Origin of the sequence: Flectobacillus longus (assembly GCF_030056705.1) — a bacterium.
GTDB classification, from domain to species: Bacteria; Bacteroidota; Bacteroidia; order Cytophagales; family Spirosomataceae; genus Flectobacillus; species Flectobacillus longus.
On sequence record NZ_JASHIC010000025.1, the window covers coordinates 1 to 115343 of the forward strand.

Here is a 115343-nt window from a genome sequence, read left to right on the forward strand (position 1 = left end):
CGTTATGAGCATTTGTCATGAAGGAGTAACCAAACATCACTTCAGTATCTATCTACCATTGAGTGATCGGTTTAACTCCCTCATTACCAAATATTATTTTGTAAGCGTAAATCTACAATGAGTGATTATTATTAGTTACATTTCACTTGTAGAGACACAATGCTTTGCGTCTGAACACGCATCATTCTGAAATAAAGTATCAAAAACATGAGTCATCCCGAATTTAGTAATTTAGTGATTGAGCGAATTAGTGATTATTTTTAATCTAGATTTTACTAGTAGAGATGCAATGCTTTGCGTCTAAAGAGATGTCATGTTGAAATATAGTATGTAAAAAGGCGGTCGAAATTAGTTTTTCGACCGCCTTTTTACATAAACAATACAATGGTTCACCTTGTAAATCCCAATAAGTACAAACAAGAGGTCTCTATTTTAAATTATTCCAAAATTCGGGATGACTCATGTTTCATGAATAGTTGGATAACTCCGCTTTAGACGCAATGTATTACGTCTCTACACATAAAATTCAACCAAAAACAACCACTCATTCACTAAATCACAATTCACTCAATATCATTAGGCAGCATAATGTAATTTGTGCTGATTGGTATGTAATAAATTTTCGATTTTATGAACTGCAATCGAATAAGTAGCTTTGAGTGCACCTACTGAAGTACCTGTTATTTGAGAAATTTCTTCATAACGCATTTCATCAAAATAACGCATATTGAATACTAGTCGTTGTTTGTCTGGCAATGTCATAATTGCTTTTTGTAAAGCCATTTGAATATCATCTCCCGAAATCAATACATCGTGATTGTGGTCAGATACAAATACCTCTGAGAAATCTTCAATTTCACAAAACTGCATTTTACGTTTATTTCTCAGAAAATTAAGACACTCATTAGTTGCAATACGGTACATCCAAGTAAACAATTGAGAATCTCCTCTAAAATTATCAAGTCCTTGCCATACCTTCAAAAATACTTCCTGCGTCAAATCATCTGCATCATCGTGCGAAAGAACCATTTTACGAACATGCCAATAAATCTTACGCTGATATTTTTGTATTAACCAATTGAATAGAGACAATTTATCTTGGGATGGCTTCATAACACAAGGGAATAGATTTTGTATGTGACAAATTTGCCCTTAAAAGCAAAAATGCTTTATGATGGTATTCATAAAGCATTCATGATTGTGGTCAGCTTTTGGGCAATTATAAACTTCTCACTTCTCCTCCCAAATTAGATTTGATACTCTTCTGAGTAGGATTTCCTTTATAAGTCAACGAGCCTCCTGTACCTGCCGAAGCATCCAAGGATTGTGAAGCAGCAACTTCTGCAATACCTCCTGTATTAACTTTGGCATCGGTTTGTTCTGCTTTCAAATCAAAAGCATGCAATTGTCCTCCTGTGTTTACTCTAACTGACTGGTATTTTGCTTTTCCTTCTAGATTGACAATAGCTCCTTGCAAACTTGCAACTTCGAGCGTATTGAGGTCTAAATCGGCTTTAATGATTGCCCCAGAGCTGCCTTCTAAAATCAAATGGTTGCCTGCCAAAACATTGCCAAACTGTACTTCGGCACCACGACCACCCTTAATACTACTCAAATCGGCATTATAAACCACTTTGACTTCATAATAACTTCCAGCATTTGCTTTTTTATCTTTTTCGGTAAGCTGTTTAAATATTTTGGTTCTTACCGACAACTCACCACCTGAAACAGAAATCGTCAAATCATCCAAGCTAAGATTGCCATGGGCTTCGGCCGTAACTTTATTGGCATTTCCTTTTACGATTTCTACTTTCATGATTCCTTGAAAGTCTACTTTAGTAAAAGCCTGAACAGTCATTTCTTGAGAATTTTGTGCCCAAGCACTTACACTTACTAAGAGTATTGCTATACTCGCAATCAATATTTTTCTCATTTCTACACAAACTTTAGGTTAAACATTACATCCTAGATGTAAAAACTAACGAAGAAGTTGCATCGATAGTGTCAAAATTTAGTAAGTATCCATTTGTGGGTCTATTTCGTAAGCCCAAGCATTGATTCCTCCTGTGAGGTTATAGAGATTATCGAATTGGTGATTTTGCTCCAAAAACTGAATAACCGAAGCCGAACGCATACCATGATGACAATATACCACTACAGGTTTGTCACGTGGGATATGCTTGATATTATTAGGAATATGATTCATCGGAATCAATACCGAATTGTCTAAATGACAAATTTCGTACTCGTTTGTATTACGAACATCGAGAAGAAATAGATCCTCTTGTGCTTCTAACTTCTCTTGTAATTCTTCGACCGAAAGTGTTTTCATAATATTCGTTTTACAGGCAATTTCTTCTTGTTCTTGTGTCTCCGACTGGCGAGCAAGTTGTTCGGCGTCTGGACGGCGTTTTACTTTTATTTTTCTAGAAGTATTTTCTAATAAATCAATCATCAAAAACTCACCACTCAATACTTTGCCTATGCCTGTTACCATTTTTACGACTTCGTTCGCTTGGTACATTCCTAGCGTGCCAGGCAAAATACCCAATACGCCAATAGTAGCACAGTTAGGTATTTCTAGTTCTGAAGGTTGTTCGGGAAACAAACAACGGTATGTAGGTCCTTGTTGACCACTGGCATCGGTGTAATTAAATACCGAAACTTGCCCTTCAAACTGGTGGATTGCTCCGTACACAAAAGGCTTATTGAGCTTGACACAAATATCATTGATCAAATAACGAGTTGTGAAGTTGTCGGTACAGTCAACTACGATATCATATTGTTGAATATACTGAAGAGCATTTTCTTTTTTGAGTCTATGCAAAATGGCTTCGACTTCGATGGTATCATTCATCGCCAAAAGACGCTTGGTAGCCACTAATGCTTTGGGATTGCCGATATCTTCCACTTTGTATAAAACCTGACGTTGAAGATTGGTCAAGTCTACGGCATCATTGTCGATAATTCCAATTTTGCCGATACCTGCTGCGGCTAGGTAAAGAAGCACTGGACAACCCAAACCACCAGCTCCCACCACAAGCACTTTGGTAGATTTGAGCTTCTCTTGTCCTTCAATGCCTATTTGAGGAAGTAGTAAATGTTTTTGATAACGAGTTTTTTCAGAAGATGTCAGCATAGTATATTGAGGTATTAAGTTGTCAGGAGTTAATCATATCACCGACAAGCAATAACTAAACGGTTATCGAGCGCTATTTTGTTTCATAAATTTAAAATAAAATAGAGCATTGGTTGTGAATATATTGGAGTGCTGAGGTTAAAAACATGATTTCACCTATATTTCACGTATTCCCATTTTTCCATGTCAAAATAACCCCGTGTAAAATACTTTTTGTCTAATGGTTTATCGTCTAGGTAATAATGTATATCCTCTAACTCATTCAAAATACCACTTGGTGGGACTTCTATAATGATTTTGTTCCATGGTTCCCAAAACTCTTTTAATATCCCATTAGTAATATTATACTGATGTAATAAACTATCTCCAGTCAGCCTCAATATTTTGTCCACACTCTCTTTATATAATTGGCCAGTATTATCTGTGAAGTTAAACACAGGCTTTATTTGATTTCTACCATTTCTATAGCGTAAATCAACAACTGGTTCTCCTGCTTTAATTTCAAGAGTCATTATAATTTTAGCATATTTTTTCTTAAAGTTAATAGATGGTAAGTCATAACTTAATAGACAATCTGCCATTGTTCTTGGAAAGCTTTCAGATCCTATTGCCGCTGTTAAAAATTCCTCTTTATAAACTCGTTCTTCATCAAACCAATATTCAAACTGATAATCTCCATTTGGATATAATGTGATTACTAGATTGCTATATATTTCACCGTGATTAGCTTTATAGATTAGGATTTCTCTAATCTCTTCATAGTATTTCTGAAAGAATTCAAAATTTTGACCGAGAATATTAGAAAGTGACTCATCATAAAAATATATACCAATAGAGGTACGGATATTTTTTACATCCCTTCCTGTCTGACAAGATACTTTAATCACTTGATTTTGGTTCTCTTCTAATAAGTCTTTACGACAGAACTCTGCAATTTGGCGTTCTTTGATAGGTATATCCATTTTTTGCGATAATTAAAACTCAGAGGGATATGATTCATTAGTTAGTTTTCTTTTTGAGCAATGGTTTGATAAGTCAAAACTCCAGACAAAACAAAAGCCTCTTCGCAATATAATTACGAAGAGGCTTTAAAATTGTCGGAGACAAGTATAACTAAACGCTCAAAGTTCCTTTGCGAGCAGCGTCAATCAAAGAAGCTTCCAAACCTTTCTTGTTGATTGTACGGATTGCTTTCGCTGAAACTTTCAAAGTTACCCATACACCTTCAGACTCTAAAAAGAATTTTTTAGTGTGCAAGTTTGGATAAAACTTTCTTTTAGTTTTGTTATTAGCGTGAGAAACATTGTTACCCACTTGAGTTTTCTTTCCTGTTAATTGACAAACCTTCGCCATGATACAAATGCGTTAATTGTTTATGTGTTAATCGCCTCACTATCAAAAAATTCTTTACTATATTTAGTCTTTTTACTGATAATAAAACATTTTCTTCAAAAGACTTTATGATAATTCAGAATTAAACTTAATACTATATTCGGCGATGTAATAGACTTGATAATCAGTGTTTTCTGAAATTGGAACGCAAAAGTATGAATTATTTTGTAAACTCGCAATTTATTATGAAAAGATTTATGCTATCATATCAAGTTTTCGCAAATTCTATCGTTTTTGAAAGAAAACCTGCCAAATTTGTATATCAAATAATACCTTATGATAAAAAAAATTGCCACTTCTTTGCTTTGGCTCAGCAGTTTACCGCTTTGTATGTACACGCTATTTGCCTACTTTTTGGGCTATACCATTGTTTGGGAGCACTGGTTTGCTGGGTTTGTGATGATGTCCATTCCTATAGCGCAAGGGGCTTGTTTGGTATTGGGGCTTCTCTGGCTATACATTAGACCTTCTAGGGCCTGGGTTTTCTTGATCATTTGGCTCATGGGCTGGCCTTTCACAGTACGAACCTTACATATTTCGCCAAATAATGATAAAATAGAAAACGACCTAACTGTTTTGAGTTATAATGTATTTAGTTTTCAAGGACTGAAGTCATCCGACAAAGAAGCTTTGTTTGACTATGTTGAACACTCCGACGCTGATATCAAATGCTTTCAAGAGTTTAGTAAAACCTCTAACGAAGAGGGAAAGTTTGCCGCAGATTTACTCAAAAAAGAGTATCCATATAGAGCACTTAATGCCAATCCAAGTCATTATTATTCAACTCTGGCGATTTATTCAAAATACCCTATTATCCGTAAAAAAGGTAAGGCTTTTCCTGGCAATAGTACCAGTAATGGGTATTTGTTGGCTGATATTATTTTCAGAAAAGACACTGTTCGTATTATCAATCTTCAGCTACAATCAATGGGTATCCGTGTGGGGAAGGTAGCCAAAGCGTTCAATAACAAAGATGAAGCCATGGTAAAAACCGAAGGAAGAGATATTCTTTCATCCTTGAAAAAAGGCTTTATTGACCATGCTCGCGAAATTAAGTCTATCGAAAAACTCATTGATGAAAGCCCCTATCCTGTTATAGTTTGTGGTGATTTTAACGAAATGCCTTATGGACTAGCGTATGGGCATGTGCGAGATAGACTTGAGAATGCTTTTGAAAAAGCTGGTAATGGTTTTGGTTTTACCCTGAATCGAAGCCCTAAGTTTGTAAGAATTGACAATCAGTTTTTTAGTGAAAAAATCAAAATACATTCTTTTACCACGCACAGCGAAATAAAATACTCCGACCATTATCCTATTTCGGCATCCTATACATTGCCATAGGCTAACAATTGTAAGGAGTCAGCATTGGCTATTTCTACCTCAAAACTTACAACTTTTATCTCTATGGACATTATTCTGACTATTCTTGCGATTGGCTTATTACTTGGTGGTTTAGCTGGGGCTGTACTTCCTATCCCAGGTCCACCCTTGAGTTTGGCGGGAATGTTTTGTTTACACTATACCCGCTTTGTCGAGTTCAATAAAAGTACTTTGGTTATATTTACAGTACTGACAGTAGCAATGGCTATTTTTGATTACTATGCGCCCGTTTGGGGAACCAAAAAGTTTGGAGGAAGCAAATACGGAGCCATTGGGTCTACGATAGGTTTATTGGTTGGTATGTTTTTTATTCCAGCGGCAGGGATGTTATTAGGTGCATTTTTAGGCGCTTTGATTGGCGAACTTATCAATGGCGCTGATTTTTCAAAAGCTTTGAAAGCTGCCATCGGTTCGTTTATAGGACTTATTACGGGCATGGTTGGAAAAATTGCTTTATGCCTTGCCATGTTACTCTGGTCAGGCTTTGCCCTTGGCGAATATATTATGATTATGTTTTTTTGAGAAAACGTAACGATTGTGGATTTGGGATTGCTGATTTCGGAAATAAAGAAAAAGACCTTTATTCTTTACAAAATAGAGAAGCCTACACTTCCGAAATCCAACATCCGATATCCGCAATACATACTTGTTACGTCTCTACAAAGTCCATTTCAGTAGCCATTTCACTAAAGCTCTTGGTTCGCAAATGGACCATGAATGAGGATTTCGCATCTTTTGTTGACGTCGCCAGCCTTGGTCTTTAGTCACAATCAATTCAGATTGAGTTGCACCCAAAATTTTTAAGGTATTAATCATTGCTACACAGTCGATAGCGTTAATATCATATAAATCTCTATTTCTTTCCTGCATTTGCCATTCAATCGCTATTTCGGTATATAGTCTCAGAGGAATTTTCTTTAACCAATCTAGTTGATTGAGGTCTTTTGATTGGTATGAAAAGCACGATAAGTCCTGATATTTTTGTGGATTATTTTCGGGAGTACCTTCAAATTCCGTTTTGAGTCTTTCTACCAAATACTTAGCCTCTTCGCTCGCAATAGCCGATTGACTGAGCCAGATAGTTCGTTCGATAGATTGATAAAAACGAGCAAAATCTAGTGGCGGATCTATTCCAAAAATAGCTTTAGGAATAGGGCTATTGTGTTCAACTAAGCGCTTTGCTAACCTGATTGCACCACTTCCACCTAATGAAAATCCTCCCAAAAAGAAAGGCGTTTTATGGAGTTTTAATCTTTCGGAAGTTTTATTTATAATAGATTCAAGGGCTTTTTGAGAAAGCTCATCTATGTAAAATGACGGAGGACTGGCATTCAAAAAAGGAATAATTACCAGCAAACCATTTTGTGCGGCTATCACTGGAATATCCGATTCTTTCAAGACGGATTCGGGTGTTTCGCCAAAACCTGGCAATAACAGCACCCAACCTTTAGGAGATTGAACAGGGTGTATTTCGAGCTGATATTTGACCAAAACCTCATCTGAATATTGATATGTCTGACGTTTTTGAGCAAAGCCTGTCCACGTCAATAATAAGAAAGCTATTAGTAATTTAGTCTTCATAAGTAAAAGAAGTTATTAGTCAATAGTACATCCGTTATCTTATTTTCTGATAATCAGAAGGCTATTATTAAAGTGTACTGCTACATTCATGGTCAGTTCTCCGCTGTGCGCCAGTTGTCGAGTAAGACACTCGACACTGACAGGAAAAATTCTCAACTCGTAATCCAGCACTCATACTTGTTCTATCAAAAAATGCCATCAGCTTTCACCGATGGCATTATGATTGGGTATTTTTTACCAAATACTTTTATTCTACAACTACACGCTTAACAGTGCCATCTTCGTTTTGTGTAACAGTAACGAACAAAGTACCTTTTGTGTTTTTCTTCAAATCCACTTGACCCATAAATTCGCCTTCAAAATCTTTTACCACCTGATGACCCACTTCTTTACCATTCACATCTGTAACCGAAATAGTCACATTTCCTTTTTGTGGAGCGTCAAAACGAAGGTTAAGTTTAGCATCAAAAGGTTTGTTAGGATACACTCTCAAACCATGAATCGTTTTGGATTCGCTCATACCCGGGAATGTTCCATTTCCATCAAAAAAGAAAAGATTTTTAGCTCCATCTTGCAAGCTTTTCAAACGTGGTTGAGCTTTAGCAACCCATTCGTCAGCATTAAAGTCCTTGAATCTTTTCTGCATGTCTTTATCCATTCCTTTAAAATCAAAATTGAAATTAAAGTTATCATTATCTCCGTCTATATCGCGCTCAATAGTCTGACCATCTTTTTTGATAATAATACGACGTTTCATATCTTTTCTAGGACGAGCCGCCAAAAGAGAATCACCATCACTAAATGAGAATGATTGGATTTCAACATCGTTATTTTTTTGAGCATCCTTATCAGCAAAAATCTTCATTTTAATTTTTGCTTTTGGTCCATCCGCTTTAGCCATTAGAGAATCCGTAATACCAGAAACTAATTTTTCTTTAGCTTCGCTACTCAAACCCTCCACGTTATAATTACGCTCAAAAACTTCCTTTTTGCCATTTTCGGTCGTTTCGACATGTACTTTCAATTTCCCGTCTTTCTCTTGAACAGTTTGAGAAATACTCTTGCTTTGAGCAAATGACGATACGCTTGCCAAGCACAAAATAGCTACGCTAAATGATTTAAAAGTAACCTTCATAGTTTTGTAAATTTTAATGGAACAACGTACAAGTTATCGTTTCCAAACGCTAGTGGTAAATGCGTTTTTGTTATCAAGAACAAACATAATGAACCAATTCAATATCAAAGCGTTGAACTCTGTTAAAAGATGTTAAAAGGGCTTTATGATAATACTATTCCTTCTAATTTTGCGATATACCTTTTGAATTGATTCACGCTACCAACGCGTTTGAACATTTTAAAGAAACCACTTTAAACAAAATGTTGCATCAATCCTCTGAAATTGATGTATTTAGGATAGCACTAATTGGCATGACAAAACGGAAAATACAATATATAATCGCTCTTATGGCATTTGGTTCGCTAGGGCTAATCATCTTCCAATTTTACTGGTTGGGCTTTACGCTTCGTGCCAAAAACGAACAATTTGGTAGCGATGTCCGTGATGCGATGCAACGAGTAGTAAGGCGATTGGGGCAACAAGAGTTTTTTTATTTGGCTAAACAAAAAATGGAAGTTGAGGAAAAACAAAAGCAGTTGGTAGCGATTGCCAATCCTATTTCGACCAAAGCCAAAGAACCTCATAAAACACCTGTGGCGACCAAAAGCTATCCAAACTTGCCTGCGGGCATTGAGGCGCTTGCCAAAAGCTCGTTGCCTTCCGATATTTTGGTATCTAAAAGTACCGAAATTTTACCCAATGGCGAAGTCCGAGAGTACGAAGAATGGTCGGTGAATATGGATATGGAGGAAGTCCAGAAAAGACTCAATGAAAATAAGCGTTTGGACGAAATTTTAGCAGAAGCACTAAATAATCATGCTACAGTAGCTAAATACAAACAAGATTCGGCGAAGAAAGCTCAAAAACTTGCCGAAAAACGAAAACAAGAAGAAAAAGCAAAAGCACATCAACAAGATGTTTTGGTTCATGAACATACAGACATAGACTCACAAGGGCAGATGGCTAAAGAGGTATTGAGTGATTTTCTTTTCAAAAAACGCAAAATTACTGAGCGAATCAACTTCATTGTTTTAGATTCTTTACTAAAACAGGAAATTAAAAACAAAGGAATTTCATTACCTTTTGAATATGGAATTAGTACGAAAGAGGCTCAAGTATTACATTATGCATCCTCGTTAAAATACAAAGAAAATGGTTTAAAAAGCGACAAAGACACTTATATTGTAAACCTTTTTCCTAATGATTTGAATGCCTCTGAGAGCTATTTAAGACTATATTTCCCCAACCAAGACCGCTACATCATACGTACCATGTGGGTAATGTATGCAAGCTCACTGATGCTGATTTTGGTTATGTTGGGCTGTTTTTATATTGCTGTCAATACGATTGTGAAACAAAAGCATTTAGCAGATATTAAAAACGATTTTATCAACAATATGACCCATGAGTTCAAAACGCCGATTTCAACCATTTCGTTGGCTACTCAGATGTTACAAGACAACGATGTAGCTGCCAGCAAAACAATGTTTAGTCGCTATTTGAACATCATCAAAGAGGAGAACAAACGGTTAGGCTCGCAGGTAGAAAAAGTACTACAAACGGCACAAATGGAGCGTGGCGAGTTGAAACTCAAACTAGGCTTAGTAAATATCCATCAGGTAATAGAGCATGTCCTTGAAAATATGAGTCCGCAAATTGAGCTTCGTGAAGGCGATTTGAGCTTTGATTTTAAAGCAGACAACCCCGAAATAGAAGCTGACGAAGTGCATCTTACCAATATAATTTTTAACTTGCTCGACAACGCCAATAAATATTCACCCGAAAAGCCTCAGATTTCTATTCAAACCGAGGAAACGCCCGAAGGTATTGCCATCAGAGTAGCAGATAAGGGCATTGGCATGACAAAAGAGTCTATCAAGAATATTTTTGAGAAATTTTATCGTGTACCCACAGGTAACCTTCACGATGTCAAAGGCTTTGGATTGGGCTTGAGTTACGTCAAAAAAATCGTAGAAGAGCATAAAGGTAAAATCCGTGTGCAAAGCAAACTAGGCGAAGGAAGTACCTTCGAGATTATTTTACCTATTGCCAAAAGTTAGTTAAAGTAAGTGGGTAAATCGGCTTTAAGCACTATGCAATAAGCTAAAAGTTTAAAAGGGTTTCTGATAAAATGAAGGAAATATTTTGCCTAATGCACGATAAGGGAACGCACTTTTACTACATTGGAATCCTTACCTATTCCATCGACAACACGTATAACGCTTACACATTATGAATAAAATCTTATTAGCCGAAGATGACCCTAATTTAGGACAGCTCTTACAGGAATATCTCACCATCAAAGGATTTGAAACAACTTTAGTAAAGGACGGCGATGATGCCCTTTCTAAATTTGTTTTGACAGAGTATGACTTGTGTATTTTTGATGTAATGATGCCTAAAAAGGATGGATTTACTTTGGCAAAAGAAGTAAGAATGTCTGATAAAGATACACCTATCATATTTCTTACCGCTAAAGCTATGAAAGAAGATACACTACAGGGCTTTAAGGTAGGAGCTGATGATTATATGACAAAGCCTTTCTCGATGGAGGAGTTATTGGCCCGAATTCAAGCGGTTCTGAGAAGAAGCCAAAAACAATCTACCGAAGGTGTTGTCAAAAGTAATTCATTTGTGATTGGAGCCTATCAGTTTGATGCTGAAAAACAGCTATTATTTCATGCTTCTGGTCAACAAAAACTGACCTCTAAAGAAAGTGAATTGCTAAAATTACTCTGCGAAAATATAGGCAAACCCGTAAGCCGTAGCTTTGCCTTGAAAATGGTTTGGGGTGACGATACCTATTTCAATGCCCGTAGTATGGACGTATATATCACCAAACTGCGTAAGTTTTTTAAAGAAGAACCAACTATCCAAATCATCAACCTTCACGGTGAAGGATTTAAGTTGATGAGCTAATAATTAGTCAGAAATTGAGTGATTTCTGATTGAGTGCATGAGTGATTATGTTAAAAATTATCTTCTTGCAGTAGAGACGTAATACTTTGCGTCTAAGGCGGTAGGATTCTGAAATATGCCATTAAAAAAGGCGTTCGAAATGAATTTTCGAACGCCTTTTTTAATGGAAATTTGGAGAATAATCTCAATACTATTTTTTCTCTGGTAAAAGAATAACTTTAATAAAGTCTTTACCTAAGTATTGGTTAGCTGCTTTTTTAGTGCTTTCTACCGTTACTTGTTTCATCAAAGCCTCTTCTTTCAAGACATCCTTCAAGTCTTCTTTGTATTGATATTGTCCTTGAAGATAGCCCAACCAGAAACCGTTTTCACGCAATTGTACTTCTGTTTGACGTTTTGATTCAGCTTTGAATTTATCGATGTCTGTTTGCTCAGCACCTTTGGTCTGTACAGCAGTAATTTCCGCTAAAGTACGAGTAACCAATTTTTCTACATTTTCAGGAGCACAAGCAAAACCAATTCTGAAGCTATAACGCGCCGATGGTATTTTTGAAGCCGAACCTCCTACTTGAACACCATATACACCTGCTTCTTCTTCACGTAATTTTTCAATCAACTTGATTTCTAATACTTCCGAAAGTGCCTCAATTTGTTTATCAGTTTCGGCGTTGTACACCAACGGTCCCGACCATACCATTGTTACTCTTGCTTTTGGTTCGGTGCCCTTGTAAACTGTTTTTTCAACCTTACCTTTTGGCGGATAAATACCCAAGTCTTTGGCAACTTCTTTACGTTTTAGTGAAGGTAAAGCACCCAAATATTTCTCAAATAATGGTTGTGATTCTTTCAAATTGATATTACCTACAAAGAAGAATGTAAAATCTGAAGCATCAGCAAAGCGCTCTTTATAAATGGCGAAAGCTTTGTTTGCATCAATTTTCTCAATACGTTCGGCCGTAATAGGCATACTACGTGGGTGATAGCTTGACAATACAGCAGTCAATGAATCGCTATATACTTTTTCTGGTGTCAAAGTTTTTTGTTGACTCAATAACCCATCACGTTGATTGCTCAAAAAGCCTTTTACTACTTCCGCATCCAAACGTGGTTGCATAAAATAACTGTAAATCAACTCTAATGCTGTTTCAAAATCCTTTGGTGTCGCTGAGCCACTAATACCTTCGGTAGTAGCGCCAATATATGGTGCAATTCTCACCGTTTTACCTGTCAATAACTTACGTAAGTTGATGGTATTGAAATCACCCACGCCTGAAATAGACGCAATTGTTGAAGCTAGTTTTGCATTATCAGCATCTTTATCAGCATACAAGTTTGACCCACCAACACTATAGCCACTGATTAAGATTTCGTCATTTTTAAAGTCTGTCGGTTTTACTACTACTTTCACTCCATTACCCAAAGTCAACTCTGTTACGCCAATTTCAGGAATTTGTTTTGTAGCAACAACCTTACTTCCTTTCTGTAATTTTTCAATCAATGGTTTTTGTACAGATTGGTCAACGTAAGCTGTTACATCTTTACCTGTATTATTCAACAATTCTTTGATTTTTTCGGCAGAAGGCAACTTGTCTTTATCTTTTTCTGGCGCCATCAAAACAACCGCACGGTTATCGTCTGTAATCAGCGCTTTAGCAGCCGCATTGATATCCTCAAGTTTGATTGTTTCGATATACTTTTTCGTAAAATCATAACCAAACTCAATAGAAGTAAGTACTTCATCTTCTAAAAATGCACTTACCAAACCATCTACCAAGTCCTCTGAGCTAGTCTTATCCTTTTCTTTAAAAGCATTTTCTTGACTTACTAAATACATTTTTTTCGCACGCTCAAATTCGCTTGCATTAAAACCAAATTTTTTCGCACGAGCAGTTTCTTCCAAAATAGCTTTCAAACCGCCTTCGATATTGTCGCCTTTGGCTACTACAATCGAGCTAAAGCCGTCGAGATTACTCAAGAAACCGCTGTAACCTGCTTGTCCATACAAAAATGGAGGATCAGCTTTTTGCGTTAGTTCCTGAATACGAGAAGAAAGCATGATATTGAACAATGAACGAACGATGCCATCACGACGGTCTTGATAAGTTACGTCTTTTTTCTTTGGTTGTTTCGAGATTACCTGAATCACCGTATTAGGTTGTTCTGGGTCTGTAACAATAGCAACGTCTGTTCCGCCAGTCAACGGAATATCATATTTTACTCTTGGTTTTGGATTGGCTACCGCAGGAATTGCGCCGAATTTTTCTTTAATCATTTTTTCGACCATATCCACATCCACATCACCTACTACGGCTACAGCTTGCAAGTCGGGGCGATACCAATCTTGATGAAATTGTTTTAAAACATCATATTTGAAGTTTTTCAAAATATCATCTTTCCCGATAGGCAAACGCTTGGCATATTGCGAGTTGTTCAAAATCAAAGGAAAATACTTGTCACGCATACGGGCTTGAGCACCTTTTCCCAAACGAGATTCTTCTAATACAACACCACGTTCCTTGTCGATTTCGCTAGGTTCGAGTGTTGCGTTATGTGCCCAGTCTTCCAGAATTTGGATACCTTTTTTGAAAACCTCGATAGAGTCGGTTGGTACAGGAAGCATATACACCGTTTCGTCGAAACCAGTATAAGCATTTAAGTCAGCACCAAAACGAACCCCTGATTTTTGAAGGAAGTTGACCAATTCATTTTTCGGGAAGTTTTTTGTACCGTTAAAGTTCATGTGCTCCATGAAGTGTGCTAAGCCTTGTTGCTCGTCGGTTTCGAGTACAGAGCCAGCTTTTACCATTAGGCGCAACTGAGCACGGTTTTTAGGTTCAGCATTTTTCTGGATAAAATATTTCATTCCATTGGGCAATACGCCCACACGCACCGACGGATCCATGGGTAATTTTTGGCTCAAATCGGTTTGTCCATAGCCTACAAAGCTCAAAGAGATTCCTAAAGCAACTGTAGCAATTAGGTGAACAACTTTTTTCATGAAAGTTTTAAAGTTATGAGATTTAAAAAGTATTGATTCATACGATAAGACACACTTACCGTATCTTCCAAATTTAATGAATGTTTTGATTTCACTCTATTATTCAGTGGAAATTAAAAACAGAAACCTGTGCGTTTTATTATTGAGTGAGTTAAGATTGAGTGAATGAGTGATTATTTAAAAAAGAAATTTACCAGTAGAGACGCAATGATTGCGTCTGAAAGATGTGTAATCCTGCATTTAAGTATCAAAAAAGGCACTCGAAAATTGTTTTCCGAGCGCCTTTTTTGATGAAACCATGCTAGATTTTACTCCGCTTAAGACGCAATCATTGCGTCTCTACTTCTAGAATACAAATTTTAACAGAATCACTCATTCGTTCATTCACCAAATTAGGGATGATAATTTGAGCATTGCCATTAAAATAAAATTGGTGTAGTGGCAACTCTTGTAGTTGCCGCCTTCAAAATGGAAACTGCAAGAGTTGCTACTACACCAAAAAATATGTTACTTGTTCAGGACCTAACTCATTTGTTTGAATCTTTTTTTCAAAATCAGTAAGGCAATATGTAAAGCAACGGTAATACTTACGATTTTGATGCCATTAGCCTCCTCCCAAAAATTAGAATCTTGATACACTTTAAAAGCAATAATTGCCAATATAAGAGTAAGCACTATTTGGAAAAAACTCATTATGCCAATCATCACTTGTACAATGAGCTGGCGAAGACCATCAAAACCGCGTTTCTCGTTTACCATAATAAGCTTAGAAGAAAAAGCCTCCCACTCGGATAACGATAGGGCTACCATAAGGAGATGTTAGATTATTGGACGAATAACTAAAGTTGTATAATGCTGAAATCTGGAACCCTCCATATCCTAGACCAACACCTGCCAAAAATTGAGGGTCATAGTTAAGCTTATAAGTACCTGCACTACCATAATACTGTTGAACCTCTCCTTGTGCAAAAGCCTTAGACAAAATAGACTCCAAGAAGCGAAGACGATATTGCGTAAAAAGTCTAGGCCCATATAGATTATAAGCTGTAGCACCTGTGTATTTGGTGTACTGATAATCTACCGCCAAACCTAAAGTCATTTCGTTGGTTAGTAAATACCCCGCCATCGGCGAAACTGATATGAGTGTTGGATTACCAAACTGCAAACCACCGATACCGCCCCCAAACTTCAATCTTTCACGGAAGGATAAATCTCTTACGTCTGGTTCTTCGTTTTCCTCGGCGTCGAGGTCACCCGTTGCGCCATCTTGTTTAATTACAACCGGCTCCTGCGCCCAGCTTTTTGTTATGTTACCTGCGGTTAGTAAGCAGAGAATAAGAAGTATTTTTTTCATGGTTTGAAAATTAATCTATTGTGTTTCAATAAGCTATAGATGTTTCATCTATCAACAAAAAGACGTTATCCTCGAACAAAAAGTCTTCGTTGTGAATCCTAGTTGCTTTTTTGTCTTTATAAATAGTCATCCTTTATTCATAAAGACACATTTTACATATCATTTCGTTGCAATCACTTGTATCAAACCCTTAAATTAATGGAAAGTTTGCTACATTCTTGCGTACATACGAAACAATCTTGTCTAGTTTTTTGTCTAACTTTGAGAGGACAACAAACCTATGACAATTCAAGGTTTGTTCATCCTTATTTTGCCTGTAATTGTTTTGGACAAAATTTGGCAACACTCAATCATTCTCATATTGCCAAAATTCAACTATCCGACATTTTGATGAATACTGCCGAAATCACGCTGAACCAACAGTCTTCCATAGAAAACCTCGACCCTAAAAAGAATATCATTATTAAAGGGGCAAGAGTCAACAACCTCAAAAATATTGATGTCGCTATTCCTCGTAACCAGCTTGTGGTTATTACGGGCTTATCTGGTTCGGGAAAATCCTCTTTGGCATTTGATACGCTTTTTGCCGAAGGGCAACGTATGTATGTCGAAAGCTTAAGTTCGTATGCTCGTCAGTTTTTGGGCAGAATGGAAAAGCCTGATGTAGACTATATCAAGGGTGTTTCGCCAGCTATTGCGATTGAGCAAAAAGTGTCGACCAAAAACCCTCGCTCAACAGTAGGTACTACCACTGAGATTTATGATTATCTCAAATTATTATTTGCTCGTACAGGTATTACATATTCACCTCTTTCGGGAAAAACCGTTAGAAAAGATACCGTTACCGATGTGGTTAACTGGTTGTTTGAACAAGAATCAGGTCAAAGAGTCTTAATTCTTGCGCCATTATTTTTGCGAGAAGGACGCAGTTTACAGTCCGAAATGCAGGTATTGATGCAAAAAGGCTATACCCGTATCGTGGTGGATGAGGAGACTCTATTTTTGGAAGAACTACTAGAAAATCCAGCGCGAATAGAAGAGCTCCCTCCTATTGACTTGGTAAAAAATAATTTCAGAATATTAATAGACCGATTGGTAATCAAAAAAGAGGACGACGGTCAGCCCGAAGAAGAAACACAGTTTCGTGCTTCGGACTCGGTACAAACGGCATTTTTTGAGGGAAGTGGCACATGCTATATCGAACTCGTTGGACAAGAAACAAAAGTATTTTCAGATAGATTTGAAGCAGATGGAATCATTTTTGAAGAACCATCGCTTAATCTTTTCAGCTTCAACAATCCTTATGGAGCTTGTAAGCGTTGCGAAGGATTTGGTAAAGTTTTAGGGTTAGACCACGACCTTATTTTCCCAGACCATAGCCTGTCGGTATATGAAGGGGCTATTGCTCCTTGGCGTACCGAAAAAATGGGCGAATGGCTTATTCCGCTGTTGCGCAATGGTATCAAATTCGACTTTCCTATTCATAGAGCCTATAAAGATTTAACAGAACAGGAAAAAGCATTGTTATGGACAGGAAACGAGTATTTTGGAGGTCTTAATGCTTTTTTCCAAATGCTCGAAACCGAGACGCACAAAATCCAATTTAGAGTTTTGCTTTCTCGCTATCGTGGTCGTACTATTTGCCCCGACTGTCAGGGTTCACGCTTACGTAAAGATGCAGGTTATGTCAAAATCAACGGTAAATCTATTATCGACTTGGTATTGATGCCCCTTTCAGAAGTAACAGAATTTTTTGAAAAACTGGAGCTTCCTGATTACCAAATGGAATTGTCGAAGCGTATTGTCCAAGAAATCCAAAATCGTTTAGATTTTATGAGTCGTGTGGGTTTGGGATATCTTACGCTTAATCGTCTTACGTCGACTTTATCGGGTGGTGAATTTCAGCGTATCAAATTGGCAACTTCGTTGGGAAGTGCGCTTGTTGGGTCGATGTATATCCTAGATGAGCCTTCGATTGGCTTGCACCCACGTGACACACAACGTTTGGTTTCGGTATTAGAATCGTTGAGAGATTTGGGCAATACCGTTATTGTGGTTGAACACGAAGAAGAGGTCATGCGAGTGGCCAACCAAATCATTGATATTGGTCCTGATGCGGGAAGTCATGGTGGGCAGCTTGTATTTCAAGGGAATTACGAACAATTGAGCGACGCACAAGTCACCGAAATACAAAGTCATACGATTAATTTCTTAACTGGAAAAGATAGTATTCCTGTACCAAAGTTTCGTAGAAAATCAACTGCTTTTATAGACATCAAAGGTGCAAGAGAAAATAATCTTAAAAACTTAGATGTCAAATTTCCACTTGGAGTACTCACGGTGGTGACGGGTGTAAGTGGTTCAGGAAAATCAACACTTATTCGTAAAGTGTTATTTCCTGCACTAGGAAGACATTTGGGGACATTCACTGATGAAACAGGGAAATTTACAGAATTAAGTGGCAGTCTTAATCGAATTGAGGCTGTTGAAATGATTGACCAAAATCCCATAGGAAAGTCATCACGCTCAAACCCCGTTACCTATATCAAGGCGTATGATCAAATTCGCTTGTTGTATTCAGAACAAGCTATTTCAAAAAATCGTGGCTATAAACCTGCGCATTTCTCGTTCAACGTAGACGGTGGTCGTTGTGAAACCTGCCAAGGCGAGGGTGAAGTTACCATTGAGATGCAGTTTATGGCAGACGTGCGCCTCAAATGCGAGTCATGCGGTGGAAAGCGTTTTAAACAAGAAATCTTAGACGTAAAATACCAAGAAAAGGATATTGCTGAAATCTTGGATATGACCGTTGATGAAGCGATTATACTTTTCTCAAAAGAAGACCCTAAACTGGCTGATAAACTGATACCGTTACAAGAAGTTGGTTTGGGTTATATCAAACTGGGTCAGTCTTCAAGCTCTTTGTCGGGTGGGGAAGCACAGCGTGTCAAATTGGCAAGTTTCTTAGGAAAGGGGAATTCGAGTAAAGGGAAGACCCTCTTTATTTTTGACGAACCTACAACAGGTTTGCACTTTCACGATATTAAAAAACTATTGAAAGCCATCAATGCACTCGTTGAGCAAGGCGATTCAGTAATTATTATCGAGCATAATATGGAAGTCATCAAATCGGCAGACTATATCCTTGATCTCGGTCCAGAGGGTGGCAATCAAGGAGGCTATATCACTTTTGCGGGAACTCCAGAAGACATGGTAAAAGAAGGAAATAGCTTTACTGCTACTTTTTTGAAAGAGAAATTATAAGCTACAGCGTCTCACTCAGATGTCAGCTACGCATACCTTGTGTGGCTGACATCTGAATTTTTAAAGTCATAACAATTCATCTACTATAGCTCAAACTGCTACAATAGTACTGAAAAGTTGATACAAAGTTTTAAAAGGATTATATAAAGTCAGGAAGGATTAAGGAGCTTATTTTTTACACCTTATGGCGGTAAGGAAAACGCTAAGCTACATCAGATTGAGCAGGCTCAAATCTCGACGTTTGTTTATTTGAGTACAAAATTTCTTGATAAGAAAGGGTTTTCAACATGCCTATTTTGATTCTTTTACGCACTGCTTGCGTTTCAGATTTATAAGTATTTTGCCCTCTCAATAATTCCTCTGCAATATTCGCAACAAGAAGCTCTACAGATTCTGGCGTTAAAATTACTGGCGAGTCTTTCATAACACTATTCTTTTGGTGGGTTGTGTGGTTAAAACAATCTTTTACACGGAACAGGAGAGAAACAATTGTTATTCAACTAGTTAACAACAAAGTTACAAAATTCGTTGCTTGACCGTTAACCAAAGATAGATTTTTTTAGAAATGCACCCAAAAATCATACCAAATCAATCATCGATATTTCCAATTTTATGAGGGGCTAAATTGAATAAAAATTCGCTTCAATCTCAAACTAAAAATATGTTTTTCAAACCTTTATATATTTACAAAAATGCATTTGGCGGACTTCCCAAATCGGTTTGGTTGCTATCAGCAATCATGTTTGTCAACCGTAGCGGGACGATGGTTTTGCCATTTTTAACCTTATATCTTACTCAAAAACTTCACTTCTCGGTGGCAGACGCAGGGATTGTCATGGCATTTTATGGCTCAGGAGCGTTATTTGGCACTTTTTTAGGTGGAAAACTAACTGATAAAATAGGTTTTTACCCTATCCAATTTTACAGTTTATTATTGTCAGGCATTGCATTATTGGTTTTGATGCAATTAACCTCCCTCTACAGTATTTGTGCAGGAGTGTTTATTTTTACAACGCTTGGTGATACTTTTCGCCCTGCCAATGGCGCCTCTATTGCTTATTATAGCACACCTGCAAACCGCACACGCTCGTACACACTCAATCGTTTGGCCATCAACTTAGGCTGGTCGATTGGTGGCGGTATGGGTGGTATTTTGGCAGAGATGGATTACAACTATCTGTTTTGGGGCGACGGAGTAACTTGTATTGTAGCTGCTATTTTATTAAGGATTTTAATAAAACCTCCAGTGCTTGATACGACCTCCTCAAAGTCTGCTGAAACTCATGTGAGTAATCTACCCAATTCGGCGTACAAGGATAAATTTTACTGGGTATTTTTGGCATTGGTGGTCATGTATGCGATACCGTTCTTCCAGTTATTTTCTTTGGAACCTTTATATTTTAGAACAGTCATAAAGCTTTCAGAGTCTCGAATTGGTGCTTTTATGGTTTTCAATGGTTTGTTAATTGCTACCACCGAAATGATATTTGTTCATACGGTCGAAAAACGCCTACCACGCCCTATATTGATCGCTATAGGTTTGTTACTTACAGCTTGTTCGTTTTTTGTGCTGAATATATCCACGGCAATAATGTTTATTTGGTTTTCGATTGCCTTTAATACCATTGGCGAAATGTTTGCGATGCCTTTCATGCAAACTTTAGTCGTAGATAGAGCTAATGAAAAAAATAGAGGTCAATATCTAGCGCTATATTCAATGTGTTATTCTATTGCTCAAATCAGCGCTCCCACCATCGGTGCACAGATTATTCAACGATGGAATTTTGCGGAACTTTGGTATGTCATGGGAGGATTATGTTTGACTTCGATGCTTGGTTTTTTATTGCTACAAAAGCATTTTATTAAACATTCGGATTAATGGTGTCTTTACGTGTGAGTATTTGTCATACACAATCCCTAACTTAGTACCTCAAATATTCACTCTCAAATCATTCGACTGATTGATTTTATTACATGGAACTACTCATTATTTTTTTATTAATCTTACTTAATGGCATTTTTTCAATGTCAGAAATTGCACTGGTATCTGCTCGAAAAGCCAGACTCGAATCTGCTGCGAAAAAAGGAGATAGCAATGCCAAAATTGCTTTGAGTATTGCCAATGAGCCCAACCGTTTTCTATCTACAGTTCAAATTGGTATTACTTTAATTGGAATTTTAACAGGTATTTTTTCGGGAGAAAAAATGACCAATGATATAAAAGCTTTTTACGGACAATTTGAATTGTTTGCGCCTTACCAACATACGTTGGCGGTCACAACGGTGGTTTTGTTGATTACTTATCTTTCCTTGGTATTTGGCGAACTTGTTCCAAAGCGTATTGGACTCACCAATCCCGAGTTTATTGCCAAAACGGTAGCTCGTCCGATGAATATGCTATCGACGCTTACAGCTCCTTTTGTTTGGCTTTTGACATTTTCCTCGGATTTACTAATCAAAATTCTCAACATCAAACCTTCTACCGACAGTAAAGTAACCGAAGAAGAAATCAAGGCGATTGTGCAAGAAGGTACCGAAAGTGGTGAGGTTCATGAAATAGAACAAGATATTGTGGGACGTGTATTTAGTCTGGGCGATAGAAATGTATCGTCGTTGATGACGCACCGCAACGATGTGGTATTTTTAAAATCTAGCTATTCTTCTGACCGAATCAGAGAAGTGATTCATGAAGAATTACACTCGTTATATCCTGTTTACGAAAAAGACAAAGACCATATTATCGGCGTAGTACGCCTGAAAGATTTGTTTTTGCCTCTGAGTCAAACAGACTTTGACTTGAGCTTATATCTTTCTCCTCCACAATTTATTCTTGAAAATGCTTCGGCTTACCAAGCTTTACAGCGTTTTAAGGATAGTAAAATTCATTACGGAATTGTCATTGATGAGTATGGTCAAACACAAGGTATTGTTACGCTCAATGATTTGCTAGAAGCATTGGTAGGAAACGTATCAGATTTTGACCATGATGGTTATCGTTTAGACAAGCGAGAAGATGATTCTTGGCTGATTGATGGGCAGTATCCACTGGTAGATTTTTTACAATTCTTTGATTTGCCTAATCATTTTCAAGAATACTCTTTCAATACAGTCGCTGGGTTAATTTTGAATGAATTGACGGATTTACCACAACAAGGTGATACGATTATTTGGCAAAATATGAGCTTCGAAATTATTGATATGGATGGTGCAAAAGTCGATAAACTTTTAATTAAAATCTTAAATGCAGAGGGATAATTTGAAGATTTGAATGATTTGAAGATTTGAAAATTGATTTATTACAAATTGAAAAGTTTATGATTAATGTCTAATAACTTAGCTATAACCCAAAGCTGATACCCATCTCCTACAAACATAAAAAACCCCAAACGATAATTCGTTTGGGGTTTTTTATGTTTGTAGAAATATATTTAAATTTTATAAGCCAATAAAAATGGTGACCATACTGTTTTGAGTATTCGATTTTTATGAAATCCTACTGTTTGAGCCGCAGGCGAGTTTAGGATTTCTTGACTTTCTTTTGTTACTTTTCTTGTGTAAAGACAAGAAAAGTAAGCAGTGGCAAATGGAAACTTTGTTCTTTTTACAAATACCAGATAAAATATTCAACCATATTCTAAGAAATAAAACCTTTATCTCTCAAGATTTTATCCATCAATTTTTTATCGTTATCGCTTGAGAAAATATTGAATGGCAAATAAATAAACTGATATTGACCTAAATCCAACACATAAGCTTCTTTTTCTTTTCTAGCAGTTTTAATCATATCCCATTTGATAACACCACCTTGCTCGTCTGTAATTTTCATCAAAATTTGACGACTATCGACTTCGTAGCGATATTTTTCAAAAAGTTGTTTGTATTGATCCAACTGCGTTACACCCGTAAATTGAATTGCCCAGAAAGCAACATAACCAATCGCCCCAATAAGCGTCAATACATAAATCCAGTAGTTATGATAAATACCTGTAATATTGAGCACCGCATTCACAGCGATAAGTCCAAGTGGTACAAAACCCCAATACCATTGATTTTTGACCATTTGGCTCATATTGAGAGTAATAAACTTGTTTTTATCAAGCGCATACTTTTTTGTTTTGATAGCCAGTGGATTTACTGGCATTTGCACCATTCGTCTTTGCTGACCCTGTGCATATCCTTTTGCCATGTCGTTGTTCTTTATGCTTTATTGTAAATTATGCTATTGTTCGCAAACAGACTGCAAATGTACAAAAAATAAGCGTAGCTAAGTATTTTCACTTGCTACGCTGTCAATATTTCTTAACAAATCTAAATTATGAGAGGAATTACACCAAGTTATTTGTGCTAACCTCTACATCTCCAACACATTCCAAACCATTACTTTTCTTTTCTAAACTGAATACTTTCGACTAAAAACTTATCCTGATTTCTTTTGAGCAGGATATACACCGCATAATTCCCCCGATTTGTCTTATACAGACCTCTGTAATACTGAGACAAAGAATTGGCACCTTGATGAACTAACTGAAAATCTTGAGGTGGCCAACGTTTAAAGAACGACTTTAGGATGATTTCGGCGTGCGTTTGTGAAATCTCACTAAAATCAATTTGCTCAGCATCAATCAATAAATCCACATTCTCGTCAAACATCGAAGCCAGCTCACTTGCTTGACCTTGTTTGAGTGACGTAAGTAATTTTCCAACCGCAAAACTTTGTGGGTCAGCACCGCCCCACGAAGTCCAAAATATTAAAGTAAGAATAAATGAAAGTAGTATTTTCATGTTGTGTGTCAATATAACTGGATGAAGTTATATGACAGTGAATCCGCACAAATTGTGCCAGCCCTCTTGAAAGCATTTTTTTTTGAATATTATTTAGCCAATTATCTAAAAATTTATCTTTCAAGTCTTAATATTGCGACTTGCAATCAGAATCGTTTCTATAATTCATTAGAAAGAGGTTAGAGGTCAATAAAGTTTTAATATCTTCGTATCATGGAACTAACAGATAATCAAATATTAAACCAAACACAGGTACTTCAAAAAATCAAACGCATTGCGTTTGAGATATATGAAAATAATTTTGAAGAATCTGAAATTATCATTGCTGGTATCAAAGGTCAAGGGTATTCATTTGCCAAATTACTTGCCGAAATGATTGGGAATATCTCCTCTATCAAGGCCATTGCTGTACTAATTGATATGGACAAAGAGGTACCTAATCCAAGTATCACTTTTGACTGTGAGGATAGTCTATTAGAGCAAAAAGCAATTGTTGTAGTTGACGACGTATTGAATACTGGTCGTACTTTCGCTTATGGCTTATCACCATTTTTACGTTTGCATGTGAAGCGTCTTCAAACAGCCGTTATCGTAGATCGTGGCTACCATCGTTTCCCGATTGCCGCAAACTATATCGGTTACGAATTGTCTACAACGATTAACGAGCACGTAAAAGTAATTCTAGACAGCCCAGAAGAAATGGGCGTTTATTTAAGCTAGAAATATTGAGTGATTGTTGAAATTCTCAACCATTCTGTAGAGATGTAAGGTTTTGCATCTCTACAGAATGAATTTTTTCTTAAAATCAATCACTAACTCACTCAATCACTCAATTTCACTTAACTCTTCACCCGCTTTGTACCTCTGTGCCTTTACCCCTTCCCCACTATTAAAAGCTTTCTTCTAAAACCTTCGCAAATTTTGGTAACTTTACTAAGGCAATTAATGTTATCCAATTAACGGCTTGGTGAATTACCCCTTTGCCTTTGCATTCAATTATATTCCTTATTTCATGTCCAACCTCACAGACAACACAGGCTATGAGCATATCGAAGTGCTCGGAGCAAGAGAACATAACCTAAAGAATATTGACCTCACTATTCCTCGCAACAAACTTGTCGTTATTACTGGCATTAGTGGTTCGGGGAAATCTTCATTAGCATTTGATACCATTTATGCTGAAGGACAGCGTCGTTATATGGAAAGCTTTTCGGCCTACGCCCGAAGCTTTATCGGTGGAATGGAGCGCCCCAATGTAGATAAAATCAATGGGCTTTCGCCTGTAATTTCGATTGAGCAAAAGACTACTTCCAAAAACCCTCGCTCGACCGTAGGTACTGTTACCGAAATCTATGACTTTATGCGTTTGTTCTATGCTCGTGCAGGAGAAGCATTTAGTTATTTGTCGGGCGAAAAAATGATTAAACAGTCTGTCGATCAAATTATTGATGTAATTCTCAATGATTATGACAATCAGAAACTAATCATTTTGGCTCCGATTGTCAAAGGTCGTAAAGGACATTACCGTGAGCTTTTTGTGCAGATTGCCAAATTGGGTTATACCAAAGTACGTGTCGATGGTGTGGTAATGGACATTCAGCCCAAAATGCAGCTCGACCGTTTCAAAATCCACGATATAGAGATTGTCATTGACCGTATTGTTGTAAAAACTGAAGACCGCTTCCGCTTATCACAGTCTGTTCAAACAGCCTTGAACCAGGGCAAAGGTTTGATGATGATTCGTGACGAAAAAGGTGAAGTTCGTAATTTTTCAAAATTCTTGATGGATCCTAAAACTGGGATTTCTTACGACGAGCCTGCGCCTAATACCTTTTCATTTAACTCTCCTTATGGCTGGTGTCCTTGTTGTCAAGGTTTGGGAGTAGTTGAGGAAATTACCGAAGAAGCTATCCTTCCTGACCAAAGCCTCAGTATTAGCCGTGGAGCGATTGCTCCTATCGGCGAATACCGTGAAATGTGGATTTTCAAACAATTAGAGGTTTTACTCAAACCTTTTAAAGTAAGTTTGACCACTCCGCTCGATAAATTTCCTAAAGAAGCTGTCGAAATCATGTTGTATGGTTCTGACGAACCTGTTCCAGTTCCTTCCAAAAAATATGAAGGTACCGAATGGAATACCAAATATGAGGGAATTATCAATTTTTTGAAAAGACAACAAGAAAGTGGCTCTGATAAAATTCAAGAATGGCTCAAGGATTTTATGATGATTCGTACCTGTCCAGACTGTAATGGGGCACGTCTGAAAAAGGAAGCGCTTTTCTTCAAAATAGATAACAAAAATATTGCGGAATTAGCCCAACTAGATGTCTCGGACTTAGCAAAATGGTTTGAAGGACTCGAAGATCGCATGTCTGAACGCCAAAATGTAATCGGTCGTGAGGTACTCAAAGAAATCCGCAAGCGTATCGGTTTCTTGACGGGTATCGGCTTAGAATATCTTACGCTCAATCGCCCACTCAAAACGCTTTCGGGTGGCGAAGCACAACGTATTCGTTTGGCAACCCAAATTGGCACACAACTGACCAATGTGTTGTATATCATGGACGAGCCAAGTATTGGTCTGCACCAACGTGACAACGTAAAATTGATTCAAGCGCTCAAAGATTTGCGTGATTTGGGTAACTCTATCTTGGTGGTAGAACACGACAAAGATATGATGCTCGAATCTGACTATATCGTGGATATTGGTCCTGGCGCTGGTCGTCATGGTGGCTCGATTGTGGGTCAGGGAACACCAGAGGAGTTTTTGAAAAATAATTCGACCACTGCTAAGTTTTTGAGTGGCGAGACCAATATTGAAGTACCTAAACAACGTCGTAAAGGCAATGGCAATACTTTAGTAATCAAAGGTGCTAATGGTAATAACCTCAAAAATGTTACGCTAAAACTTCCTTTGGGCAAGATGATTGCGATTTCTGGTGTGAGTGGTTCGGGAAAATCTACCTTGATTCACGAAACACTTTTCCCGATTCTTAATCGCCATTTCTTCAATAGCAAACGTGAACCTATGCCATTTAAGGCTGTAGAAGGTTTAGAGTTTTTGGATAAAGTAATCGAAGTGGATCAGTCACCTATTGGTCGTACGCCACGCTCCAACCCTGCCACTTACACGGGAATGTTTTCGGATATTCGCTCCCTTTTTTGTGAGTTGCCAGAATCTAAAATTCGTGGATACAAAGCAGGACGTTTTAGTTTTAACGTAAAAGGCGGTCGTTGCGAGGATTGTGAAGGTGCAGGTATGAAAAAAATCGAAATGGAGTTTCTACCCGATGTACATATTGCTTGCGAAACTTGTAAAGGCAAACGCTTTAACAGAGAAACATTAGAAGTTCGATTTAAAGGAAAATCCATTGCCGATGTGTTGGATATGACGGTAGAACAGGCGGTAAGCTTTTTCGAAAATCAACCTAAAATTCAGCGTAAAGTTCAAACCTTACATGAGGTTGGCTTGGGCTATTTGACTTTAGGGCAGCAAGCTACGACCCTTTCGGGTGGCGAAGCCCAACGAGTAAAACTAGCAGAGGAACTTTCGAAAAGAGATACAGGCAAAACAATTTATATCCTCGACGAGCCAACGACTGGTCTACATTTTCAAGATATTAAAGCCTTGATGGAAGTTTTACAAAAACTTGTCGATAAGGGAAATACCGTTTTGATTATCGAGCACAATCTGGATGTCATTAAAGTATCCGATCATGTGATTGACTTGGGACCAGATGGTGGTCGCAACGGCGGACAAATCATTGCTGAAGGTACGCCAGAACAAGTAGCCAAGGTAAAAGGTAGTTTTACAGCACATTTCTTGAAAGAAGAGCTTTCTTGATTTTGGAATTACGATTTGGGATTGCAGATTTGGCTTTCGAGCGAATAGAGTATATTTGGAAAAATAATTGACAGGATATGATACAAAATATTTCAATAGAGAATTTTAGATGTTTTGATAAAACCGAAATAAAAGGTTTTTCAAGGATAAATGTCATTACTGGAAAGAACAACTCTGGAAAAACTTGTTTGTTAGAGGCTTTGTATTTTGGTTTGAGTCAGGATACTAAAGGAACGATTGATACTCGTAGTTACGAAGGAACAGAAAACACAGGTTACTCTTTAATGAAAAACCAAGATATAGGAGCCATAAATTTCAAATTTACTGTAAATAATGAAGAATTTGGTTTTAAATATCAGCCCGAATTTTCATTTAAAGATGATAAAACAGGAGAAAACTTTACTCACAATAATGATGTACAATTAATTCTTGATAAGAACAGAAAATATCCACAATTATCAACACTTAATCTTAATGAGCCTAAAAAGATAAACGAAAAAAATAGTAGCTCAATAAATTTAGTTCAGCTATTTGACCAAGCTCAAATCACAGGTTTAGATAAAGAAATATTAGATAGTGTAAAAATCATCGACAGTACAATTACAGAGATTAGAACATTCGGAAGTTATCCAAATACGCTATTTCTAAAAAAGGAAGGGACTATATTTCAGCCTATCAATTATCATGGTGATGCTTTAGGTAAGGTTATACTTTATATTGGTATTATATTGAATTATAAAAAATCCATTTATAACTATCTCCTCATAGACGAAATAGAAAACGGCATCCACTACACCGCCCAAAAAGAAGTTTGGCAAATGCTTTTCAAATTGTGCCAACATCATAATATTCAATTATTTGCCACAACCCATAGCCGTGAAATGATTACCGCCTTTGAAGAAGTTTGTGAAGAATTTAAAGGAGAAGGAGCCTATTTTGAAATGGCTCGTCACGCTAAAACCAATCAAATTATTGGTATAAAACATGACATCGATACCCTTGAATATGAATTAGCAACCAACACACCTATCAGAGGAGAATAATGAAAAATATCATTTTAGTAGAAGGAAAAGACGACAAAGCTTTCATCGAATATTTAATACAAGGTGTTGATGTTAAAGAGTTTTCAATTAATATTTTAGAAGGTTTAAGTAAAGATGCTTTGACAAAACGTTTAGCTAGTTTAAAGACTGGTTTCCTCAAAAATCCTTTTGAAAAACTGGGTATTATCATCGACCAAGATTCATTTACAAGGGAAGAAAGATTAGCGTTTATAAATGAATGTTTACAAGAAAGTTTTGATATACAATTATCAGATAGTCAAACATTTGTAGATTTAACAATTGATAAAATTCCTCTACAAATTGCTTGCTATTTCATGAATATCGGTGGAAAAGGAGAGTTAGAAACAATTTTACGATTAATAAAAAACCATTCATCAAGCAATGCTGATTGCTTAGAACAATGGCAAAATTGTTTATCAGAAAAGGTAAGCCAAAAGGAATTTGATAAACTTTGGGTTCATTATTACCTCAAATATGATACCGCCACTCATCAAGAAAGACAACATGCAGGGAGATACTGTACTTTGGAATATAGTCTTCAACATAAAACCCATATCTGGGATTTAGATTCTCCTGTTTTAAATGAATTAAAAGTTTTTTTGGCTTTGTTTGATTGACGTAACTCAAACAGTCTCCACAATAGCAAGCTAAACATGAGTCATCCCCAATATTGAGACTAGGAGGATTTTATGAAATTCATTAAAAAGCGGTCGAAAAACAATTTTCGACCGCTTTTTTGCTATCAGCATCCTATGGCTAACTTGGCTCAAGACGTAAAGTATTACGTCTCTACTGCTAGCATACAAATTTTACCATAATCACTCATTGGCTCAATCACCAATTCACCCAATAGATAATGACTCCTACCATTATCTATATGCCTTCCATTTTTATTCAATGATTTATGTTACAAAATTTTAACTAATTTTAGCATCGTTGTCTCCCCGACAATGACAAATAGTTGTGTGAACCATTTAACCAAAAACAATACTACCATGCAAAAACTCATTACAAAATTACATTTGATAATTCTGTGTATTTTATGCTCAACATTGGTCGTTACGGCTCAAAGTGTAGAAGGACGTTGGGATATTACCATTACGAAAGGAAATAAAAAATTCCCGTCTTGGTTAGAAATTAACCACTCTGGGGTAAAATACTTCAATGGGCGTTTTGTGGGTAGTGGCGGTAGTGCCAGACCTATCTCTAGAGTCTATTTTAAGGATAATAAAATGTCTTTTTCCATTCCGCCACAGTGGGACAGAGAAGATAAAGATCTTGTGGTAGAGGCAGAACTGAAAGATGGAAAATTAGAAGGGACGATGAATCAGCCTAATGGCGAAGTGGTGAATTGGGTGGGTGTAAAAGCTCCAAAATTGATAAAATCTAATGAGTCAATTTTCGGGAAACCAATGCCTATTTTCAATGGTAAAAACTTAGACGGATGGGAAATTATTGGAAGAGAAGACCGTCCTGCTGCAGGCGAAAATCAATGGATTGTAGAGAACGGTGTTTTGAAAAGTCCAAAATCAGGTGCCAATATCAGAACGACAAAAACCTTTGGCGATTTCAAATTACATGTTGAATTCCGTGTGCCTGAGGGTAGTAATAGCGGTGTATATCTACGTGGACGTTATGAAGTACAGATTACAGACGGCTTCGGCGTTGAACCATCTGCTATTGAACTGGGGGGAATTTATGGTTTTGTGAAGCCTTTGGAAATGCCTGCTAAAAAAGCGGGAGAATGGCAAAGTTATGATATTACCTTAGTTGGGAGAGTTGTGACAGTAATGCTAAATGGCAAAACAACCATCTATAAAGCTGAGATACCAGGCATTACAGGTGGCGCTATTGATAGCAATGAGGCAGAAGCAGGACCAATTATGTTCCAAGGTGACCACGGTCCAATTGAGTTTAGAAACATCACCATTGCAGCAGCAAAGTAACTACTTGAATAGTATTCTTGATAGCATTTTTGGTAAATCCTTTATTTGTTACACACAGATAAAGGATTTATTATTTAAAACAGTTTTTATTTAAAAAAACAAAACCTCTCGTTGATACACTAAATACATTCCTACTTCGTAAATTTGAAAATCATCAACAAAAATCGACCTCATGAACAAAAACCTTCAATCTCTTTATCAAATTGCCCAAAAACCTTCTCGTAAAATTATTGGTTTGATGTCGGGAACGTCAATGGATGGACTCGATGTGGCTCTTTGCGAGATTTCGGGTGCAGGCGAAAGCACGGAAGTCAAATTGTTAGATTTTGACACCATTCCTTACACCGAAGATATTAAAGAAGAAATTCGACAGGTTTTTGCCAAAGAAACCATCAATTTTCCTCATTTGGCTATGCTTAACGAATGGATTGGGGTATTGCATGCCAATATGATTTTGGAATGCCTTCAAAAATGGAACATTTCGCCCGAAAACGTTGACCTTATTGCCTCACATGGACAAACGGTGATGCACGCGCCAAAAATTTTGCATGGTATCGAAAAATTCCCCAATGCAACGCTTCAAATTGGAGATGGCGACCATATAGCAGTCAATACAGGCATTATCACGATTGCTGACTTTAGACAAAAGCACGTAGCCGCAGGTGGCGAAGGCGCACCATTAGCAGTATATGGAGACTATTTTATTTTTGGTAAAAAAGGCGAAAATCGTATTATGCTCAATATGGGTGGCATTGCCAACTTTACTTATTTACCTGCCAATATGAATCCTGAAGAGGTTTTTGTGACCGATACAGGCACAGGTAATACCTTGCTCGATGCTTTTACCAGAACCTTCTATCCTGATATGGCTTACGACAAAGATGCTCTTTTGGCAAAACAAGGTATTGTCAATCAGGCTTTATTAGATGCCTTGAAGCAAGATGAGTTTTTCAAAAAGCCTTTTCCCAAAACTACAGGACCCGAATTATTTAGTAAAGCTTATGTATATCGTGCTCAAGAAATCAGTGATACGCTACATATTCCGAGTCATGATTTATTGGCAACACTCACACGATTTAGTGCTGAAACGATTTCCGAAGCAGTGCATTCGCTCAATTTATCCAATCTTTCTGATTTTACGGTGTACACTTCGGGTGGAGGGATGCACAACCCTTTGCTAATGGAATGGCTTCAAGAACTCATTCCCGCCAAATTTGCAAGAACCAATGAATTAGGTATCAATGGCGATGCCAAAGAAGCCGTATTATTTGCGATTTTAGCCAATGAAACGGTAGCTGGGGGCGAGTCAGATTTTGGTACTCGTAGAGGAATTCCTTCGGTGACGATGGGGAAAATATCTTTTCCTTCTTAAATCCTTGGAGAATAATCTTTTGTCGATGCAACCTTTGGTTTGAGACCTGCATCTAATAGACATAAAATATACTGTCATCAAATAAAGGCTTTACTATGAAAAAGATTCTTATCCTCGTTTCTATCGTATTGATTTCGTGCATTACTGTAGTTCAGGCACAGGTGGTATCACAAAAACGTAATGTTGGTTCATTTAAAGGTATTGAAGTTTCGGGAGGAATCGATTTGTACCTCACGCAAGGCGCTAGCGAATCTGTTAGTATTAGTGCCGCTGAAGATCGTCAAGATGATATTAAAGTAGATAACAATGGCGGCGTAATCCGCATATATATCGAAAACTCAAAATGGGGCTGGTTCAAATGGAACAATAAACCCGTAAAAGCCTACGTGACGGTGAAAGACCTCAATTCTATTTCGGCAACAGGCGGCTCGGATGTATATTCTGAAAAGAAACTCGAATTGATTAAACTTACCATTCGTGCAACGGGTGGTTCGGATATTAAATTAGAAATCGATGCTGATGAAATTGACTGTAGTACAACAGGAGGCTCGGATGTAACGCTAATTGGTAATACAACCGTTTTGAAAGCAAGCTCAACTGGTGGAAGTGACTTAAAGGCCAATAAACTACGTTCAAGTTTTTGTAGTGTATCCGCAACAGGTGGTTCAGACGCTTATGTTTGGGCTGAAAAAGAAATCAGCATTTCTGCCACAGGTGGCTCAGATGTATATATTTCGGGTAATGCCAGAGTTGTGAAAAAGAGTGTAACAGGCGGCTCGGATGTTCACTAAGATATTGAGTGAATGAGTGATTTTATTAAATATCTCTGTCGTAGAGCCACAATGCTTGCGTCTAAAGAGGTATCATTTTGAAATATAGTATCAAAAAAGGCAGTCGAAAAAATAATTTCGACCGCCTTTTTGTTTTTTATCAACAGAAACATCTTGCCTAATGCCTACAGCTCATAGTCCAAAGCTTCTTTAATATTTCAAGTGTTGTATTTTCAATAAATCTAGGATAATTACTTTTCCTGACGTTATTTCTATTAATCCTTCTTGTTTAAAATCAGAAAGCGTTCTAATTAGCGACTCTGTAGCCGTACCTGCTATCGACGCCAAATCTTCTCTTGAGAGCTGAACAATAATGTCAACGGTTTGATCAGGATGAATATGTTTGGCATAAAACACCAAAGACTCTGCCACACGTTTTCTCAAAGAATTATAAGCCAATCCCAAAAGATACTTTTCTTGTTGGATAATTTCTTGCGCCATCCATTGAATCAATCCATTTGCCATAGCACGATTTTGGTGAATCGCCTGTAAAAACAAATCCTTTGGAACATACAGCAATTCTGTTTCTTCTAATGCAACAGCAGTTTCGACATAAGCGCTACCGCTCAAGAGTGCTTGTATTCCGACAAAATCACCTACTTTATACAAACCTGTCACCAATTCTTTGCCTTCATTATTTTGCAAAATCACCTTTACTTTTCCTGACTGTACATAATACAAACGGGTGGCGTCATCGCCTTCGGCATATATCACCGATTTCTTTTTGTAATGATGCGGACGCTTATCTTCTAAGAGTTGCTGTAATCCTTCGGTCAGGTACGCATAGTTAAAATTAGCACTCACATGCGCTTCTTCTACCACAATAGTTTGAGGAGTGACACTATGCTGTTGATGCTCGACTTTACTCAAGCGAGTTTCAATTGCTGAAATCAGTTCTACTTCATCAAAAGGCTTGGTCAGGTAATCATCTGCGCCAAGTTCCATCCCTTTTCTAAAATCCCCTCTTTCTGATTTGGCGGTTAATAAAATTACAGGTATTGTATTTAAAACAGGGTTTTTGTGTAAAACCTTCAGTACACCATAGCCGTCCAATACAGGCATCATCAAATCACAAATCACTAAATCGGGTTGACATTGCAGGGCTTTTTCAACTCCAATTTTTCCATTTTCGGCGGTGTACACCTCATAGTTGGACAACTCGAGTATTTCGGCGGTATTTCTCCGCAACTGGTCATCGTCTTCTATGAGCAATATTTTTTGCATATTCTTGGTGATTGTTTTGTATTTATTGGGGTAAAAGCATTAACACTTTACCGAAAAGACATCATCAGCTCATGATCAATTATCCTAGCTATCGTTCATTTGTTGCATCACTTTGGAAAGATAAAAATTTAAAGGCCGTTCGATGGCGTTATCATCCAATCTTCCCATACTCAATGATTCTTCTAACAGCGCTGTGAGCGTTTTTACATTTTCCAAAATCGTTTGGATATGCTCTTCTTGTTTTTGAACATTCCCGATTTTGTTGTATTTACTTAGAAGATTCGCCGAAGATGATATAATCCCCAATGGTGTTCTAAACTCATGCGAAGCATAAGTGATAAACTGCGATTTCAGTCCATTAAGTCGATGCTCGCGGTGCAATGCTTCCGATAATTCATGTTGCGAATGCTCTAATTTTGTAAGCGTCTCGAGCAACGCTGAAGTGCGATACGAAATCATTTGGTCGATTTGATTTTTAAAGTATTCACGACCTTTGATACCGTTTTCTTTTTCAAATTGTAAAAGTTTCTCCAAATTAATAATACGGGTAATTAAATACGTTTGAGATTCACATTGAAATGCATCAATATTGATAATAGCCCAAAAAGTAGTACCATCATGCACTTTACATTGTACTTCTTCCGACCATTTACCACTTTCGTCTAGGCTTTTCCTAAGTTTGGCATTTTGCTCGCTTGTAATGGGCATTTCTCGCACTTCAACTCCGTATTTCTCAGCAAACTCTTTCTCATCTCGAACCTTAAATAACTCTAAACCAGAGTCATTTACTAGAACTACCTCATTGGTTTCATAGTTATAGATACTCACAAAAACATTTAAGTGTGTGAGCAAAGCATCGAGTATAGCATCTTTTAGTGTGGGGTTAAGCATGAATTTAGAACTGGATATTAATTTATATGTGAATCGTTTTGGTTTACTTTTATGAGCACTAATATCTATGCTCGGATGTTTATCAAACACACAAATTCTCCCATAATAACACCCGATACCACAACACAATTTGACTAATATACAAAGAGATTTCTACAAAATTCAGATTCTCAATCTTGATAAATACTGACGACTATCATAACTATACCTTGAATCTGGTCAAGGTTTAAGAAGTGCCGAAATACGAACTTTGTGTCATCAAGTGGTAGATTTACTTCATACTTGTAGGTTTAGAGGTTAAAAAAGAAAGCAGTCTTGATGTTCAGGACTGCTTTTTTGTGTTAAATTTGGTCAAAAATAATCCAATTCAATCCCGCTTGTATTTTGAAAGAGTTAATTGGGTTTTTCGGAGAAAAATTCTCCGCTGAACATTCCTCTGACTACATTTCTTTTATTGAAGAATTTTATAACAATGCGCCCAATGCCTATCATTCATTGGACGCCAATGGCTACTTCTTAAAAGTCAATGATACCGAACTCAAAATGCTCGGATACACCCGCGAAGAACTTATCGGGAAAAAACGTTTTTTTGATTTACAAATCACCCTTCTAACCGAAAATGCCGAGGAATTTTATCGCCAATTCAAGCAAACAGGTACCACCCGAAACCTTGAACTAGAGTTAGTTTCCAAAACAGGAAACCACGTTCAAGTGCTCCTCAACGCCAATGCGATTTATGACAAAGACGGCAACTTTATCGCTAGTAATTCGGTGATAGTAGATATTACTCACAAAAAAGCTTTAGAGAAAGAGTTGATGGAAAAAAACCAAGAACTTAATCATCTCAACGAACAGCTTTTTCATACTAATCAAGAAAAAAATCGCTTCATCGGAATTGCCTCTCACGACTTACAAAATCCCATTACTAATATTAAACTCATTGCGGGAAAGTTTAGAAAAACCGCTCAAAATCTGACTGATAGCCAAAAACGTTGGATTGATGAATTGGTGAGTACTTCAGAAAGAATGGCGTCGCTTATCAAGAATATGTTAAGTGTCAATCGCCTCGAAAGAGAGTCTATTACGCCCGAAGTCGATTATCATAATATTGTTCAGCTATTGACTACCTCTCTCAATCGCTTTGAAGAAATTGCCAATCGTAAAGGAATAAGCTTGCATTTTGAGAGTCAAGCACCGTTGTTTATGGCAAAAACAGACCAAGAATATCTTACCGAAATCATTGATAACTTGGTTTCAAATGCCATTAAGTTTTCGTATGCCGATTCTTCTGTATCTGTAAAATTGGAGTGTACGAGTAGTTATTTCGAAATCTCAGTACAAGACCAAGGGCAAGGCATATTACCAGAAGAAATGAATTTATTGTTTGGTCGTTTTCAAAAATTAAGTGCCAAACCCACTTCCAACGAATCGTCGACAGGATTAGGGCTTTCTATTGTAAAAGAATTAACCGAACAACTGGGCGGAACAGTAAGCTGCCATAGCCAAATTGGAAAAGGAACTTGTTTTACTGTAAGGTTTAATAGTTAAATAAAATGAATTAATGCGCTTTAGGCTGTAAGCCGTAGGCATTAGGCAAAAAAGCTCCAATTATTTCATGAGATTTTTTTTCAACTTTTAGCCTACGGCTCATAGTTGAAAGCCGAATGGCAATTGAGTGTATGAGTGATTATTTAAAAATTTGTACACTAGCTAAAAGACGCGAAGCATTGCATATCTACCAATAATCACTCACTCGCTCAATCACAAATCACTCAATTTTAAATGACTCCTGCAAGCCTACTAGCATTCTGTGGCACTCAATGCCAAGCCTGCTTCGGAGGTTTCTTTATATTTTTTAGACATATCTTTTCCTGTTGCCTTCATTACCTTAATAACACTATCGAGCGAGATTTTTTGTAAAGAGCTATCCCCTGCCGTTGCCAACAAAAACGCATTATAGGCTTTTACAGCACCCATCGCATTGCGCTCAATACATGGAATTTGGACATACCCCCCAATAGGGTCGCAAGTCATGCCTAAATGGTGTTCGATAGCAATTTCGGCTGCCGATTCCATAGCGTGAATACTTTTGGTAGCACAATACGTCAACATCGCCGCTGCCATAGCCGAAGCCGAGCCAATTTCGCCCATACAACCCATCTCGGCACCCGAAATACTTGCATTATGTTTTACCAAAAAACCAACAGCCGCAGCCGCCAACATTCCCTCACGCATCTCGTTGGGAGAATAATGAAAGTGATTTTTCAACAAATACGTAATGCCTGGAATAACACCAGATGCACCTGACGTTGGGGCAGTAACTACGATATTCCCAGCAGCATTTTCTTCTGATGCTGCCAAACAATAAGCGTTCAAAAAGATAAGAAAACTATCACTCGTCAAAGCAAGTTTTTTGGCCTTTTCGTAAAGTAACGGTGCTTTTCTACGAAGCTTGATGGTGCCAGGCAATACTCGTTTGTCTTTCAATCCACGCTTTACTGCTTTGTGCATAAAGTCCAAAATGGCATCTGTTTTTTTGTCTATTTCTTTACGACTTGCTCCTGTCAAAGCTATTTCATTGGCATACATTAGTTCTGAAAGTGTCAAGCCATTACTTTGTAACTGTGCTTTCAACTCTTTCATATTGGTGTATGGATACGCAGGTGTAAGCGTACTCGTTGTTACTTTTTGACCCTTACGATAAATAAACCCACCTCCTACAGAATAGTATTCATGCTGAAGTACAACTTGCTCAGCACGAAGCAGTTTTAGTACCATAGTGTTGGCGTAAGGAGAGTCATATTTTCCTTTTTCAAATACAATACTCTCAGCCGAAATAGGAATCTCTATTTCATGAACTTTTACGGGATACTGCTCTGTTGTGTCTTTGAGAAGAGTCGAAAACAAAACAGGATCACAGGTTTCAGGAGTCCAGCCCAAAAGCCCAGCAATAACCGCTCGGTCGGTGCCGTGTCCTTTGCCTGTAGCACTCAATGAACCGTATAAATGAATTTGGATTTGTAAAGAAGCGTCGATTTGGTTGGGAGAAAGCGCATTAAGTTCCTTTAAAAAATCGTACGAAGCTTTCATCGGTCCAATGGTATGTGAACTCGATGGTCCTGGTCCAATTTTGAATAAATCAAAAATGGAAGTAGTAATAGGATTTTTTATCATAGTTGTTGTTGAAGAAGTTCGTACCCACACCCGCCAAAAACATAGCGTTTGGGACGACGAAATTAGAGATTTTTTATAAAATCATCATCAATACATAGTCTTATATTTTAAGATAATTTGGCACAATAATCAAAGATTTTTCTACAAAACCAACAATGGTCTACCAATACACTAGATAAACTATTTTTTTACTTTTAAATATGAATAAACAATCATATATTTGTATAGTAAAGTTCTGATTTTGATGCTATAACACTCGTATCTTATGTTTCAATAAATTCAGAAATACTAAAATTATCCCTTGTAATCTATTAAAAATATTTTTGCTATGGCAGCTGTAGCCTACAAAATCAACAAAGAGAAACTCGAAAAAGCCGCTTTTATTCTCAAAACGGTAGCACATCCTACGAGGTTAGCCATCGTAGATTTGTTGTCGATTCAAGAGCGCCTTTCAGTAAATGAAATATGTACGATTCTGGAATGTGAACAGTCACTACTTTCACATCATCTTATCAATATGAAATTAAAAGGAATTTTACGCTCAGAAAAGGATGGACTCAATGTATTCTATTCTTTAAAAGAACGTGATGTAACCAAGCTGATTGAATGTATTGAAAATTGTAATTGTAATTTTTAGTACTAAAAACTTATCAATCTGAGAATTGATTTTGCCAGAAACCTTAAGATTTTGCTTATTTCTTTTCTGGCTTTTTTTACAAAAAATACATGAAAAAACATTCATATAATCATTTAGTTATAAGCTATCAGTAATATGACAAAAGAATATTGGAACGAACGATATGCCAAAGGGCAAACAGGCTGGGATTTGGGAACTGCCTCGCCTCCACTTGAAGAGTATATTAAACAATTGGATAATAAAGACCTAAAAATTCTTCTTCCTGGTTGTGGCAATGGCTATGAAGCATTGCTGATGGCCGAATTGGGCTTCAAAAACCTAACGATTTTGGACATTGCTCCTTTGGCTGTCGAGCAATTGCAAAATCGCTTGAGAAATTATCCAACTGTAAGAATTCTTTGCGAGGACTTTTTTACGCACCAAGACCAGTATGATTTAATTTTAGAACAAACTTTTTTTTGCGCCTTACCTCCAAGTATGCGAGAACAATATGTGCAAAAAATGTCTGAGCTGCTAAAGCCCGAAGGTAAACTTGTCGGTGTATTATTTGCCTCAGAATTTGATAAAGCAGGACCACCATTTGGCGGCACGACAGAGGAATACCTACAACTATTTAGTCCTTATTTTATTGATGCTATTTTGGAACCATGCCATAATTCAATTCGCCCACGCCAAGGCAATGAGTTATTTGTCAAATGGGTAAAAAAGGACTTGTAAGTATTAATGCTAAATAAATTTGCATTAGGCTGTAAGCTATAGGCATTAGGCAAAAAAGCTTAAATTATTTCATGAAAAATTCTTTTCAACTTTTAGCCTACAGCATAAAGTCTAGAGCCTAATACGGGTAAAATAAGATTGTTTTATTATCTAGTTTGAGACTAAGTCTTGAACTAGATAATAAAACGACCTTCTATTAACTAATAACAGTTTTCTATTAACCAATAACGGCTTGAAGCCAATAGCCAATTAATATCATGAACAGTTCATTTGAAAATATTATCAACTCAGACAAGCCTGTTTTAGTTGATTTTTTTGCCACTTGGTGTGGCCCATGCAAAACTATGGCACCTATTTTAGAAGATCTCAAAAAACGATTAGGTGAGGATATAAAAATCATTAAAATAGATGTAGACAAAGCTCAGTCGCTAGCTCAAGAACTTAGAATTAGTGGCGTACCTACATTAATATTATACAAAAATGGACAGCAAGTATGGCGACAGTCGGGTGTAATTCCTGTACATCAATTAGAACAAACTGTAAAGCAATTTGCTTAATTTTATCTAATACTTACGGGCTGTAACTGGCTCTTCACACTTTGGGTCTTTGACTCTTTGTGCCATTTTACCTACATTTGACCCACATATTTATTTGTACTTATCTTTAATATTAACGAATTATTATTTAAAGAACTTTATGGAAGAAGAAAGCCAACTTGGAGCCATGGTTAAGGCTAAATGCCCTCAATGCCGTCAGGGAAAATTGTTTACACATCCGTGGTGGAATATCTTGAAATTTGACAAAATGTACGAGCATTGTTCCGAATGTGGTTTGCGTTATGAACGAGAGCCAGGTTTTTTCTTTGGTGCTATGTATGTTAGCTATGCCTTTACGGTAGCCATTATGTTAATAGGTGGCGTGGTTATCTATAATTTTTTTGGTGACCCAGAACCCCTTGGATACATTATCCCAATTGTCTTGATTTCATTAATATTTGTTCCTTTTAATTTTCGAATTTCAAGGGTCTTATTTCTTACTATTTTTTCTGGAATAAAGTATAAAAATCATAAAAAAGACCTGTAAAATCTTATAATCAATTACTTTTGCACTAGGGATTCTCTACCAAAGTAGTAGACTCCTAGTGTAAACAGTATTTCTTTCCAAGATTGATTAAATGAGATTTAAAATTATCCTATGTACCCTTTGGGTATGTGCATCTTGTTGTGCCCAAGCCCAAAACTATAACCACTCTAGCATCTGGACTCGCTTTGCGCTTCAAAAGAAAATCTATAAGAATTTTGAGATCAATCTTGAGTATCAGTACAGACGTCAAAACGATTATCGTAAAACTTTTTTTAACCCAACAGCACTCCCATTGATGGAAGCTTACCGACTTGGGTTGGTCCACCGAGGGCAAACTCTTGTGGTATCGTTATTTCCTTCCTTTTTTCATTCATACCAGCTTTATGCCAAACCATCGGATTTTAGCAAAAAAGATCGTTGGGAATTTCGTCCTTTTTTGATGGCTGAATGGTTACATACACTCAGTCCAAAATGGCTAGTTAGGCTACGAGGTGGCTACGAATACCGCCTTTTCAAAAACGATGATAATGCTTGGAACGAATCCCAAGGACGTGCTAGATTGAGAGGGCAATTGCGCTATATTCTCAATTCGAAAAACAATGTTTTTATTAGTGAAGAATTACTACAAAACGTATCTCCCAATATCCCTGCCAATTCATTTAGTCAAAATCAGGCTTATCTAGGGTATTCTCATAACTTTTCGCCACATTTTACCATCGAAACAGGTTATATGTGGAATCACCGACAACGTAGTTCTCTTATCGAATTTGATGAAGAACATAGTATTCAAGCACATTTTATTGTACGGCTGTAAAGTATGCTGTCTTTGGATAAGCATGACGCTTTTATGATGATAGCTCCTTTTATTTGTATTTTCAATAAAATGCTATTTTCATGAAATCGAAAAAACTAAATCTATTCTTAAAACTTTTCTGTATAGGGTATATATGCCTATTTTCTTTTACTCAAAATACCTTTTCACAAGAACTTTATCCTTTACAACTTTCTCCAAAAACATGGCATAACCATGAACTAGAATTACGCTATCGTCCCGAAGGAAAAGACTTTGTAATTACAAATGGCAAGCGGCTATTTACACGAGCACTTTATGGTACAAACACTGCCTTTCGTATCGAAACAGGTGACCGTCCTGAATTTGCACTCTATATGCCAGGTATGGGAGGCAACTTCAAACTGGGGATTTCGGTAAACCAACAAAGTAAATGGCTAACTCAAGCCGATAGTATTATTGCACGCTATCGAGCTGGCGCAAGGCTCTATACCATCAAAGATGCTTTATTAGGAAATGGTATTCTCGAAATTGAGATTTTAGCCTTGTCCGATGCCGAAGGGTTTGTTCTGAAAACCCAGTTTAAAAATACCCCTCAATCTACCGAGTTATATTGGGCATTTGGGGGAGCAACGGGCAAAAAGTTTTCTAGAGATGGAGATATGGGACCCGACCCAGAATCAAACTTTTATTTACAGGCTACTAATTGCAAAGACAATCAATATTTGATTTCTGAAAAAGGAAAATTTATTCTCAAATATGGCACTGGCTTGCCAGCCACAGGCGATGGTCGATATTTTACAGAAGATGCCAAACAGCCTATAAAACCAAGCAAAGAGCAAACGCTCCAAGGTACATTCCCTAACGAATCAGAACTTAAGGTGGTAGATGCACAGGCCTTGGCTTCTCCCCTATCCTTATATCAATCACAAGCCGAAAAAGCTCCTATCATTTGTGGAAAACTAGTTGTAACAAACCAATCCGAATATTTCTTTACAATTTATAATCCCACTACCAAAGCCAACATTCAGTATGATGAGTTACCACGTGTTTTTCAAGAAGCCGAAAATACTCGTGCAACCTTAGCTAATCGTATCCAGCTCAATACACCAGACCCATTTATCAATACCATTGGAGGTACTCTAGCTGTTGCCTCTGATGCCATTTGGGATGCACCCACCTATATGCACGGTTCAATTGGTTGGCGGATGCGCTTGCCAGGTTGGCGCGGACCATACACCGCCGACGTGCTGGGCTGGCACGACAGAGCCAAAACCCATTTTGAAGCTTATGCTTTATCGCAATTTACCACGCCACTTTCTGGATCTATCAAGCCCGATAGTGCAATGCACTTTGCCCGAAGTACCGAAAAATCGGGTATAGGAATGTTTAGCAATGGTTATATTAATCGAGACCCGAATGGCACTAACCTACGTCCACACCATTACGATATGAATTTGGTGTATATCGACCAGTTACTCCGCCATTTTGCTTGGACAAAAGATACTACTTTCATGCGCCAAACATGGTCGGTCATCAAAAGGCATTTGGACTGGGAAGTAAGAAATTTTGACATAGATAAAAATAATCTATTTGATGCCTACGCAGCCATTTGGGCAAGTGATGCCCTCCAATATAGCGGTGGGGATGTCACACACACTTCGGCTTATAATTATTTGGGGTTCAAAAAAGCCGCACAAATAGCCAAACTAATGGGCGATAATCCAAAGCCTTATCTCGAAAAAGCAGAGAAGATTTTGAAAGCTATGAATCAAATTTTATGGATGCCACAAAAAGGTACTTTTGCCGAGTTTAAAGATGCTCTAGGGAATAAGTTACTTCATCCTTCAGCGGGCATTTGGACGATTTATCATAGTATTGACTCAGAAGTACCTAACAAATTCCAAGCCTATCAAATGCTTAGATATGTAGACAACGAAATTCCACATATCCCCATTAGAGCGAAGGGGCTGGAAGACAAAGGTTACTATACACTTTCTACCACCAACTGGATGCCTTATATGTGGTCGCTCAATAATGTAGCTCTGGCTGAATCGATGCACATTATTTTAGCTAACTGGCAAGCTGGTCGTACAGACGAAGCCTTCAAACTATTCAAAAGCGAAGTATTACAGTCGATGTATTTGGGTGGTAGTCCTGGCAATATTGTTCAGATTTCGGCTTTTGATGCCATTCGTAGCGAGGCTTATCGAGATTTTGCAGACCCCATTGGTATGTTCTCTCGAGCCTTGGTCGAAGGGCTTTTTGGTATCGTTCCTGATGCACTAAATAATACGCTATTGATTCGCCCAGGGCTACCTGCAACTTGGGATTATGCTTCTTTCAAAACACCAGATATTAGTTTTGATTTTAAAAGAAAACAAAAAACGGATACTTATCTTATTGCTCCTACACTTCCTACGGCTTTAGATTTTAAATTTCAAGTATTAGCTCAAGGACAAGTGGGGCAATTAGTCGTAAATGGGAAAAAAGTTACATGGAAAAATCTTAACCAATCTGTAGGGAAGCCAACCATTGAAATCTCACTTCCTAATTTACCACAATATAAAATTGTTATTCAATGGAAAGGAGAAAAGCCTATTTTACCCAAAACCGCAAAAACCTACACGAATCAGGCAGTTATTAGTCAACGTTTTGCAAACGCAAAAGTCATAAAGATTTTTGATGCCCAAAAAGCATTAAGAAATATACAAATAGCCCAAAATCAGTTCTCTGCTCAAATACAAGCCCCAGAGGGTAATTACACGGTTTTTGCACAACTTCAACAAGGCAGCTTATCTTGGTGGGTGCCTATATGTTTCAAGGTAAAACCTGCTATTGAATTGGTAAGTAGCAATAATACTGAGGATAATGTTTCAGTCTTTCGTCTCCAAAATCATACAAAAGCAAATATCAAAGCACAAATACTTTGTCATGATTTTAAGAAAACAGTAAGCATAGAAGCAGAAAAATTATCTGAAGAAATCATCATTCCACTCACTAGCCTACTTTGTGGGACGAACAAAGTAAGTATTGTTTTTGAGAAAAATAAAACACTTGAAACTACCTTGATTAATTGGCAAGGTAAACTACAGCTTCGTCAAGAATCAGTTGACCTTTCTGCCTTTTTTAATGATCAAGTCACTCAAATTTTTCAAAATAAATACCTTTCCCCACGTCCACAAGCTACGACTTTGCAGTTGCCTTGGCAAGGCATTGGAGACTGGCCACATCCTCATGAAAGTTTTGAGGTAAAAGATGAAGGTTTAAGAAAATTAGCTCAAGCCAATGACCACATTCAGTTGACACAAGGTATTCGTTTCAAAACACCTTCTGCAAGTAATAACATTGTCTTTACTTCGCAATGGGATAATTATCCTAAATACCAAACGATTCCTTTATCAGGAAGAGCCTCTCATGTTTGGTTTTTGATGGCTGGCTCGACCAACCCTATGCAAAGCCAGCTAGAAAACGGGCAAATTGTTGTTGAATACACCGATGGAACAGAAGAGCAACTAGCATTGCGTAATCCCGAAACATGGTGGCCTATAGACCAAGATTATTTCACTGACGATTTTGCTTTCAAACTAAAGCAAGCACGTCCGATTAGAATACATCTTGCGACTGGAAAGGTTGTAGATGGACAAGAATCCAAGGCGTTTTGGAATGGTAAAAAGATAGAAGGAGGTGCAGCAACAGTATTAGATATGCCTCTCAATCCTAAAAAGACCCTTAAAAGTCTCACAATCAAAACCCTTACCAACGATGTAGTAATTGGTTTGATGAGCATAACACTAGGACATTAGTGAGTGTTGAGTTGGGAGTGCGGAGTTGAGATTTGTCCTTGATACATTTTTTGCAGTTCTTCAGTGACTGAAAGCCAACAGCCAATAAAAAGGCTCTGCCAACAAAAGTTAGCAGAGCCTTTTAGTATGCTTAATCAGAGAGGATTATTTCTTCTTCTCTAATTTTTTCTTAGCTTCTTCACGAGCTGAGTCTTCCATTTGAGCTTTCAAAGCTGTCAAAGCGTCCAAATCACCTAAAGTTGATTTCTCAACAGTGCTAGTAACTTTTTCTACATCTTTAGCAGTTTTTTTCTTCTCTTCTTGGATAGCCTCTTCTTTAACGTCGTTGAAAATTCTTGTGTGAGAAAGAGCGATTTTACGATCTTCTTTGTTGAATTCGATTACTTTGAAATCAAGTTGTTCACCTGTTTCAGCAACAGAACCGTCTTCTTTCACCAATTGTTTCAACTGAGCAGAACCTTCGATACCGTAAGGCAATTCCAAAGTAGCTCCTTTGTCATTTTTCGCAACGATAGTTGCTTTGTGAACAGAACCTACAGTGAAGATTGATTCAAAAGTATCCCAAGGGTTTTCTTCCAATTGTTTGTGACCTAAAGCCAAGCGACGGTTTTCTGCGTCAAGCTCCAATACCACAACGTCTAATTTTTCACCAACTTTGATGAACTCAGAAGGGTGTTTGATTTTCTTAGTCCAAGACAAGTCAGATACGTGAACCAAACCATCGATACCTTCTTCCAATTCAAGGAACAAACCGAAGTTTGTCAAGTTACGTACAGTACCAGTGTGCTTAGTACCTACAGCGTATTTGCTCAACAAATCTTGTTTAGTCCAAGGATCTTCAGTCAATTGTTTGATACCCAATGACATTTTACGTTCAGAGCGATCCAAAGTCAACACAACTGCTTCGATTTCATCACTTACTTTCAAGAAGTCTTGTGGATTACGCAAGTGTTGCGACCAAGACATTTCTGAAACGTGAATCAAACCTTCAACACCTGGCAATACTTCTAAGAAAGCACCGTAATCAGCAACGTTTACAACTTTACCTTTTACTTTAGAACCGATTTCTACTGTAGCAGCCAAAGCATCCCAAGGGTGAGCTTGCAATTGTTTCATACCCAAAGAGATACGTTTCTTGTTCTCGTCGAAGTCCAAAACAACCACTTGGATTTTTTGATCCAATTTAAGCAACTCTTGTGGGTGGTTGATACGACCCCAAGAAATATCTGTGATGTGCAACAAACCGTCAACACCACCCAAGTCAATGAACACACCGAAGTTAGTCATGTTCTTGATAACACCTTCAAGAACTTGTCCTTTTTCAAGGTTATTCAAGATCAATTGACGTTGTTCTTCAAGGTCTTTCTCGATAAGAACTTTGTGAGAAACAACAACGTTATCGTTAGCATGGTTGATTTTAACAACCTTAACTTCCATTTTCTTACCAACGAAGATATCAAAGTCACGGATTGGTTTCACATCGATTTGTGAACCTGGCAAGAACGCCTCAACACCGAAGATATCAACGATAAGACCACCTTTAGTACGACGCTTAACGAAACCATCGATAACGATATCTTGCTCAAGAGCTTCTTCGATGTTTTTCCATGCAGTCATTACTTTAGCCAATTTACGAGAAAGAATCAATTGACCTGCTTTGTCTTCTTGGTTCTCAACGTAAACATCTACTACATCTCCAACTTTCAACTCAGGCATATCTCTGAATTCTGAAGTTGGAACCATACCGTCTGATTTGAAACCGATGTTCAAAATCACTTCACGGTCTGTGATACCTACTACAGTACCTTTTACTACTTCTTTCTCAGTTACAAGGTTCAATGTACCTTCAATAAGAGCTTCTAATCTTGCTCTCTCTTCGGTAGAGTAACCACCACCGATACCTTTAGTGCCGACTAAATTCCAGTCGAAATCTGCTAATTGATTAGCCATGTTTAAATAAAAGCCCTGATACATCAATGTGGCGGGCAAAACACATTGAATTATAGTTAGTTAATCCCAATTGATTGGGGGTGCAAAGGTATAAAATTTTTCTAATATTCTGAAAATGAATGAGAAAAAAATATTTATGTAAGCTTTAGGTATTTTGTACTCTGTCGCCTGCAAAGGCTATATTATGCTCTATTTTTCGACAAAAAGAACGCTTCTATTCTCCTATTGCTTTCCTTACGACTCTAAACAATCCATACAATGAAATACCAATCATCAATATAATAGCAACTTGCGCTACAGCTCCCTCGCTTGGGTGCTCGACTAATGCCTTGATTTCTTTGGCTTGGGTACCTACCCATATCGACAAAAGCGTACGAGGTAGCATACCAATAAAGCCTGCAGTAAGGAAGTTTTTTAGTTTGGCTCCCGAACAAGAAAACAATAAGTTACTCACCGCAAAAGGTAATACAGGTGAAAGTCTTGCTAGCAAAATGATTTTGAATTCTTGTTTTTGAAGATTCTGAAGGAGTTCTTTTACGCCTTTTCTTTTTTCTAAAGCATTCAATAATCGTCCACCATCTATTTTAGCGGCCATTACATAACCAATCCAAGAAGCTAGCCAATAACTGGCACAAACAGGTATCATAGCCTCCCAACCCAAAAAATATCCACTCAGTAGTGCCACGAAGGTAGTTGGCGTAAGCGCAAATGCCATTGTCAAACTAGCGGCAGCATATACCATCGTCCATGTAGGCAAATCGAGTTGGTGGATTGTTGCTTCATGAAACATTACCCATACCGTAATCGAAGAGCTAACCACCAAGGGCATCACTCCTAAAAAAAAGGCGTAAACGATTGAGAAGGTATTCTGTTTAAAAAATGAATTCATAAGGATTGGCTTCGAATAAAATTTATCCGAAATCTGTTTAAAATTCTTCAAACTTCAAAGGAAGTAAATCTCCAATTGATTCCGTTGCTAATACTTGATTATTAGCACCTAGCATCAACAAACGAATAGGTTGTTTTTGACGTACTTCATATTCAAGCATTGCTTGGCGACAAGCACCGCAAGGCGGAACACCTCTAAACTCATCGCCTTTGCCAGGGCGAGCTATAACCGCAATAGATTTGATTTTTTTGTCAGGATGGTTAGCTCCTACCCAAAATATCGCTGATTGTTCTGCACATGAGCCCGATGGAAATGCCGCATTTTCTTGGTTATTGGCCGTAATAATAGTATCGTCTTCTAGTAAAATAGCAGCACCTACATGAAACTGAGAATAAGGCGCATAAGACTTATAAGTGGCCTTACGAGCCTCCATCAACAACAACTGTTCTTTTGCACTCAATTCAGTTTCTGAGTCATAAGATTCTAAGGAAATGGTTACATTTAATTTCTGCATAGTTTATGATGATTTTAGAAATAGGGAAAGGTATAACGTGCTGTTTTTCAGAAAAGTTCTAATGAATTGTAAAAATTTTAAGCTTGTTGTTTTTATAAGTCAAAACTGTTAGAAAAGAAAGGCTTATACCTTGTGTGGAAATAACCCAAAAGCGCCATAGGTACGTTAGAAAACCACCTAAATTGGGTTCTAACGCACCTATGGCGCTTTTTGAATGTTCTGTTACATTTGTCATTGCTACCCAACTGTCGCTCTTATGGAGCTGGTAAGCAATAAGTATCAGAGATTGGTACAGACCAAAAGTATTTTGTTTAAGGCTGTAAACATCTTCTCTAATAACAGATATACAAATAACTAATAACCTATATCAACTAGAATGATTTTGCGATATTCACAAATTCACGAGATTTCAATGATGCACCACCGATTAGACCACCATCAATATCTGCGCGAGAAAACAACTCAGGAGCGTTTTTCTCGTTACAGCTACCACCATATAGGATAGAAGTATTATCTGCTACTTCTTGTCCGTATTTTGTAGCAACATGAGCGCGCAAAAATGCGTGCATTTCTTGTGCTTGATCAGAAGATGCTGTTACACCTGTACCGATTGCCCAGATTGGTTCATAAGCAATTACTACTTTACCGAAATCTTCAACTGACAAGTGGAAAAGGCTGTCTGTCAACTGTGAAGCTACAAACTCCAAGTATCCTGGAGCGTTACGTTGCTCTAGAGATTCTCCACAACAGAAGATTGGAGTCAAACCATTTTCAAGAGAGATATTTACTTTTTCAGCCAATTGCTCATTAGTTTCGCCAAAATATTGACGACGCTCAGAGTGACCAATGATTACATATTCTACACCAATTGATTTCAACATTGGAGCTGAGATTTCACCTGTATAAGCACCTGATGCTTTTTGGTGGCAGTTTTGAGCCGAAATACCCAAATTTACTACTGGCTCAGCATATTTTGTCAAAGTACTCAAGTACAAAGACGGAGAAGCAATAACTACAGTAACGTCTGTAGATACTTCATCTTTCACCATGTTTGCCACTTCAGAAGCTAAGATTAATGCTTCTTCAGCAGTTTTGTTCATTTTCCAGTTACCAGCAACGATTTTCTTTCTCATTTTTTAAGTAAAGTCGGGGAGAGAAACAGCTTGCGCTGAATCCATTGAACCACTGTTTTTTGGTTGAAACTTAATTACCCTACAAATTTATAGATAAAATATGCTTTGCACTAAAAATTTAGGGATTTGTTTCGGCGAAGCATAATTGAGTATCCTCTCGTAAATGGCTGAACTCTTTTCCTAAAAATCAACCTTTTAGATTTCATAAAAAAGCCTCACAAATATTGCGAGGCTCACATTTATCCTTTTACTGCTTAGTTTTTTGCAGCTAGTACCTTATCTGTTTTTTTGGAGACTTTAGCTTTCTTTTTGGCTTTAAGTTTTGAGCCTAGTAATTGTAATTCTGCAATTTTACGCTCGTAGCTTGCCACGAGTAAAGCACTTTCATATTTTTTACTTTCTAAGTCGGCGCTCATTTTTTTCATTTGGTCTTCCAGCTCATCAAACTTTTGCCCCATTGCATCCGCTTGCTTTTTGATGATACTTACCTGATTCTCTAGCTTAGCAATCTCTACATTTTTGTATTTGATTTGATCCTCCAAGTTGAGTTTGGTTTCCTTCAGTTCCTTAATTTCTTTGTGAGCTCGTTCGACACTTACATCGAGACGATCTTTGTCTTGTATGAGCGCTTGGTATTTTTGCTGACTAACGCAAGAAGACAAAAGTCCTCCTACTAGTGCTACATAGAGTATTGGTTTAATAACTACTTTGGACATGGCGTTGGTTTTTATGGGAATGTGGGTATTGATGAAACTCGTTAATCAGTTCCGTAAAACTAGTGATTAATCGTTAAAATCATCTATAAAACTCTTGCAGAAATTTGGCGCTTTGACGGCTTTACAATTGCTAGTTTTCCTATGGTATAATCAATTCTAACGATTCAATCTGACATTTGTATCTTTCCAATGATAAATTTAAACAATCTAAGAAAAACATTTGTTTTTCATTCTAAAATACTGTAAATTAGACAGATACTAAACAGACAAGAATATGAGAACCTCTTTATTAAAAATTGTTCTTGTGCTGTTCATTGTTTTTATTTCTCATGAGCAGCAATTCGCATCCATCAATCATGCTTTCGTGACGTCGCTTGGCTTTCCTAAGTCACTTTCTCCTACTCGAACAAAGGAAAAGGTAGTGGAGGAAAAATTTGGATTTCAATTTATTAAAAATAGAAAAATCTCTAAAATTCCTTTTGAGCTTCAGGCAAATTTAATCATCATCCCATTAAAAATCAATAATTCAGATACCTTACACTTTATCCTCGACACTGGTGTAAGTACCATTCTTATTACCGACCCAATATGTTTACAAAAACAGCAATTAACTCCCACCCGAAAAGTAAAGATTGCGGGTGCTGGTGCTGGCGAAAAAATAGAGGCTAGTATTGTTTTGAATAATACCATTCAACTTGGCGAAGTTATGGGATATCATCAAAACTTGGTCATTCTCCAAGATGATATTCTGAAACTAAGTGAGTTTGTAGGTCGCCCTATTCATGGTATTATTGGGTATGAATTGTTTGATAGATTTGCTGTAACCATTGATTTTAACATGCGTGAAATCACTTTACAAAACCCTGACAGTTATAAATACAAACCCTCTAAAGGCGAAAAAATTGCTATTTCTATTGAGGATAAAAAGCCTTATCTCAATACACTTGAACTAATTGATAGTACCACCACTGTACCTATCAAGGTAGTATTGGATACAGGTGCAGGACATGCTCTTTCGCTCGATGCAACGGCTAATTCTAAAATCAAACTTCCCCACAAACTCATTAGTGCTCAGTTGGGCAGAGGATTGAGTGGCATTATCAACGGTAAATTAGGTCGCATTCAAAAGTTGAAAATTGGAAAATATATTCTACAAAACTTAGTTGCTTCCTTTCCCGACAGCACTTCGTACAAAGTGATTCCTAATGTTACAGAAAATCCCAGACAAGGAAATTTGGGCTGTGAGTTTTTGAGAAGATTTAGAGTAACCTTCAACTATCGTGATCAGTACATTGTATTGAAAGCTTCTAACAAGTTTCTTAAAGAGCCTTTTGAGCACAATATGACAGGCATGGAGTTAGCAGCAAAAGGTCAGAATTATAATGAATACCTAATCGAAAGAATTGAGGCTAATTCTCCTGCTGAAAGTGCAGGTTTACAGGAAGGGGACAAATTATTGTTTGTGAATAACAAGTCTTCGCACGACATTTCGATAAGTGAGCTGTACAAGTTATTCCAAAAAGGCGAAGGTAAACCTCTCAATTTTGTAGTCAAAAGAGGTAATGGCTTGTTTGTAACGACTTTAACTTTAAAGCGAGCAATATAAGCATGAGTGATGAGTTCTGAGTGTAATTTTTTATCTCTTTAACTCGTTCAACTTAATTCTGCATTATTGAGCTTTCGGTTATGGGCTATGAGTACTCGGTAAAATGTTTTTTATAGCTTCCCAAGCATCATATTGAAGCTTTTAGCCTATTGCAGGTTAAGATTTTGCCTATTAATATTTGAGTGAATGAGACAGATAAAATCACTCATTCACTCAATCTCAACTCACTCAATAATTACTGTATTGCCATTTTTACTAAATCGGCGGTATTTTTCGCTTTAGTTTTCTTCATCATATTCGCACGGTGATTATCTACAGTACGAATACTCAAAAACAACTTATCTGCAATTTCACGGCTATTGTATCCTTGTACAATAAGGTCAAGAATTTGGCGCTCTTTAGGCGTAATTTTCTGAAAAATAGGCTTGCTTTCCACAGGCGCACCTCCCGAAAGATTTTTTGCTAATAATTCATCAATAATCACTTCAGAGATTTCAGGAGGAAAATACTTGCGTCCTTCCGAAACAACGCTCAAAGCACGAAGTAACTCGTCTTTGCCTGTATCTTTTAGCAAATATCCACTTGCACCATTCTCTACAGAATTGATGATGTATTCACGGTTGTTGTGCATCGAGAAAATCAAGATTCTCACTGATGGGTATTCCTGTGAAATTACAGCGGCAGCTTCGATACCTGTCATTTTGGGCATAGTAAGATCTAAGATAACCACATCGGGCATCAAAGCTTTTACTTTTTCGATAGCTTCGGCACCGTCGGCAGCTTCGCCAATTACAAGTACACCCTCTTCGTCCTCAAGGAGCATTTTCATGCCTTTACGCACCACATCGTGGTCGTCGGCTAGTAATACTTTTATAGGATTCATATCGTTGTCTGTTGAGTTAATGGTTTTTTCTTTGAAATAGTGGATGACTTCTTTTTATTCGATAAAGGAATACTCACCTGAATAGCGGTTCCTTTTCCAATTCCTGACTGTATTTTGAATTGTCCGTTCAATAGATTACTACGAGTTTGCATATTTTTGAGACCATTGCTTCCCAAGCCTTTTTTACTTGGTCCAATTTCAAAGCCTTTACCGTTATCAATAATGTGCATTAAAACGCGTTGGTTGGCTTCCTCCAAGTGAATACTAATCAAACTAGCATCAGCATATTTTACGGCATTGTGCAAGGCTTCTTGAGCAATACGATATAGAGTAGTCTCAATATTTTCAGGAAGTCGTCTCTGAATATTGTCATGAAAATCGATTCCTACGCCTGACATTTTGGAGGTTTGTTCTGCCAAAATTCTCACAGCTGGTCCCAAGCCATAATCACTCAATACCGATGGTGCCAAGTTGAACGAAACTGTACGAGTAGCCTCAATGGTTTCTTGAATCAATTTCTGTAACTCCTCAAATGACTTTTCTTGCTTTTCGTTGGTAAATGGCGTACTGCGCACTCTCTCTCCAAGCAAACGTAAGCCTGTCAGCATCTGTCCAATTCCGTCATGCAGTTCACGAGCGAGACGCTTGCGCTCCAACTCCTGCCCTTCCATCAAAGAAGCTGAACGTACTTTTTCTTCTGCTAATTGTAATTTATATTTCTCCTCTGTAGCCTGTACTAGCGCCGCTTGGGTAGTTACGAGCATCTCATTGGAGTCACGCAATTCTGTTTCTGAGTCAGTCAGTTTTTTAATAACCACTCTGATATAGTTGGCTATCGGTCTAAATATTAAGAGTCCTTCGAGTACCAAAACGACAAACAATAGCACAAACAAAATCAACTCGATACGCTTAATAGTGTCTACTCGTTGGCTGGCTTCTTTATCGTATTGAAAAACGATTTTATCCATCATTTTCAAGAAATTACGCTCATTACTCAATATTTGCTGAAGCGAAGTATGAAGCGTATCTGCTTGGTTTTTTACAGGATTCTCTATCACGTAACTGATAGTCTTGGCATTGGTAAGCATAACCGTAAAAATCGGATTTAGCTCCAAAAATAAACTATCAATGGTAGGGCTGTTTCGAACTGTATAGGTTTGTTCGGGTGTATCTAGCTCTCCTCCTTTCAACCCATTATGACAGCCTTCCCATAGTCGAATTATGTCTTTAATATCTTGCGAATAATGCTCGGCATCGGCAGGAAAAATATCAGGACGACAGAGCAAAATTGAAGTTTTGCATAGTCGCTGACTAAGCATCCTTTGACGACCTGCAATATTGATAACATGAGAATCGTCTAGTAATTGATGTAAAAACAATTGAATAACCAATTGTCCTGACATAGACAAAGCGGCAACCGTTGTAAGTGCTATCACATACAAACGGGTCAATCGTTGAAAAACTTGGGTATCTAAAGGCCTCATAACCTGAAATATACCAATTTTTCGAAATAAATCGCTAAGTCGTTTCAAGTAATTTACTGGTTATCAAATTGTTTCAAAAAAATCTTAAAACTATAATATTTTGCTTTGGACTTGACCTAAAATAAGGATGTAAACAAGTCCAAAGCAGAGAAAAAGGCATCAAATGCCTATATAAACCATTCCGTTTTCGACCTTCACTGGATAGGTCTGAATTTGGTAGTCATCGCCCGAAAGACAAGCTCCTGATTTTAGGGAAAAAGTCTTTTTATGAAAAGGGCAAGCCACTTTAGGTTCTTGTTCTTCGCCCGCGGAACCAATCATACCTCGTGAAAGCGCCATTTGCTGACGGTGTGGACAAAGATTTTGTGTGGCAAACCATTCGCCTCTTCTTTTGAAATTATAAATAGCGATTTGTTCACCTTCGATTAGGGCGCAAGCTCCGCCATTTTCGGGTATGTCGGCTTCTGAACATGCCAAATGCCAAACAAGAGTATCTTCTGCTAATATATTGCTCATTGTATTTGCTTTTTAAGGACTTTGGGCAATAGAAATCTATTGCCTTCGATCAGTTGAATCATTACTTTACCCACTCTGCTGCCTTTATTTGATCACGCATTGGCTCGAATTTGACATTCGGGTCTTTTACGTGTGGCGCATTAACAAAGTGCGTAAAACGTTTGCGAAGCTCAGGGTTTGTTACTACCTCTTTCCATTCACAACGATATGCCTCTACGAGCATATTCATTTCATCTTCAAACTGCTTATTTAAGCCCAATACATCGTCGATTACTACCGCTTTGAGGTAATCCATTCCACCTTCTAGCTTGTTGAGCCATGTGGCAGTACGAGTCAAAGGTTCTGCCGTTTTGATATAAAACATCAAGAAACGGTCGATGTACTTGATACAAGTTTCTGAGTCGATGTCGCTGGCTAATAATAAAGCGTGTTGAGGCTTTACTCCGCCATTGCCACATACATATAAGTTCCAGCCTTTTTCGGTAGCGATAATCCCAAAGTCTTTTGATTGCGCTTCGGCACATTCGCGTGTACATCCCGAAACAGCAGACTTAAACTTATGAGGTGCTCTTAACCCACGATAACGCTCTTCGATTTCGATGGCAAAGGATACAGAATCGTGTAATCCAAAACGACACCAAGTAGACCCTACACAAGACTTTACAGTACGTAATGCTTTGCCATAAGCGTGTCCAGACTCAAATCCTGCATTGACTAATTCTTCCCAAATGGCAGGTAAATCAGATACATGTGCGCCAAAAAGGTCGATACGCTGACCACCTGTGATTTTGGTATAAAGTCCATATTTCAGCGCAACTTGTCCGATTACAATCAATTTATCTGGTGTAATTTCTCCGCCAGGAATACGAGGTACAACCGAATAAGTACCATTTTTTTGGATATTAGCTAAGTAACGGTCGTTCGAATCCTGAATAGTATCATTACCTTTTACCAAAATCATTTCGTTCCATAAACTTGCCAAGATAGAAGCTACAGCAGGCTTACAAGTTTCGCAGCCATCGCCATGGCCTAATCCGTCTAAAGCCTCCTCATAGGTTTTATATCCTTTGATTTTGACAAGGTCAAAAAGCTCTTGACGTGTATAATCAAAGTGTTCGCAGATAATATTGCGGATATACACCCCTTGGCTTTTCATGGTTTCGTTGATGAGGTCTTTGACCATCGGTACACAACCACCACAACCAGTACCAGCTTTAGTACATTTTTTAATAGCGTCAAGCGTATTATTTCCTGCCAAAACTTCTCCACAGATTTGTCCTTTCGATATAGCTTCACATGAACAAATCAAAGCGTCGTCTGGCAATGCCATTACACCTGCACCTGATTCTTCCTTACCTCCACGAGCTCCAAGCATCAAATCTTCAGGGTCGGGAGGAAGAATAGTTTGATTTTTGACATTTTGCAAAAGCATATTGTATTGCTCTGCATCGCCAATCAAAATCCCTCCGAGCAAGTATTTACCATCGTTCGAGACATTGATTCTTTTATAAATACCTTTAGCAGAATTTTCGTAAACAATAGTCTGGCAATTTGGTTCTTGGATAAAAGCATCGCCAAAACTTGCTACATCTACCCCAATCAATTTGAGTTTGGTAGACATATCAAACGGTTTGAATGACTTTTCTTTATCCTTTACCAATTGATTTACTACTACATCTGCCATTTCATAGCCTGGCGCTACCAAGCCATATATCATGTGATGTGCCAAAGCACATTCGCCAATAGCATAAATATTTGGATCTGAAGTCTGCAAATAATCATTTACAATCACACCTCCACGAACACCCACTTCTAATCCTGCAATACGAGCCACTTCGTCGCGAGGTTTGATACCCGCCGAAATCACTAACATATCTACTTCCAATTCTAGTCCGTCGGCAAAGAGCATTGAAGAGATAGCGCCATTACCACGAATTTCTTGGGTGTTTCTATTCAAATGAATCTTCAAGCCTAATTCTTCTAACTTAGACTGAAGCATTTTTGAGCCTGCATCATCTACTTGGCGAGGCATTAGCCTTGGCGCAAACTCGATTACATGCGTTTCTTCCAATCCTAAATCGAGCAAAGCCTTTGCTGCTTCAAGCCCTAACAAACCACCACCGATAACCGCACCTTTTTTCGCTTTTTTGGCGTGATTCTGCATCATGTCCAAATCTTCGATAGTACGATAAACAAATACTCCGTCTTTTTCAACGCCAGGAATCGGAGGCACAAAAGCCGCCGAACCAGTGGCTAATACTAAATAATCATACATCTCGACCAAACCATGGTGCGAGCGAACCGTCTTGGCATCTCTATCGATGTCCACGATTGGGTCAGAAAGGTGAAGTGTTATACCATTTTCGGCATACCAACTTGCAGGAGCCATTGTCAAGTCTTCTACTGTTTTACCAGCGAAGTATGCAGACAAATGAACACGGTCGTAAGCTGGACGAATTTCTTCGCCAAATACAACTAGATCAAACTCCTGAGCGGTGTCTTTAGTAATAAGTTTTTCACAAAACTTATACCCCACCATGCCGTTCCCCACTACGACAATTTTCTTTTTCATTTGATGGTTATTTATAGGATGATAAATGCTTGATTACTGATTCATATAGATACCCTCATTAGGTGTGAGTATCTTTACTCTATTTAAGCCGTTGTGAAGTTTGTCTTTAAAAAAGCTAGGTATTTTCTACCAATTAGTAATAAATACTCAGATAGTGTATGGTAAATAGAGAATGTGTAATTAGTTATTTATCACTATAAATACTAAATAAAAAATTGAATCTAATTGTATTAATTCTATAACAAATTTATTCATTTTTTCCCACAACCCCTCGATTTATGTATCAAATTTAAACCTATTTTTATTGATTTTGCAAATTTTTTCAAAAAAATACCTAAAATTTTAACTTAAATTTTGAATTTAAACATTTTTATGCCATTTTTGTATCGGAATCACAACTGAGTAGTTTCAATCATAAGCAAAAATATCAAAAACGGATACAATATGAATATTCCAAGAATAAGTTTGATTGGAGCTGGCCCAGGTGATATAGAGTTAATTACTCTAAAAGGCATCAAAGCAATAGAGTCAGCAGATGTTATTCTATATGATGCCTTAGCAAATGAAGAACTTTTGGCGTATGCCAAGCCCGAAGCAATAAAAGTATATGTAGGAAAACGCTTAGGTAAATATGTTTATACGCAAGAGCAGATCAATTATCAGATAGTACAATTGGCACTTGAATATGGACATGTAGTAAGACTCAAAGGTGGCGATCCTTTTGTTTTTGGAAGAGGGTTTGAAGAAATAGAATATGTTCGTTCATTTAATATTCCTTGTGAAGTGATTTCGGGTGTTACTTCTGCCATTGCGGCGCCAGCTTCGGTAGGAATTCCAGTTACAACGAGAGGATATGCTGAAAGTTTTTGGGTAATTACTGGCACGACCAAAACAGGCGAACTTTCAAATGATATTAAACTAGCGGCACAGTCAACCGCAACGGTGGTAGTGCTTATGGGTATGAGTAAACTAGAACAGATTTGTGATATTTTTACTGACTACCAAAAACAAGATACGCCAGTAGCAATAGTTCAAAACGGCACACGTGACAACGCCAAGTACCTTGTCGGAACTATTGAAGATATTGTCTCAAAAGTAAAAACTAAAAAACTCAGCAATCCAGCAGTGATTGTCATTGGCGAAGTGGTAAGTCTTCATCCAGAGTTTATAGAAACTTACCTAAAAGAAGAAATTAGAACGATGCGTGGTTGAGGTCATTTTATTAGAACGTAATCAAACACTATATAAAACAAAAAGAGGTTTCAATGAAATTTCAGCGAAACCGTTCCACTAATTACCTTGATAAATTAGACTACTTCATTTTTCATCAACACTCTCAAAATTAGATAATCTTATACCCTGCCCAATTTCTGGGCACTTTAGTTCTTTATTTCCCTTCAACAGTTTGTTGAAAATGGTCATTCGTGGGGGCGAATGTAAAACCATCTGTAGTTTGGTTGTGGGGGCAATCATTTTACTGAAATCAGGAATAAACTATGTTATCGCAAAACTCTGTATCAAGCAAGGCTCCATTGGAGGTCTTGAATGTATTTTCATTGAAAGGAATCCAGATGAAAACCTTTCATATTACATGGATTACTTTTTTCTTCTGTTTTTTTGGTTGGTTTGGCATTGCGCCATTGATGAAAATCATCAAAGATGACTTAGGGCTTACCAAAGCTCAAATTGGTAATGTCATGATTGCGTCGGTTTCAGCAACGATTTTTGCTCGCTTGATTATCGGACGTTTATGCGACACGTTAGGTCCACGTTTGACTTACACTGGTTTACTTATCTTAGGCTCAATTCCTGTTATCGGTATCGGATTGTCAAATAGCTACGAAAGCTTCTTATTGTTTCGTCTTGCTATTGGTGTTATCGGCGCATCATTTGTGATTACTCAATACCATACTTCTATGATGTTTGCACCTAAAATTAAAGGAACTGCAAACGCCGTTGCTGGAGGCTGGGGCAACTTGGGAGGCGGTATCACAAACATGGTTATGCCTTTGATATTTGCTGCTTTTGTAGGGGCAGGTTATACCAAACCAGAGGCTTGGAGAATAGCCATGATGATTCCTGGGGTAATTTTATTGGTAATGGCATTTGTGTATTTCCGTTTTACGAAAGACACGCCAGCAGGTAATTTTTCAGAAATTACTCGCCAACAGCAAACAAAAGGTTCATTCTGGGCAGCAGCCTCTGATTTTCGTACATGGATTTTGTTTTTGGCGTATGGAGCTTGTTTTGGCATCGAAATTACGTTCGACAATGTAGCCGCTTTATACTTTTCAGAATACTTCAAATGTGATTTGGCAACAGCAGGCTTATTGGCAGGTATCTTCGGATTCATGAACTTGTTTGCCAGAGCCATAGGAGGCATCGTAGCCGACAAAGTAGGTGCTAAAATGGGAATGCGTGGTAAAGGTTGGTTATTGGCAGGACTATTGACGCTGGAAGGTATAGGTATTGTTCTCTTTGCTCAAACTAATTCATTAGCTATGGCAGTGGTCGCGATGTTAGGCTTTGCTTTCTTCTTGAAAATGGCAAACGGAGCCACTTATGCAATCGTACCTTTTATTGATTCAAAAAATGTAGGATCTGTTTCAGGAATCGTAGGTGCTGGTGGCAACCTTGGTGGTGTGCTAGCAGGCTTTTTGTTCAAATCTGAAAACATTACTTATAACCAAGCATTCTTCTATATCGGTTTGGTGGTAGGCGCTATTGGCTTAGTGGTAGCCATAAGTCGTTTCGAAAAACAATCACAAACTTCAGAGAAATTACAGTTAGAACCAGAAATGGCTTAATAAGATCTAAGTTGTGAGGCAATAGGCATTAGGCAAATAGTTTTAAAATATTTTTAATAACCACAAATATATTTTTGCTGAAAGCCGAAAGCTTAATGGCTAGATTTAATTTTGTCCATCTACTTCTCATCTATTTTTCTTTTAAAACAAACAAAAAAACCCGAATGAGATGGGGGTCTCGATTCGGGCGAAAATCGCAAAACTCTGTTAAAATCTTACAATCAGCTACAAAAGTATGAAAAAAACTTACAAAATCAAGGCTGCTTTAGCCTTATTGGTGGGGGTTTCTACTCACTTTGTGTCGAAGGCACAATTCACTCTTCAAGGTCAAGTTAGAACTCGTACTGAAGTTCGTAATGGACTAGGCAATTTAGTACCGACAGGTTCAGATGCTGCGGCATTTACCTCTCAACGTACTCGTTTGATTTTTGGATACAAATGGGATCGAGTAACATTTGGAGCTACCGTTCAGGACATCCGCGTATGGGGACAAGATGCCTCAACTATTTCGAATAATGACGGAAATCGTTTGATGTTACATGAAGGATGGGCTGAGGTAACCTTAGCTAACAAAGCTGATACTACCATCAAATTCAAGGCAGTTGATCAACTTTCAATCAAAATTGGTCGCCAAGAATTAAGTTATGACGATGTAAGATTAATAGGAAATTTGGATTGGTTGCAACAGGGTCGTCGTCACGACATGGTATTACTTAAGGGAATGCACTCAGGTTGGCAGTTTGATGTTGGTTATGCTTTTAACCAAAACTCCGATGCTTTTAATACAACGGGAACAATTTATACGCCTGCCAACACACCACAGTATATGCCCAATTCGAAAGGCGCTTTGGTAGCAGTACCCGCAGGAACGATTCCAAACGGAGCAGTATTTACGAGTAACCCAAGTACCAACGGTGCGACGCAAGATTACAAATCATTCAAAAGCGTATATATATCACGTAAGTTTAACCAGACCAAGTTTTCAGGATTATTCTTCAATGATGATTTTGGAAAATACAAGATGGATACCTTGGTTGGAAACAGTACGACAGGGTATTTATATGGAAAAGATTTTAGAGGACAAAAAGGGGTAAACAGTCGTGTAACCTACGGTTTGATGATTAACCATACTTTGGGCAATGCTTCAGGATTTGGTAAAATTGCTTTCCAAGGTGCGTATTATGCCCAAAAAGGCAAAAATCGTGACGGGGTAGACATGGATGCTTATCACTACACACTTTCGGCAACTTATCAAAAAGGCAAATGGGCTTTTACGCCAGGATATGATGTTCTTTCAGGAAATGATGCGGTAAATCCTAATGGCAAAGACAATCGCTTCGACCCACTTTATGGAACGCCACACCGTCACTGGGGCTATATGGATTATTTTTATGTAGGTACAGGTGCACCAGCAGGAGGCTTGAACAATGCTTATTTCAAAGTAAAATATACAACCAATGTGTTAACGGTTGGCTTGGATTATCACTCATTTGCCTTAAATAAAGCTATGGTAAAAACAGGTTCTGATGGTATCAAAAGCACAATTAACAACCAACTGGGTACTGAGTTAGACTTTACGTTGAATTATAACATGAACAAGTTTACCAATATCGAACTAGGCTATTCAATCATGAATGCAACGGACAGTATGCCAATTGCCAAAGCACAAAGTGCAACAGCAACTTACGACAAAACAGGCACATGGTTTTATGCGATGATTAACATTCGTCCAGATTTCTTTTACTCAAAACCAGTAGCGTTAAGGTAGTTTTGAGTGGTGAGTTGTGAATGGTGAGTTGTGAATGATGAAAGTAAACATCAAGCTATCAACACTCTAAACTCCATATCATTTAGACTTAATTCCATAGTTTCACTCATAATATGTAACCACTTTGTGCCTATGTGCCTATTCACTTTGTGCCTTTTAACTGACTTACTAATTTTTCATTATACAACTTCCTTAGACTGATGGGGGTCGGACTAAGGATAGTTTTAAACTATTTCATAATCGTTATGAACGCAAAAACTCTGTTAAAGCAAGTATTAGTGTTGGTATGTTTAGTAGCTACAACACTACAATTGTCGGCCAATCCGACACCTTCTGGAAAGAAAATAAGATTAGGGTTTATTCCACTGACAGACTGCGCTCCACTAGTAGCCGCTAAAGAGTTGGGATTATTCGCAAAATATGGTGTCGATGTTGAGCTTTCGAAAGAAGCTTCATGGGCCAATGTTCGTGATAAAATCTTGAATGGTGAATTGGATGGAGCGCACTGTCTTTTCTCGATGCCCTTGTCAGTATATACAGGAATTGGCGGTAAAGCTGGCTCAGAAATGAAAGTCGCTATGGTAATCAGCAACAATGGACAAGGAATTACCCTTTCGAAGGACTTCTGTGGCATGGTTGGTTTCAAGGAAGTAAACAAAGCTGCTGCCGCTGTCAAAAACGTACAAGCTCGCAAGGAAGTTACCTTCGCTATGACTTTCCCAGGTGGAACCCATGATATATGGTTGCGCAACTGGTTAGCAGCAGCAGGTGTCAATCAAAAATCGGTAGGTATTATCACAATCCCTCCTCCGCAAATGGTAGCTAATATGCGTGTAGACAACATGGAAGGCTATTGTGTAGGTGAACCTTGGAATGGCGTTGCCGCTACCCAAAACGTAGGTTTTACGCATATTGCATCACAAGATATTTGGAAACATCACCCAGAAAAAGCTTTGGTAGTCAACAGCAAATTTGCCGCTGAAGACAAAGAAGATTTGAAAAAAGTGATGAAAGCTATCATTGAAGCTTGTCGCTGGTTAGACAATATGGGTAATCGTAAAAAAGCAGCTTCATGGTTAACCAAACCCTATTATGTAAATGCGGCATTGCCAGTAATTGAAGCTCGCTTGTTAGGTTCAAACGATTTGGGTTGCGATTTGGGTGTTCAAAAATACAAGGACGACTACATGACTTTTTATAACAATGGTGTCGTGAATATGCCTCGCAAATCTCACGCAATGTGGTTTTTGGCACAGTATGTTCGTTTTGGTTATCTAAAAGCTGAGCCTAATTATAAAGCGATTGTCGAAAAATTGATTTTGGATGATTTGTATCAAGAAGTAGCAAAAGAAATGGCAGTACCTATGCAACCAGACATGAAGCCTTTCAAAACTACCTATGATGTAAACTTCGACCCAGCCAATATCGACGATTATTTGAAGGCAACTCGTAAATAAGATTTCCACAGTACTTCCTTGTGACAGGCAAGGAAGTACCCAAACATACCATATCATGAATTCATTTTCTCTCAAAAATTCGATTAGTAATGCTCTTTACTTTATCGGAAGTATGTTGGTGCTGATAGGCTTGTGGCAGTTGGTAACAATTTTAACTAAAAACGAAATTCCTGGACCTGTAGCCACGTGGCAGGTATTTATGGAACTCATGAGTGAACCCTTTTACGACCGTGGACCAAACGATAAGGGTATCGGCAATCAATTGGTTAGTTCTTTGATTCGTGTTTTCAGTGGTTTTGGAGCTGGAAGTATCGTAGCTATTCCTCTTGGCTTGTTGATGGGGTCTTCTAAAACTGGGATGAAACTCCTCAATCCTATTGTTCAAATTTTACGTCCAGTATCGCCTTTGGCTTGGTTTCCATTGGGCTTGTTGGCTTTCAAAGCGGCAGAAGGAGCAACTATTTTTATCATCATGATTACTTCATTATGGCCAACGCTTATCAACACAGCTTTTGGCGTCGCCAGTATTCCTGATGACCATAAAAATGTAGGCAAAGCTTTTGGTTTTTCTACTTGGAAATACATTACCAAAATCATGTTGCCTTATTCTATTCCGCATATCATTACAGGTTTGCGTCTTTCGATTGGCGTAGCGTGGATGGTAATCGTAGCAGGCGAAATGCTTTCAGGTGGCGTTGGTATTGGGTTCTTTGTTTGGGATAGTTGGAATGCCCTTTCATTGGAGCGTATTCTCGTAGCGATTTTGATTATCGGTACGGTAGGGCTTTTGTTGGATAAAGGCTTCAATGCCCTACAAAATGCCTTTTCTTACAATCAAAAGTAAAACCTAAACCCTTTGCCACAAATGAACACGAACGATAAATCACTCAATTTGGTCGATTCGGCCAATGATTTTCATAAAATTAATAGTCGTGAAACGGCTATCAGTATCAACAACGTTGAGGTATCTTTCTCAACACCCAAAGGAAAGTTTACTGCCGTAAAGGATATATCTCTCGACATCAAAAGAGGCGAAATTATTTCCCTAATCGGTCACTCTGGTTGTGGCAAGTCGACTTTGATGAATACCATTTCAGGTATGGTATTGCCAACTTCAGGCGAAGTAATCGCCAACGGTAAAGTGGTAAAAGGGCCAGGTCCTGATCGTGGTATCGTATTTCAAAACTACTCGTTGTTGCCATGGATGTCGGTGTACAAAAATATATTTGTTGCTGTAGATTCGGTGTTTAAGAATAAATCTACTGACGAAAAACATGCTATTGTCAACCATTATATCGAAATGGTAAATCTTACCTCACACAAAGACAAATTGCCAAGTCAGTTGTCAGGTGGGATGAAACAACGAGTAGCCATTGCTCGTGCGTTTGCTATCAATCCAAGCATTTTGTTATTGGACGAGCCATTCGGGGCATTGGATGCTCTTACCAAAGGTTCGATGCACATCGAGCTATTGAAATTGTGGAACCTAGATAACCGTAATAAAACTATCGTAATAGTAACCCACGACATAGAGGAGGCGATTTTCTTATCTGATAAAGTAGTGGTTATGAATAACGGTCCAGCAGCTACTATCAAAAAGATTGTAGATATTAACCTAGAAAGACCTCGTAATAAAAAAGCAATTGCTCACGATCCCGAATACATCCGAATTCATGATGAGCTATTAGGATTGTTGTTTGATAAGTTTTCTATTGAAGACTAATTGGTATAAAAAAAGCCCGAAATCAATGATTTCGGGCAAGACTCTCACTTTTCATTGATATGAAAAGTCTTAAACTAGTCTAATCGAGCTGATAGTTTCTAACATAGCGGCGTCAAAAACCAATGACATCAGTAGCGGCCGATGATCATACCGAATTAGGGTTTCAAGAATTTATGAATTCCGCAATTCTCATATCAATTTATGCAAAAGTAGGGCGATTATTGAAGGAATAATCTTCTTAGCATTTATCATAAACCATGCCATATTTGCGGAAAATTCGGGATGAAACACTTTTGAAACAAAATAAAACACTTTGTATATGAGTATTCTGTCCAACAAGAAACAAGTAAAGTCAACCTGCTCTTATTGTGGCGTGGGCTGCGGTGTAGTGCTAACCGACCACGGCAAAGGAAAGTTGACCCTTGAAGGAGATAAGTCACATCCTTCAAGCAAAGGTATGCTCTGTTCAAAAGGTATGAATCTTCACTACACAGTGATGGACACTTCCGACCGTTTGTTGTATCCGACCATGCGCTACAACCGTGATATGCCTCTACAGCGTGTATCTTGGGACCAAGCACTTGACCGCACAGCGGCTGTTTTTAAAGCTATTATCAAAAAATACGGCCCCGATGCTGTCGGATTCTACGTTTCAGGACAATGCTCTACCGAAGAATATTACGTTATCAATAAGCTCATCAAAGGTTTTATTGGTTCTAATAATATCGATACCAACTCTCGCTTGTGTATGTCGTCGGCGGTAGTAGGTTACAAACTTACCCTCGGCGAAGACTCAGTGCCTGTTTGTTATGATGACATCGAACTAGCTGATACTTTTTTGGTAACAGGTGCGAATCCTGCTTGGGCACACCCAATTATCTGGCGAAGGGTCGAAGCGCACAAACAAGCCAATCCTCATATCAAAATTATTGTAGTAGACCCACGTCGTACACAAACGGCCTCACAAGCTGATTTGCACTTGCAAATTACGCCAGGCACCGATGTTACACTCACTAACGCCATCGGAAGGGCTTTGATTGAAAACGACTGGATTAATACTGATTTTATTGTATCTCATGCAGATGGCTTTGAAGCTTACAAAGACCAAGTTATGCAGAGGAGTATATCAGAGGCAGCCGAAATTTGCGGTATCTCTTCTGAAGAAATTTATTTAGTCGCTCGCTATATTCATGAAGCCAAAGGTTTTATGTCGATGTGGACAATGGGACTCAATCAGTCGGTTATTGGCGTAAACAAAAACCTATCTCTCATTGATTTACATTTGATTACTGGTAAAATTGGAAAAGAGGGAAATGGACCTTTTTCGCTTACAGGACAGCCCAATGCCATGGGTGGACGTGAAGTAGGTGGTTTGGCTAATATGCTACCAGCTCATAGAGATTTGCTTAATCCAGCCCATAGAGAAGAAGTTCAAGCTTTTTGGGGTGGAACCAAAATCTCTGATAAGCCAGGTTTTACCGCTACCGAAATGTTCGAAGCCTTGGCGGATGGTCGCATGAAAGCAATCTGGATTGTTTGTACCAACCCGATGGTGAGCTTACCCAATATCAACGCCGTTGAAAAAGGTTTACAAAACGCTAAATATGTTGTAGTACAAGATATTTCGAACCGTTCGGATACCGTCAAGTATGCCGATGTAGTATTACCTGCGGCATCATGGGCTGAAAAAAACTCCGTTTTCACCAACTCCGAACGCCGTATTACCTTTTTACCCAAATTAATTAACGCTCCTGGCGAAGCCAAAGACGATACACAAATCATTGTAGAGTTTGCTCAGAAAATGGGCTTTGAAAAGGCTTTTGATTATCAAAATACAGCCGAAGTTTATGCCGAACATTGCCGTTCGACAGTCGGAACTAACATTGATATTTCGGGTTTGAGCTATGAAGCTTTACAACAAAAACGCTCTGTACAATGGCCATATCCACAAGAAAAGGCTATTCAAGACCCTGATTATGTCGGTACTAAACGACTTTTTACGGACAACCAATTTTATACCGCTAATCGTCGTGCCAAAATTCATGCTGTCCCAGACCAAAATCAGTCTGAGGCTTTGAGTAAAGAATTTCCCTTAATCCTTACCACGGGTCGTATTCGTGACCAATGGCATACCATGACCAAAACGGGTAAGGTGAATAAACTAAATCAACATATTTCACAGCCTTTTATCGAAATACATCCCAAGGATGCTGCCGAGAGAGGTATCACCGAAAATCAAATTGTAGAGGTAAAAACCATCCGTGGCGAGGCTCGTATTAAGGCAAAAATTACAACTGACATCAAACAGGGTGTATGTTTTATGCCGATGCACTTTGGAAAAATCCAAGAAAAAACTTTTGGTCGCACCAACAACCTAACCAATACCTTGGTTGATCCGCGCTCAAAAGAGCCAGATTTTAAGTATTCGGCGGTACAGGTTTTACCTTATCAAAAACCTGTTGAAAAAATTGTACTTATTGGTGCAGGTTCGGCAGGATTGGGCTTTATCAAAGCCTATCGTGAGCTCAATCAACAAGATGAGATTCATGTTTTTTCAAAAGAAATCTATCCCTTTTATAATAGAGTAATGCTTCCTGACTATATCTCAGGAGCACAAAATTGGGAACAGTTGGTCAAGCTTCGTGAAGACCAATTTGCGGAGGCAAATATCCACGTACATAAAGGCGTAGAAATTGTGCATATTGACCGTGCCAACAAAGTTTTAACTGATTCTTTGGGTCAAGAACACACCTACGACAGATTAATGTTGGGTATGGGATCAAGAGCCTTTATGCCTCCGAGCGTTCCTAAGATTCCTGGTATTTTCAATATGCGTTCTCGTATCGATGCTGATAGTTTAATGCCTTTTTTACAACAACCTAATCCTCATGCTGTGATTGTAGGAGGTGGTTTGTTGGGCTTGGAATTAGCGGCTTCTCTTCGAGAAATGAATATCGAAGTCACTGTAATTCAGCGAAGTGGTCGTTTTATGGACCGTCAGCTCGATAAGCTTGGCTCAGAAATGCTCCATCATGAAATCGTAGATTTGGGCATTGAAGTATTTTATAATGATGAGGTTTCGTCTATTTATGGAACCGACCGATTAGAAGGCGTTCGTCTTAAATCAGGACGACGAATCGATGCGCAAGTCGCAGTATTTGCGATTGGGACTACGCCCAACACCGAAATTGCCAAAGCCGCAGGCTTGGAAGTAAAACGTGGAGTGGTGGTCAATGATTATTTGCAAACGTCTGATCCTTCTATTTTTGCCGCTGGCGAAATGGCACAATGGCGTGGCGAAATGTGGGGTATCACGGCTGCTGCCGAGCACCAAGCCGAAATTATTGCCAAATATATTGCGGGTGACTGGGCAAGTTATTACCAAGGTTCGCTTTCGATGAATATCATGAAAATCCAAGGAGTACAATTATGTTCGTTGGGCATGATTGATGCGCCTACGAATAATCCTGAATATGAGGAAATTATCTTTATCGATAAAGCCAAGCGTTATTACAAAAAATGTATTGTTCACCGAGACAAATTAGTAGGTGCTATCTTGATTGGTGATAAATCAGAATTCTTGGAGTTCAAAGATTTGATTGGGAATAAAATTGAGCTTTCAGACAAACGAATGGAATTGTTGCGTTCGGGCAAAAAAGCCGATCCTGTAATGGGAAAATTGGTATGCTCTTGTAACAATGTTGGAGAAGGCAATCTCAAAAATGCGATTGCTGGAGGTTGTAAAGATTTTACACAATTGTGTTCGCAAACAGGCGCTGGAACAGGCTGTGGAAGTTGTAGACCAGAAGTAAAAGCAATATTAGAATCGCTAAGCAAAAAAGAAGATGCTTTAGCGGAAAAATAGTTACCAGAAAGAAGGTTGGAATAGAAAAGGAAAAACGAGAAAGGATGGTTTTTCTGAAGCGTAATGGAAAAGATGATTTTTAACCTTTTAGGCTCCGGAATCAAATTACTGGAATTAGAAACGAACTTCTAAATTTCAGTAATTCAATTCCAAAGAACCTATATTTCTGAGGTTAAAACATGTCATCGTCATAGGCCGTCACTAATTATTTTTGACGAGCCACTACTAAATCACGAGTAGTAACAAAGTTAGTTTTGATTTCGAAAGTTTTAGCGTCGATAACGTCGATGTTTGAGCTAAGAACTTGGATAGTGTATTTACCATCGCTCAAGTTAGAGAAATCAAAAGTTTTTGCGAATTTACCTGATTTAGTATCAACATACTCACGGTGTACTTCGTTGTTGTCTTTGTCAACTACTACTACAGTAACTTTTTTGTTGTTTGGTTTTTCTACCCAAACATTGAAGCTAAGGCTGTTAGTAACTGGAGCGATTTTAGACTTTACGAACGCTTCTTCATCATTTGAGTTAGCGATTGCACTTACGTTTGACAAACAAGTCATAGCAGCTGCTACGAACATAGCTTTGATTACATTGTTGTTTTTCATGGTATTCATTATTTATGAGAGTGAAACATCAAATTTCTTAGAAAAGTCATATCTACTAAAAAAGGTTCATTTTTGAGAAAATTTCTTAAATGCTATCCTGTTTTGGACTGTCTAAAACTAAGAAACTGTACTTGTGTCATTTGTTTGACGATTTAAAGTTATAATCTTATTTTCGAATAGCAATGGATTAGGGTAAAAAATTTGAACAAAATCAAGAAAGTTCTTCTAAATAAAATTATATTTCTCAAAAAAGTTATATTTTAAGAAATGCAATTATACTTTATATTGGAAAAGTGATATAGAGTTGATTATCAAATTGTTAAGTATAAATTACTAAAATCATGCGAGACTACTCTTTAGTTAAAATAAATCTGACTGGTGGCATTGCTTCACCAGGGATGCTCGAAGGAATTCTTTTGATGGCACAAAAAGCAGGTGTGAAAGAAGTAAGTATCGGTGCTCGTCAGCAATTATTGATGTGGGTAAAGGCTGATACTCAGCGTGGTTCGGGCTTACCTAGCCTACGTGAAAGCCTTGAAGCAATGCACATTGATTTTGAAATTGATACCCACCAATATCCCAACATTATTTCTTCTTATTGTGCCCAAGAGGTATTCCAAACGGGGCAATGGCTATCGGAAGGTATTTATCGTGACGTATTAGATGGTTTTGATTTTCAACCTCAACTCAAAATCAATATATCAGACTATCAACAGTCATTTACGCCCTTTTTTACGGGTAACTTAAACTTTATTGCGTCTTCGATTCCCAATTTTTGGTATTTATATATTCGTCAAAAGCAGTCCAATACCATTTTTAGGTTTCCCTTGTTGATTTATACACTTGAAATCTCCAAGGTTTCAAAACGATTAGAGGGTATTCTGTTATCTGGAGCTGATTTATCGGAGGAGGAAATTTATGAAAAAATGATTGCCCAAGGCGAAATCATTTCACAGCTTGTACAAGAGGATTTGGTTCTACCGCAATTTATGCTGCCTTATTATGAAGGGTTCAATCGTTATGGCAACAAAACTTGGTTAGGTATCTACCGTCGTCACGAGACTTTTGAGGTAGCTTTTTTATTAGATGTTTGTAAAATTTGTTTAGATACCAAAGTCGGACAAATTTGTACAACTCCTTGGAAATCGCTTATTATTAAAGGTATCGAAAACCAAGATAGAGCATCGTGGGATAAACTCTTAGGAAAATATGGTATCAATGTGCGTCATGCTGCGAATGAGCTCAATTGGCAAGTAGAAGATCATTGTCAAGAAGGATTGGCTCTCAAAAACACGATTATCCGTGAATTCGACCAAGAGGATATTCGTACATTTGGTTTATGCTTTGCCATTCAGACTCGTTCAAAATCAGAAGTATTTGGCTCAGTTGTAATTAAAAAACGAAAAATCCTCGCAGGATTAACACAGGTATATGATGTGTATCATACGGTAGACTTCAATCCTAATACGCGTCAATTGGTTTTATTTGAAAAAGGACTTCATAAAGCACATATTGCCGAAATTCTTCAGAGACTTACCAAACGATACTATCATAGAAGTACCGCTTCGATAGCAGAAAAGCCTTTACCGCCTCAAACGAACTCCACAAGTACGCATCAAGTGCATCAGTGCAAAGTGTGTATGACAATTTATGACGAAAAATTGGGCGATAGTCAGCAAGGAATCAATGCTGGAACAAAGTTTGAAGAATTACCAGACAATTATTGCTGTCCTGTTTGTGATTCAGAAAAGGAAAATTTTGAAGTAAAAACTGTAGAAACAGCGTATCAGTTATGAATTGTGAATTGTGAGTTGTGAATTGTCCTTGCCTAAAATAGGTTGCCTCTGATTACTGGACAAAATTGAAGTTCCTAGTTCAAGACTTAAGTAATGATTCAAGATAAGATTGAATTATTACGCTTTATGCAATAAATCGTAGGCATTAGGCTAAGGCGTACAAAGTATTGATATTAAAAATTTACATTCACAACTCACAATTCAACACCAAGACTTACCTTACATTCTAAAATAAGGTTTAAACACTTTTTTGTCGAGAATAAATACCGCAAGCAAAGCATTAGCAATTAACATAAAGTTGATAAGCTCTTTTTGATGTATCATATTAGTAAGTACACTAAAATCTAAAGGTACTTTTACCGACTGCACCGAAGGCATTCCCGAACTCAAAGCAACCACCAGTACAATCAAAGCACACATCACTGCCAAGAAGTATAGATGCAAATGGCTTTTAGGTTTTAGTACTACTTCAGGCTCTTGAGCAAGCTCCCATTGATCTATTAATTTATCCGTAAAGTTTACTGCTGTTTTCTCCATCGGCAAATCTTCCAACAGGGCATGCGTAGCAGCATATTCCTTAAATAGCAATTGGTATTCTTCGTCCTCTTGCAACAGACGCTCATGCCTTTGCAAAAGCTCCTCAGAGGCGATACCATCGAGGATGTCAAATATTTCTTCGTCTGTGATATTCATTGTATTAAAATTGAAGCTGTTTAAACTTTTTCGTCTCAGGTGAATAAATTCACCCACTAAGTGGAATTGTTAGTCAAAACCTAGTCATATTATAAACTTTAGTTTCGATCTCAACAAAGTATTTTCTACCTATTTTATCATTAAGCTCCTAGCCGACTGCTCAAAGCCAAGTTAATATACCAAACTGTGTAACTCATTGCCCAATAGTCGTTTCATCTCTTCAGCCAAACGCTTACGGGCACGACAAAGTTTAACTTTTGCCGTATCAGCGCTAATCCCAACGATTTGGGCGATTTCCTCTAAACTTTGTTCTTTTAGATAAAACAAGGTAATCATCGTTACGTCGTCAGGCGAAAGATGATTGAGTGCCATTTGAATATATCTCTTCTGTTCAGCACTTTTCATTCCATCTGAAGTATCCGCCGAAGCTGCTTGTGCCGATTGAGAAGCCTCAATGTCGTCGGTTTGTATGCGATTTTTGCGTTTAAACATCAAAGCTGTATTAAACACAATTCTATAAAACCATGTCGTAAACTTAGACTCTTTATTGAATTGTGGCAAAGCCTGAAATGCCTGAATAAAGGCATCCTGAGCCACCTCTTCAGCATCTTCGCGTGTACCCACGATTTTGTAGGCTACCGTAAAGGCATAATCCTTATGACGATTTGCCAAATCCCGATACCCAGCTTTATCGCCTGCCAAGATTCTTTCAATAATAGATATGTCTGATTCCAACGTTTTCACGACAATAGGATGCAAGTTGGTTTAGAAAGGTTACAGGAATTTACTCTTTTTTTCAAAAAAATAAAAAGAGATGCGATGAGGTGATTGAATTTTACTCGTAGAGACGCAATGCTTTGCGTCTAAAGAAGTGTCATTCTGAAATTTAGTATCAAAAAAGGCGTTCGAAAAATTAATTTCGAACGCCTTTTTTGATACTCCTATGCAACATTTGGCTCGGCTTAAGACGCAAAGCATTGCGTCACTACTGATAGAATACAATTTTTAATATAATCCCCTATTCTCTAATTTTCAAATCTCCAAATTTTCAAATCAAACAATCAATGTCCCAATTTGCTAATCTCGGCACTTCGAATGAGTTCGTAGGTTTTTTCTAGTTCCAAATCAGCCTTATTCAGTCTTTCTTGGATAGTGTATTCAACATTGACATTGGGTATTACTCCACGACCAATATTGGGAGCTTTAACCGCTGTTGTAATTCTAAAATGTGGAAACTGCAAACGCAGTTTCGTAGCAGGTAAAACAACCGTAGAAATGATACCTCCATTGCAACCAGCTTCGCCCCCACCCGTCTCACGACCCACTAAGGTTGATTTACGCTGTTCTTTCAAACTTGCCACAAAACTCGATGCAGCTGAAAAAGTTTGTTCACCAATCAAGATATATAAGTTGCCTTTAAAACGGTATTGTTCGTAAGGCTTATGTTTTCCAACCGACGGGACATTCAAGCAGTAAGTCCCTTCACCACACTTTTTAACGATTCTTTCCGAAAAAGCACGACTAGCATCTTGTTCTTCTACATCATTATTAAGTATAAAAGATGGAATCATCACAGGAGCCTCCGCATGTGAGGTTAGCACAAAAGTACTATCCATCAAATACTTCATCAGGTCAAGGGCAATTTCATGATTTCCTCCTGAATTTTGGCGTAAATCAATGATAAGATTCGCGGCGTGATTCTGTTCTATTTCTTGAAAAAACCTTTCGTGAGTCATCAAAAACGACTCATAGTCATCATAGGAAAAACTAGAAATACGCAACAGAGCCGTTGATGCAACTTCTTTCGGGAAACTTAAGCCACGCAAACGAGTCAAACGACGTTGTGTTTCGTCCTCCTTAGATAACCGAGGCGGTCTATTGCCAGTAGGAACTCTTGGTTTAAATTCTAGTATCTGTGATTTTACTTCTCCTTGTGCATTTTTGATGGAAAATTGATATTTTTCTTTTCCTCCAAAAACACTCAAATAGTATTCGTCAAAAAAACCAGCCTCTAGTGTAGCATCCTTAAAAGCTTCGCCGTAGCCATCAGCAGGTAGGTATTTCCTTAATGTTCGAAGAATTTTACCAGCAGTATTTCCTTCTATTTCCAACACCTCCGAACCAAGTACTAGCGAGGCATCATTGCTTTCATTGCGAGCAATAAAAAGACGGTCGCCTTGGATAAAAAAGCCAAGCGGAAGCACGAAACTACGATTTTTGGCACGCTCCCATTTGCGAGTTTCGGGCGAAAAACGCAAGTCTGTATGTCCACAACGAATTTTAGCGACCAAAGGCTTGAGTAATAGCCCAAAGTCCTTTTCGGTCATTTCATCAGCTATCTTTTTATAGGCATCTTCAAAAGCTATGTTCATAGATTCTTTTGAAGTGTACCAATTAACACCTGGATGCTCTTGTTCTAAAATACTTCTCAAATATCTAAAATCTGCTCTCAACTCTACCTTCGAGAACTTTCGCTCATAATTAATAGGCAAAGCAGCACCTTGTCCTCTCACATACTGCGACCAGCAGAATAATGTAACTGACAGTATAACAACACATAACAACCTCATGCTCTGACTGGGGACAAAAAATTAAGAAATAAACAGAAAATTATACACTGGACAATATAAATAACAAAATTACTCATAATATTACCAAATAGAAGAAAAACCAAATGATTTCCCCTACAGAACCACCTTAAATCTAGCAAGTGGTTGGGGAATTCCTTCATTTTCTGGGAACTACAAAAATTATATCAAGTAAGTAATTTACGATTCTTCTTAACTTTATCTGTTGAGCTATATTAGTTGCAAACTTAAATTTGGAGAAGATTTCGGTAAATTGCACTTCTATTAATTATGAAATAAACTTTAAACATATAGATGAAAAAACGTTATCAAGTATTATTAGTACTATCTATTCTTTCCACTGTTACCTTCCTCGACCGCATTGCTATTTCCACAGCAGGCGAACGTATTTCAAAAGATTTGGGGCTAAGTCCCGTCCAATGGGGCTGGGTGTTGGGTATGTTTACGCTTGCTTATGGGCTTTTTGAAGTTCCTACAGGGCTATTGGGCGACCGACTTGGTGCCAAGCGTTTACTAATACGAGTAGTATTGTGGTGGTCATTCTTTACGGTACTTACAGGCTTTTCGACAGGCTTTGTCATGCTTCTTGCAGTACGATTCTTATTTGGTATTGGCGAAGCAGGAGCATACCCCAACATTTCGATAGCCTTGAGCAAGTGGTTGCCAGCCTTCGAAAGAGGAAAAGGACAAGCACTTATCTGGGCAGCGTCAAGAATTGGTGCAGGGTTGACTCCCATTTTAGTAATTCCTATTCAACAAAAATATGGCTGGCAGATGTCATTCTATATCCTCGGAGGTGTTGGTTTACTTTGGGTAATTTTTTGGATTTTCTGGTACAAAGAAGAGCCTTCCGAAGCCAAGGATATTTCGAAGGAAGAATTGAATTTTATCTTAGAAAATAGGCAACTCAGCGACCACTCTCCTAAACAATCGGTATGGAAAATTCTTAATCATCCTAACCTTTGGATACTCTTTTTGATGTATTACTGTTATGCTGCGGGGGCTTATTTCTTCCAAAGTTGGATGCCAAAATATCTCCAACAGGGACGTGGCATTTCGGAAGAAAACATGAAATTTATGGCTTCTGCTCCTTTTATTTTAGGAGCAGTCGGATGCTTTTTAGGTGGTATTTTGAGTGATTATACCGTCAAAAAATATGGTAAAAAATGGGGTCGTCGCATTGTCCCAATGATTGGGCTTGGTCTTTCGGGTATCTGTCTCATAACTGCCTCACTTAGCCAAAACGATACTTTGGCCGTTGTACTTTTGTCGTTAGGGCTTGCCACCATGGACGTCAACGCACCAGTAGCATGGGCAGTAGCCATGGATATAGGTGGCAAACAAAGCGGTACAGTATCAGGAGCAATGAACTCAGCAGGTTTGATTGGAGCCTATATCAATACTGTATCTTTTGGGTATCTGGCAACGACTTTCGGGTACTACTTTCCTGTGCTGATGATTGGCGGTTTATTGATACTAGGATCTATACTTTGGCTAAAAATTGATGCTACTCACCAAGTATCCGTTCAATCAGAATAGTCAAAAAAATATCGACAAAACTTTCGTTTCAAATATTTAAAAATCAAACAGTTACAACCAAACGGATGTTTTATTTAAAAAAAACATGATAAAAAACAGCAGCATTTTATGCCAAACTATCCCTATCTTTGGGAAGAATTTCTGAAGAACAAGAAACAATTTTAGCTAACAAATTGTAGTCTCAAAGGAATATATTTTCACTATTGAGACTAAAGAGATAGGAAGAAAAATAGCGAAGTTTATTTTTGTCAACTTTAATGATTTCTAAGCCAAAAACGTTTAAATTTATCCTAGGCAAGCGCGCTTTAAAATTATGCCTTAGACCCAAATTTGAATAATCCCTTTATTTTTAGATAACTAGCAACTTATACCATACGACCATGTCACAGGCAGCAATTATTGAACCCTTACTTCAAGAAGACCCAAACCGTTTTGTGTTATTTCCAATTAAACACAATGACATTTGGCAATTTTATAAAAAAGCGGAAGCTTCTTTCTGGACAGCTGAAGAAATTGACCTTTCTCAAGACTTAAACGACTGGGAAAACAAGCTTACAGCCGATGAAAAGCACTTTATTTCGCATGTATTGGCCTTCTTTGCGGCATCGGATGGTATCGTAAACGAAAACCTTGCTGTAAACTTTCTTTCGGAAGTACAATATGCTGAGGCCAAATGTTTCTATGGTTTCCAAGTTATGATGGAAAATATCCACTCAGAAACTTACTCATTGCTTATTGACACTTACATTAAAAATCCTACTGAAAAAGACCGTATGCTTCGTGCCATCGAAACTATCGATTGTGTACAGAAGAAAGCAGAATGGGCTTTGCGTTGGATTGGTAGCGACAACTTCGTAGAACGCCTTATTGCTTTTGCTGCGGTAGAAGGTATTTTCTTCTCAGGTAGTTTTTGCTCGATTTTCTGGTTGAAAAAACGTGGTTTGATGCCAGGTCTTGCATTCTCAAACGAGCTTATTTCTCGTGATGAAGGTTTGCACTGTGATTTTGCTTGTTTGCTTTACGCAGATCACATCAAAAATCAATTGCCACAGTCAAGAGTGACTGCCATTATTACAGATGCCGTAACAATCGAAAAAGAATTTGTAACAGATTCTCTTCCTGTATCATTAATTGGTATGAATGCCAACTTGATGTGCCAGTATATCGAGTTTGTAGCCGACCGTTTGCTAGTTGCTTTGGGTTGTCCAAAAGTTTACAACGCAACTAACCCATTCGACTTCATGGAAATGATTTCGTTACAAGGCAAAACAAACTTCTTCGAAAAACGTGTTGCTGAGTATCAAAAAGCAGGTGTTATGTCGGAGAAAGAAACTATGTCTTTCTCATTAGATGAGGATTTTTAGATTTTCTTGAGAATAAAAACAAAACGGCTCGTTGCAAAATTGCAACGAGCCGTTTTGTTTTGGGGATAACTACAAAATTCCCATATATCGTTTTAAGTTGTACTGAGTGTTTTTGGAAAAAAACCCACCTCGTCTTAACAGCATAAGTGGGGTATGTATTAATATAAATTGGATAGATAGATAATGTGACAAGCTTTTTATGAAAGATTTTGGCAAACTTGGCTTTTTTCAGTTATTTTTAGCCCGACTATATACCAAAAAATCATCTTTTTATTCAAATCTTTATATTTCTATGATGTAAATAAAGATTGAATTTATTCAACCTCACTTTACCAAGCCTCCGCCCTATTGCTCAATGCAATCAAAATTTTCAACCTGTTGAGATGGATTAATTTTACCTAATAAAATAAATGCTCTCATCGATGATTTTTTAAGTAAGGTAAAAAATATGAAAAACTATTGTATCAACTAGATACAATATTAATTGTTTTATTCTAATATTACAATTCTTTTTTAAATTTGAACAAAATTAATTTTATGGAGCATACAACAGAATATAAAGACCTCATCAACCCTGAACAAGATTTTTTACCAGGTATATCAATTGATTGCGTAATTTTTGGTTTTCACGAAAACCAGTTAAAGGTATTATTAATCAAATTTGGTAATACTGACATATATTCTCTCCCAGGAGGATTTATTTATAAAGAAGAAAGTTTGGATGAAGCAGCTAGTAGAATTTTGGACCATCGTACAGGAATTGAAGATACTTACTTGGAGCAATTTTATGTATTTGGCAACCCTAAAAGAGTAAATCCAGAAGAGCATCGGCTCATCATGCAAAAAAATGATGTAGATCTTCCAAGCGGCCACTTTTTGTTTAATCGTCATATTACTGTAGGGTATTACGCTCTGGTAGATTTTACAAAAATACAACCTCATTCCCATCTCAACCTTGAGGAAAGTGGCTGGTTCGATATTTATGATTTGCCCGAAACAATAGCTTTTGACCACCGTGAAATTTTACTCAAAGCACTCGAATCATTACGCTTGTTTTTAGACCATAAACTAGCAGTATTTAATCTCATGCCCGAAACCTTCACCATGGGAGAGTTACAAAGTCTTTATGAGACTATTTTGAACAAAAAACTACTGAGAGCAAATTTCCAACGCAAAATGCTTAGCTTAGGAATATTAGAAAGATTAGACAAAAAATGGGGAGGTGGTGCGCACAAGGCACCTTATCTGTATAGATTTGATTCGCAGAAAGCAGAGGCTAGTAAATTAGCTAATCAGTTTGAAGAATAAAGTTAAGATAGCAATTAGCTTTCGGTATTTTGTAATAAGTTTTGTTATAAAACATTGATCTCATAGCTACCGAAAGCCGATTTAAACACTAATGCTGTCATGCTACCCTCCGCTCACTGGAGGTATTAGCGCAATTTCATCTTTTTCTGATAGAGCTAAACCCTGCTCAGCATATTCATTATTAACAGCCAACAAAAGCGAGCGAATAGCTCCCAACTTAGGATATTCAGCTCTGAGCAAGGCCAACAAATCATCGGTTGTCAACATATCTGCTACCTCCAGGGTAGTCGAGCTGCTGCCAACAATTTCTTTGGTGATGCCAAACAAGGCAATTGTATATTTCATTAGGTTAAATTTTTGATTCTAGGATTCAATAGTATATTTGTTTTATTGCTTGCAGATATACTACTAGCGATAAATATAAGCGTTACTTTTTGAACAATTTTTCCTATATTTTGATTGCTAATATAACGAAGTAAATCAATACTTTATAGACTTCAAGTAGAGATTTACCCAAAATACCATACCATTCGTATTCGTGACAATTAATCCATCCATAACAACTCCCGATAATCGCCCAGTGATTTATGACAATCACGGTCGACCGATTACTTATTTGAGGCTGGCTGTCACTGACCGATGCAATTTGCGCTGTTTCTATTGTATGCCCGAAGAAGGTATCAAGTACCTTCATAAATCCAAATTACTCAGCTATGAGGAAATGCTTCGGATTGTGGGAGTATTAGCCGAATTGGGGGTACACAAAGTACGTATTACAGGTGGAGAACCCTTTGTACGTAATAACCTTGTTGATTTTTTGTATCGCCTTGCCGACATTCAAGGAATCGATGAACTGAACATTACTACCAATGGCGTTTTGACGGGACAGTATCTCAAACAGATGAAAGAAATTGGGATTCGTTCTGTGAATTTAAGTTTGGATACATTAGATGCGCAACGTTTTTTTGAAATTACCCGTCGTGATGAATTTTCGAAGGTATATCAAACGCTTTTTGATTTACTGGACGCAGGTTTTGACGTAAAAATCAATGCTGTAGTAATGGATGGAAAAAATACAGATGATATTTTACCTTTAGTCGCCCTTACTGAGCATTACCCTATATCGGTTCGTTTTATCGAAGAAATGCCTTTTAATGGCGAAGGCTCGCATTATCCTGTGCTTCATTGGAATATTCATCGAATTTTAGAAACAATCCGAGGTTCCTATCCAAGTCTAAGCAAAATTGAGGATGCTCCACATTCTACTTCCTATAACTACCATGTCCCAGGTTTCAAGGGCAATATTGGCGTTATTGCAGCGTTTTCAAGAACCTTCTGTGGCACTTGCAATCGTATCAGAATGACTGCACAAGGCGAATTAAAAACCTGTTTGTACGACGAAGGTGTATTAAGTATTCGGGATTTGATTCGTTCGGGAATTAGCAACGAAGAATTGAAAGGCATTTTTATCAATACTTTTCAACAAAGAGCCAAAGATGGCTTCGAAGCCGAGAGTCGCAGAACAAAGCTTGTTACTGAATCCATGACAACCATTGGAGGATAATCCATAAAAATCTTAATTTTGCAATTCATTTAATCCCCTGTCAACCCAATAATATTTTGGACTGGGCTGACAGGGGACATATTTTATATAGACGATGACAATTGAGCAAATTTTTGAAGGTTTCAATCAACTAAAAGTTCTTATCATAGGCGATTTGATGATTGATGCTTATACCTGGGGTAAAGTAGAACGTATCTCTCCTGAAGCTCCAGTACCAGTAGTAAATGTAAAACAAAGAGAAATGCGTTTGGGTGGTGCTGGCAATGTAGTGATGAACGTTCAGGCACTTGGCGCTAAAGCTATTATTTGTTCGGTCATCGGAAAAGATTCCTATGGCAATGCCCTATTGGATTTATTAGCAGAAAAAGAGTTATCTACCGAAGGTATTCTACAGTCTGAAGAGCGCATTACTACGGTAAAAGAACGAATTATCGCAGGCACACAGCAGATTGTTCGTGTAGATACCGAAACTGATAAATTGATTTCTGAAAATGAACGCACTTTGCTCTTAGACAAAATCAAAGCTTTGGCATTAGATGCGCAAGTGATTATTTTTGAAGATTATGACAAAGGCGTTTTATCAAAAGAACTCATTGCCGAAGTAATTGATTTTGCCCAAGAACACCATATCCCAACTGTGGTAGACCCCAAGAAACGTAACTTTCTAAACTACCAAAATGCTACCTTATTCAAGCCAAACTTGAAAGAACTCAAAGAAGGTCTCAATATTCAATTTGACTCAAAAGACCCAGTTGAACTAGCAATGGCGGTCAATATGCTTATCGAAACCCTTGAAGTAAAAGGTGCCTTTGTTACACTTTCAGAACAAGGCGTATTTATCAATTTCAAAGACGAAGAAAAACATATCCCTGCCCATATTCGACAAATTGCAGACGTTTCGGGTGCAGGTGATACCGTAATTTCAATTGCAGCTTGCTGTGTAGCACTCAATTTGTCTCCAGAATTGGTAGCAGGTCTATCAAATTTAGGAGGTGGACTTGTATGTGAATCTGTTGGCGTTGTCCCAATCAACAAAGAAAGACTGTTGGCAGAAGCCCAACAAAACTATAATTAAGTATTAATAGGCTTTAGGCTATAAGCTCTAGGCATTAGGCAAAAACGCCTCTCTTAAATTGTTAAGAGGGGCGTTTTTTTAGCTAAATTTTAAGAAAATTACGCTCTGAAAATAAATTTTATATTTTTTGAAAAATAATTTAACTATTTTTCAACACGTAAACTATTTGACCTTAATAGACGTTTATCTATTATCAACCACAAAAAAGCCTTGCTAACAATATAGCAAGGCTTTTTTATTTTATATTCATTTGAGTGTTTCCGCACTGTTTTCTACTTCTTACTATCAGGCTTATCCTCTATTCCCAAAGTGCTTATCGAAGGATTGATTGTTCGGGCTGTGATTACAATTTTAAAAATTTTATTTCCTGCAAAGCTAAATTCTGCAACGTACTTCCCTTTTGCTTTTAGATTCCGATACACGGCAGTATAATTCATTTTGCTTTCCCAACCATGCACAGCCAAAGCTCCCAACAAATGATCGAGGCATTTTTGAAGGTTCGAGAAATAATTTAATACAGGTTCTTTTGTTCGAACTGTATTGAGCGAGCCAATCGAGATGACAGCTACTTCGTAGATGGTTTGTTGTTTCATATTCTAAATAAGTTACTAATTTCTCAAACCATGAATACTATAGTTAACTCTACAGTTACAAACTTAGAATATTACTTTGACAGAATAATCCTGATTGAAATATATTTATAATTTTACTTTTAATAGCCTAAGTATGTACCTTTGTAAAGGTATAAACAGTTTACTATTTATCATATTAATATAAAGTATACACTTATCTTTTACATTTCTTCATTATGGATTATAGATTAGAAAACCTATCCGAAGATGACTTTGAAAGTCTCATTAATATGCTTTGCCAAAACGTTCTTGGTATAGGATTTGTCAGCTTTTCTAAAGGTAAAGATGGTGGAAGAGATGGCCGTTTTGAAGGAGTAGCTAATGCTTATCCCTCTAAAACGGAGCAATGGAAAGGGAAGTTTATCATTCAAGTAAAGCACACAACAGACTATCAAGCGAGTTGCTCAGATAATAAATTTTTTGGAAATAAAACTGGTCTAGTAGAAAAAGAAGTTCCAAAAGTTAAGGTATTGAAATCGAAGGGAGAAATTGATAATTATTTACTTTTTACTAATAGAAAAGAAACAGAAAGTCGAGAAGAGGCAAGACAATATATTAAAGACCAAACTGGTCTTACAAATGTTGACATTATTGGAAAAGACACTCTACATAGGTTCTTGTCACAAAATAAAGAGATTGTCAAGCAATTTGGCTTAGATAGATTTACCATGCCATTTGAGTTTTATGACAAGGATATAAAAGAGTTAATTGTTATTTTTCATGATACTATTCTTAGAACCACCACAAGTAGCTCGACATTAGATAGACCAAGCATTGAGGAAAAAAATCAAATTAATAACTTAGATAATGCCTATTACGAAAACATCATTTTACCAGATTTAGACCGCTACGAAAACCAAATTTTAGCCTTTTTACAGAATCCGATTAACGTAGAATATGCTCAGTATTACGAAGAAACTTCTTCAGATTTGAAAAGAATCATAGAAGCTAATAGAGAGCAATTTGACGATTTTAAAAAGATATTTAGTTTTCTAACGAACTATCTTATGGAAAAAGAGCCTGATAAGCTTAAAAAATATCGCAATACGATTCCAGCATTTTTTCATTTCATGTATTATCAATGTGATATAGGTCGAAACAGATGATAACACCCCACAAATATCTCAATTTAGATTTATCAGTAATTAATGTCAGTGCATTGATAATTGATAAACTAAAAACACACAACTTGTTAACATACGATGAGTTGTTGAATATGACTACAAATGCTCTTGGTAAAAATGCAAAAGAAGTATTTCCCTATTCGTTAAACTTTCTATTTCTATTGGGTAAATTACACTATTTGCCAGAGTTGGATGTATTTCAACTAAATTTTGATTAAATGAAACTCAGTAAGATATATAGCAATAAGCCGTTTCACAACACCTTCTTTATTTTAGACAAAGGAGGTTTAAATGCTGTTATTGGTGATGTCAAAGGAAAAAAAGAGGATTCGAAACAACATAATCTCGGAAAATCAAAACTTGGAGAACTAATTGATTTTTTACTCTTAAAAGGCATAGACTCCAAAAAATTCTTTTTTTACAAAGATAGTAGTAAAGAGAAATTTAAAGGATATGAGTTCTATTTAGAAATTTTACTAAATAATGGCAAATATCTTACCATCAAAAGAACGGTTGATACTCCTACTAAAATCTCATTTAAGCTAAATGAGGCTCGGTCAACCGATTTTATTTATTATGAAAATTTTGATTTAACGCTTTCATTTGATAAAGCAAAAGAGTATCTAAATGAGCGGTTGAATTTTGATTTCTGTAAGTCAAATAATGAAAGTTATCGTCGTTTGGTAAATTATTCTTTGCGCACTCAAGGTGATTATGAGCCTAAAATGAATACTATTTTCCAGTTAAGAAAATTTTCAAAAAATAAAGACAAAGATTGGAAGCCTTTACTATTCAGCCTTTTAGGATTTAATGGACAAATATTAAGGGACAAGTATGAGCTAGAAGAAAATATAAAAGACGATGCAAAAACGATAAAAATACAAGAGAAAGATTTTGGTATAAAGTCAGAGGACAAAGATGCGATTGTTGGTAAAATTCAAAATGTAGAAATTGATAGAGATGTATTAATCAAAGAATTAGAAAGTTTAAATTTTTATAAGCAAGATAAGGATACAATTCAAAATTTAGTAGGTAATATAGAAGAAGAAATAGCTGAATTAAATACTCGACTCTATAATGTCGAATACGATATTAAAAAATTAAATGATTCTATCCGTAATGAGTTTTCTTTCGACATCAAAAAAATTAAAAATATTTTTGATGAGGTTGAGCTACATTTTCCAGAAAAATTATCAAAGTCTTATGAACAACTAATAGAATTTAATCATCAAATTACACAAGAACGAAACAAACAAATCAGACAAACACTAACAGAAAAACAAGAAGCTGAAAAACAAATAAATACCAAACTCATTGCACTAAATAAACAACGAGAACAATTCAGAGATTTGATCCAAGACACATCTCTCTTTAAAAAGTATGCAGTATATCAGAAAAAAATGATAGAAATTGAAAGGGAATTGTCTAGATATCAAGCACAATTAGAGGCTATTAGAGAAATAGAAAAAAAGAAAGAAGAAATTAGTCATAAGCAAAAGCATGAATTACAGACAATCAAAGATCAATTAAAGGAAATCATTGACAATACTGCAAATTGTACTCTGTACATGAGTATTAGAAAGACCTTTGCTGAAATAGTTAAACAAGTGCTAAATGAAAATGCTTTAATAAAAATAAGCCCTAATTCCAATTATAATATTGACTTCAACCCAGATTTTCCTAACTCAGCAAAAGATGAGGGAGCAACTTATTATAAGATTCTTTGCGTAGCCTTTGATTTAGCCATTTTAATAAATTATACTAAGCAGTCACATTTTCGTTTCGTCTATCATGATGATGTCATTTCAGGTGATGACAATGGAGTAAAGACTCGCCTAATCGAAATAGTGAGTGAAATTTGTAAAAAGCACGATATTCAATATATTTTTTCTGCTATCAAAGACAATATCCCTGCTAGTATAGATTTATCTGAAAACATTATCTTAGAACTGAATGATAAGGATGATTCTGGGAAACTTTTTAAAATGAGTTTCTAATCCTAACTAAAATTATTCTCTCATTATTTATTCTGAATACCTTAAATAAATATGAAAAATAATTCAACTATTTTTCAATCTGTAAACTATTTCACCTCCTCTGGCGTTTTACTAATATCAATCACAAAAAAGCCTTGTTAGTATTCCTAGCAAGGCTTTTTGATTTTTAAGGTTTTAGCCTTTATCATGGAGCTATTCCAACAAAAAAAGCCAGTGGACAAATCCACTGACTTTCTCTTCTAAGCGTATATTGGACACTTTATGATTCTTTCTTCTTACGCTAATATTTTTATTGAGCGATTGCTGTAAATTCAATTTCAACCAAATAATCTGGAGATACTAATTTAGAAATCTCATAGATACCCGTTGTTGGTTTGATTTCGCCGAAATAAGCGCCATGAGCACGAGCAATATCATCAAATTTGGTAATATCTGTTGTGAAAATACGAGTTCTCACTACATCTTTTGTTGAAACACCAGCCTCTTCTAACACTTTTGCGATACGTTCTAAGATATTCAACGTTTGTGCATAAGCATCGTCAGCCTTTACTTTTTCACCATCTACAATAGCTACAGTTCCTGATACTTCTACAATGTTTCCGATTCTTACGGCACGGCAATAGCCCATTTTGTCTTCCCACGGCGAGCCCGTTAAGATATTTTGTCTAGACATACTTAATAATTGTTTTTTGGTTACGATACAAAGATAAGATAAAAGCCGAGGGATATTTACTCAAAAAGGCATAAAAAAAGGCTCAAACTAATGTGTTTGAACCTTTAACATACCAAAAATCGTTGCCTTTACGCACGTACAGCTACTAAATTAGCTTCCATCAAAGAAGCCAATTCTTCTACAGTCTGTACTCTATCTATCTCCTGATCTGGTAATGTAATACCATACGTATTTTCTAAATAAGCTACTACTTCTAGGAACTCTAATGAGTTCATTCCCAAATCGGCATAAAAGCGTTTTTGAGGAGCTATCAACCTCGGGCTAATATAAAAATTCCGAGATAAGAACTTTGTCAATGTTTCTGTGCTGAATCTCATCGGTTTCTTGATTTATATATATTTTGACGATTGTTATGCTAGGTTAACGAGCTTTTTTGAATAATAGTGCCCGAATTTTAAGTTTTTTTTAGAAAAAATGAGAAAAATCTATAAAAATTCTTAAATATTATGCTTACAGAGTATTCTTGAACTATTTAAAGATTCTTCTCATGATTTATTAAAAAATATTAAAAACTATTTTCAGGTAATTTGCTCTTCTAAAACCTAGTTTTGTATCGTTTCTTTGACCGGAATAATCGTTGGTGGAAGTAACTTATACATAACAGGTGTAACCAAACGAGCAAGTAATGTTGAACTGATAATTCCACCTATCAGCACCAAGGCTAATGGAGAGTACAGCTCTGAATATTCGATAACTAGTGGTACTAAGCCCCCTATTGCCGTAAGTGATGTTAGCACAATAGGAACAAATCTCACTTCGCCTGCTTCTCGAATTGCCTCCTCAAGTCCAAACCCTTCCTCTCGAAGTTGGTTGGTAAAATCTACCAATAGTAAAGAGTTCTTGACTTCAATTCCCACCAGTGCGATAAAACCAATAACAGCCGTAAATGATAAAGTTTCGCCCCAAAGTAATAGCATCAAGATAGCTCCAACAATGCCCAATGGAATTACTGACAATACAATCAGGGTCGATTTGAAATTGCGGAACTCCAAAATTAGGATGGCTATCATTCCGAAGACAGTTATCAAAACTATCACCCCTATTCCTCCAAAAGATTTTTCTGCATTTTCGGCCTCTCCTGCTACTCTGTACGAAAATCCTTTCGGAAACTTAAAAGCATTTAATTGCTTTATTAATTCTTGGTTTACTTGTGCTGTATTATAGCCTGATTTTAAAAAGGTCGAAACTGTCACATATCGTTCTTTGTCAAAGTGCAAAATCTGATTCTGAGAGGTTTCTAACTTAATATCTACCAATTGTTTAAGCGGAATAGCAGTCCCTAAAGCATTGTTGACATACAAACGATTAAAGACGTCTAAATCTTGTTGTACACCCGTTCTTGGAATCGACACGTTGATGTTATAACCATCTTTTTCGCCATCTTCACGGTAGGTACCCACATTTAATCCTGCTATTCCTAAACGTACCACTCGGTCGATTTCGGCTGAGCTCACACTCATCAAGCCAGCTTTTTCTTTATTGACTACCACACGAATATCCGTTGGTTGGACTTTCAGTGGGTTATTAACATAGATTGCTCCTGGGTGACTTGCTAGAATTTTCTCAATTTTGAAAGCTACATTTCTTAAGGTATCCAAATTTTCTCCAAAGATTCGATAAGCAATCGGTGCTTCTAATGGTGGACCTTGCTCAAAATCTTTTACCTCAATTTTGGCATTTGGATACACTCCCATATTGCCACGCAAGTCATCAATTAAAGCCTTTTTCTCAGAAGTTTCCATATCTTCGAGCAAGACAAATATTTGTGCTCGGTTTTCTGACTGACCTCTTTCTACTGTGTTGTAATAGATACGAGGATTAACACGACCGACATTTGAAGCAAAGTTTTTAATTTCAGGCACCTTCTTCAATTTCTCCTCCACATACTTCACTACTTTGGTCGTGGCAGCCATATTTGTTCCGACTGGCGTTTCGATATTTACTAAAAACATCGGTTTTTCGGAAGTTGGGAAAAGAGAAAAACCTAAGAATAATTTAGCCATCATCATCACACCTACAAATATCCCTAATGCTCCTACCAAGGTAGTTTTTGGATGTTTGAGACACCAATCCATCAAGCGTCCATAAGTAGCCGAAATGATTTTTTTCATTCCTCTCAAAATCATATTCCCTTCTGGATTATGATTTTCGGTCAATAACACAGACGATAAAAACGGCACAATTGTCAATGACACAATCATCGATGCCAATACCGTAAATATTACAGCCATAGGTAAACTTCGGATAAATTTACCAGCGGCCTCTGGCAAATTGGCAATTGGCAAAAAGGCAAAACACAGCAATACAGTACATCCTACTACAGCTAATCCGATTTGTTTTGTAGCATCGATAGCCGCCTGCTTACGTTTGAAGCCCATTCGCATGAAGCGTTCGATGTTTTCGACCACTACGATAGAGTCGTCTACCAAAATCCCCAAAGCAACTATCATCCCGACAATTGACAACTGGTTAATGGTATAACCAAATACATTGAGTAATGTTAGACCTATCGCCAACGAGAGTGGGATTGAAATCATTACGACAATACTTGCACGTGTACCTAAAGGCAATAGCGTAATCAATACTAACAAAATCGCTATTCCGAAATCTTTAGCAAAACGCGTAAGACGATTATCTACTGATTCGGCTTGGTCAAATACTTTTACAACATCGACACTTGGAGGAAGTTGTGCTTTGTATTTTTCAACTATTGGTTCAACTATCTTTCTAATACCAATAATATTCTGTCCTTGCTTTTGGCATGCTGTGACAAAAACACAACGGTGACCATTGAGACTGGTAATATGTGTTTCGTCTTCGTAAGCAAATTTTACTTGAGCAATATCCTTAAGATACACGATTTTGGTACCGTTGGTGTACACAATCGTATTCTGAATTTCGTCGAGGTCGTTATATGCACCTGATGTTTTTACATTTAGTTTTTTACTAGAAACATTGATACTACCTCCAGGAATATTGACATTTTCAGATTGAATTGCTCCCAACACCTGATTGACAGGAATATGGTCGTGTGCCATTTTTTCCAAATTCAATTCAACTGCTACTTTACGAGCTGGAAAACCCCATGATTTGATATTAGTCAGAGGTTTTACCTTTTCGAGTTGTTTTTCTAAATCATCTGCATATTCTTTCAGCTTGGCGTAAGGCACATTTTCACTTACGAGTGCAAACTGATAAATATTTACATCGGTTGGTCTAAACTTTTGAACTCGAATATCCAGAATCTCAGCAGGGAGGTCTTTTCTGATGGCATTTACTTCGCGAACCACTTCCTGATATTTTTCTTCTGGATCTTGTTCAAAATCATACTCTATCTGAAATACAGCCGCTCCATCTAGTATGACTGTACTTATGCGCTGAATGTTGTCTAGCTCGTTAATTCTTTTTTCAAAAGGGTCTGCAACTAACTCTTCCATGTCGTTGGGAGTAGCTCCAGGATAGATAATTGTAACGCCAAATTGAGGAGATTCAAACTCTGGGTCTTCGCCACGAGGCATGTTCAACAAGGAATATAGCCCGATTGATAATACCGCCAGAAATACCACTAAGGTAAACTGGTAATTTTTTACGGAAAATTCTGCGATTTTCATATATGATGAGTTGTCGGCATCAGTCGCTTTGCAGTGACGTTATGCTCGTTTAGGTCTATGTAAAATTGATTAGTTGTAAAAGCCTATTTTACGACTTTTACTTTTGTACCTTCTACCAGATAGGCCGAACCATCTGTTACTACTTGACTTATTCCCGACAAACCCTCACGAATAAATGCTTGTTGACTATTGACATAAGCAATCGACAGAGAAACTCTTTTAGCTTTTCCGTTTTCTACAACATATACAAAAGCTTGGTCACCATTGCCTTCAATAATGGCATCAACAGGAACAGACGCATATTGGTATTTGATAGAAGGATAAATCAAAGCCTTGGCAAATAGGCCAGTCGCCATTTTTTTGCCTTGAGTACTAATTTTTAATTCTGCTTGATAGAGACCAGAAGCTTGGTCGGCACCTTGAGAGAGGGTTGTGACATTTGCCAAAAACTTCATGTCAGGAAATGCGTCGAGGCTGATTTCGGCTTTATTGCCTAGTTTGAGACGAGTCCAGTCTTTGTCTGCAATACCAACTTTTACCACCCAATCGTTAGCACCTGCGGCATTCACAAAAAGTACCGTATTTCCTGAAGATGCCAATTCACCTTCATTCATCATTTTTTTGACAACAACGCCATTGGTTGGTGCATAAATTTTGGAATATCCTTGGTTGTATTGGGCTATTTGTAAACCTTGTTTTGCTACGCTCAAAGCTGTTGTAAGGTTTTGGACTTGCTCAAGTGTAGCTACCGAATCACGATAAAGCGCATTGACACGCTTTAAGTCTCTTTCTATTTTACTTACATTCTCTTGTGATTGTTGCACTTGTGCATTGATTTCGGTCAAATTGAGGGTTGCTAATAATTGACCTTTAACAATATTTTGCCCTTCTTTTACAAAGATTTTTTCGATTATTCCACCCGTTTTAAAAGAAAGACGAGCTTCGTGTAACGAGCTTATCAGACCAGAAGCTTTGATAGGTTCGGTAGAATTAGCATTTGAAACATCCACTAATTTTACGGCTACAGTTTCGTTATCTGCAATTGTTTTTTTGTCGGTTTTCTTTTTGCCACAGGCAAATACCGTTGCTATGATTAGACCTAGAATGAGGCTATTTTTAAAGGAAGTCAACATATTTCAAGAGGATTTTGATTAGCCCAAGGCTAAAGAGATTTTATATTTTCTTTTATCTATAATGCAAGTGCTTTACTTGTTTTGTACCTATTTCAACTCAAAAGCGGCAGCACTGCGTTCGAGTTCTACCCATTTGAGCCAAACATCATATTGAGCTATCACTTGCTGTAATTGGGTACGAGTCAATTGTGTTTGGGCATCCAGCAACTCGATAAAACTAAGATTACCTTCTTTGTAACGGCGCATCATGTCACGATAATAGCGCTGTGCCGAACTTATCTGATTGGCTTTGGATTGATGAATTTCTTTGGCAGCTGTCAAAGCGTTTTGCGCTAAGGTGTTTTGCAAATCAAGCTGGTTTTTGACTTGCTGTAGTTGCGTATCTGCGGTGGCAACGTCCATTTCGGCTTGTTTTACTTTCAACTGATTTCTTCCTGAAGAATATACAGGCAAGTCAATCGATACTCCGACCAAGAAAAAGGCATTGGGAGAAATAAAATTCTTATCTGCCGAGGCAATTTGAGCAAAACGCCCTTGTGAACCTAAATCCAAAGAAGCTCCTATCTTGGGCTGATTGTAAGACTGGCTAAGTTTTAAGATTTGCTTATTAATACTCAAATTAGTTTCGAGCTTGTCGATTTCTTCTCGGTGAGCTAAGTCTATTTTAGTAGGAATCACAACATTCTTGAAACTTGAATCAACCTTGATTTCCTGCGTAAACTCACGGTTTAACAAGAAATTAAAATACGCTGCTGCATTTTTCTGTGTTCCTTTGGCAGCTTCAACTTCAGATTCTATACTAGCAATTTCGTTTTTTGTACGAATAGAAACAGTCGGGTTGGCCATTCCATTTTGAATCAAAGCTTGGTTGACACGTTCACTTTCACGGAGCAGACGTAAAGCATTTTCATAAATACTCAATGCCTCAGTAGCTTTCAAATAATTGAAATAAGCTATTTTTATATCTTTGACCAATTCACGCTTATAGACATTGGTTTCGGATTGCTGCAAACCAATCAGTTCCTTTTTGATGCTTTGATTATACTTAAGTTCGGCATTAATCAAAGGCATCGAAGTTTTGAATCGCATGTCATAAAAATCCTTTGGAATCAACTGCTCACTCACGTTTGAAATTTGTGGAAAAGCATTAGAATTTGTCAAGCGATTGAGCGTTGCATATACAGGATTTACCAAATCCCCCACAGGAATATCAATTGTACGACCACCTAATGCAGAGGATACAGTCGTATTGAAATTCACCGAGGGTTTGAACAAACTTTTGGCTTCATCCAAAGCCCAAATGGCTTTTTGTAGCTGAAAACGTTGCTGCTTGAGCGTTTGGCTATTTTGTAATCCCTCTTGTACATACTGATTGAGTACTTCTGATTGAGCCATAGTTCCATAAGCGAGCCAACAGCACACCAAGGAGAGATAATACTTCATAGGTTTCATATTAAACATTTATAATTTTATAAACACTGTTCAGTAAAAGAGTAAATAAAAAGCATTAATTCATGAGGAATCAATGCCGAATGAGCTCCGAGCTATCGGGTTTTAGGTATCAGCACTTGTTATAAAGTACACCAATATGAGCCGACTGCTCAAAGCTGACTTCAGAAAGCTGTCATAAGTCAGACCTGTGGGAGATTTTACTGCCCACAGGTCTTTCTAGGGGATTTTTAGATTTTTTCAGCTTAAGCAAACTGTTAAATCTTTACTGCTTAATTCACTTTGTAAATCCTTAAAATCAGTCAGTTACTGGTCTTTCAAAGATTCAAAGACAAAGTAACTAAAACTATTTAATAGTATTGCTTGTTGCAACCAAATTGGTTGTACATTTTGCAATTAAAATATCATCTTGGTTACGAATTTCGCCTTCTGCATGAGCGATTTTCTTTCCCATTCTTACAATCTTTGATTTCACACGAACGGTCTCGCCTAGTCGTGCGCTAAAAAGGTAGTCTACCGAAAGGTTGACTGTGCTATAAAAAACACCATTACCCATCATAAAAACAGTCATACCGATAATATCGTCAAGCATTGTTGCGGCAATACCGCCATGCAAGATACGAGCAGGGTTTACCATTTCTTCTTTGACTTGGTATTCTATTTCGACACCATGGTCGTGAACTCCTACCAAAATACCGTCCAGAAATTTAGCCACAGGTGAGATGCTTTTCTCTGCTACACGAGTACCAATATATTCCTTAAAAACCTCTAATGCGTGTTTGTTACTCATTTTTCTTTTTAATAAGATTCAACATAAAATCTAGCGACTCCCCAATGAGCTTTTCAAGCTGTATTTCTGGATTTAATTCACAAAATGGATCAAATCGTCCTCTGATATTTAGTGACACCAAACCGTGTACATAAGACCAGATTGACATAGACAATACATCGATGTCGGCAGGCAAAACAGAGCCTTGTTCAATACACAGTGCCAAGTTTTTTTGAAGTGCCACAAAATTGTGCATTCCACAATCCCAGCCAGCCTCTTGCTTTTTGAGGGCGTGCATAGGTGCATCCTTAATAAACATCAAGTCGTATAACTCAGGATTTTCGAAGGCAAATTTCAAATAGGTTAATCCACGTATACGCAACTGCTCAAAGGCATCTTCGATGGCTTCGACAGGACGAGTCATTTCTGATAATTTATCAAAACCTAATTCGTGCACTGCATAAAACAATTCATCTTTGTCTTTATAGTGCAGGTAAATCGTGGCTGGACTATACTCTATTTTGTCCGCAATAGCTCGAATAGAAGCCTTATCAAAGCCTTCTTTGATAAAGATTTCTTTGGCAGCTTCCAAAATTCGCTGTTTCAATTCAAGTTTTTCGCGTTCTTTTCTTTCTAAAATACCCATTTCTTATAAACCAATCTTAGTATGCAAGCAAATTTAAGCAAAGTGTACAGGCATTCCCAACAGGTAGCAAGCTTATTTCACTTTTGTCCACACAGTAGTGCGTCCCAATAAAGATACTCCAACAAACCCTCTGATTTCTAATTCATCAGCTTTCTTGAGTTTCATATTGCATGAATAACTTTTACCATTTTTAGGATCATAAATACTTCCCTCCTCCCATGCTTTTCCTGTAAATTCGAAGTTTTTCAAAATAACTAAGCCTAATAAAGGTTGACTACGTAACGATGCATCTGGATTGTTTACATCTTTTTTAGCAGCGTCTTTTATCCAAGAAAGTTTCCCAAAATACTTATCCCCTTGCTTAAATATCAAGACCTTTCCATCTTTACTTTCTGATAACCATTCCCCCAATACCGCGTCTTTTGTGGGGTTTTGAGCCTGTACAATTTGTATAGTATATAACAAGGTGGCAAGAATGAATAATAGCTTTTTCATGAGTTTGTATGATTATTATTAAAAGGTTTTGTTTTCAAGGCTTGAGATTCGGAAGATTTTGTAATATTTGTATTAAATACTATTAAAACTATAGGATAAAAGTACTTATTCGATTTTGATTCAAACTTAAGATGTGATTGAGCTAAACTTAATGATAAAATTCTAACAGTTTGGTAATTCTTACTTATCTAAACTATTTAAGATTAGCTAGTTCTATTTTTATGAAGTTATAGGTAACCTATAAAGATTAATATTTTACCATCTTTCATTTTAATAACAACGTAAAACTAATAAACAGTGTTTAGTAAACAAATTTTTTGATAATATTTTTTTAAAAATCTATGAAAAATCATTTTTTTAAAAAAATTAAACATTTGACTTACAGCACATTAATAAAATGCAATTATTATTTAAAGACAATCTAGTAAAATAGTAGTTTGTGCCATTTGGAAGATATTTCTAATTTTGCAAAATTGCACGTTCGGAATACCTCATTATTCAATCAAAAAGAATTAATTATTCTGAATAAGTGCAACAAGCACAACATTGTTGTTCTGAAAACCAAATATTTAATCCCAGAAATTTCAAAAAATATGAATTACCCACTTAACCAGATTCCTGAGAGAACTGAAAAGCCACGTCAAAAAGGTTTGACAATGGTAATGGACAAAGGGCTTAGTCTCAGACAAGTTGAAGATTTCTTGGAGCTTGGCTCTGGATATACCGATATAGTGAAGTTGGGTTGGGCAACCTCTTTTGTTACACCAAACCTAAAAGATAAATTGGCTTTATATAAATCAGCAGGCATCCCAGTGTATTTTGGGGGTACTTTGTTTGAAGCATTTGTGGTAAGAGGTCAGTTTGATGAATACCGTCGTGTTTTGGACCAATATGGAATGGAATACGCAGAGGTTTCGGATGGTTCTTTAGAAATGGAACAAGATGACAAATGTGGGTATATCCAAACTTTAGCCAAACAAGTAACTGTTCTTTCGGAAGTAGGTTCTAAAGACGAAGCTAAAATCATTCCTCCATACAAATGGATCAAATTGATGAAAGCAGAGTTGGAAGCAGGTGCTTGGAAAGTAATCGGTGAAGCTCGTGAAGGCGGAAACGTAGGGTTGTTCCGTGCATCAGGCGAGGTTCGTCAGGGCTTGGTAGAAGAAATTTTGACAGAAATTCCTGAAGAAAAAATCATTTGGGAAGCTCCTCAAAAATCTCAACAAGTTTGGTTTGTGAAGTTGGTTGGTGCTAACGTAAACGTTGGTAACATTGCTCCTCATGAAGTTATTTCATTAGAAACTATCCGTTTAGGCTTGAGAGGCGATACTTTCTCTCACTTCTTGGACAAAAAATAATTAGTATTTCTAAAAAGAATGATTGAGTGAAAACAACATTCGCTCAGTCATTCTTTTTTAATTTTTGATTAAGATTCTCACTATCATACCGTACAAAGGTTACTCTTCTATACTTTTGTAGTTTACTTTCACTATTTACTCCAAGCCTCATTTGGACATTGTAAATCTTCCCAAACAATGGAAATCATTCAATTTGTATTACAACTTCTCAAAGATCCTTTAACTGCCCTCACGCAGTTTATCACCGACAACGGTACGCTTACTTATGGTTTGCTGTTCCTAATTGTATTTGCCGAAACAGGTTTGGTAGTTATGCCTTTATTACCAGGCGATTCGCTTTTATTTGCGATTGGCGTATTGGCAGCTCCTGCAACAGGTGGTAAAATCGATATTACTTTCGTTATTCCATTGTTGATTGGTGCAGCGCTTTTGGGCGATAACGTAAATTATTTTGTAGGAAAATATTTGAGTGACTTTGTTAAATCAAAAGATAAAATTCTCTTCTTAAAACGTGAGCACATCGTTAAAACAGAAGAGTTTTACGAAAAAAATGGTGGTCAAACCGTTATTATGGCTCGTTTTGTACCAATTGTACGTACTGTAGCGCCATTTGTAGCGGGTGCAGGTAGTATGAAATATGGTAAATACATTACGTTTTGTGTAGTTGGTGCTATCGTATGGGTAACTTCTATTACTTTGTTGGGATACTTCTTGGGTAACAACGAGTGGGTAAAACACAACTTCGAAAAAGTAGTACTTGGTATCGTTGGTATTTCAGTATTGCCAATGGTTATTGGTTTCGTAAAAAGTCAATTCAGTCAAAAGTAATGTATTGAAGACGGCACATTTGTTTTCTTCTTATCATATAAAGTATTATTTCATCAAAGAGGCAAAAGTTTTCGTACTATTGCCTCTTTGTTTATTTTTACGCTATGAAAAATTTATTTGGTCTTATTGGTTTTCCTTTGGGGCATTCGTTCTCAAAAGGATATTTTACGGAGAAATTCGAAAAAATTGGTCTTTCTCAGACACATACGTATGAGAAATTTGAGCTCGAAAATATTGAAGATTTTCCAGCATTACTTCAATCACATGCAGGGGAACTAAAAGGCTTAAATGTGACGATTCCTCACAAACAAAACGTGATGGCTTATCTTGATGAAATAGATCCAGCGGCTAGTAAAATTGGTGCTGTAAATACCATCAAGTTTTTGGAGAATGGAAAAATCAAGGGCTTTAATACTGATTACTGGGGCTTTAGATGGACACTTGAAAAATGGGATGCTTTCAATGAAATTGCACCTAAAAAAGCATTAATACTCGGAAAAGGTGGCGCAGCTAAAGCCATTATTGTCGCCTTAGAAGATTTGGGATTGGAGGTGCAACTAGTTTCTCGTACCAAAGAAAGTGATACTATCACCTACGAAGAACTTACGCCAGAGGTAATGTCTGAGCACTTATTTATTGTCAATACTACACCGCTAGGAATGTATCCAAAAGTAGAGAATTGCCCCGCTATTCCTTACGAATTATTGAGTGGAAAGCATTTACTATATGATATTGTGTATAACCCACTCGAAACTTTATTTTTGAAAAAAGGTACTGAAGCTGGCGTGCGTAGTGTTCACTTCGGACTAGAAATGCTACATGGACAAGCCGAAAAAGCTTGGGAGATTTGGAATAGCTAGATACGATTTCGGATTGGGGATTTTTGATTTTGAATTGAATTGTATAAAAGTTTAAATCCGAAATCAAAAATCCCACATCCGAAATCAATTTTATTGCTCAATCGAATACCTCCACAAACTATTATCGCCTATTTCTTTTCTATCTATTAAGCCTTCTGTTAGTGTTGGTGCCATGATACCCGCTCCTATTGCTTGCGGACTAATCCAGCGATATGCTTCATCCCATAGTCCAGCATCGATACAGGATTGTAGTAATGCTGTGCCTCCTTCGACAATGACCGACTGAATTTTTCGTTGGTATAAATCATCTAAAATCATCGGAAGCCAAGAGTTTTCTGCCTCCATTTGGACATAAGAAATATGCCCTTTTTGTTCTGACTTAATGGAATTATAGCAAATTGTAGGCGTTGTTCCTGCATAAATAGCCGAATCCTCCGCTACTTGTAAATGTTTATCAATCAACACTCTTATCGGATTCTTACCCGTCCAAAAACGTGTATTTAGTGAAGGGTTATCATATTGTGCCGTTCGTGTGCCCACCATAATAGCATCCTCCTCCGAGCGCAATTGATGTGTCCAACGTCTGGATAAGGCATTGGAAATTTGAACCGCTTGGAAATTGGGTAAGGCTATTTTACCATCGGTCGATTCTGCCCATTTGAGAATAATATAAGGTCGTTTTTTTTCGAAAAAGGTAAAAAAACGGCGATTCAACACACGTCCTTTTTCTTCTAAAACACCCGATATGACTTCAATTCCTGCATCTCTCAATTTCTGAATACCTTTTCCTGCTACCAAAGGGTTGGGATCATCGTTACAGATATACACTCGACGTACTTGATGTTTGACCAATAAATCGGCGCAAGGAGGTGTTTTACCAAAATGCGAACAAGGTTCGAGCGTCACAAACACATCGGATTCGGGCAAAAGGTTTTGGTCTTTTACATCTGCTACCGCATTGACTTCGGCATGCCAATGCCCATAGCGTTGATGCCAACCTTCGCCAATTATTTTTCCTTGATGTACAATTACGCATCCTACCATGGGGTTCGGAGATACATTTCCTGCTCCCAATTGGGCTAGGTCAAGGGCACGTTGCATGAAGGCATTTATTTGAGTATCGCTCAAAACATGATTATTCTTCGACATTTCTGTAATTTTGTATATTCATCAGTGAAAAAGAAAAGCACTCGTATAGGCTAACGACATAAAAAACATCTTTGCTTTTATCTAAAGTAAAAAACCTATATCCAATCGCTTAAAATTTATTATTCTCCATGACTCAATCATCCAAGCAACTATTTGCGGATTTGGTAGCCGAAATTACGGCAGTTTACTCAGAAAACGAAGCAAAAAGCATGGTCTATCTTTTGCTTGATACACTTGTGGGTCTTTCAAAAACAGACATACTTGTCGACAAGCCTGTAAACATTAATATAGATTTTGCCCCACTTGTGGCTCGTATCAAGTCCTTCGAGCCAATACAGTATGTACTAGGCGTTGGTGATTTTTATGGAAGACTTTTTCACGTTAGTCCATCAACTCTTATTCCTCGACCCGAAACTGAGGAACTTATAGAACCTATCGTTACCTTTGCCCAAAATTTAGGGTACCCAACTACTATACTTGATATTGGTACTGGGACAGGATGTATTGCCATTACAATTGCTTGTGAAATACAAAATGGCGCTGTTATTGCTTATGATATTTCGGAAGAAGCACTGAGCGTTGCCAAGCAAAATAATGAACGCCACCAAGCAGGTGTTCAATTTGTTCAGAAGGATATTTTGACTTACCAACACGAAAAATCAGAGCAACTTTTTGATATAATTGTAAGCAATCCACCTTATGTGACACATCGGGAAAAAGATGAAATGGAGGCTAATGTACTCGACTATGAGCCACATTTAGCACTTTTTGTAGAAAATGACAATCCTTTGATTTTTTATAAAGCCATTGCCAATTATGCCTCTTTGAATTTGGCAAACAATGGTTTTTTTATAGTAGAAATCAACCAGTACTTAGGCGCGGAAACAGCCCAAGTTTTTGAAGAGAAAGGATTCGTAGAGATAGAAATTATCAAGGATATGTTTGGGAGAGAAAGATTTATCAAAGGAAGAAAACAATAACAGTGAAATTTATCCATTTTCTGATTATTCAAATGGGTTAATTCTCTTCTTTATTGTACATTTATTAATAACATATCATACCATCTTTAACGAAAGCATTGCCCTGTATTTTACCTATCACACAACTTGAACTTTAAAGATTTATGTCTGAACATTACAACCTTACTGTTTCGATTATCATTCCTTGTTTTAATGAGGAGCAGGTGATTATGTACACTTATGAGCGAGTGTCTAAAACCATGCAATCTTTTGGGCATAAAGGCTATGAAATCATTTTTATCAACGATGGCAGTCGTGATCGTACGTTATCTATTCTGAAAGAAATTGCTCAGAAAGATGCTAACGTCAAAATTATTGGATTTTCTCGAAACTTTGGTCACCAGCCTGCTGTAACCGCAGGGATCCAAGCTTGTACAGGCGATGTAGCCATTATTATTGATGCCGATTTGCAAGACCCTCCAGAGTTGTTTCCAGATATGATAAAAATGCACCTCGAACAAAATGCCAATGTGGTGTATGGGATGCGTGAAAAACGTAAGGGTGAAACGTTCTTCAAAAAAATTACGGCACGTATGTTTTATCGTACCATCAATTTCCTATCAGATACTCCTTTACCTGTGGATACTGGTGATTTTAGATTAATCGATAAGCACGTTATTGAAGCATTTAAAGCTTTTCCAGAAAAGAACAAATATATTAGAGGACTCATTTCATGGATTGGTTTCAAGCAAGTACCAATCATGTATGTGCGTGAAGAAAGATTTGCAGGAGAAACAAAATATCCTCTTTCTAAAATGCTCAAATTTGCCTCTACAAGTTTGTTGTATTTCAGTAAAAAACCTCTCAAACTCGCTCTGGGTTTAGGAAGTCTTAGCTTGATTGTAGGATTAGCTTTAGGAGTTTGGGTTCTTACAGGACTTATTTTCAGGCCCGAAACCTTAGTGCCAGGTTGGGCATCAACAGTGATTGCAGTTATCTTCTTTGGAGGTGTTCAATTACTTACGATAGGTGTTTTAGGAGAATATTTGGGTAATATGTTTGAAGAAATCAAAAACAGACCAGAATATATCATTTACGAAAAAGTAAATTTTTAATAAAAAGCAAAGGTGAGTATTTCAAAAAAGGCTGATGAATTTGTTCATCAGCCTTTTTTGTGAAACACCTATGATAATTTATTTCAAACGATAGATGCTAATCACTTTATTTCCATCTACTTCTACGTTGAATACCTCTTTTGAAGGAACTAAATAAGCAGAAAAATCAGGATTGAAATTAAAATGACGATATTCTGTAATAAAATAGTCTGCTTGGTTAATGTCACTCACAAATTTTAGTGCATCTTTTTCGCTTTTTCCCAAGTTATACGAAGCGCAAATATTTCCATTAATTTTGACTTTTGCTCCTTTCTGACTGTGTATTTTCAAATAGTCTAATGCTTGCTTATAAGAAGTACCCCAATAATCCATCTCAAATTTTTTGTCGACATGATTTCCTGCCAAAACATTAAAATATACATTTTGATAGGGGTGATTTTTCACAATCCAAGCAAGTAGATATACCACTACCAACACATTCAAACCGATAAAGCCTCCTGCTACAGCAGGCTTCCATCCCTTCAGAAAGTCTTCAATCGTAACAATTCCCAATGTGGCAAGATACACAAACCCAGCGTAAGTAAAATACAAGTGGCGCCAACCATCATACAAGGTTGAATCTAATACGACAACACTTAAAATGGGGCCGACAAAAAGTCCTAGAAAAAACAAATTGATGTACGTAAGTGGATTCCTATATTCTGTTATCCATTGTTTTAAGGTTACAACAACACCTATCAATGCCAACAAAAGAAAAGGAATTGGCGTAGTAATCACAATCCAAATCAAAGCATAATAACGAGGCAAATCAGGGGCGGTATAATATTGACCTTCAAACAATACTGGCGCATTCAATGGATATTTACTCAGGTTTTCGAATACCTCAATAAAGTGCCCGATGGGGTTTGTCCACAAATAAGGGAAAGCAATGTAAAAAGTCAGCAAATACACGATAAGCATGCTTGCCAACATTTTGAGTTTTTGGATTAAGTCTTTTTCTTGTGTAAAAAAATGTTTTAAGACTATTGCTCCTCCAAAAATCAGTGGAAGAAAAATGCCTACAATACGCAAAGCCGTAGCCAATCCCATAACCAAACCTAGCCCAATAGCATACTTGTAATTAGTTCCTTTCAAAATTTTGAACCCTAAATAACCAGCAATTACAAAAAGGGATAACAGCGGTAAATCTTTAGGGTTATAGAATGACTCTGCCAAAAAACGGGGCGAAAACACATAGATAAAGCACCCCAACAAACTGATATATTGTTTCTGGAATCTTTCAGAAAGAAGTTTATACAAGAAAATAATGGATAGCGCAAAAATCAAAAAAGTCGATAAATGCCAAAGTCGATATACTCCTAATTCGTCGTCGATGCCCAACCCTTTTTCTAATACTACCATCGGAAAAGCAAACAGCGCACCATGGTCTCTATCTCGATAATGCTCCATGTCTGGTGCATTTTTCAAATCAGGCGGAATCACCTTCGAAGCCATACTTGGTGCCAATTGTCGAGCTACGTGAATAATATTCATAATCCCGATATGACGCTCAGTGCCTTCATCATACGAAACACCATAATCTTTATAAACCAAAAGCCCACTGATAAAGTAAATCACAAATAAAATGATAGGGAGTTTGGACGTATTGAGCAGACGACTAAAAAAGTTCAACTTCATATACAATAGTGTTGGGTTAAGTGGAAGTGATGAGTATTAGCTCAAATGTTTTTGAGATTTTTCAGAGTAAGCCTATCGATGAATAATAACCATAAAATATGTCACAAAACCTATGCCCAAATGTATATTTCATAACAATATTTTTACATCATCGCTATAAATTATCCATAAAGTAAAAGAGAACAGGGACAAAGTTATTTATATACTATCAAATGCTATTTTATAAATATATTTTATTCAGTCCTCATTTATCATATTCGCTTTGTCAAACATTTGAGCTTTTGGAAGCATTTGAAGGTCATTTTTATAAAATATAACAATTCAAAGAAAAAAATAAAATAGTATGCTTGCATAACAATTTTATTTTTCTTTAACTTTACCTATCGAATCAAAATCTCATAAACATATTACAATGAACCGTTCAATCAAGAAAGTAGCTGTGTTAGGGTCAGGCATCATGGGAAGCCGTATTGCCTGCCACTTTGCCAATATTGGATGCGAGGTGCTCTTGTTAGACATCGTTCCTCGTGAACCCAACGATGCTGAAAAAGCGAAAGGTCTTACTTTAGAATCGCCTGCGGTACGTAATCGTATTGTCAATGAGGCATTTCAGAATACGCTCAAAGCTAATCCTGCCGCACTCTATTCTACGGCATTTGCTAACCGTGTCAAGCTTGGCAACTTCGATGATAATCTCGCCGAAATCAAGAATTATGATTGGGTGATTGAGGTCATTGTAGAAAACTTAGCCATTAAAAAGAGTCTTTTCGAAAAAGTAGATGCTCTTCGTAAGCCCGGCACGCTAATTACCTCAAATACATCGGGTATTCCGATTCATTTGATGGCAGAAGGTCGTTCTGAAGATTTCCAAAAACATTTTTGCGGAACGCACTTCTTTAATCCTCCTCGCTATTTGAAGCTATTGGAAGTAATTCCAACACCTCAGACGGATAGTAGTGTGGTAGACTTCTTGATGCACTATGGTGATAGATTTTTAGGAAAAACTACCGTATTATGTAAAGATACCCCTGCTTTTATTGCCAACCGTGTAGGTGTTTACAGCATGATGAAAACCATGCAAGTAGTGGCCGAAATGGGCTTGACAGTTGAGGAGGTAGATAAGCTGACTTCGGTAGTCGTAGGTCGTCCTAAATCAGGAACTTTCCGTTTGTCTGACTTGGTCGGCTTGGATACTACGATTAACGTTTCAAACAACCTATATGCGGCACTCACGCATGACGAGTCAAGAGATGCTTTTGTTTTACCAGAAATGATTAAAAAACTTCAGGAAAACAAATGGCTAGGTGACAAAACGGGTCAAGGTTTTTACAAGAAAATCAAAGGTGCTGGTGGTAAGTCAGAAATTTTGGCTTTAAACCTTCAAACTTTTGAATATGAACCTTCTCAAAAAGTAAAATTCGATGTTTTCGAAAAAACAAAATCTCTAGCTTTAAAAGACCGTTTTGCTGTATTGTTAGCAGATAAAGGCAAAGCTGGAGAGTTTTATCGTAAAACCATTTTGGATGGTTTTAGATATGTTACCTATCGCATTCCAGAAATTGCTGACGAGCTATATCGCATCGATGCTGCCATTTGCGCAGGTTTTGGTTGGGAAATGGGCATTTTCGAAACATGGGACGCCCTAGGTTTGCAAAAAGGTCTAGAACTCATGAAAGCCGAAGGCATGGAACCTGCCTCATGGGTTCATGAGATGATTGAAAGTGGCGTAAACTCATTCTATAAAAAAGAGGGTGGCAAGCGTCTTTACTACGATATTCCAAGCAAAAGCTACAAGCTTATCCCAGGTACAGAATCATTTATTATTCTTGAAAACCTCTCAGATGGTATCGTTTGGAAAAACGGCGAAAGTCATATTTATGATTTAGGGGATGGAATTCTTGGTTTAGAGTTCCGCTCAAAAATGAATACGTTTGGAGCGGGAGTTATTGAGGGCGTTCACAAAGCTATCAATCTAGCAGAAAAAGATTTCCGTGGTTTGGTGATTGGTAATGATAGTACCGAAGCATTTTCGGCAGGTGCCAACTTAGCCATGCTATTTATGTATGCTGTCGAACAAGAGTTTGACGAAGTAAACCTCATGATTGCGCAATTCCAGCAGACCATGATGCGCGTTCGTTACTCGTCGATTCCTGTTGTAGTCGCACCTCATACGCTTGCACTTGGTGGTGGTTGCGAAATTACCTTACACGCTGACCGTGTGGTAGCAGCAGCCGAAACTTATATTGGTCTTGTAGAAGTGGGTGTAGGTTTAATTCCTGCGGGTGGCGGTACCAAAGAAATGGCACTACGCTGTTCTGACCTCTACAAAGCTGGTGACCCAGAGCTCAATATTTTGCAATCAGCCTTCATGAACATTGCGACAGCCAAAGTAAGTACTTCGGGTTATGAAGCATTTGACATGAACTATTTCCGTCGTGGCGACGAGGTTGTGCTCAATCGCAGTCGTTTGATAGCCGATGCCAAACATGCTGCCATAGAGTTAGCAGAAGCTGGTTATACCCAACCTAAACAACGTAACGACATCAGAGTTCAAGGAAAAGCAGGTATCGCGTTGTTTAAAGCAGGTATTACCTCAATGTTAATGGGTAAATATATCTCTGAACACGATGCCAAGATTGCCAACAAATTGGCTTATGCCATTTGCGGAGGAGACTTGAGTTATCCACAAAATGTAACGGAGCAATACCTTCTTGATCTTGAGCGTGAGGCATTTTTATCACTCTCAGGCGAGCGTAAGACCTTGGAGCGCATCCAAAGCCTTCTTAATGGAGGAAAACCGCTTAGAAATTAAGAGGGAGTATGAATGTAGAATTGCGAGTGGTGAGTTATGAATATAAAATCATAATTCACAATATTTTATCTCAACAATTAATTCAACTTATTTTTACCCGTAATAGGCATTAAGCTATATGCCATAAGCTAAAAGTATAAGCGTTTTTCTAAAAAATCATGAATACCTTTTTTGCTTAATGCCTACAGCTTATTGCCTAATTTCATTTTTCTTATTCAAAATCCAGAATCAAACCATGAATGCATATATCGTTGCGGGCTATCGTACAGCAGTAGGAAAAGCTCCAAAAGGTACACTTAGATTCACTCGTCCTGACGAACTTGGTGCCGAGGTAATTAAACATATTTTATCAACTCTTCCACAATTAGACCCAGTTCGTGTGGATGATGTTATTGTGGGCAATGCCGTACCAGAGGCCGAACAAGGAATGCAAATTGGGCGTTATGTAGCGCTATTGTCATTGCCTAAAGAAGTTTCAGGTTTTACCATCAATCGCTATTGTGGCTCAGGTGTAGAAGCTATCGCTATTGCTGCAGCTAAAATCTCAGCAGGTATGGCCGATTGTATCATTGCGGGTGGTGTAGAGTCTATGTCATTGGTACCAGTAATGGGCTATAAGACGGCTCTCAACTTTGATATTGCTCAGAAAACGCCTGATTATTACATCGGAATGGGACTTACAGCCGAGCAAGTAGCTAATCAATATAATATCAGTCGTGAAGATCAAGATGCTTTTGCGTATGCCTCGCATCAAAAAGCCATTGCGGCTCAACAAGCTGGTTTGTTTGACCCTGAAATTGTACCTATTACCATCAAAGAAACTTTTTTTGATGCTAATTCAGGCAAAAAGAAAACGAAAGAATCGGTCTTCAATAAAGACGAAGGACCTCGCGCAGATACCAGTGTAGAAGCCCTTGGCAAACTCAAACCTGTTTTTGCAGCAGGTGGTTCGGTTACGGCAGGTAACTCTTCTCAGACTTCAGATGGCGCTGCTTTTGTAATGGTCATGTCTGAAAAAATGGTGAATGAGCTTAATCTGAAGCCTATTGCTCGTATGCTGTCGTATGCCACTGCGGGTTGCGAACCTCGTATTATGGGTATCGGCCCTGTATTTGCAGTACCTAAAGCCCTTAAGCAAGCTGGTTTGTCGTTAAACGATATTGACCAAATCGAACTGAATGAAGCTTTTGCGGCTCAAGCGCTGGCTGTAGTTCGTACCTTGGACATCGACCCAAGTAAACTCAATCCAAACGGTGGTGCTATTGCCTTAGGACACGCACTAGGTTCAACAGGAGCTCGTTTGTCGGTTCAACTATTCAATGAAATGCGTCGTCGTAACCAAAAATATGGTATGGTAACTGCTTGTGTTGGTGGTGGACAAGGTGTAGCAGGTATTTATGAGCTTTTGTAAAGAAGCTAGAAAGCATAGAATAGATTTTTTTAAAAGATAATATCAAAGAGGTGTTCGAAATCTGATTTTCGAACACCTCTTTTGATTAATAGTCAATAAATATCTAGTATTTGAGTGCTTTTTTTCCCCAATAGGGTGCGACTTAAGTCGCACCCTATTGGGGAAAGTATAAGAGGTCTCTATTTAAAATTATCCCAAAATTCGAGAGGACTCCTATTGAATAGGAATATACCGTTTCTGTTTACATTGGCTTTCTCTTAAACCCATACGGACAATGTTTACAGCCGTTTTTACAACAATATCCTCTCTTCAGGTGGTATTCCTTCGTAAATACCATAAATCCCTGTTCATTCAAGTAATAATCCTCTGGTTCCAATCCTCGATTAGCCTTTATCTTTTCTTCATTTTTCATATTCAAGGGTCAAAGTTAACAGCGTCCAAGACAATAATAGGTTTCCTTCGTGGTTCTTTTTATTGATTTATTCGTTAATAACCTGTTTTTTGATTTCAACTTTCCAACCTATAGTTTAAGCAAAATGTTCAAAATATTGTATTTTTGTAAAAGTCATGCCAAGCAATTTTACATATCGAACTAACATAAAAGCAATGTGCCCTCCTCTCACGACGAGCGCACTTTATGGGCATTTCTGTAAAATCCATCGAATACTAGAATCTTCCACGTTACTCATCTACGTCATCTGGCTTTTTTCTGCTGTGTAATACTCTTCTAAAGTTTTGATACTTTAGGCAAAAGACTATGTTGTGATTCAACGGTAGTCGATTTTGTCATTTCTTTATTTTAAAATCATTTGTAAAAAGACAACACTAACAGACACACTGTTATCTGATAACCTTTTTACCTTAAAGAATTACGACAATGAACATTTCAGAAAAATACACAGAAGAACTAACAGCCACCGAATTTGCTATCACGCTTGAAGACCATTATGGTGCTCATAACTATCACCCAATGCCTGTAGTATTGGAGCGTGGTCAAGGTGTTTTTGTTTGGGATGTAGAAAATCGCCCGTATTTCGATTTTCTCTCGGCTTATAGTGCTGTAAACCAAGGGCACTGTCACCCAAAAATTGTACAAGCAATGATAGAGCAGGCACAGAAATTAACCCTTACCTCTCGTGCTTTTTACAATAACCAATTAGGACTTTGTGAAAAATATTTGTGTGAATACTTTGGTTATGACAAAGTATTGATGATGAACTCAGGGGCAGAAGGTGGTGAAACAGCCTTAAAATTGACCCGTAAATGGGCGTACAAAGTAAAAGGTATCCCACAAAATCAGGCTAAAACGCTTTACGCATCGGGTAATTTCTGGGGACGTACAATTGCGGCTATCTCGGCCTCTACTGATCCTTCGAGTTATAACGATTACGGTCCTTTGTTGCCAGGTTATGAAATCATTCCTTACAACGATTTAGAGGCACTGGCTGAGGCCCTCAAAGACCCAAATGTAGCTAGCTTTATGGTAGAGCCTATTCAAGGCGAAGCAGGTGTTGTTGTTCCAGAAGAAGGATACCTCAAAAAAGCCTTTGAATTATGTCGTGAACATAATGTACTGTTCATTGCTGATGAAGTTCAAACGGGAATTGCCCGAACAGGCAAACGTCTCGCTTGTGATCATGAAGGCTTCCAACCAGATATTTTGATATTAGGAAAGGCGCTATCGGGAGGTACCTATCCTGTATCTGCGGTTTTGTGTCGTGACGAAATCATGTTGACTATTAAGCCAGGCGAGCATGGCTCTACTTATGGTGGTAATCCATTGGCATGTGCCGTAACAATGGCAGCTTTACAAGTAGTAAAAGATGAAAAACTTGCCGAAAATGCTGAGGCGATGGGACTGCTTTTCAGAGAAAGGATGACTCAACTCAAAAACCAACGCCCAGACTTAATCACTGAAGTAAGAGGAAAAGGCTTGTTAAATGCCATCGAAATTAACGATACAGAAGAAAGCGAAACGGCTTGGAACTTGTGTATGGCTTTTAAAGAAAAAGGATTATTAGCCAAACCAACACACGGTAACAAGATTCGCTTTGCCCCTCCATTGGTTATTACCGAAACTCAAATGGACGATGCTTGTTCAATTATTGAAAAAGTAATTTTGGAGTGGAAATAAATACTAGTGCTGAATGATGAGTTGTGAATTGTGAGTGTAAATTTTTAATTATCAAATTTTACACTCACAATTGATTAAGTCTCAAATAATGGTCTTTAGTTTAATTTAGTGATTGAACAAATTATTGATTAATTTAAAATTTATCTTCTAGCAGTAGAAACGCAATGATTGCGGCTTAAGCTAAGGCGTATCTAACATAGTCGTGTCCCAAAAGCTTGTGGAATAAGCCCAATTCTAAAATTCGGGATTAATCATGTTATAGACGTAAAGAATTGAGTCTATACTGGTGTTGCATAGATTATATTTAACTACATCACGAAATTCGGGATAAATCAATCTTTTCAGCTTTAATTTCATTACTCTCACAAAAAAAACGTAACCACTCAATACTTTTCATATCAAATGATTACGTCTTTATTTGTAGCCCCGGCAGGAATCGAACCTGCATCTTAGGTACCGGAAACCCACATTCTATCCATTGAACTACGGAGCCTTACCAAAATTTTAGCGTCGCAAAATTAAGAAAACTTCTCTAACTGTTTCACCAAAACCTCGAAATCTTTAGGGTATGGCGCTTCGACTGTGATACGTTCGCCATCCATCAGATTAAAAGTCAACGAATGTGCATGCAATGCCACACGTTTCATTAAAGGAAGTTCGTCTGTATTTTTTTTAAGGTTAAAACCTCTCTTCAAATCTGAGAGATATAGCGTGTCGCCTCCATAAGTTGGATCGCTTACAATTGGAGCTTTCAAACAAGCCAAGTGAATCCTAATTTGGTGCATACGACCAGTAATGGGCATACATTCAATTAGGGTATGTTTGCGATATACCTTGATAGTGTTAAAAATCGTCTCGGCTTCTTTACCTTTCTGACGGTCAATCACCACTTGAGTACCATCACGCTTCTGGGCGATAGGCAAATACACCGAAATCATATCTAAATCATGGATACCATTTGCTACTGCGTGGTAGCGTTTAGCGACCTGACGATGTTCAAATTGCATTGACAAATGACGATATGCCGCAGGGTTTTTAGCAATAGCCAAAATACCAGATGTTTCTTTATCAAGTCGGTGAGCTAGTTGGGCATCATCAGAATATTCTTTTGCTAATCGCAAAATACTCTGTGAGTTATCAGCCTGACGCTCGTCGAGAGATGAAATATAAGGTGGTTTATTTATAACTATGAAGTCGTCGTTTTCGAAAAGAATTATATCTTTGAAATTAATGCGCATAAAAAAATAAAATATTAGTAGACTCAATATGAGCCGATAATCAAACGATTAGACAATAGTGCAAAGTTCCTACTTTTTTTGCAAACTCTAGGTATGTTCCTGAAACAGTTTGTATTTTCTTTTAAAATGCCCCCTTTTAAAGCTAAAAAAGGTGCAAGAAACATCCTGCACCTTCGGTAATATGATATTTTAATCTTCTGCTTCTTGTTTTTTGATGGTGGCTATCAAGCTTTGTAAAAACTCATGGCGCTCTGGTGAACTAGCAGGATATTCCATTTTCAGCTTGCTTAATCGGTCATGAATGACCTGCGCTACCATCAAACGCATATTCTTTTTATCATCAGCAGGAATCACATACCATGGCGAATGCTCGGTTGCAGTATGATCGACTAGCTCTTGATAGGCCTCATGATATTCTTTCCAAAACTCTCTTTCTTTGACATCCTGCTCCTCAAACTTCCAGTTTTTATCGGGGTCTTCGATTCGTTCGATTAAACGTTTGCTTTGTTCTTTTTTCGAAACATTCAAAAAGAATTTGACTACCTCAAATCCATTCTGGTGCAAATGTTTTTCATAATGTTTGATTGAATCATAACGTTCCTCCCACACTTTTTCCAAGTTTTTGGTTTGTTCTTCAGGTAAACGTTGTCCTTCGAGTAAAATCGAGGGATGAACTTTTACCACCAACACCTCTTCATAATACGAACGATTATGGATGGCTAATTGCCCTCTTTGAGGCATTTTGAGCATACTTCTCCACATAAAATCATGGTCGAGTTCCTCAGCGGAAGGTCGTTTAAAACTATGAACTACGATACCCGCAGGATTGATTCCAGAAAAGACCGCTTTGATAGTGCCATCTTTTCCAGCGGCATCCAAAGCCTGAAATATAATTACCATTCCATACCTACCATGCGCATACATACGCGATTGAAGCTTGTCGATTTTCTTATGTAGTTCAGATAATTGAGCTAAATAGTCAGTCTCATCAACATACAAATCTTCGATTTTGGTAGGAAGTTTTTTGATAGATAAGTTGCCATTTCCATCAAAACTAAAGTCTTTCATTTCAGGCTTTGCCATAGTGTTGTTTATTTTTCGTAAATACCTTTTGCTACTTTTTCGGTAATTGATTTAGGTGCTAACCAAGCCATAAAAGCCCCCAATTTGTTGATAAACCCTGTTACAACTTCAGTAGAACCATCAAACATTGATTTTACGGCGATTTGTGCTACTTCCGTTGGCGTCATCATTACTTTTTCTGCTGCTTTCAAGGCTTTCTCTCCTACCTCTGCTCTATCGTTGAAATCAGTAGCAGTTGAACCTGGGCTAATAGCCGTTACTGAAACCGAAGTACCGTCTAGTTCATGTTTTAAAGCTCTGGTGAAATTGAGGACAAAAACCTTTGTGGCTGCGTAAATCGCCATGTGAGGCAATGCCTGATAAGCTGTTGAGCTAGCAATATTCATGATATATGACTTAGATTGACGCTTCAACATAGGCAAAAATGTTTGGCACATTTCTGTCAAAGTAAGCATATTCAAGGTCATCATATCGCGATTTTTTTCAATCGAATAATGTCCTAATGGACCTACTAGGCCATATCCTGCGTTATTTACTAACACCGACACTTCGTATTGTTTGGCATTTACCCAATCATATACTTGTTGAGCTACCCCAATTTGAGCTAAATCAATCGCTAGGTAATCAACTTCTACTTTATAACGAGATTTTAGTTCAGAAGCCACTTTTTGAAGCAGTTCTTCAGAGCGAGCTATCAATAGGAGATTGTATTTTCTGCTAGCAAGTTCTGCTGCAATTTCTTTTCCGATACCTTTACTGGCACCTGTAATCAATGCGTATGACATAATTGTGTGAATAGTCGGTTGAATCTGATTTTATACAAAATGCAATCCCCCAAAATTAACAAAGCCCCACCAAATGGCAGGGCTTCGTTTAAATAATTTACCTAAAATTATTTTTTAGGAGCTGGAGTTGCAGGAGTTGCACCTGGCAACATTGATCTCAAACCATCTGGATCTTCAGGTTTGATAGCAAGTGCTTTTTTGATAGCATCTTCAGCTTTTACGGTATCTTTAGATACTGTCAAGTAGTAACCTGACAAATAACGAAGCGCTTCGTAAGTATCGTCTTTCTTCTCTTTGTAAGTAGTTGAGTTTTCTGCTTTAAGTGCATCAATTACTGTCAAATATTGCTCATAGTAAGGTACAGATAACCACTTATCGCCACTATAGTCAATCAAGTTATTTGTACGTGCACGGAACAAGAAGAATGGAGGCCATTTAGCGTTAATTCCAATAGCTTTAGCAAAAGCAGTATCACCTTTCATTGCCAAACTAACACGGTTTACTGAATCTGTTTTTGGCGTATATGCAGCAGCAAAGTAGTATGCTAATGCAGCGTTGTACCAGTCACCAGAAGTAGCTTGCAATTTCTTGTTAGCTTTCCATTCGATTGATTTGAATGCAGCGTCAGCAGCATGTGCGTATCTCTTTTGCTTGTAACGAATCGAGTAGATTGACAAGTGGTGGTTGTTGTTAGTATCTAACGGAGCCGCTTGTTCAAAATAGTGAACTGCTAATGAGTCGTTGTTCAAACATTGATAACCTTTTGCGAAATATACGTTATCTAAGTAGTAAGGTTTTACACCAGCTTTTACCATTTGCTCAAGGTTGTTGATACCCTCTTGGCATTTGTTCAATTCGATGAATGAATAACCTTTCATACGATAAATATCATTGTCTTTTGCACCACCTGCTTCAGCTTGACTAGTAAAGTCCATTGAACCTGTATAGTCTTTTGCTAAGAATAATAATTTAGCAGTACTCAATAAAATCATTGGGCTAGCTTCAGCTTTACTAACATACTTTCTGTAATATTTAGAAGCGTCTTTGTAACGGTTGAAGATATTGTAGTATTCACCAAAACGCTTGTAAATTGGAGCGTAGTTAGAGTCAGTTTCAATAGCACTTTGGTAAGAGTTTACAGCATATTGGTAGTTTTTACCACGAAGATAAACTACACCAATTTTTGTATATAACTTAGCACTTTTCTCTTTGAAGTTAGCTTGCTCATAAGCAGAAACCGCTGGACCACCATCGTTCTTGATAAGGAACGCATCTCCTTTAACGGTATTCATTTCAACTGTCAATTCCTTCACTTTTGTTTTTTCAGGAATCATATCAATCAAACGAATAGCTTCAGCTGGGTCATTGTTTCCTTTGTTTGCTTCTTCGCCGTTGTTTACGTCATAGAACATTACATAAGCTTCAGCAATACGGAACAATACATCTGCATTTTTTGATTTTGTATCAGCAATGATTTTATCAAAATCAACTTTTGCCTCAGCTACTTTATGATTGGCAACTTTGATAGCAGCCAAACCAACTGCATTTAGTGGGTTTTTAGCATCAACAGTCAAACCTTTTTCGAAAGCAGCTTTCGCAGCATCAAGATGGCCTACACGCAAATTATAATAACCTAAATAGAATTGGTTCTCTGCCGTCGGAGCAGCCGCTACCAAGCTCTCAAAAGTCGCCTTCGCTTTACTTGGCTGGTCTCCATCCAACTGCGACAAACCTTGCTGTACTGTTTGCGCATTTGCAGCACCTGCAAACAGTAAACTAACAGCCACCAACAGAGATTTCATCTTTACTTTCATTTGTGTAATTAGTTAGTTGGGATTAAGATTAATGAATAAATAATTTTATTTGATTTAGTTTTTTCAGAAGGTTTTTAATAAAATGAGTACCCTTAGAATCTCTACATTGTTTCTTTTTAAACTTCTAAGACAAAATTAAATTAAAATTTCCAATAAAAAGGCAAAATTTTATTCTTTATAACCAGAATATAAGATTTATTAAAAAGGTCTTAAAATTTCTTTAACTTTTCATTGTCAATCAAATGAGTGAATTATCATTTTGATACAAAGACACTATTCTCCAATTTTTACTGTACGAATTTGAATTGGTCTTGTCAATGGTAATAGCCCCCCTTTTAAGACAATTAACTGACCCTGGTCCATACACATATAATTAATAAAGCCAGTACCTAATCCCATGTGCGATTCTTTCAATATGCACTTAATCACACGAGTTAAAGGATACTTTTTTAGAGCTAAATTATAGCCAAATGGTTGATAATAATCCTCTTTTGTTGGGTTTGCTTTATCAGTGACCGACATCACATTTATATCTTTAATAAACCCTAACGAAGCAGGGTCGTCTCCATCGCTAATCCAGTTGGTACCAATTACGCCAATCGCATTTTTGTGTGACTTTACGTACTCAATTACTTCTTTATTAGACTTCATAGCAAAAAAAGGAACTTTATCTTTTTTACCGATACCAAATTTATCCATCAAGAAAGTAAGGTTACTTGAGTTAGAATTATCAAATACTAACACGACTTCTTGATTTGCTCCCCCTTTTCCAAATTCAGACCATTTTTTGATCTTACCTTTCATTATAGCTTCTACATCCTTGACTGTAATCAATGTATCCGTATTTGCTTTATTTGTAATCAAAGCCAAAGCATCTCCTGCAAATTTATAGCTACGATACACAGTACGGTCATCTTCAAAAACCTTCTTTTCTTTCTCCGTCAACTCTCTTGCTACTACTACTAGTCTAGCCTTATCATTTAGCATCATATTGATAGCTTCTGTTTCGGGCTTATACACTACATTGATTTTGGTATATTTATAACCCTGTTCAAAAGCATACTTTTCTGCATCTAAAATATTCTGAAAAGACTCGTCTACTGCCACTGTTATTTCTCCTTTTGCAGGCGTATCAGTAGGTGCATTTTCATTTGGGTGGTTGCCTACGTATCCACAAGAAGAAACTAAGGCACCGAGTACACCAAGAGCTGAAACAAACTTAATATACTTTTTCATCGCTTTTTGAGATTTATAATATTAACGAAGCACCTAGATGCATCTATATATTTTCTTTGAATAATCTAATTCCATTAACTATCATTAACAAAGTTTTACTTTGTCATGAGCAATGCTTATCTGCATCGGCAATAAGCCCTATCACTTCTTATTGTCATAATAACGATACTCATCCTCTTCTTTCTCTTCCTCTGTATCTTCTTTATATTTTTCAATCGCTCTGTATCCTCTATACAAACCATAGATGATAAGAATTGCTCCCCAAGCATAAGACCATTTTATACTTGGAAAAAATACCTGTGCAAATGCTGAATCTGGCACAATGATTAAGAAAATCCCAATGCATATATAGGCTACAGACATCAGTCCAGCAATAATAATTACTGATATGGAATAATACTTTTGTGAATCTCTTTTTGGCATCTTTCAAAAATTTAAGTCCCTCTAAAAATGAAACCTGCCAGTTTCCTGACAGGTTTCATACTAATAAAGACTATAATAATGCATACTACTCCGATAATACGAAGTTGATAGGCACTGTAAATCTTGAACGAACTGGACGTCCAGACTGCTT

Annotated in this window: 95 protein-coding genes and 1 tRNA gene (1 of these 96 running past the window's edge); 46 read left to right on the top strand and 50 right to left on the bottom strand. The window is 37.4% G+C overall.

Features of this window, described 5'->3' with window-relative positions; all coding sequences use genetic code 11:
* Positions 1–576: 576 nt before the first annotated feature.
* From QM491_RS18230 to rpmB, 5 genes are all read right to left on the bottom strand, one after another.
* Complete coding sequence (locus QM491_RS18230) at positions 577–1113, bottom strand: RNA polymerase sigma factor (RefSeq protein ID WP_283328985.1); 537 nt, start codon at positions 1111–1113, stop codon at positions 577–579.
* 106 nt (positions 1114–1219) lie between these two features.
* The gene (locus QM491_RS18235; protein ID WP_283328986.1) at positions 1220–1933 is read right to left on the bottom strand and encodes a head GIN domain-containing protein; all 714 of its coding nucleotides are present in this window, start codon (positions 1931–1933) and stop codon (positions 1220–1222) included.
* A 78-nt stretch (positions 1934–2011) separates the two neighbouring features.
* On the bottom strand, positions 2012–3139 hold the full coding sequence (gene moeB / locus QM491_RS18240) for a molybdopterin-synthase adenylyltransferase MoeB (protein WP_283328987.1): 1128 nt from the start codon (positions 3137–3139) through the stop codon (positions 2012–2014).
* A gap of 152 nt (positions 3140–3291) precedes the next feature.
* The gene (locus tag QM491_RS18245) at positions 3292–4101 is read right to left on the bottom strand and encodes a hypothetical protein (RefSeq protein ID WP_283328988.1); all 810 of its coding nucleotides are present in this window, start codon (positions 4099–4101) and stop codon (positions 3292–3294) included.
* A 151-nt stretch (positions 4102–4252) separates the two neighbouring features.
* On the bottom strand, positions 4253–4492 hold the full coding sequence (rpmB, locus tag QM491_RS18250; RefSeq protein ID WP_283328989.1) for a 50S ribosomal protein L28: 240 nt from the start codon (positions 4490–4492) through the stop codon (positions 4253–4255).
* Between the two features lie 315 nt (positions 4493–4807).
* On the opposite strand from rpmB, the gene QM491_RS18255 reads away from it, so the two are divergent.
* Together QM491_RS18255 and QM491_RS18260 are read left to right on the top strand one after the other, a co-directional pair.
* Entirely contained in the window at positions 4808–5872 is a 1065-nt protein-coding gene (locus QM491_RS18255; RefSeq protein WP_283328990.1) for an endonuclease/exonuclease/phosphatase family protein, read from the top strand.
* Between the two features lie 63 nt (positions 5873–5935).
* Positions 5936–6433 (top strand): DUF456 domain-containing protein, encoded by a 498-nt coding sequence (locus tag QM491_RS18260; RefSeq protein WP_283328991.1) that lies wholly within the window; start codon positions 5936–5938, stop codon positions 6431–6433.
* Between the two features lie 135 nt (positions 6434–6568).
* Here the strand turns inward: QM491_RS18260 and QM491_RS18265 are convergent, their stop codons facing one another.
* Both QM491_RS18265 and QM491_RS18270 read right to left on the bottom strand, forming a co-directional pair.
* Complete coding sequence (locus QM491_RS18265; RefSeq protein WP_283328992.1) at positions 6569–7492, bottom strand: hypothetical protein; 924 nt, start codon at positions 7490–7492, stop codon at positions 6569–6571.
* A gap of 247 nt (positions 7493–7739) precedes the next feature.
* Positions 7740–8627 carry a T9SS type A sorting domain-containing protein gene (locus QM491_RS18270; RefSeq protein WP_283328993.1) on the bottom strand — a complete coding sequence of 296 codons (888 nt, stop codon included), beginning with the start codon at positions 8625–8627 and terminating at the stop codon, positions 7740–7742.
* A gap of 293 nt (positions 8628–8920) precedes the next feature.
* Here QM491_RS18270 and QM491_RS18275 point away from each other — a divergent pair, with 293 nt between their 5' ends.
* Entirely contained in the window at positions 8921–10669 is a 1749-nt protein-coding gene (locus QM491_RS18275; RefSeq protein WP_283328994.1) for a sensor histidine kinase, read from the top strand.
* 172 nt (positions 10670–10841) lie between these two features.
* Positions 10842–11528, top strand: coding sequence for a response regulator transcription factor (locus tag QM491_RS18280; RefSeq protein WP_283328995.1), 687 nt, complete (start codon positions 10842–10844; stop codon positions 11526–11528).
* 190 nt (positions 11529–11718) lie between these two features.
* Here QM491_RS18280 and QM491_RS18285 read toward each other — a convergent pair whose 3' ends face one another.
* The 3 genes from QM491_RS18285 to QM491_RS18295 all read right to left on the bottom strand — a co-directional run bounded on the left by QM491_RS18285 (position 11719) and on the right by QM491_RS18295 (position 15880).
* Positions 11719–14526, bottom strand: coding sequence for a M16 family metallopeptidase (locus QM491_RS18285; RefSeq protein ID WP_283328996.1), 2808 nt, complete (start codon positions 14524–14526; stop codon positions 11719–11721).
* Positions 14527–15048: 522 nt separating this feature from the next.
* Positions 15049–15285 carry a hypothetical protein gene (locus tag QM491_RS18290; RefSeq protein ID WP_283328997.1) on the bottom strand — a complete coding sequence of 79 codons (237 nt, stop codon included), beginning with the start codon at positions 15283–15285 and terminating at the stop codon, positions 15049–15051.
* A 7-nt stretch (positions 15286–15292) separates the two neighbouring features.
* Positions 15293–15880, bottom strand: coding sequence for a hypothetical protein (locus QM491_RS18295; protein ID WP_283328998.1), 588 nt, complete (start codon positions 15878–15880; stop codon positions 15293–15295).
* 390 nt (positions 15881–16270) lie between these two features.
* On the opposite strand from QM491_RS18295, the gene uvrA (QM491_RS18300) reads away from it, so the two are divergent.
* Complete coding sequence (uvrA, locus tag QM491_RS18300; protein WP_283329085.1) at positions 16271–19144, top strand: excinuclease ABC subunit UvrA; 2874 nt, start codon at positions 16271–16273, stop codon at positions 19142–19144.
* 202 nt (positions 19145–19346) lie between these two features.
* On the opposite strand, the gene QM491_RS18305 is transcribed toward uvrA (QM491_RS18300), so the two are convergent.
* Positions 19347–19568, bottom strand: a complete 222-nt coding sequence (locus tag QM491_RS18305; protein ID WP_166549666.1) for a hypothetical protein — start codon at positions 19566–19568, stop codon at positions 19347–19349.
* 237 nt (positions 19569–19805) lie between these two features.
* On the opposite strand from QM491_RS18305, the gene QM491_RS18310 reads away from it, so the two are divergent.
* Together QM491_RS18310 and QM491_RS18315 are read left to right on the top strand one after the other, a co-directional pair.
* A complete protein-coding gene (locus QM491_RS18310; RefSeq protein WP_283328999.1) occupies positions 19806–21023 on the top strand; it encodes an MFS transporter in 1218 nt (405 codons plus the stop codon).
* 95 nt (positions 21024–21118) lie between these two features.
* On the top strand, positions 21119–22399 hold the full coding sequence (locus QM491_RS18315; protein ID WP_166549664.1) for a hemolysin family protein: 1281 nt from the start codon (positions 21119–21121) through the stop codon (positions 22397–22399).
* A gap of 379 nt (positions 22400–22778) precedes the next feature.
* Here the strand turns inward: QM491_RS18315 and QM491_RS18320 are convergent, their stop codons facing one another.
* Both QM491_RS18320 and QM491_RS18325 read right to left on the bottom strand, forming a co-directional pair.
* The gene (locus QM491_RS18320) at positions 22779–23330 is read right to left on the bottom strand and encodes a YcxB family protein (RefSeq protein WP_283329000.1); all 552 of its coding nucleotides are present in this window, start codon (positions 23328–23330) and stop codon (positions 22779–22781) included.
* A 191-nt stretch (positions 23331–23521) separates the two neighbouring features.
* Positions 23522–23926 carry a DUF4783 domain-containing protein gene (locus tag QM491_RS18325; RefSeq protein ID WP_166549663.1) on the bottom strand — a complete coding sequence of 135 codons (405 nt, stop codon included), beginning with the start codon at positions 23924–23926 and terminating at the stop codon, positions 23522–23524.
* A 213-nt stretch (positions 23927–24139) separates the two neighbouring features.
* Here QM491_RS18325 and QM491_RS18330 point away from each other — a divergent pair, with 213 nt between their 5' ends.
* From QM491_RS18330 to QM491_RS18360, 7 genes are all read left to right on the top strand, one after another.
* Positions 24140–24646, top strand: coding sequence for a phosphoribosyltransferase family protein (locus QM491_RS18330; RefSeq protein WP_283329001.1), 507 nt, complete (start codon positions 24140–24142; stop codon positions 24644–24646).
* Positions 24647–24938: 292 nt separating this feature from the next.
* Complete coding sequence (gene uvrA / locus QM491_RS18335) at positions 24939–27770, top strand: excinuclease ABC subunit UvrA (protein ID WP_283329002.1); 2832 nt, start codon at positions 24939–24941, stop codon at positions 27768–27770.
* Positions 27771–27847: 77 nt separating this feature from the next.
* Complete coding sequence (locus tag QM491_RS18340; protein WP_283329003.1) at positions 27848–28813, top strand: AAA family ATPase; 966 nt, start codon at positions 27848–27850, stop codon at positions 28811–28813.
* Positions 28813–29451, top strand: coding sequence for a DUF3226 domain-containing protein (locus QM491_RS18345; protein WP_283329004.1), 639 nt, complete (start codon positions 28813–28815; stop codon positions 29449–29451). The genes QM491_RS18340 and QM491_RS18345 overlap by 1 nt, the downstream gene beginning before the upstream one ends.
* A gap of 378 nt (positions 29452–29829) precedes the next feature.
* Positions 29830–30780: a 3-keto-disaccharide hydrolase gene (locus QM491_RS18350; RefSeq protein ID WP_283329005.1), complete on the top strand. Its 951-nt coding sequence runs from the start codon at positions 29830–29832 to the stop codon at positions 30778–30780.
* A 172-nt stretch (positions 30781–30952) separates the two neighbouring features.
* Complete coding sequence (locus tag QM491_RS18355; RefSeq protein WP_283329006.1) at positions 30953–32152, top strand: anhydro-N-acetylmuramic acid kinase; 1200 nt, start codon at positions 30953–30955, stop codon at positions 32150–32152.
* Positions 32153–32247: 95 nt separating this feature from the next.
* Entirely contained in the window at positions 32248–32943 is a 696-nt protein-coding gene (locus QM491_RS18360) for a head GIN domain-containing protein (protein WP_283329007.1), read from the top strand.
* A 189-nt stretch (positions 32944–33132) separates the two neighbouring features.
* On the opposite strand, the gene QM491_RS18365 is transcribed toward QM491_RS18360, so the two are convergent.
* Both QM491_RS18365 and QM491_RS18370 read right to left on the bottom strand, forming a co-directional pair.
* Entirely contained in the window at positions 33133–34206 is a 1074-nt protein-coding gene (locus QM491_RS18365) for a response regulator (RefSeq protein ID WP_283329008.1), read from the bottom strand.
* Positions 34207–34290: 84 nt separating this feature from the next.
* On the bottom strand, positions 34291–35097 hold the full coding sequence (locus tag QM491_RS18370; RefSeq protein WP_283329009.1) for a PAS domain-containing sensor histidine kinase: 807 nt from the start codon (positions 35095–35097) through the stop codon (positions 34291–34293).
* Between the two features lie 384 nt (positions 35098–35481).
* On the opposite strand from QM491_RS18370, the gene QM491_RS18375 reads away from it, so the two are divergent.
* Entirely contained in the window at positions 35482–36645 is a 1164-nt protein-coding gene (locus QM491_RS18375) for a PAS domain-containing sensor histidine kinase (RefSeq protein WP_283329010.1), read from the top strand.
* Positions 36646–36897: 252 nt separating this feature from the next.
* Here QM491_RS18375 and QM491_RS18380 read toward each other — a convergent pair whose 3' ends face one another.
* Positions 36898–38271, bottom strand: coding sequence for an L-serine ammonia-lyase (locus QM491_RS18380; RefSeq protein ID WP_283329011.1), 1374 nt, complete (start codon positions 38269–38271; stop codon positions 36898–36900).
* A 328-nt stretch (positions 38272–38599) separates the two neighbouring features.
* Between QM491_RS18380 and QM491_RS18385 the strand changes: the two genes are divergently transcribed.
* From QM491_RS18385 to QM491_RS18410, 6 genes are all read left to right on the top strand, one after another.
* Entirely contained in the window at positions 38600–38908 is a 309-nt protein-coding gene (locus QM491_RS18385; RefSeq protein ID WP_166578323.1) for an ArsR/SmtB family transcription factor, read from the top strand.
* 135 nt (positions 38909–39043) lie between these two features.
* The gene (locus QM491_RS18390) at positions 39044–39625 is read left to right on the top strand and encodes a methyltransferase domain-containing protein (RefSeq protein ID WP_283329012.1); all 582 of its coding nucleotides are present in this window, start codon (positions 39044–39046) and stop codon (positions 39623–39625) included.
* Positions 39626–39882: 257 nt separating this feature from the next.
* The gene (gene trxA, locus QM491_RS18395; protein WP_283329013.1) at positions 39883–40182 is read left to right on the top strand and encodes a thioredoxin; all 300 of its coding nucleotides are present in this window, start codon (positions 39883–39885) and stop codon (positions 40180–40182) included.
* A 139-nt stretch (positions 40183–40321) separates the two neighbouring features.
* Positions 40322–40708 carry a DUF983 domain-containing protein gene (locus tag QM491_RS18400; RefSeq protein WP_283329014.1) on the top strand — a complete coding sequence of 129 codons (387 nt, stop codon included), beginning with the start codon at positions 40322–40324 and terminating at the stop codon, positions 40706–40708.
* 91 nt (positions 40709–40799) lie between these two features.
* Positions 40800–41522 (top strand): DUF2490 domain-containing protein, encoded by a 723-nt coding sequence (locus tag QM491_RS18405; protein WP_283329015.1) that lies wholly within the window; start codon positions 40800–40802, stop codon positions 41520–41522.
* An 80-nt stretch (positions 41523–41602) separates the two neighbouring features.
* The gene (locus QM491_RS18410; protein ID WP_283329016.1) at positions 41603–45304 is read left to right on the top strand and encodes a DUF4450 domain-containing protein; all 3702 of its coding nucleotides are present in this window, start codon (positions 41603–41605) and stop codon (positions 45302–45304) included.
* A gap of 144 nt (positions 45305–45448) precedes the next feature.
* Here QM491_RS18410 and rpsA read toward each other — a convergent pair whose 3' ends face one another.
* From rpsA to QM491_RS18435, 5 genes are all read right to left on the bottom strand, one after another.
* Complete coding sequence (gene rpsA / locus QM491_RS18415; protein WP_283329017.1) at positions 45449–47254, bottom strand: 30S ribosomal protein S1; 1806 nt, start codon at positions 47252–47254, stop codon at positions 45449–45451.
* Positions 47255–47468: 214 nt separating this feature from the next.
* Positions 47469–48143: a TVP38/TMEM64 family protein gene (locus QM491_RS18420; RefSeq protein ID WP_283329018.1), complete on the bottom strand. Its 675-nt coding sequence runs from the start codon at positions 48141–48143 to the stop codon at positions 47469–47471.
* Between the two features lie 37 nt (positions 48144–48180).
* A complete protein-coding gene (locus QM491_RS18425; protein WP_166549645.1) occupies positions 48181–48657 on the bottom strand; it encodes a cytidine deaminase in 477 nt (158 codons plus the stop codon).
* A gap of 371 nt (positions 48658–49028) precedes the next feature.
* Complete coding sequence (gene tpiA, locus QM491_RS18430; RefSeq protein ID WP_283329019.1) at positions 49029–49790, bottom strand: triose-phosphate isomerase; 762 nt, start codon at positions 49788–49790, stop codon at positions 49029–49031.
* A gap of 254 nt (positions 49791–50044) precedes the next feature.
* On the bottom strand, positions 50045–50506 hold the full coding sequence (locus QM491_RS18435) for a hypothetical protein (protein WP_283329020.1): 462 nt from the start codon (positions 50504–50506) through the stop codon (positions 50045–50047).
* A gap of 274 nt (positions 50507–50780) precedes the next feature.
* On the opposite strand from QM491_RS18435, the gene QM491_RS18440 reads away from it, so the two are divergent.
* A complete protein-coding gene (locus QM491_RS18440) occupies positions 50781–52112 on the top strand; it encodes a pepsin/retropepsin-like aspartic protease family protein (protein WP_283329021.1) in 1332 nt (443 codons plus the stop codon).
* A 235-nt stretch (positions 52113–52347) separates the two neighbouring features.
* Here QM491_RS18440 and QM491_RS18445 read toward each other — a convergent pair whose 3' ends face one another.
* From QM491_RS18445 to nirB, 4 genes are all read right to left on the bottom strand, one after another.
* The gene (locus tag QM491_RS18445) at positions 52348–52995 is read right to left on the bottom strand and encodes a response regulator (RefSeq protein WP_166549641.1); all 648 of its coding nucleotides are present in this window, start codon (positions 52993–52995) and stop codon (positions 52348–52350) included.
* Entirely contained in the window at positions 52992–54479 is a 1488-nt protein-coding gene (locus QM491_RS18450) for an ATP-binding protein (RefSeq protein WP_283329022.1), read from the bottom strand. The genes QM491_RS18445 and QM491_RS18450 overlap by 4 nt, the downstream gene beginning before the upstream one ends.
* A gap of 159 nt (positions 54480–54638) precedes the next feature.
* Positions 54639–54995 (bottom strand): nitrite reductase small subunit NirD, encoded by a 357-nt coding sequence (nirD, locus tag QM491_RS18455; protein WP_283329023.1) that lies wholly within the window; start codon positions 54993–54995, stop codon positions 54639–54641.
* A 61-nt stretch (positions 54996–55056) separates the two neighbouring features.
* A complete protein-coding gene (gene nirB, locus QM491_RS18460) occupies positions 55057–57567 on the bottom strand; it encodes a nitrite reductase large subunit NirB (protein ID WP_283329024.1) in 2511 nt (836 codons plus the stop codon).
* Between the two features lie 444 nt (positions 57568–58011).
* Between nirB and cobA the strand changes: the two genes are divergently transcribed.
* The 7 genes from cobA to QM491_RS18495 all read left to right on the top strand — a co-directional run bounded on the left by cobA (position 58012) and on the right by QM491_RS18495 (position 69187).
* Positions 58012–58779, top strand: coding sequence for a uroporphyrinogen-III C-methyltransferase (gene cobA, locus QM491_RS18465; RefSeq protein WP_283329025.1), 768 nt, complete (start codon positions 58012–58014; stop codon positions 58777–58779).
* A 284-nt stretch (positions 58780–59063) separates the two neighbouring features.
* Complete coding sequence (locus QM491_RS18470; RefSeq protein ID WP_283329026.1) at positions 59064–60374, top strand: NarK family nitrate/nitrite MFS transporter; 1311 nt, start codon at positions 59064–59066, stop codon at positions 60372–60374.
* Between the two features lie 235 nt (positions 60375–60609).
* On the top strand, positions 60610–62142 hold the full coding sequence (locus tag QM491_RS18475) for an alginate export family protein (protein WP_283329027.1): 1533 nt from the start codon (positions 60610–60612) through the stop codon (positions 62140–62142).
* A 245-nt stretch (positions 62143–62387) separates the two neighbouring features.
* Positions 62388–63599 (top strand): CmpA/NrtA family ABC transporter substrate-binding protein, encoded by a 1212-nt coding sequence (locus tag QM491_RS18480; protein ID WP_283329028.1) that lies wholly within the window; start codon positions 62388–62390, stop codon positions 63597–63599.
* A 55-nt stretch (positions 63600–63654) separates the two neighbouring features.
* Positions 63655–64443: a nitrate ABC transporter permease gene (ntrB, locus tag QM491_RS18485; protein WP_166549633.1), complete on the top strand. Its 789-nt coding sequence runs from the start codon at positions 63655–63657 to the stop codon at positions 64441–64443.
* Positions 64444–64464: 21 nt separating this feature from the next.
* The gene (locus QM491_RS18490; protein WP_283329029.1) at positions 64465–65322 is read left to right on the top strand and encodes an ABC transporter ATP-binding protein; all 858 of its coding nucleotides are present in this window, start codon (positions 64465–64467) and stop codon (positions 65320–65322) included.
* A gap of 319 nt (positions 65323–65641) precedes the next feature.
* On the top strand, positions 65642–69187 hold the full coding sequence (locus tag QM491_RS18495) for a nitrate reductase (RefSeq protein WP_283329030.1): 3546 nt from the start codon (positions 65642–65644) through the stop codon (positions 69185–69187).
* 205 nt (positions 69188–69392) lie between these two features.
* Here the strand turns inward: QM491_RS18495 and QM491_RS18500 are convergent, their stop codons facing one another.
* Entirely contained in the window at positions 69393–69794 is a 402-nt protein-coding gene (locus tag QM491_RS18500) for a T9SS type A sorting domain-containing protein (RefSeq protein ID WP_283329031.1), read from the bottom strand.
* A 341-nt stretch (positions 69795–70135) separates the two neighbouring features.
* On the opposite strand from QM491_RS18500, the gene QM491_RS18505 reads away from it, so the two are divergent.
* A complete protein-coding gene (locus QM491_RS18505; protein ID WP_283329032.1) occupies positions 70136–71590 on the top strand; it encodes a rubredoxin in 1455 nt (484 codons plus the stop codon).
* A gap of 219 nt (positions 71591–71809) precedes the next feature.
* On the opposite strand, the gene QM491_RS18510 is transcribed toward QM491_RS18505, so the two are convergent.
* The 3 genes from QM491_RS18510 to QM491_RS18520 form a co-directional block, all read right to left on the bottom strand.
* Entirely contained in the window at positions 71810–72283 is a 474-nt protein-coding gene (locus QM491_RS18510) for a hypothetical protein (protein WP_283329033.1), read from the bottom strand.
* Between the two features lie 171 nt (positions 72284–72454).
* Positions 72455–73027, bottom strand: a complete 573-nt coding sequence (locus tag QM491_RS18515; RefSeq protein WP_283329034.1) for an RNA polymerase sigma factor — start codon at positions 73025–73027, stop codon at positions 72455–72457.
* A 317-nt stretch (positions 73028–73344) separates the two neighbouring features.
* Positions 73345–74853 carry a S41 family peptidase gene (locus QM491_RS18520; RefSeq protein WP_283329035.1) on the bottom strand — a complete coding sequence of 503 codons (1509 nt, stop codon included), beginning with the start codon at positions 74851–74853 and terminating at the stop codon, positions 73345–73347.
* A 312-nt stretch (positions 74854–75165) separates the two neighbouring features.
* Between QM491_RS18520 and QM491_RS18525 the strand changes: the two genes are divergently transcribed.
* The 3 genes from QM491_RS18525 (at position 75166) to QM491_RS18535 (ending at position 79082) form a co-directional block, all read left to right on the top strand.
* On the top strand, positions 75166–76410 hold the full coding sequence (locus QM491_RS18525; RefSeq protein WP_283329036.1) for an MFS transporter: 1245 nt from the start codon (positions 75166–75168) through the stop codon (positions 76408–76410).
* 380 nt (positions 76411–76790) lie between these two features.
* On the top strand, positions 76791–77774 hold the full coding sequence (locus QM491_RS18530) for a ribonucleoside-diphosphate reductase small subunit (RefSeq protein WP_283329037.1): 984 nt from the start codon (positions 76791–76793) through the stop codon (positions 77772–77774).
* 537 nt (positions 77775–78311) lie between these two features.
* Positions 78312–79082: an NUDIX hydrolase gene (locus tag QM491_RS18535; RefSeq protein WP_283329038.1), complete on the top strand. Its 771-nt coding sequence runs from the start codon at positions 78312–78314 to the stop codon at positions 79080–79082.
* Positions 79083–79184: 102 nt separating this feature from the next.
* Here the strand turns inward: QM491_RS18535 and QM491_RS18540 are convergent, their stop codons facing one another.
* Positions 79185–79427: a MoaD/ThiS family protein gene (locus QM491_RS18540; protein WP_283329039.1), complete on the bottom strand. Its 243-nt coding sequence runs from the start codon at positions 79425–79427 to the stop codon at positions 79185–79187.
* A 235-nt stretch (positions 79428–79662) separates the two neighbouring features.
* Between QM491_RS18540 and moaA the strand changes: the two genes are divergently transcribed.
* Together moaA and QM491_RS18550 are read left to right on the top strand one after the other, a co-directional pair.
* Positions 79663–80646 carry a GTP 3',8-cyclase MoaA gene (gene moaA, locus QM491_RS18545; RefSeq protein ID WP_283329086.1) on the top strand — a complete coding sequence of 328 codons (984 nt, stop codon included), beginning with the start codon at positions 79663–79665 and terminating at the stop codon, positions 80644–80646.
* Between the two features lie 94 nt (positions 80647–80740).
* Positions 80741–81721 carry a bifunctional heptose 7-phosphate kinase/heptose 1-phosphate adenyltransferase gene (locus tag QM491_RS18550; protein ID WP_283329040.1) on the top strand — a complete coding sequence of 327 codons (981 nt, stop codon included), beginning with the start codon at positions 80741–80743 and terminating at the stop codon, positions 81719–81721.
* Positions 81722–81993: 272 nt separating this feature from the next.
* On the opposite strand, the gene QM491_RS18555 is transcribed toward QM491_RS18550, so the two are convergent.
* Positions 81994–82314 (bottom strand): hypothetical protein, encoded by a 321-nt coding sequence (locus QM491_RS18555; protein WP_166549620.1) that lies wholly within the window; start codon positions 82312–82314, stop codon positions 81994–81996.
* 215 nt (positions 82315–82529) lie between these two features.
* Here QM491_RS18555 and QM491_RS18560 point away from each other — a divergent pair, with 215 nt between their 5' ends.
* From QM491_RS18560 to QM491_RS18570, 3 genes are read left to right on the top strand one after another with little or no spacing between them, the layout of a single operon-like run.
* Positions 82530–83459 (top strand): ABC-three component system protein, encoded by a 930-nt coding sequence (locus QM491_RS18560; RefSeq protein WP_283329041.1) that lies wholly within the window; start codon positions 82530–82532, stop codon positions 83457–83459.
* Positions 83456–83695, top strand: coding sequence for an ABC-three component system middle component 8 (locus QM491_RS18565; RefSeq protein WP_283329042.1), 240 nt, complete (start codon positions 83456–83458; stop codon positions 83693–83695). The genes QM491_RS18560 and QM491_RS18565 overlap by 4 nt, the downstream gene beginning before the upstream one ends.
* Entirely contained in the window at positions 83696–85474 is a 1779-nt protein-coding gene (locus QM491_RS18570; RefSeq protein ID WP_283329043.1) for a DUF2326 domain-containing protein, read from the top strand.
* Positions 85475–85763: 289 nt separating this feature from the next.
* On the opposite strand, the gene QM491_RS18575 is transcribed toward QM491_RS18570, so the two are convergent.
* The 8 genes from QM491_RS18575 to QM491_RS18610 all read right to left on the bottom strand — a co-directional run bounded on the left by QM491_RS18575 (position 85764) and on the right by QM491_RS18610 (position 94310).
* Positions 85764–86147: a RidA family protein gene (locus tag QM491_RS18575; protein WP_095166920.1), complete on the bottom strand. Its 384-nt coding sequence runs from the start codon at positions 86145–86147 to the stop codon at positions 85764–85766.
* A 128-nt stretch (positions 86148–86275) separates the two neighbouring features.
* The gene (locus QM491_RS18580; RefSeq protein WP_095166922.1) at positions 86276–86524 is read right to left on the bottom strand and encodes an acyl carrier protein; all 249 of its coding nucleotides are present in this window, start codon (positions 86522–86524) and stop codon (positions 86276–86278) included.
* A gap of 225 nt (positions 86525–86749) precedes the next feature.
* Positions 86750–89818: an efflux RND transporter permease subunit gene (locus QM491_RS18585; protein ID WP_283329044.1), complete on the bottom strand. Its 3069-nt coding sequence runs from the start codon at positions 89816–89818 to the stop codon at positions 86750–86752.
* Between the two features lie 83 nt (positions 89819–89901).
* Positions 89902–90951: an efflux RND transporter periplasmic adaptor subunit gene (locus QM491_RS18590; protein ID WP_283329045.1), complete on the bottom strand. Its 1050-nt coding sequence runs from the start codon at positions 90949–90951 to the stop codon at positions 89902–89904.
* An 87-nt stretch (positions 90952–91038) separates the two neighbouring features.
* Positions 91039–92394, bottom strand: a complete 1356-nt coding sequence (locus QM491_RS18595; protein ID WP_283329046.1) for a TolC family protein — start codon at positions 92392–92394, stop codon at positions 91039–91041.
* A 352-nt stretch (positions 92395–92746) separates the two neighbouring features.
* Positions 92747–93190, bottom strand: a complete 444-nt coding sequence (locus QM491_RS18600; RefSeq protein WP_283329047.1) for a PaaI family thioesterase — start codon at positions 93188–93190, stop codon at positions 92747–92749.
* Positions 93183–93815 carry a TetR/AcrR family transcriptional regulator gene (locus tag QM491_RS18605; RefSeq protein ID WP_283329048.1) on the bottom strand — a complete coding sequence of 211 codons (633 nt, stop codon included), beginning with the start codon at positions 93813–93815 and terminating at the stop codon, positions 93183–93185. The genes QM491_RS18600 and QM491_RS18605 overlap by 8 nt, the downstream gene beginning before the upstream one ends.
* Positions 93816–93887: 72 nt before the next feature.
* A complete protein-coding gene (locus QM491_RS18610) occupies positions 93888–94310 on the bottom strand; it encodes a DUF2147 domain-containing protein (RefSeq protein ID WP_283329049.1) in 423 nt (140 codons plus the stop codon).
* 593 nt (positions 94311–94903) lie between these two features.
* On the opposite strand from QM491_RS18610, the gene QM491_RS18615 reads away from it, so the two are divergent.
* The 3 genes from QM491_RS18615 (at position 94904) to QM491_RS18625 (ending at position 97356) form a co-directional block, all read left to right on the top strand.
* Positions 94904–95668 carry a phosphosulfolactate synthase gene (locus QM491_RS18615; protein ID WP_095166936.1) on the top strand — a complete coding sequence of 255 codons (765 nt, stop codon included), beginning with the start codon at positions 94904–94906 and terminating at the stop codon, positions 95666–95668.
* A gap of 177 nt (positions 95669–95845) precedes the next feature.
* Positions 95846–96496: a VTT domain-containing protein gene (locus QM491_RS18620; protein WP_283329050.1), complete on the top strand. Its 651-nt coding sequence runs from the start codon at positions 95846–95848 to the stop codon at positions 96494–96496.
* Between the two features lie 104 nt (positions 96497–96600).
* On the top strand, positions 96601–97356 hold the full coding sequence (locus tag QM491_RS18625) for a shikimate dehydrogenase family protein (protein WP_283329051.1): 756 nt from the start codon (positions 96601–96603) through the stop codon (positions 97354–97356).
* Between the two features lie 90 nt (positions 97357–97446).
* Here QM491_RS18625 and ribD read toward each other — a convergent pair whose 3' ends face one another.
* Positions 97447–98505 (bottom strand): bifunctional diaminohydroxyphosphoribosylaminopyrimidine deaminase/5-amino-6-(5-phosphoribosylamino)uracil reductase RibD, encoded by a 1059-nt coding sequence (gene ribD, locus QM491_RS18630; RefSeq protein WP_283329052.1) that lies wholly within the window; start codon positions 98503–98505, stop codon positions 97447–97449.
* Between the two features lie 128 nt (positions 98506–98633).
* On the opposite strand from ribD, the gene prmC reads away from it, so the two are divergent.
* Both prmC and QM491_RS18640 read left to right on the top strand, forming a co-directional pair.
* Positions 98634–99485 (top strand): peptide chain release factor N(5)-glutamine methyltransferase, encoded by an 852-nt coding sequence (gene prmC, locus QM491_RS18635; protein ID WP_283329053.1) that lies wholly within the window; start codon positions 98634–98636, stop codon positions 99483–99485.
* A gap of 143 nt (positions 99486–99628) precedes the next feature.
* Positions 99629–100579: a glycosyltransferase family 2 protein gene (locus QM491_RS18640; protein WP_283329054.1), complete on the top strand. Its 951-nt coding sequence runs from the start codon at positions 99629–99631 to the stop codon at positions 100577–100579.
* A 78-nt stretch (positions 100580–100657) separates the two neighbouring features.
* Here the strand turns inward: QM491_RS18640 and QM491_RS18645 are convergent, their stop codons facing one another.
* Positions 100658–102256, bottom strand: coding sequence for a glycosyltransferase family 39 protein (locus QM491_RS18645; protein WP_283329055.1), 1599 nt, complete (start codon positions 102254–102256; stop codon positions 100658–100660).
* A 412-nt stretch (positions 102257–102668) separates the two neighbouring features.
* Here QM491_RS18645 and QM491_RS18650 point away from each other — a divergent pair, with 412 nt between their 5' ends.
* Both QM491_RS18650 and QM491_RS18655 read left to right on the top strand, forming a co-directional pair.
* Complete coding sequence (locus tag QM491_RS18650) at positions 102669–105068, top strand: 3-hydroxyacyl-CoA dehydrogenase/enoyl-CoA hydratase family protein (protein ID WP_283329056.1); 2400 nt, start codon at positions 102669–102671, stop codon at positions 105066–105068.
* Positions 105069–105303: 235 nt separating this feature from the next.
* Complete coding sequence (locus QM491_RS18655; protein WP_283329057.1) at positions 105304–106479, top strand: acetyl-CoA C-acyltransferase; 1176 nt, start codon at positions 105304–105306, stop codon at positions 106477–106479.
* Positions 106480–106720: 241 nt separating this feature from the next.
* On the opposite strand, the gene QM491_RS18660 is transcribed toward QM491_RS18655, so the two are convergent.
* Positions 106721–106891, bottom strand: a complete 171-nt coding sequence (locus QM491_RS18660) for a C1orf53 family protein (RefSeq protein WP_166549828.1) — start codon at positions 106889–106891, stop codon at positions 106721–106723.
* Between the two features lie 465 nt (positions 106892–107356).
* On the opposite strand from QM491_RS18660, the gene rocD reads away from it, so the two are divergent.
* Positions 107357–108613: an ornithine--oxo-acid transaminase gene (gene rocD, locus QM491_RS18665; RefSeq protein WP_283329058.1), complete on the top strand. Its 1257-nt coding sequence runs from the start codon at positions 107357–107359 to the stop codon at positions 108611–108613.
* Between the two features lie 421 nt (positions 108614–109034).
* Here rocD and QM491_RS18670 read toward each other — a convergent pair.
* The 8 genes from QM491_RS18670 to QM491_RS18705 form a co-directional block, all read right to left on the bottom strand.
* Positions 109035–109106, bottom strand: a tRNA-Arg gene (locus tag QM491_RS18670).
* 25 nt (positions 109107–109131) lie between these two features.
* On the bottom strand, positions 109132–109851 hold the full coding sequence (locus QM491_RS18675) for an RluA family pseudouridine synthase (protein ID WP_095166956.1): 720 nt from the start codon (positions 109849–109851) through the stop codon (positions 109132–109134).
* Positions 109852–110040: 189 nt separating this feature from the next.
* On the bottom strand, positions 110041–110934 hold the full coding sequence (locus QM491_RS18680; protein WP_283329059.1) for a PPK2 family polyphosphate kinase: 894 nt from the start codon (positions 110932–110934) through the stop codon (positions 110041–110043).
* 8 nt (positions 110935–110942) lie between these two features.
* Positions 110943–111719, bottom strand: coding sequence for an SDR family NAD(P)-dependent oxidoreductase (locus tag QM491_RS18685; RefSeq protein ID WP_283329060.1), 777 nt, complete (start codon positions 111717–111719; stop codon positions 110943–110945).
* Positions 111720–111826: 107 nt separating this feature from the next.
* The gene (locus QM491_RS18690) at positions 111827–113533 is read right to left on the bottom strand and encodes a tetratricopeptide repeat protein (protein WP_283329061.1); all 1707 of its coding nucleotides are present in this window, start codon (positions 113531–113533) and stop codon (positions 111827–111829) included.
* 273 nt (positions 113534–113806) lie between these two features.
* Positions 113807–114769, bottom strand: coding sequence for a PstS family phosphate ABC transporter substrate-binding protein (locus QM491_RS18695; RefSeq protein ID WP_283329062.1), 963 nt, complete (start codon positions 114767–114769; stop codon positions 113807–113809).
* A gap of 141 nt (positions 114770–114910) precedes the next feature.
* On the bottom strand, positions 114911–115192 hold the full coding sequence (locus QM491_RS18700) for a hypothetical protein (protein ID WP_283329063.1): 282 nt from the start codon (positions 115190–115192) through the stop codon (positions 114911–114913).
* Positions 115193–115277: 85 nt separating this feature from the next.
* On the bottom strand, positions 115278–115343 hold the 3' portion of the coding sequence (locus tag QM491_RS18705; RefSeq protein ID WP_283329064.1) for an energy transducer TonB. The gene runs 771 nt beyond the window's last position; the window shows 66 of its 837 coding nt (coding positions 772–837); the start codon falls outside the window, past its right edge; it ends in the stop codon at positions 115278–115280.

Coding starts and splice junctions, on each gene's coding strand:
- QM491_RS18645 (WP_283329055.1), bottom strand. CDS start 102,256: ATGAAGTTGAACTTTTTTAGTCGTCTGCTCAATACGTCCAAACTCCCT.
- QM491_RS18310 (WP_283328999.1), top strand. CDS start 19,806: ATGTTTTTCAAACCTTTATATATTTACAAAAATGCATTTGGCGGACTT.
- QM491_RS18355 (WP_283329006.1), top strand. CDS start 30,953: ATGAACAAAAACCTTCAATCTCTTTATCAAATTGCCCAAAAACCTTCT.
- QM491_RS18450 (WP_283329022.1), bottom strand. CDS start 54,479: ATGAGGCCTTTAGATACCCAAGTTTTTCAACGATTGACCCGTTTGTAT.
- QM491_RS18595 (WP_283329046.1), bottom strand. CDS start 92,394: ATGAAGTATTATCTCTCCTTGGTGTGCTGTTGGCTCGCTTATGGAACT.
- QM491_RS18340 (WP_283329003.1), top strand. CDS start 27,848: ATGATACAAAATATTTCAATAGAGAATTTTAGATGTTTTGATAAAACC.
- QM491_RS18555 (WP_166549620.1), bottom strand. CDS start 82,314: ATGAAACAACAAACCATCTACGAAGTAGCTGTCATCTCGATTGGCTCG.
- QM491_RS18230 (WP_283328985.1), bottom strand. CDS start 1,113: ATGAAGCCATCCCAAGATAAATTGTCTCTATTCAATTGGTTAATACAA.
- rpsA (WP_283329017.1), bottom strand. CDS start 47,254: ATGGCTAATCAATTAGCAGATTTCGACTGGAATTTAGTCGGCACTAAA.
- QM491_RS18650 (WP_283329056.1), top strand. CDS start 102,669: ATGAACCGTTCAATCAAGAAAGTAGCTGTGTTAGGGTCAGGCATCATG.
- nirB (WP_283329024.1), bottom strand. CDS start 57,567: ATGAAAAAGAAAATTGTCGTAGTGGGGAACGGCATGGTGGGGTATAAG.
- QM491_RS18435 (WP_283329020.1), bottom strand. CDS start 50,506: ATGTCCAAAGTAGTTATTAAACCAATACTCTATGTAGCACTAGTAGGA.
- QM491_RS18275 (WP_283328994.1), top strand. CDS start 8,921: ATGACAAAACGGAAAATACAATATATAATCGCTCTTATGGCATTTGGT.
- trxA (WP_283329013.1), top strand. CDS start 39,883: ATGAACAGTTCATTTGAAAATATTATCAACTCAGACAAGCCTGTTTTA.
- QM491_RS18330 (WP_283329001.1), top strand. CDS start 24,140: ATGGAACTAACAGATAATCAAATATTAAACCAAACACAGGTACTTCAA.
- QM491_RS18385 (WP_166578323.1), top strand. CDS start 38,600: ATGGCAGCTGTAGCCTACAAAATCAACAAAGAGAAACTCGAAAAAGCC.
- QM491_RS18370 (WP_283329009.1), bottom strand. CDS start 35,097: ATGCTTAACCCCACACTAAAAGATGCTATACTCGATGCTTTGCTCACA.
- QM491_RS18700 (WP_283329063.1), bottom strand. CDS start 115,192: ATGCCAAAAAGAGATTCACAAAAGTATTATTCCATATCAGTAATTATT.
- QM491_RS18270 (WP_283328993.1), bottom strand. CDS start 8,627: ATGAAGGTTACTTTTAAATCATTTAGCGTAGCTATTTTGTGCTTGGCA.
- QM491_RS18320 (WP_283329000.1), bottom strand. CDS start 23,330: ATGGCAAAAGGATATGCACAGGGTCAGCAAAGACGAATGGTGCAAATG.
- QM491_RS18625 (WP_283329051.1), top strand. CDS start 96,601: ATGAAAAATTTATTTGGTCTTATTGGTTTTCCTTTGGGGCATTCGTTC.
- QM491_RS18585 (WP_283329044.1), bottom strand. CDS start 89,818: ATGAAAATCGCAGAATTTTCCGTAAAAAATTACCAGTTTACCTTAGTG.
- QM491_RS18445 (WP_166549641.1), bottom strand. CDS start 52,995: ATGAATCCTATAAAAGTATTACTAGCCGACGACCACGATGTGGTGCGT.
- QM491_RS18580 (WP_095166922.1), bottom strand. CDS start 86,524: ATGAGATTCAGCACAGAAACATTGACAAAGTTCTTATCTCGGAATTTT.
- rpmB (WP_283328989.1), bottom strand. CDS start 4,492: ATGGCGAAGGTTTGTCAATTAACAGGAAAGAAAACTCAAGTGGGTAAC.
- QM491_RS18480 (WP_283329028.1), top strand. CDS start 62,388: ATGAACGCAAAAACTCTGTTAAAGCAAGTATTAGTGTTGGTATGTTTA.
- QM491_RS18600 (WP_283329047.1), bottom strand. CDS start 93,190: ATGAGTAACAAACACGCATTAGAGGTTTTTAAGGAATATATTGGTACT.
- QM491_RS18575 (WP_095166920.1), bottom strand. CDS start 86,147: ATGTCTAGACAAAATATCTTAACGGGCTCGCCGTGGGAAGACAAAATG.
- QM491_RS18505 (WP_283329032.1), top strand. CDS start 70,136: ATGCGAGACTACTCTTTAGTTAAAATAAATCTGACTGGTGGCATTGCT.
- QM491_RS18285 (WP_283328996.1), bottom strand. CDS start 14,526: ATGAAAAAAGTTGTTCACCTAATTGCTACAGTTGCTTTAGGAATCTCT.
- QM491_RS18605 (WP_283329048.1), bottom strand. CDS start 93,815: ATGGGTATTTTAGAAAGAAAAGAACGCGAAAAACTTGAATTGAAACAG.
- QM491_RS18500 (WP_283329031.1), bottom strand. CDS start 69,794: ATGAAAAACAACAATGTAATCAAAGCTATGTTCGTAGCAGCTGCTATG.
- QM491_RS18470 (WP_283329026.1), top strand. CDS start 59,064: ATGTTATCGCAAAACTCTGTATCAAGCAAGGCTCCATTGGAGGTCTTG.
- QM491_RS18685 (WP_283329060.1), bottom strand. CDS start 111,719: ATGTCATACGCATTGATTACAGGTGCCAGTAAAGGTATCGGAAAAGAA.
- ribD (WP_283329052.1), bottom strand. CDS start 98,505: ATGTCGAAGAATAATCATGTTTTGAGCGATACTCAAATAAATGCCTTC.
- QM491_RS18540 (WP_283329039.1), bottom strand. CDS start 79,427: ATGAAATATACAATTGCCTTGTTTGGCATCACCAAAGAAATTGTTGGC.
- QM491_RS18675 (WP_095166956.1), bottom strand. CDS start 109,851: ATGCGCATTAATTTCAAAGATATAATTCTTTTCGAAAACGACGACTTC.
- QM491_RS18570 (WP_283329043.1), top strand. CDS start 83,696: ATGAAACTCAGTAAGATATATAGCAATAAGCCGTTTCACAACACCTTC.
- QM491_RS18550 (WP_283329040.1), top strand. CDS start 80,741: ATGACAATTGAGCAAATTTTTGAAGGTTTCAATCAACTAAAAGTTCTT.
- QM491_RS18535 (WP_283329038.1), top strand. CDS start 78,312: ATGGAGCATACAACAGAATATAAAGACCTCATCAACCCTGAACAAGAT.
- QM491_RS18680 (WP_283329059.1), bottom strand. CDS start 110,934: ATGGCAAAGCCTGAAATGAAAGACTTTAGTTTTGATGGAAATGGCAAC.
- uvrA (WP_283329002.1), top strand. CDS start 24,939: ATGTCCAACCTCACAGACAACACAGGCTATGAGCATATCGAAGTGCTC.
- QM491_RS18365 (WP_283329008.1), bottom strand. CDS start 34,206: ATGCAAAAAATATTGCTCATAGAAGACGATGACCAGTTGCGGAGAAAT.
- QM491_RS18615 (WP_095166936.1), top strand. CDS start 94,904: ATGAATTACCCACTTAACCAGATTCCTGAGAGAACTGAAAAGCCACGT.
- QM491_RS18400 (WP_283329014.1), top strand. CDS start 40,322: ATGGAAGAAGAAAGCCAACTTGGAGCCATGGTTAAGGCTAAATGCCCT.
- QM491_RS18640 (WP_283329054.1), top strand. CDS start 99,629: ATGTCTGAACATTACAACCTTACTGTTTCGATTATCATTCCTTGTTTT.
- cobA (WP_283329025.1), top strand. CDS start 58,012: ATGAATATTCCAAGAATAAGTTTGATTGGAGCTGGCCCAGGTGATATA.
- QM491_RS18235 (WP_283328986.1), bottom strand. CDS start 1,933: ATGAGAAAAATATTGATTGCGAGTATAGCAATACTCTTAGTAAGTGTA.
- rocD (WP_283329058.1), top strand. CDS start 107,357: ATGAACATTTCAGAAAAATACACAGAAGAACTAACAGCCACCGAATTT.
- QM491_RS18305 (WP_166549666.1), bottom strand. CDS start 19,568: ATGAAAGACTCGCCAGTAATTTTAACGCCAGAATCTGTAGAGCTTCTT.
- QM491_RS18350 (WP_283329005.1), top strand. CDS start 29,830: ATGCAAAAACTCATTACAAAATTACATTTGATAATTCTGTGTATTTTA.
- QM491_RS18565 (WP_283329042.1), top strand. CDS start 83,456: ATGATAACACCCCACAAATATCTCAATTTAGATTTATCAGTAATTAAT.
- QM491_RS18620 (WP_283329050.1), top strand. CDS start 95,846: ATGGAAATCATTCAATTTGTATTACAACTTCTCAAAGATCCTTTAACT.
- prmC (WP_283329053.1), top strand. CDS start 98,634: ATGACTCAATCATCCAAGCAACTATTTGCGGATTTGGTAGCCGAAATT.
- QM491_RS18360 (WP_283329007.1), top strand. CDS start 32,248: ATGAAAAAGATTCTTATCCTCGTTTCTATCGTATTGATTTCGTGCATT.
- QM491_RS18295 (WP_283328998.1), bottom strand. CDS start 15,880: ATGAAAAAAATACTTCTTATTCTCTGCTTACTAACCGCAGGTAACATA.
- QM491_RS18280 (WP_283328995.1), top strand. CDS start 10,842: ATGAATAAAATCTTATTAGCCGAAGATGACCCTAATTTAGGACAGCTC.
- QM491_RS18440 (WP_283329021.1), top strand. CDS start 50,781: ATGAGAACCTCTTTATTAAAAATTGTTCTTGTGCTGTTCATTGTTTTT.
- QM491_RS18520 (WP_283329035.1), bottom strand. CDS start 74,853: ATGAGGTTGTTATGTGTTGTTATACTGTCAGTTACATTATTCTGCTGG.
- tpiA (WP_283329019.1), bottom strand. CDS start 49,790: ATGAGAAAGAAAATCGTTGCTGGTAACTGGAAAATGAACAAAACTGCT.
- QM491_RS18255 (WP_283328990.1), top strand. CDS start 4,808: ATGATAAAAAAAATTGCCACTTCTTTGCTTTGGCTCAGCAGTTTACCG.
- QM491_RS18420 (WP_283329018.1), bottom strand. CDS start 48,143: ATGAATTCATTTTTTAAACAGAATACCTTCTCAATCGTTTACGCCTTT.
- moeB (WP_283328987.1), bottom strand. CDS start 3,139: ATGCTGACATCTTCTGAAAAAACTCGTTATCAAAAACATTTACTACTT.
- QM491_RS18490 (WP_283329029.1), top strand. CDS start 64,465: ATGAACACGAACGATAAATCACTCAATTTGGTCGATTCGGCCAATGAT.
- QM491_RS18260 (WP_283328991.1), top strand. CDS start 5,936: ATGGACATTATTCTGACTATTCTTGCGATTGGCTTATTACTTGGTGGT.
- QM491_RS18405 (WP_283329015.1), top strand. CDS start 40,800: ATGAGATTTAAAATTATCCTATGTACCCTTTGGGTATGTGCATCTTGT.
- QM491_RS18560 (WP_283329041.1), top strand. CDS start 82,530: ATGGATTATAGATTAGAAAACCTATCCGAAGATGACTTTGAAAGTCTC.
- QM491_RS18690 (WP_283329061.1), bottom strand. CDS start 113,533: ATGAAAGTAAAGATGAAATCTCTGTTGGTGGCTGTTAGTTTACTGTTT.
- nirD (WP_283329023.1), bottom strand. CDS start 54,995: ATGAGCAATATATTAGCAGAAGATACTCTTGTTTGGCATTTGGCATGT.
- QM491_RS18245 (WP_283328988.1), bottom strand. CDS start 4,101: ATGGATATACCTATCAAAGAACGCCAAATTGCAGAGTTCTGTCGTAAA.
- uvrA (WP_283329085.1), top strand. CDS start 16,271: ATGAATACTGCCGAAATCACGCTGAACCAACAGTCTTCCATAGAAAAC.
- QM491_RS18390 (WP_283329012.1), top strand. CDS start 39,044: ATGACAAAAGAATATTGGAACGAACGATATGCCAAAGGGCAAACAGGC.
- QM491_RS18410 (WP_283329016.1), top strand. CDS start 41,603: ATGAAATCGAAAAAACTAAATCTATTCTTAAAACTTTTCTGTATAGGG.
- QM491_RS18610 (WP_283329049.1), bottom strand. CDS start 94,310: ATGAAAAAGCTATTATTCATTCTTGCCACCTTGTTATATACTATACAA.
- ntrB (WP_166549633.1), top strand. CDS start 63,655: ATGAATTCATTTTCTCTCAAAAATTCGATTAGTAATGCTCTTTACTTT.
- QM491_RS18660 (WP_166549828.1), bottom strand. CDS start 106,891: ATGAAAAATGAAGAAAAGATAAAGGCTAATCGAGGATTGGAACCAGAG.
- QM491_RS18325 (WP_166549663.1), bottom strand. CDS start 23,926: ATGAAAATACTACTTTCATTTATTCTTACTTTAATATTTTGGACTTCG.
- QM491_RS18425 (WP_166549645.1), bottom strand. CDS start 48,657: ATGCAGAAATTAAATGTAACCATTTCCTTAGAATCTTATGACTCAGAA.
- QM491_RS18530 (WP_283329037.1), top strand. CDS start 76,791: ATGTCACAGGCAGCAATTATTGAACCCTTACTTCAAGAAGACCCAAAC.
- QM491_RS18380 (WP_283329011.1), bottom strand. CDS start 38,271: ATGATAAAAAATCCTATTACTACTTCCATTTTTGATTTATTCAAAATT.
- QM491_RS18265 (WP_283328992.1), bottom strand. CDS start 7,492: ATGAAGACTAAATTACTAATAGCTTTCTTATTATTGACGTGGACAGGC.
- QM491_RS18475 (WP_283329027.1), top strand. CDS start 60,610: ATGAAAAAAACTTACAAAATCAAGGCTGCTTTAGCCTTATTGGTGGGG.
- QM491_RS18290 (WP_283328997.1), bottom strand. CDS start 15,285: ATGGTAAACGAGAAACGCGGTTTTGATGGTCTTCGCCAGCTCATTGTA.
- QM491_RS18510 (WP_283329033.1), bottom strand. CDS start 72,283: ATGAATATCACAGACGAAGAAATATTTGACATCCTCGATGGTATCGCC.
- QM491_RS18345 (WP_283329004.1), top strand. CDS start 28,813: ATGAAAAATATCATTTTAGTAGAAGGAAAAGACGACAAAGCTTTCATC.
- QM491_RS18655 (WP_283329057.1), top strand. CDS start 105,304: ATGAATGCATATATCGTTGCGGGCTATCGTACAGCAGTAGGAAAAGCT.
- QM491_RS18495 (WP_283329030.1), top strand. CDS start 65,642: ATGAGTATTCTGTCCAACAAGAAACAAGTAAAGTCAACCTGCTCTTAT.
- QM491_RS18590 (WP_283329045.1), bottom strand. CDS start 90,951: ATGTTGACTTCCTTTAAAAATAGCCTCATTCTAGGTCTAATCATAGCA.
- QM491_RS18315 (WP_166549664.1), top strand. CDS start 21,119: ATGGAACTACTCATTATTTTTTTATTAATCTTACTTAATGGCATTTTT.
- QM491_RS18695 (WP_283329062.1), bottom strand. CDS start 114,769: ATGAAAAAGTATATTAAGTTTGTTTCAGCTCTTGGTGTACTCGGTGCC.
- QM491_RS18525 (WP_283329036.1), top strand. CDS start 75,166: ATGAAAAAACGTTATCAAGTATTATTAGTACTATCTATTCTTTCCACT.